Annotated in this window: 84 protein-coding genes and 1 other RNA gene; 35 read left to right on the forward strand and 50 right to left on the reverse strand. The window is 67.5% G+C overall.

Annotation, left to right across the window (positions count from 1 at the left end):
• The 10 genes from INR38_RS21890 to INR38_RS21935 all read left to right on the forward strand — a co-directional run.
• On the forward strand, positions 1 to 646 hold a 646-nt coding region (locus INR38_RS21890), incomplete at its 5' end, for an Hpt domain-containing protein (RefSeq protein ID WP_207475992.1).
• Complete coding sequence (locus INR38_RS21895; RefSeq protein ID WP_063327206.1) at positions 639 to 1565, forward strand: diguanylate cyclase; 927 nt, start codon at positions 639 to 641, stop codon at positions 1563 to 1565. The genes INR38_RS21890 and INR38_RS21895, both read left to right, overlap by 8 nt.
• A gap of 83 nt (positions 1566 to 1648) precedes the next feature.
• A complete protein-coding gene (ccsA, locus tag INR38_RS21900; RefSeq protein ID WP_013804087.1) occupies positions 1649 to 2464 on the forward strand; it encodes a cytochrome c biogenesis protein CcsA in 816 nt (271 codons plus the stop codon).
• A complete protein-coding gene (locus INR38_RS21905; RefSeq protein WP_063327207.1) occupies positions 2461 to 2721 on the forward strand; it encodes a PP0621 family protein in 261 nt (86 codons plus the stop codon). The genes ccsA and INR38_RS21905 overlap by 4 nt, the downstream gene beginning before the upstream one ends.
• A 2-nt stretch (positions 2722 to 2723) precedes the next feature.
• Positions 2724 to 4487: an ATP-binding protein gene (locus INR38_RS21910; protein ID WP_063327208.1), complete on the forward strand. Its 1764-nt coding sequence runs from the start codon at positions 2724 to 2726 to the stop codon at positions 4485 to 4487.
• Positions 4487 to 6034: a sigma-54 dependent transcriptional regulator gene (locus tag INR38_RS21915; RefSeq protein ID WP_207443137.1), complete on the forward strand. Its 1548-nt coding sequence runs from the start codon at positions 4487 to 4489 to the stop codon at positions 6032 to 6034. Before INR38_RS21910 ends, INR38_RS21915 begins: the two co-directional genes overlap by 1 nt.
• Positions 6021 to 6656: a 1,6-anhydro-N-acetylmuramyl-L-alanine amidase AmpD gene (ampD, locus tag INR38_RS21920; RefSeq protein ID WP_063327210.1), complete on the forward strand. Its 636-nt coding sequence runs from the start codon at positions 6021 to 6023 to the stop codon at positions 6654 to 6656. Before INR38_RS21915 ends, ampD begins: the two co-directional genes overlap by 14 nt.
• 529 nt (positions 6657 to 7185) lie before the next feature.
• Positions 7186 to 10107 (forward strand): ribonucleoside-diphosphate reductase subunit alpha, encoded by a 2922-nt coding sequence (locus tag INR38_RS21925; RefSeq protein WP_013804092.1) that lies wholly within the window; start codon positions 7186 to 7188, stop codon positions 10105 to 10107.
• Positions 10108 to 10313: 206 nt separating this feature from the next.
• Positions 10314 to 11405, forward strand: coding sequence for a ribonucleotide-diphosphate reductase subunit beta (locus INR38_RS21930; protein ID WP_012203430.1), 1092 nt, complete (start codon positions 10314 to 10316; stop codon positions 11403 to 11405).
• A gap of 177 nt (positions 11406 to 11582) precedes the next feature.
• Positions 11583 to 12560: a hypothetical protein gene (locus INR38_RS21935; RefSeq protein WP_207443136.1), complete on the forward strand. Its 978-nt coding sequence runs from the start codon at positions 11583 to 11585 to the stop codon at positions 12558 to 12560.
• A 97-nt stretch (positions 12561 to 12657) separates the two neighbouring features.
• On the opposite strand, the gene INR38_RS21940 is transcribed toward INR38_RS21935, so the two are convergent.
• From INR38_RS21940 to INR38_RS21970, 7 genes are all read right to left on the reverse strand, one after another.
• On the reverse strand, positions 12658 to 13560 hold the full coding sequence (locus tag INR38_RS21940; RefSeq protein WP_012203428.1) for a carbohydrate kinase family protein: 903 nt from the start codon (positions 13558 to 13560) through the stop codon (positions 12658 to 12660).
• A gap of 35 nt (positions 13561 to 13595) precedes the next feature.
• Positions 13596 to 14978 (reverse strand): zinc-ribbon and DUF3426 domain-containing protein, encoded by a 1383-nt coding sequence (locus INR38_RS21945; RefSeq protein WP_207443135.1) that lies wholly within the window; start codon positions 14976 to 14978, stop codon positions 13596 to 13598.
• A gap of 75 nt (positions 14979 to 15053) precedes the next feature.
• Positions 15054 to 15944: a 50S ribosomal protein L11 methyltransferase gene (prmA, locus tag INR38_RS21950; protein WP_012203426.1), complete on the reverse strand. Its 891-nt coding sequence runs from the start codon at positions 15942 to 15944 to the stop codon at positions 15054 to 15056.
• 84 nt (positions 15945 to 16028) lie between these two features.
• Entirely contained in the window at positions 16029 to 17393 is a 1365-nt protein-coding gene (gene accC / locus INR38_RS21955; protein ID WP_012203425.1) for an acetyl-CoA carboxylase biotin carboxylase subunit, read from the reverse strand.
• Positions 17394 to 17525: 132 nt separating this feature from the next.
• Positions 17526 to 17990: an acetyl-CoA carboxylase biotin carboxyl carrier protein gene (gene accB, locus INR38_RS21960; RefSeq protein WP_012203424.1), complete on the reverse strand. Its 465-nt coding sequence runs from the start codon at positions 17988 to 17990 to the stop codon at positions 17526 to 17528.
• Positions 17991 to 18135: 145 nt separating this feature from the next.
• Positions 18136 to 18636, reverse strand: coding sequence for a TlpA disulfide reductase family protein (locus tag INR38_RS21965; protein WP_034390512.1), 501 nt, complete (start codon positions 18634 to 18636; stop codon positions 18136 to 18138).
• A gap of 46 nt (positions 18637 to 18682) precedes the next feature.
• A complete protein-coding gene (locus INR38_RS21970; RefSeq protein ID WP_207443134.1) occupies positions 18683 to 19291 on the reverse strand; it encodes a hypothetical protein in 609 nt (202 codons plus the stop codon).
• 244 nt (positions 19292 to 19535) lie between these two features.
• On the opposite strand from INR38_RS21970, the gene mpl reads away from it, so the two are divergent.
• Positions 19536 to 20975, forward strand: coding sequence for a UDP-N-acetylmuramate:L-alanyl-gamma-D-glutamyl-meso-diaminopimelate ligase (gene mpl, locus INR38_RS21975; RefSeq protein WP_207443133.1), 1440 nt, complete (start codon positions 19536 to 19538; stop codon positions 20973 to 20975).
• Positions 20976 to 21049: 74 nt separating this feature from the next.
• On the opposite strand, the gene INR38_RS21980 is transcribed toward mpl, so the two are convergent.
• Positions 21050 to 21367, reverse strand: coding sequence for a hypothetical protein (locus INR38_RS21980; RefSeq protein ID WP_012203420.1), 318 nt, complete (start codon positions 21365 to 21367; stop codon positions 21050 to 21052).
• Between the two features lie 259 nt (positions 21368 to 21626).
• On the opposite strand from INR38_RS21980, the gene INR38_RS21985 reads away from it, so the two are divergent.
• Positions 21627 to 21995 (forward strand): YqcC family protein, encoded by a 369-nt coding sequence (locus INR38_RS21985; RefSeq protein WP_207443132.1) that lies wholly within the window; start codon positions 21627 to 21629, stop codon positions 21993 to 21995.
• A gap of 58 nt (positions 21996 to 22053) precedes the next feature.
• On the opposite strand, the gene INR38_RS21990 is transcribed toward INR38_RS21985, so the two are convergent.
• The 4 genes from INR38_RS21990 to rodA form a co-directional block, all read right to left on the reverse strand.
• Positions 22054 to 23211, reverse strand: a complete 1158-nt coding sequence (locus INR38_RS21990; protein ID WP_012203418.1) for a 3-deoxy-7-phosphoheptulonate synthase — start codon at positions 23209 to 23211, stop codon at positions 22054 to 22056.
• Between the two features lie 440 nt (positions 23212 to 23651).
• The gene (locus tag INR38_RS21995; protein ID WP_013804100.1) at positions 23652 to 24272 is read right to left on the reverse strand and encodes a hypothetical protein; all 621 of its coding nucleotides are present in this window, start codon (positions 24270 to 24272) and stop codon (positions 23652 to 23654) included.
• A gap of 93 nt (positions 24273 to 24365) precedes the next feature.
• Positions 24366 to 25826 (reverse strand): metalloprotease TldD, encoded by a 1461-nt coding sequence (tldD, locus tag INR38_RS22000; RefSeq protein ID WP_012203417.1) that lies wholly within the window; start codon positions 25824 to 25826, stop codon positions 24366 to 24368.
• Between the two features lie 352 nt (positions 25827 to 26178).
• Positions 26179 to 27348 (reverse strand): rod shape-determining protein RodA, encoded by a 1170-nt coding sequence (gene rodA, locus INR38_RS22005; protein WP_013804102.1) that lies wholly within the window; start codon positions 27346 to 27348, stop codon positions 26179 to 26181.
• Between the two features lie 212 nt (positions 27349 to 27560).
• On the opposite strand from rodA, the gene INR38_RS22010 reads away from it, so the two are divergent.
• From INR38_RS22010 to ruvC, 6 genes are read left to right on the forward strand one after another with little or no spacing between them, the layout of a single operon-like run.
• Complete coding sequence (locus INR38_RS22010; protein ID WP_012203415.1) at positions 27561 to 28145, forward strand: YqiA/YcfP family alpha/beta fold hydrolase; 585 nt, start codon at positions 27561 to 27563, stop codon at positions 28143 to 28145.
• A gap of 55 nt (positions 28146 to 28200) precedes the next feature.
• Positions 28201 to 30279, forward strand: a complete 2079-nt coding sequence (locus INR38_RS22015) for an RNB domain-containing ribonuclease (protein ID WP_207443131.1) — start codon at positions 28201 to 28203, stop codon at positions 30277 to 30279.
• 36 nt (positions 30280 to 30315) lie between these two features.
• The gene (locus INR38_RS22020) at positions 30316 to 31179 is read left to right on the forward strand and encodes a TonB family protein (protein ID WP_012203413.1); all 864 of its coding nucleotides are present in this window, start codon (positions 30316 to 30318) and stop codon (positions 31177 to 31179) included.
• Between the two features lie 38 nt (positions 31180 to 31217).
• On the forward strand, positions 31218 to 32075 hold the full coding sequence (gene aroE / locus INR38_RS22025) for a shikimate dehydrogenase (protein WP_063327217.1): 858 nt from the start codon (positions 31218 to 31220) through the stop codon (positions 32073 to 32075).
• Positions 32076 to 32082: 7 nt separating this feature from the next.
• On the forward strand, positions 32083 to 32799 hold the full coding sequence (gene mtgA, locus INR38_RS22030) for a monofunctional biosynthetic peptidoglycan transglycosylase (RefSeq protein WP_012203411.1): 717 nt from the start codon (positions 32083 to 32085) through the stop codon (positions 32797 to 32799).
• Between the two features lie 17 nt (positions 32800 to 32816).
• Positions 32817 to 33365 (forward strand): crossover junction endodeoxyribonuclease RuvC, encoded by a 549-nt coding sequence (gene ruvC, locus INR38_RS22035; protein WP_012203410.1) that lies wholly within the window; start codon positions 32817 to 32819, stop codon positions 33363 to 33365.
• Positions 33366 to 33528: 163 nt separating this feature from the next.
• Here ruvC and INR38_RS22040 read toward each other — a convergent pair whose 3' ends face one another.
• From INR38_RS22040 to dapF, 25 genes are all read right to left on the reverse strand, one after another.
• On the reverse strand, positions 33529 to 33705 hold the full coding sequence (locus INR38_RS22040; RefSeq protein ID WP_012203407.1) for a hypothetical protein: 177 nt from the start codon (positions 33703 to 33705) through the stop codon (positions 33529 to 33531).
• 13 nt (positions 33706 to 33718) lie between these two features.
• Positions 33719 to 34642: a UDP-3-O-acyl-N-acetylglucosamine deacetylase gene (lpxC, locus tag INR38_RS22045; protein WP_012203406.1), complete on the reverse strand. Its 924-nt coding sequence runs from the start codon at positions 34640 to 34642 to the stop codon at positions 33719 to 33721.
• Between the two features lie 93 nt (positions 34643 to 34735).
• Positions 34736 to 35974, reverse strand: coding sequence for a cell division protein FtsZ (ftsZ, locus tag INR38_RS22050; RefSeq protein ID WP_012203405.1), 1239 nt, complete (start codon positions 35972 to 35974; stop codon positions 34736 to 34738).
• Positions 35975 to 36093: 119 nt separating this feature from the next.
• Positions 36094 to 37323, reverse strand: coding sequence for a cell division protein FtsA (gene ftsA / locus INR38_RS22055; protein ID WP_012203404.1), 1230 nt, complete (start codon positions 37321 to 37323; stop codon positions 36094 to 36096).
• 84 nt (positions 37324 to 37407) lie between these two features.
• A complete protein-coding gene (locus INR38_RS22060) occupies positions 37408 to 38208 on the reverse strand; it encodes a cell division protein FtsQ/DivIB (RefSeq protein ID WP_013804104.1) in 801 nt (266 codons plus the stop codon).
• The gene (locus INR38_RS22065) at positions 38205 to 39185 is read right to left on the reverse strand and encodes a D-alanine--D-alanine ligase (RefSeq protein WP_207443130.1); all 981 of its coding nucleotides are present in this window, start codon (positions 39183 to 39185) and stop codon (positions 38205 to 38207) included. The genes INR38_RS22060 and INR38_RS22065 overlap by 4 nt, the downstream gene beginning before the upstream one ends.
• Complete coding sequence (gene murC, locus INR38_RS22070) at positions 39182 to 40615, reverse strand: UDP-N-acetylmuramate--L-alanine ligase (RefSeq protein ID WP_207443129.1); 1434 nt, start codon at positions 40613 to 40615, stop codon at positions 39182 to 39184. Before murC ends, INR38_RS22065 begins: the two co-directional genes overlap by 4 nt.
• A complete protein-coding gene (gene murG, locus INR38_RS22075; protein WP_012203400.1) occupies positions 40612 to 41706 on the reverse strand; it encodes an undecaprenyldiphospho-muramoylpentapeptide beta-N-acetylglucosaminyltransferase in 1095 nt (364 codons plus the stop codon). The genes murC and murG overlap by 4 nt, the downstream gene beginning before the upstream one ends.
• On the reverse strand, positions 41703 to 42968 hold the full coding sequence (ftsW, locus tag INR38_RS22080; RefSeq protein WP_013804108.1) for a putative lipid II flippase FtsW: 1266 nt from the start codon (positions 42966 to 42968) through the stop codon (positions 41703 to 41705). The genes murG and ftsW overlap by 4 nt, the downstream gene beginning before the upstream one ends.
• Entirely contained in the window at positions 42965 to 44908 is a 1944-nt protein-coding gene (gene murD / locus INR38_RS22085) for a UDP-N-acetylmuramoyl-L-alanine--D-glutamate ligase (protein WP_207443128.1), read from the reverse strand. The genes ftsW and murD overlap by 4 nt, the downstream gene beginning before the upstream one ends.
• A gap of 4 nt (positions 44909 to 44912) precedes the next feature.
• The gene (mraY, locus tag INR38_RS22090) at positions 44913 to 46091 is read right to left on the reverse strand and encodes a phospho-N-acetylmuramoyl-pentapeptide-transferase (protein WP_012203397.1); all 1179 of its coding nucleotides are present in this window, start codon (positions 46089 to 46091) and stop codon (positions 44913 to 44915) included.
• Positions 46082 to 47497, reverse strand: coding sequence for a UDP-N-acetylmuramoyl-tripeptide--D-alanyl-D-alanine ligase (gene murF, locus INR38_RS22095; RefSeq protein ID WP_207443127.1), 1416 nt, complete (start codon positions 47495 to 47497; stop codon positions 46082 to 46084). Before murF ends, mraY begins: the two co-directional genes overlap by 10 nt.
• A complete protein-coding gene (locus INR38_RS22100) occupies positions 47494 to 49023 on the reverse strand; it encodes a UDP-N-acetylmuramoyl-L-alanyl-D-glutamate--2,6-diaminopimelate ligase (protein ID WP_207443126.1) in 1530 nt (509 codons plus the stop codon). Before INR38_RS22100 ends, murF begins: the two co-directional genes overlap by 4 nt.
• Positions 49020 to 50768 carry a penicillin-binding protein 2 gene (locus INR38_RS22105; protein WP_013804112.1) on the reverse strand — a complete coding sequence of 583 codons (1749 nt, stop codon included), beginning with the start codon at positions 50766 to 50768 and terminating at the stop codon, positions 49020 to 49022. Before INR38_RS22105 ends, INR38_RS22100 begins: the two co-directional genes overlap by 4 nt.
• A complete protein-coding gene (gene ftsL / locus INR38_RS22110; RefSeq protein ID WP_012203393.1) occupies positions 50765 to 51049 on the reverse strand; it encodes a cell division protein FtsL in 285 nt (94 codons plus the stop codon). The genes INR38_RS22105 and ftsL overlap by 4 nt, the downstream gene beginning before the upstream one ends.
• 37 nt (positions 51050 to 51086) lie before the next feature.
• Positions 51087 to 52016, reverse strand: coding sequence for a 16S rRNA (cytosine(1402)-N(4))-methyltransferase RsmH (gene rsmH / locus INR38_RS22115; RefSeq protein WP_012203392.1), 930 nt, complete (start codon positions 52014 to 52016; stop codon positions 51087 to 51089).
• A gap of 15 nt (positions 52017 to 52031) precedes the next feature.
• On the reverse strand, positions 52032 to 52460 hold the full coding sequence (mraZ, locus tag INR38_RS22120) for a division/cell wall cluster transcriptional repressor MraZ (RefSeq protein WP_012203391.1): 429 nt from the start codon (positions 52458 to 52460) through the stop codon (positions 52032 to 52034).
• 368 nt (positions 52461 to 52828) lie between these two features.
• Complete coding sequence (gene hslU / locus INR38_RS22125) at positions 52829 to 54148, reverse strand: ATP-dependent protease ATPase subunit HslU (protein ID WP_170962086.1); 1320 nt, start codon at positions 54146 to 54148, stop codon at positions 52829 to 52831.
• 117 nt (positions 54149 to 54265) lie between these two features.
• Positions 54266 to 54811 (reverse strand): ATP-dependent protease subunit HslV, encoded by a 546-nt coding sequence (hslV, locus tag INR38_RS22130; RefSeq protein ID WP_012203389.1) that lies wholly within the window; start codon positions 54809 to 54811, stop codon positions 54266 to 54268.
• A gap of 124 nt (positions 54812 to 54935) precedes the next feature.
• Entirely contained in the window at positions 54936 to 56717 is a 1782-nt protein-coding gene (locus INR38_RS22135; protein ID WP_207443125.1) for an STAS domain-containing protein, read from the reverse strand.
• A gap of 45 nt (positions 56718 to 56762) precedes the next feature.
• Entirely contained in the window at positions 56763 to 57257 is a 495-nt protein-coding gene (gene dksA, locus INR38_RS22140) for an RNA polymerase-binding protein DksA (RefSeq protein WP_012203387.1), read from the reverse strand.
• Positions 57258 to 57788: 531 nt separating this feature from the next.
• Positions 57789 to 58904, reverse strand: a complete 1116-nt coding sequence (locus INR38_RS22145) for a GTP-binding protein (RefSeq protein WP_013804115.1) — start codon at positions 58902 to 58904, stop codon at positions 57789 to 57791.
• A 134-nt stretch (positions 58905 to 59038) separates the two neighbouring features.
• Positions 59039 to 60130, reverse strand: a complete 1092-nt coding sequence (locus INR38_RS22150; RefSeq protein WP_207443124.1) for a tyrosine recombinase XerC — start codon at positions 60128 to 60130, stop codon at positions 59039 to 59041.
• A gap of 14 nt (positions 60131 to 60144) precedes the next feature.
• Positions 60145 to 60858, reverse strand: coding sequence for a DUF484 family protein (locus INR38_RS22155; protein WP_012203384.1), 714 nt, complete (start codon positions 60856 to 60858; stop codon positions 60145 to 60147).
• On the reverse strand, positions 60855 to 61715 hold the full coding sequence (gene dapF, locus INR38_RS22160) for a diaminopimelate epimerase (protein WP_013804117.1): 861 nt from the start codon (positions 61713 to 61715) through the stop codon (positions 60855 to 60857). The genes INR38_RS22155 and dapF overlap by 4 nt, the downstream gene beginning before the upstream one ends.
• Before the next feature lie 115 nt (positions 61716 to 61830).
• On the opposite strand from dapF, the gene INR38_RS22165 reads away from it, so the two are divergent.
• The 4 genes from INR38_RS22165 to INR38_RS22180 all read left to right on the forward strand — a co-directional run bounded on the left by INR38_RS22165 (position 61831) and on the right by INR38_RS22180 (position 68370).
• Positions 61831 to 63501, forward strand: coding sequence for an MBL fold metallo-hydrolase (locus INR38_RS22165; RefSeq protein WP_207443123.1), 1671 nt, complete (start codon positions 61831 to 61833; stop codon positions 63499 to 63501).
• 53 nt (positions 63502 to 63554) lie between these two features.
• Positions 63555 to 64298 carry a S4 domain-containing protein gene (locus tag INR38_RS22170; RefSeq protein ID WP_012203381.1) on the forward strand — a complete coding sequence of 248 codons (744 nt, stop codon included), beginning with the start codon at positions 63555 to 63557 and terminating at the stop codon, positions 64296 to 64298.
• A gap of 95 nt (positions 64299 to 64393) precedes the next feature.
• Entirely contained in the window at positions 64394 to 65716 is a 1323-nt protein-coding gene (locus tag INR38_RS22175) for a sigma-70 family RNA polymerase sigma factor (RefSeq protein ID WP_207443122.1), read from the forward strand.
• 170 nt (positions 65717 to 65886) lie between these two features.
• Positions 65887 to 68370, forward strand: coding sequence for a TonB-dependent siderophore receptor (locus INR38_RS22180; protein ID WP_207443121.1), 2484 nt, complete (start codon positions 65887 to 65889; stop codon positions 68368 to 68370).
• A gap of 44 nt (positions 68371 to 68414) precedes the next feature.
• On the opposite strand, the gene rnpB is transcribed toward INR38_RS22180, so the two are convergent.
• An RNA gene (gene rnpB, locus INR38_RS22185) (RNase P RNA component class A) lies at positions 68415 to 68840 on the reverse strand.
• 56 nt (positions 68841 to 68896) lie between these two features.
• Complete coding sequence (locus INR38_RS22190) at positions 68897 to 69691, reverse strand: helix-turn-helix transcriptional regulator (protein WP_043780839.1); 795 nt, start codon at positions 69689 to 69691, stop codon at positions 68897 to 68899.
• 96 nt (positions 69692 to 69787) lie between these two features.
• On the opposite strand from INR38_RS22190, the gene INR38_RS22195 reads away from it, so the two are divergent.
• The 4 genes from INR38_RS22195 to INR38_RS22210 all read left to right on the forward strand — a co-directional run bounded on the left by INR38_RS22195 (position 69788) and on the right by INR38_RS22210 (position 74466).
• Positions 69788 to 70687 carry a DMT family transporter gene (locus tag INR38_RS22195; RefSeq protein WP_207443120.1) on the forward strand — a complete coding sequence of 300 codons (900 nt, stop codon included), beginning with the start codon at positions 69788 to 69790 and terminating at the stop codon, positions 70685 to 70687.
• A gap of 273 nt (positions 70688 to 70960) precedes the next feature.
• Complete coding sequence (locus INR38_RS22200) at positions 70961 to 72280, forward strand: MFS transporter (RefSeq protein WP_034390465.1); 1320 nt, start codon at positions 70961 to 70963, stop codon at positions 72278 to 72280.
• A gap of 87 nt (positions 72281 to 72367) precedes the next feature.
• Positions 72368 to 73045 carry a DUF2848 domain-containing protein gene (locus tag INR38_RS22205; RefSeq protein WP_063327231.1) on the forward strand — a complete coding sequence of 226 codons (678 nt, stop codon included), beginning with the start codon at positions 72368 to 72370 and terminating at the stop codon, positions 73043 to 73045.
• Between the two features lie 50 nt (positions 73046 to 73095).
• Positions 73096 to 74466: an amidase gene (locus INR38_RS22210; protein ID WP_207443119.1), complete on the forward strand. Its 1371-nt coding sequence runs from the start codon at positions 73096 to 73098 to the stop codon at positions 74464 to 74466.
• Between the two features lie 20 nt (positions 74467 to 74486).
• Here INR38_RS22210 and INR38_RS22215 read toward each other — a convergent pair whose 3' ends face one another.
• Entirely contained in the window at positions 74487 to 75422 is a 936-nt protein-coding gene (locus tag INR38_RS22215) for a LysR family transcriptional regulator (protein ID WP_043822010.1), read from the reverse strand.
• Between the two features lie 140 nt (positions 75423 to 75562).
• On the opposite strand from INR38_RS22215, the gene cysK reads away from it, so the two are divergent.
• From cysK to INR38_RS22225, 3 genes are all read left to right on the forward strand, one after another.
• Complete coding sequence (gene cysK / locus INR38_RS22220; protein WP_043822008.1) at positions 75563 to 76480, forward strand: cysteine synthase A; 918 nt, start codon at positions 75563 to 75565, stop codon at positions 76478 to 76480.
• 42 nt (positions 76481 to 76522) lie between these two features.
• Positions 76523 to 76654 (forward strand): hypothetical protein, encoded by a 132-nt coding sequence (locus INR38_RS28910; RefSeq protein WP_013804127.1) that lies wholly within the window; start codon positions 76523 to 76525, stop codon positions 76652 to 76654.
• A 139-nt stretch (positions 76655 to 76793) separates the two neighbouring features.
• Positions 76794 to 78650: an ABC transporter ATP-binding protein gene (locus tag INR38_RS22225; protein ID WP_013804128.1), complete on the forward strand. Its 1857-nt coding sequence runs from the start codon at positions 76794 to 76796 to the stop codon at positions 78648 to 78650.
• On the opposite strand, the gene INR38_RS22230 is transcribed toward INR38_RS22225, so the two are convergent.
• Positions 78647 to 79393, reverse strand: a complete 747-nt coding sequence (locus INR38_RS22230) for a GntR family transcriptional regulator (protein WP_016448060.1) — start codon at positions 79391 to 79393, stop codon at positions 78647 to 78649. The genes INR38_RS22225 and INR38_RS22230 overlap by 4 nt on opposite strands.
• A gap of 97 nt (positions 79394 to 79490) precedes the next feature.
• Between INR38_RS22230 and pcaB the strand changes: the two genes are divergently transcribed.
• The 3 genes from pcaB to INR38_RS22245 are packed head-to-tail and all read left to right on the forward strand — an operon-like array spanning position 79491 to position 83348.
• A complete protein-coding gene (pcaB, locus tag INR38_RS22235; protein WP_034390459.1) occupies positions 79491 to 80873 on the forward strand; it encodes a 3-carboxy-cis,cis-muconate cycloisomerase in 1383 nt (460 codons plus the stop codon).
• Positions 80874 to 80917: 44 nt separating this feature from the next.
• Positions 80918 to 81910, forward strand: a complete 993-nt coding sequence (locus tag INR38_RS22240; protein WP_012203368.1) for a tripartite tricarboxylate transporter substrate-binding protein — start codon at positions 80918 to 80920, stop codon at positions 81908 to 81910.
• A gap of 4 nt (positions 81911 to 81914) precedes the next feature.
• On the forward strand, positions 81915 to 83348 hold the full coding sequence (locus tag INR38_RS22245; RefSeq protein WP_207443118.1) for a class II fumarate hydratase: 1434 nt from the start codon (positions 81915 to 81917) through the stop codon (positions 83346 to 83348).
• A gap of 5 nt (positions 83349 to 83353) precedes the next feature.
• On the opposite strand, the gene INR38_RS22250 is transcribed toward INR38_RS22245, so the two are convergent.
• Positions 83354 to 84310 carry a tripartite tricarboxylate transporter substrate binding protein gene (locus INR38_RS22250; protein WP_012203366.1) on the reverse strand — a complete coding sequence of 319 codons (957 nt, stop codon included), beginning with the start codon at positions 84308 to 84310 and terminating at the stop codon, positions 83354 to 83356.
• 1085 nt (positions 84311 to 85395) lie between these two features.
• Positions 85396 to 87384 carry a gamma-glutamyltransferase gene (gene ggt, locus INR38_RS22255; RefSeq protein WP_207443117.1) on the reverse strand — a complete coding sequence of 663 codons (1989 nt, stop codon included), beginning with the start codon at positions 87382 to 87384 and terminating at the stop codon, positions 85396 to 85398.
• A gap of 309 nt (positions 87385 to 87693) precedes the next feature.
• Here ggt and INR38_RS22260 point away from each other — a divergent pair, with 309 nt between their 5' ends.
• Together INR38_RS22260 and INR38_RS22265 are read left to right on the forward strand one after the other, a co-directional pair.
• Entirely contained in the window at positions 87694 to 89478 is a 1785-nt protein-coding gene (locus tag INR38_RS22260) for an FAD-dependent protein (protein WP_207443116.1), read from the forward strand.
• Positions 89475 to 90044 (forward strand): VUT family protein, encoded by a 570-nt coding sequence (locus INR38_RS22265; RefSeq protein ID WP_207443115.1) that lies wholly within the window; start codon positions 89475 to 89477, stop codon positions 90042 to 90044. Before INR38_RS22260 ends, INR38_RS22265 begins: the two co-directional genes overlap by 4 nt.
• A gap of 166 nt (positions 90045 to 90210) precedes the next feature.
• Here the strand turns inward: INR38_RS22265 and INR38_RS22270 are convergent, their stop codons facing one another.
• Entirely contained in the window at positions 90211 to 91587 is a 1377-nt protein-coding gene (locus INR38_RS22270) for an amidohydrolase (RefSeq protein WP_207443114.1), read from the reverse strand.
• A gap of 96 nt (positions 91588 to 91683) precedes the next feature.
• Here INR38_RS22270 and INR38_RS22275 point away from each other — a divergent pair, with 96 nt between their 5' ends.
• Complete coding sequence (locus INR38_RS22275; RefSeq protein ID WP_096915132.1) at positions 91684 to 92703, forward strand: helix-turn-helix domain-containing protein; 1020 nt, start codon at positions 91684 to 91686, stop codon at positions 92701 to 92703.
• Positions 92704 to 93446: 743 nt separating this feature from the next.
• Here the strand turns inward: INR38_RS22275 and INR38_RS22280 are convergent.
• The 6 genes from INR38_RS22280 to INR38_RS22305 all read right to left on the reverse strand — a co-directional run.
• A complete protein-coding gene (locus INR38_RS22280) occupies positions 93447 to 94442 on the reverse strand; it encodes a tripartite tricarboxylate transporter substrate binding protein (RefSeq protein WP_012203338.1) in 996 nt (331 codons plus the stop codon).
• Between the two features lie 154 nt (positions 94443 to 94596).
• Positions 94597 to 95526, reverse strand: coding sequence for a glyoxylate/hydroxypyruvate reductase A (locus INR38_RS22285; RefSeq protein ID WP_207443113.1), 930 nt, complete (start codon positions 95524 to 95526; stop codon positions 94597 to 94599).
• A gap of 8 nt (positions 95527 to 95534) precedes the next feature.
• Positions 95535 to 96305, reverse strand: coding sequence for a class II aldolase/adducin family protein (locus INR38_RS22290; protein WP_012203336.1), 771 nt, complete (start codon positions 96303 to 96305; stop codon positions 95535 to 95537).
• A 59-nt stretch (positions 96306 to 96364) separates the two neighbouring features.
• Complete coding sequence (locus INR38_RS22295; protein ID WP_207443112.1) at positions 96365 to 97909, reverse strand: class I adenylate-forming enzyme family protein; 1545 nt, start codon at positions 97907 to 97909, stop codon at positions 96365 to 96367.
• An 86-nt stretch (positions 97910 to 97995) separates the two neighbouring features.
• On the reverse strand, positions 97996 to 98982 hold the full coding sequence (locus INR38_RS22300) for a tripartite tricarboxylate transporter substrate binding protein (RefSeq protein ID WP_012203334.1): 987 nt from the start codon (positions 98980 to 98982) through the stop codon (positions 97996 to 97998).
• A gap of 125 nt (positions 98983 to 99107) precedes the next feature.
• Positions 99108 to 99498 (reverse strand): FAD-binding protein (locus INR38_RS22305; RefSeq protein WP_207443111.1); only part of this gene is annotated, 391 nt, incomplete at its 5' end.

Consider the following 99498-nt stretch of genomic DNA (forward strand, 5'->3'; position numbering starts at 1 on the left):
TGCCAGCCAATCGCCGCGCATGCTGCACGCGATCGAAGGCTTTGCCCAGGACTTTGCCGATGCGCCGCAACAGCTGCGCAGCGCCGCGCGCAGCGGCAACTGGGCAACCGTGGCGTCGTTGGCGCATACCTTCAAGGGCAGCCTGGGCTACCTGGGCGCGAACCTGCTGGAGCAATGGTCGGCCATGGCCGAGACCGGCGCGCATGCCTGCCTGTCAGGCGACGGCAATGGCGGGAATGCCCGGCCCAGCGGTGATCTTCCATCCCTGGTCCAGGCGCTGGCCGATGGGCTGCAGGGCCTGCTGGCGGAAATCGCCGTGCGGTCCGGGCAGGCGGCCTTGCCAGCCCTGGCCACGGTGTCCAGCGCTGCGCCCCCGCAGCAGCGGCAGCGGCAGCCGGTGACCGCAGAAGAAGTCTCATCCACGCTGGCTCGGCTGCGGCTGCAGATTGCCGACAGCGACTATGCCGCCGTGGCCGAACTGGAACGGCTGCGGCCCCTGGTCAGCGGGCGCCATGCGTCCGTGCTGCAGCGCATCCAGCGCTGCACCGAGTCCCTGGAAACCGAGGCGGCGCTGCAGGCGCTCGATCAGCTGGCGCGGAGCATGGCCGCGAACCGGATGGCCCTACAGGGAGCCGCAGATGCTTGACGCCCTGACCGGGTCGGAGCTGCCCACGGTCCTCATCGTGGACGACGAGCGGCTGAACCGCAGCATGCTGGCCGAGCTGCTGAGCCCCCACTACCGAGTGCTGCTGGCCAAGGACGGCCCTGGCGCCCTGGTGATCGCCCACCGCGAAGCCCACCGCCTGCAGCTGATCCTTCTGGACCTGGCCATGCCCGGCATGAACGGCTACGAGGTGCTGGGTGCGCTGCGCGCGCAGGAGCGCACTGCCCATATCGCCGTCATCTTCATCACCGGACAGAGCAATGCCGAGGCCGAGGAATACGGCCTGCGCCTGGGCGCGGCCGACTATGTCTCCAAGCCCATACGCCCCGCCGTGGTCGAGGTGCGCGTGCGCAACCAGATACGGCTGGCCCTGCAGCGCCAGGCCCTGGAGCGCCTGGCCATGGTGGACGGGCTGACCGGCCTGGCCAACCGGCGCCACTTCGATGACGTGCTGGAGCGCGCCTACCGCCGCAGCCTGCGCACCGGCGAGCCCGTGGGCCTGGCTCTCATTGATATAGACCACTTCAAGCAATACAACGACTGCTATGGTCATGTGCAGGGGGACGAGGCGCTCAAGGCCGTGGCCGCCGAGTTGCAGCGCCATGCGCGCCGGCCCTACGACCTGGCAGCGCGCTTTGGCGGCGAGGAATTCGCGCTCATCCTCCCCGGCGAAAGCGACGCCCCGGCCATGGCCGAGCATTTCCGCCAGGAAGTGCTGCGCCTGTCCATCGCCCACGCCGCCTCTCCCACGGCGCCGCAGCTCACCGTCAGCTGCGGCGTACTCACCGTGCGGCAGCCGTCTGCCGCGCCTTTGGAAACCTGGCTGCAGAAGGCGGACGGCCTGCTCTACCAGGCCAAGGCCCAGGGGCGCAATCGCATCGAGGCAGCCGTGGAGCCCTGAAAATGCGCGCCGAACCACGGCATGGCACCCGGATTCTGAGCCTGCACAACCGGCGGCGGGAAAGCCACAGCTATCATTGAAAGATGCTCTCCGTCCCCCTGATTTCCGCCAACGTATCGCCCCTGGGCTGGATGCTGGCGCTTGCCGCAGCCGTGGCCTATGCCGTGCCAGCCGCCGGCGCCCGACGCATCAGCCAGGCCGGCGCCCGCGTTGCCCTGCGCCTGGCCTGGGTGCTCCACGCCCTGGCCCTGGCCTGGGGCCTGCTCGGGGAGCAGCCTCACTTCGGCTTTGCACCGGCCCTGTCCATGACGGCCTGGCTGGTGCTCACCGTCTATGGCGTCGAGCAGCAACTGTTCCCCAAGATGCGCGCGCAGCTGGCGCTGTCCGCGCTGGGCACGGCCGCCGTGCTCATGGCCGCGCTGTTTCCGGGAACGCCCCTGCATGTCAACGCCTCGCCCTGGCTGCCGCTGCACCTGGCACTGGGCATTGCCTCCTACGGACTGTTCGCGGCCGCCGTGGTCCACGCCTCGCTGATGACACGCGCCGAGCAGCACATGCGGCTGGGCGGCGGTGGCCATGACAGCGGCCTGCCGCTTCTCACGCTGGAGCGCCTGACCTTCCGCTTCGTGTCCGCAGGCTTTGTGCTGCTCACGGCCACGCTGGCCGCAGGCTGGCTGTTCGGCGAACAGCTCTATGGCAAGGCCTGGGTCTGGAACCACAAGTCTGTGTTCTCGCTGCTGTCGTGGCTGACCTTTGCCGTGCTGCTGATCGGCCGTGCGCGCTTTGGCTGGCGTGGCCGCAGCGCCGTGCGCATGCTCTATGCAGGCGCCCTGCTGCTGCTGCTGGCCTATGCGGGATCGCGCTTCGTCATGGAAGTGCTGCTGGAGCGCACCACATGAAGTACCTGCTGGTCCTGATCGTCATCATCGTGGCTGTCGGCATCTGGCGCAGCCAGCGCCGTGCCGAGGCCCGCGAGCGGCGCCAGACCGCTGCGCCGCGCAACCCGGCCAACCCGGCCAATGCGCCGCTGGCGGCTCCACAGGACATGGTCGAGTGCGCGCACTGCGGCCTGCACCTGCCGCGCAGCGAGGCCATCGAGGCGGCCGGCCGCAGCTACTGCAGCGCAGAGCACCGCACCCTGGCGCAACGGCGCTGAGCATGCAGGACGCGGTCCCCCCCCAGCCACCCACCATCGACGAGGCCGCGGCGCAGTCGCCGCACGACGCCAACGCCCCCTTTGTCCGGCTATGGCAGGGCTTCCTGACCGGCCGCGTGCTCATCGCCACTGCGCTTTTGCTGCTGCAGCTGGCGCTGCTCAGCGTGCAGCCCGGCGGCAATTCCCTGGTCTGGCTGGTTTGCCTGGGCTACCTGGGGCTGACGCTGCTGCTGCGGCTGACGGCACGCGCGCAGCCGCCCTCGCCCCGCGCCGGCGTGCACTGGCTGCCCGTGATCGGCGTGGACATCGCGGTCATCTGCCTGCTGCAGATGCTGCAGACCGGGCCGCTGAACTACTCGGCCCTGCTGGCCATTCCCATCCTGATCTCGGCCGTGCTGGGCAATCTGACGCTGGCCCTGGCCACCACGGCCAGCGTCACGCTGCTGACCCTGGGCTGGGTGGCATGGCAGGACGTGGCTGGCCGCATAGAAAGCACCCAGGCCTACTACCAGGCCAGCTTTGCCTGCGCAGGCTATTTCGCGGTGGCCTATCTGACGCACGAGCTGGCACGCCGCGTGCGGCGCGAGCGCCACCTGGCCCAGCACAGCAGCCGCAAGGCCCAGACGCAGGAACAGGTCAATGCCCTGGTGATCCGCCACCTGGGCGAAGGCGTGCTGGTGGTAGATCCCCAGTTCCGCGTGCAGCAGGCCAACCCGGCCGCGCTGCACCTGCTGGGGCTGGCCGACGCGCATGCCCTGCCCTTCGCCCTCAAGGAGCATTCCGGCTGGCAGCGGCTGCAGGACGCCGTGGCCCAGAGCTTTGCCCAGAACCTGCCCATCTCGGCCGCCATCCATCTGCAGTCCATCGGCCAGGAAGGCATGACGGGCCTGCACCTGCGCACCTGGCTGACCGAGGTCGCCACCCCATCCGACGCCGCCGACGCGGCCGAGCCCGCGCTGCTGCAGCAGCTGTGCGTGGTCTTTCTGCACGACCTGCGCGAAATGGAGGCGCGGCTGCGCACGGAGAAGCTGGCGTCCATGGGCCGCATGTCCGCCGCCGTGGCCCACGAGATCCGCAATCCGCTGGCCGCCATCACCCAGGCCAATGCCCTGCTGGCCGAGGATCTGGCGCAGGACCCGGCCCAGCAGCAGCTGTGCCGCATCGTGGGCCAGAATGCCGAGCGCCTGGCACGCATCGTCGAGGACGTACTCAACATCGCCCGGGCCCAGCAGCACATTGGCGAGGCGCATGCCGGCCTGCTGGCCCTGGACCAGCATGTGGCCCAGGTTTGCCAGGAATGGCAGGCCCAGGGCCAGCCCGCGCACAGCATCCAGCTCCTGCTCGACGCCAGGGACAAGACCGTGGTGTTCGATGGCGAGCATCTGCGCCGCATCCTGGTGAACCTCCTGGACAACGCCCGGCGCTACCGCAGCAACGCCCACGAGCCACACACGCTGCAGGTGCTGACCGGCGCGCCGGCCGGCGGCCAGATCTGGCTACAGGTCTGGAGCGACGGCGCCGCGCTGGAGCCCACGGTGCAACGCCATCTGTTCGAGCCCTTCTTCTCTTCGGAAAGCCGCTCCAGCGGCCTGGGCCTGTATATCTGCCGCGAGCTGTGCCAGCGCTACGATGCCAGCATCAGCTACCAGCGGCTGTCGCGGCCCACGCCGCACGGCCCTGTCGAGGGCAATGCCTTCAGCATCGTGTTCCGTGCCGGCCCGGCCTCGGCCCTGCCGGCCTCCCTGTTTGATCAGATTGTGGTGTGATGCCTTTGAACTCCCTGCCCGCTGCCGCATCGATCCTTGTCGTGGACGACGAGCCGGATCTGCGCACCCTCTATGAACTGACCCTTCTGCGCGAAGGCTACCGCGTGGAAACCGCCGCCAGCGTGGGCGAGGCGCGCGAGCAACTGCAGACCCAGCGCTTCGACGTGGTCATCACCGACATGCGCCTGCCCGACGGCATGGGCATGGAGCTGCTGCAGGACCTGCGCAGCCAGCAGCGGCGCGAGCGCTGCGTGGTCATGACGGCCTACGGCTCCGCCGAGAACGCCGTCGAGGCCCTGCGCTCAGGCGCCTTCGACTACCTGACCAAGCCCGTGGACCTCAAGCAGTTCCGCCTGGTCGTGGCCTCGGCCGCCCAGGGCGTGGGCGGTGTGCCGGCCCCGGGCGTGATGCCGGCGCGCAGCCCTTCGGCCGCTCCCGCCGCCAGCCCGGTCCTCAACGGCAGCGGCGCACTGGACGCCATGGTCGGCGAGTCGCCCGCCATGCAGGCCGTCAAGCAGCGCATTGCCAAGGTGGCGCGCGGCATGGCGCCGGTGCTGGTGCATGGCGAGTCGGGCACAGGCAAGGAGCTGGTGGCCCGCGCGCTGCATGCCTGCAGCCAGCGCGCCCATGGCCCCATGGTGGCCGTGAACTGCGGCGCAATTCCCGAAAACCTGCTGGAAGCCGAGTTCTTCGGCGCGCGCAAGGGCTCCTATACCGGCGCCACCCAGGACCGCGACGGCTACTTCCAGGCTGCGCGCGGCGGCACCTTGTTTCTGGACGAGATCGGCGACCTGCCCCTGGCCATGCAGGCCAAGCTGCTGCGCGCCATCCAGGAGCGCCGCGTGCGCCCCCTGGGCTCCGCACAGGAGGAAGCGGCCGATGTACGCATCGTCAGCGCCACCCACCGCGACCTGGCTACCGATGTGCAGCAGGGGCGCTTCCGGCAGGACCTGTACTACCGCCTCAATGTCATCGAGGTACTGCTGCCCCCGCTGCGCGAGCGCCGCGAAGACCTGCCTGCCCTGTGCCGCGCCCTGCTGGCACGGCTGTCGCAGGAATCCGGCCTGCCCATGCCCGAGATCGACGAGCGCTCTGTGCAGCAGATCGCCCGCCTGCCCCTGCCCGGCAATGTGCGTGAACTGGAGAACCTGCTGCACCGCGCCATCACGCTGGGCGAGGACGGGCCGCTGCGCATAGATCCCGAGATGCAGCTGCCCTGCGGCACGCCGCCCGCACCGCCTGCACCGCCCGCATCCGCCTCGCCATCTCCTTCGCTCTCGCCTTCGCGCCCCCTGCCGCAAGGCGGCCCGCTATCGCCAGAGCCAGCCGATGCCGACCTGCCCCGTGACCTGCAGGCCTGGCTGGACGAGCGCGAGCGCGGCATCCTGGTGCAGGCGCTGCAGGAAAACGGCTTCAACCGCACGGCCACCGCCGCGCGCCTGGGCCTGAGCCTGCGCCAGATCCGCTACCGCATCGACCGGCTGAACATCGCCCTGCCCGGCGACGCCAGCGCCGAGGCGGACGGAGGCGGCCATGGCGAGTCCTGATCCACAGGCGCAAGCCACCCAGGCCCCGGCCTGGACCTGGCAAGGCGGCTGGCTGCAGCAGGCCCGCCACCTGCCCTCGCCCAACTTTGGCGAGCGCCCGGCCCAGGCGCTGGTCGATCTGGTCGTCGTGCACTCCATCAGCCTGCCCCCGGGCGAGTACGGCACGGGTGCGGTCCAGCAACTGTTCACCAACCAGCTCGACTGGGACGCCCATCCTTACTACCAGGGGATACGCGGCCTGGAGGTGTCGGCGCATTTCTTCATCACGCGCCAGGGCGAGGTCTGGCAGTTTGTGGACTGCGATGCGCGCGCCTGGCATGCAGGCGCTTCCTGCTGGCGGGGCCGCGACCGCTGCAACGACGACTCCATCGGCATAGAGCTCGAAGGCCTGGAGGGCCTGCGGTTCGAGCCGGCCCAGTACGCGGCGCTCGATGCCCTGTGCAACGCCATCGCGGCGCGCTACCCCGTGGCCCATCTCGCAGGCCATGAGCACATCGCGCCGGGCCGCAAATGCGATCCGGGCGTAGGCTTCGACTGGCACCGGCTGCGCGGGCTGCTGGCCCATCACCCTGCCACGGCGAACTGGCAGCTGCCGCCGGGCGCGGGCCAGCCCTCCACGTAAGCGCACACCCTCATCGCAGGCACCGCCAGGTCTTGCGCAAAATCCCGCTTGTCCACAGGCAGAGGACAAAGGGTCTGTCAATCCAGAAAGCAACCGATGTGGCGCGCCCGGCGCACGCAGCGGCTGCCTGATCATTTTTTACAAATTCACGCATGTGTCGCAGCCCCACTGTCCATGGGGCTTTCAGCGGTCCGACCGGCGCAGGGCCAAGGCTGCCGCGGCTTGCGGCGGACCATCGCCCGCAAGCCACGGCGCAGCGGGCCTTTGCTGCTATTGGCTTGTAGGTTGTGCACCCGTTTGGCGCAGCGCAAACAGCGGTTTTCCGGCCGTGAGTACCCCGTGTACATGAGACGGCGATACACTACAGGTAGTGCCCAGAAGCACGCTGGACACCATATCTAGTGTTCACAAGCTGTGCACACCCTGTGAAAACGGTGTGTACATCCGACCCCGATTCCATCTCCCAGCAAGCCTGCCCCAAGTGCAGGTCCGCGTCCGTTCTATCCACAAACACCCGTTGAGGAAACTCATGCAAGAAGCACTGAATTCTTTGGCTCCCGCTGCGCACGGTGATGCTGCCAATCCTTCCTCCGCCCATCACCTGTCCGTGCAGGACGGCTACCAGATCATCCGCCGCAGCGGCGATGTGGTGCCCTTCACGCCACAAAAGATCGCCGTCGCGCTGACCAAGGCCTTCCTGGCCGTGCGCGGAGCCCAGGGCGCGGCCTCCGCCAGCGTGCGCGAGACCGTGGACGAGCTGACCCAGGCCGTGGTTCGCGCACTGCTGCGCTCGCGTCCGGGCGGCGGCACCTTCCATATTGAAGATGTGCAGGACCAGGTCGAACTGGGCCTGATGCGCGGCGGCCACCACGACGTGGCACGCGCCTACGTGCTGTACCGCGACCGCCGCAACCAGGAACGTGCCGAGCAGAAGAAGGCCGCCGAGGCCGCAGCGGTTGCCGCCGCCGCACCGGCGCCCGTGCTGCATGTGACCGACAACGGCCAGCGCGTGCCGCTGGACCAGGCCCGCCTGCTGGCGCTGATCGAGGCGTCCTGCCGCAACCTCAACGCCGATATCCAGGCGGCCCCCATCGTCGCCGAGACGCTGCGCAACCTGTACGACGGCGTGCCGATCGAAGAAGTCTTCAAGGCCTCCATCCTGGCCGCTCGCACGCTGATCGAGAAAGACCCCGACTACACCTACGTCACCGCCCGCCTGCTGCTGCACACGATCGTGCGCGAGGTCATGGGCCGTGACGTGCACCCGGCCGACATCCAGGCGGCCTACGCAGAGTACTTCCCCGGCTTCATCCGCAAGGGCGTGGACAACGAGCTGCTCAACCCCGAGCTGCTGAACTACGACCTGCCCCGCCTGGCTGCCGCCATCAAGGCCGAGCGCGACGAGCAGTTCGACTACCTGGGCCTGCAGACCCTGTACGACCGCTACTTCCTGCACGTGCGCAAGACGCGCATCGAGCTGCCCCAGTCCTTCTTCATGCGCGTGGCCATGGGCCTGGCGCTGCAGGAAGAGGACCGCAATGCACGCGCCATCGAGTTCTACGAGCTGCTGTCGTCCTTCGACTTCATGAGCAGCACGCCCACGCTGTTCAACAGCGGCACGCTGCGCTCGCAGCTGTCTTCCTGCTACCTGACCACGGTGCCCGACGATCTGGACGGCATCTATGAGTCCATCAAGGAAAACGCCCTGCTGTCCAAGTTCGCCGGCGGCCTGGGCAACGACTGGACGCGCGTGCGCGCCCTGGGTTCGCGCATCAAGGGCACGAACGGCGAGTCGCAGGGCGTGGTGCCCTTCCTCAAGGTGGTCAACGACACGGCCGTGGCCGTGAACCAGGGCGGCAAGCGCAAGGGCGCCGTCTGCACCTACCTGGAGACCTGGCACCTGGACATCGAGGAATTCCTCGAACTGCGCAAGAACACCGGCGACGACCGCCGCCGCACGCACGACATGAACACGGCGAACTGGATTCCCGACCTGTTCATGAAGCGCGTCATGGAAAAGGGCCACTGGACCCTGTTCTCGCCCTCCGATGTCGGCGACCTGCACGACCTCTTCGGCGCCGCCTTCGAGCACGCCTACAAGGCCTACGAAACCAAGGCCGACAACGGCGAACTCAAGCTGTTCAAGCGCATCCCGGCCATGGACCTGTGGCGCAAGATGCTGTCCATGCTGTTCGAGACCGGCCACCCCTGGGTCACCTTCAAGGACCCCTGCAACGTGCGCTCGCCCCAGCAGCACGCCGGCGTGGTGCACTCGTCCAACCTGTGCACCGAGATCACGCTGAACACCAGCGACACCGAGACCGCCGTCTGCAACCTGGGCTCGGTCAACCTGGCGCGCCACATCGTCGATGGCGCCATCGACCACGGCAAGCTGCGCAAGACCATCACCACGGCCATGCGCATGCTGGACAACGTGATCGACATCAACTACTACGCCGTGCAGAAGGCCAAGGACTCCAACCTGCGCCACCGCCCGGTGGGCCTGGGCCTGATGGGCTTCCAGGATGCGCTCTATGAAATGCGCATCGCCTACGCCAGCGACGCGGCCGTGGAGTTCGCCGACCAGTCGATGGAAGCCATCTGCTACTACGCCTACTGGGCCTCCACCGAGCTGGCCAAGGAACGCGGCCAGTACTCCAGCTACAAGGGCTCGCTGTGGGACCAGGGCATCCTGCCGCTGGACACGCTGAACCTGCTGGAGAAGGCACGCGGCGGCTATGTGGAAGTGGACCGCTCCTCGCGCCTGGACTGGGATGCCCTGCGCGCCAAGATCGGCCAGCACGGCATGCGCAACTCCAACTGCGTGGCCATCGCGCCCACGGCGACCATCTCCAACATCGTCGGCGTCGATGCCTCCATCGAGCCCTCGTTCGGCAACCTGTCGGTCAAGTCCAACCTGTCCGGCGAGTTCACCGTCATCAACCAGTACCTGGTGCGTGACCTGAAGCGCCTGGGCCTGTGGGACGACGTGATGGTCATGGACCTCAAGCACTTCGACGGCTCGCTGCGCCCCATCGACCGCGTGCCCCAGGACGTCAAGAGCCTGTACGCCACCGCCTTCGAGGTCGAGCCCACCTGGCTGGTCGAGGCCGCTGCGCGCCGCCAGAAGTGGATCGACCAGGCCCAGAGCCTGAACATCTACATGGCCGGTGCATCGGGCAAGAAGCTGGACGACACCTACAAGCTGGCCTGGCTGCGCGGTCTGAAGACCACCTACTACCTGCGCACCACCAGCGCCACCAACATCGAGAAGTCCACGGTGCAAAGCCGCGTGCTCAACGCCGTGCCCTCGGCCGCCGCCGCACAGCCTGCCGCCGTGAACACCTCCAGCGCCCTGGAAGCCGCGGCAGCCGCCGCGCGCGCCCAGGCACCGGCGACGGACATCAAGTTCTGCGCCATCGACGATCCCGGCTGCGAAGCCTGCCAGTAAGCCGCGCAGCGCGGGGCCTCGCCACGGCGCAGGCCCCGCGCCCTGCCCGCCAGCCAGCGCCATGCGCAGGATCTTCGCCATGGACCTTGGGCCTGCTCAACACGCCAGGCCACCCATGGTCCTACATTGACCGGAGCAGAAAGAGAGGACTCTTTCGCACCGAATGAACTGAACATATGCCCCAGGGCATGCCGGAGAAATTTGCAATGCTGACCTTTGACGACGACGCCACCCTCTCGAACACGCCCAGCGGCGCGGAGGCTGCGCCGAGCACCACACACAAGCGCGTGAATGCCGCCGACAAGCGCATCATCAATGCCAAGACCGACGTCAATCAGCTGGTGCCGTTCAAGTACAAGTGGGCCTGGGAAAAGTACCTGGCCACCTGCGCCAACCACTGGATGCCGCAGGAAGTGAACATGAACCGCGACATCGCCCTGTGGAAGGACCCCAACGGCCTGACCGAGGACGAGCGCCGCATCATCAAGCGCAACCTGGGCTTCTTCGTGACGGCCGATTCGCTGGCCGCCAACAACATCGTGCTGGGCACCTACCGCCACATCACGGCGCCCGAGTGCCGCCAGTTCCTGCTGCGCCAGGCCTTCGAGGAAGCCATCCACACCCACGCCTACCAGTACATCGTGGAGTCGCTGGGCCTGGATGAGGGCGAGATCTTCAACGCCTATCTCGAAGTCCCCTCCATCCGCGACAAGGACGAATTCCTGATCCCCTTCATCGAAGCGATCATGGACCCCGCCTTCAAGACCGGCACCTTCGAAACCGACCAGACCCTGCTCAAGTCGCTGATCGTTTTCGCCTGCCTGATGGAGGGCCTGTTCTTCTACGTGGGCTTCACGCAGATCCTTGCGCTGGGCCGCCAAAACAAGATGACCGGCGCCGCCGAGCAGTACCAATACATCCTGCGCGACGAGTCCATGCACTGCAACTTCGGCATCGACCTGATCAACCAGCTCAAGCTCGAAAATCCACAGCTGTGGACACCCGAATTCAAGGAAGAAATCACGGCGCTTTTCGTCAAGGCCGTCGAGCTGGAATACCGCTACGCAGAGGACACCATGCCGCGCGGCGTGCTCGGAATGAACGCATCGATGTTCAAGGGCTACCTGCGCTACATCGCCAACCGCCGCGCCACGCAGATCGGCCTTGAGGCCCTGTTCCCCAACGAGGAAAACCCGTTTCCCTGGATGAGCGAGATGATCGATTTGAAGAAGGAACGTAACTTCTTTGAGACACGCGTCATCGAGTATCAAACCGGCGGCGCACTTTCCTGGGATTAATCGCTTCTCTGCAGGCACAATGCGAACCATGACGCGCTTCACGCTTTTGCAATACCGATGGTGTTGCGGCGTGGGGCGTCTCCGTGTTCATTGCGATGCGTCACTCCACATCGCTTTGGATCGCTTCGGAGCCCCGTACCCCGAAGTGTTTTGTGCAAATCAACGAAGGAGAAGATGATGGCAACTGCGAAGAAGACGGCCTCCACCAAGGCCCCCACCGACAAGAAGACCACTGCCAAAAAGGCGGCTGCTCCCAAGGCTGAAACCGTGAAGAAAACCACGGCCACTGCCAAGGCAGCACCCGTCAAGAAGGCTGCTGCACCTGCTGTGAAGAAGGCTGCAGCTCCTGCTGCCAAGAAGGCCGCTGCACCTGCTGCAAAGAAGGCTGCCGCTCCTGCCAAGAAGGCTGCTGCACCTGCTGCGAAGAAGGCTGCCGCTCCTGCGAAGAAGGCTGCCGCTCCCGCCAAGAAGGCTGCTGCTCCTGCTGCGAAGAAGGCTGCCGCTCCCGCCAAGAAGGCTGCTGCTCCTGCTGCGAAGAAGGCTGCCGCTCCTGCCAAGAAGGCTGCTGCTCCTGCTGCGAAGAAGGCTGCCGCTCCCGCCAAGAAGGCTGCTGCTCCTGCTGCAAAGAAGGCCGCCGCTCCTGCCAAGAAGGCTGCTGCTCCTGCCAAGAAGGCTGCTGCTCCTGCTGCAAAGAAGGCTGCCGCTCCCGCCAAGAAGGCTGCTGCACCTGCCGCAAAGAAGGCCGCTGCTCCCGCCAAGAAGGCTGCTGCACCTGCCGCAAAGAAGGCCGCTGCTCCTGCCAAGAAGGCTGCTGCTCCTGCTGCCAAGAAGGCCGCTGCTCCCGCTGCCACAAAGGCTGCTGCACCTGCCGCGAAGAAGGCCGCTGCTCCCGCCAAGAAGGCTGCCGCTCCTGCTGCTGCCAAGAAGCCCGCTGCAGCTGCCAAGCCTGCCGCAGCGCCCGCCAAGGCCGCAGCAGCTCCTGCCGCTCCCGCCAAGAAGGCTGCAGCCCCGAAGAAGGCCGCTGCCCCCAAGAAGGCCGCAGCAGCTCCCGCCGCTGCCGCGCCTGCAGCTCCCGCTGCCGCACCCGCGCCCATCGCGCAAACCCGCCTGGCTCCCCAAGCCGCATGGCCCTTCCCCACAGGCAACAAGCCCTGAGACTTTTCCGGTCTCAAAGCAAAAAGCCCGGCTCTTTGGAGTCGGGCTTTTTTCATTATGAAGACCGCGGCTGCGCCGCCGGCCGGCGATCCCGGCTTCAGGGCTGGGCGAAGTCCAGCACGTAGTTCTGCGGGCCACGGCTGGCAATCTTGAGCGCGCCCAGGCGGTTGCCCAGTTCGGCGCAACGCACCAGGTCCCAGCCACGCTCCAGGCCGAACAGCATGGCGCCACGCCATGCGTCGCCACATCCCGTGGGATCGACCACGGCGGCGGGCTGCACCGGCGCCACCAGGGTCTTGGCGCCTTGCACCCAGACCTCGCAGCCCTCTGCCCCCAGCGTCACCACCAGGCCTTGCACCTGCCCGGAAATCTGCTCCAGGCTCCAGCCCGTGCGCTCGCTGAGCATGCGGGCCTCGTAGTCGTTCACGGCCACCCAGTCAGCCTGCTCGATGAAGCTGCGCAGCTCCTGTCCATCGAACATGGGCAGGCCCTGGCCTGGATCGAAGACAAAGGGAATCCCGGCCGCCTTGAACTGCTGGGCATGCTCGAGCATGGCCTGGCGGCCATCGGGTGCAATGATGCCCACGCGCACCTGCTCCTTGAGCTCTGGCGTGATGCGGTTGCCGTGGGCCTGCATCATGGCGCCCGGGTGGAAGGCCGTGATCTGGTTGTTGTCACGGTCCGTCATGATCATGCACTGGGCCGTGTGCGTGTCCTGCAGCTGGCCGATGTGCGCGGTCTGCACGCCCAGTTCGTCGAGGCGCTGCACATAGTCGGCGCCGTCGCTGCCCACCATGGCCATGGGCCAGGCATCGCCGCCCAGCAAGCGCAGGGCGTAGGCGATGTTGCCGGCGCAGCCGCCGAAATCGCGGCGCAGCGTGGGCACCAGGAAGGACACATTGAGGATGTGCAACTGGTCAGGCAGGATCTGGTCGGCAAACCTTCCCTCGAAGGTCATGATGTTGTCGAACGCAAGCGATCCGCAGATGAGAGCGGCCATGGTGTGTCTCGGCTTTCTTGAAAAGTCAGGGGGATTCAGGGATAAAAAACCAGGGCGCGATAGCCGGCCACGGCCGCCTCCAGGCCTTGCACTTCGACCGGGGCCGTCACGCTCCACTCGCCATGGCCCTCGATCTGCGCAGGCGCGCCGAACTGGTCAAGCCGGATCACGCGCCGCAGCAGCAGCTTGTCCTGGGCATCGGTGAGCGTGAGTTCGACAGCGGGCATGGCCACGGGGAAGTCGGAACGGTTCTCCAGGCTCAGGCTCCACTGGTACTGGCCGCTGCGCGGCAACTGCCGAAAGCCCGAACTGCCGATCACCACGTCGCCGATCTGGCGGCGTGGCTGCAGCTCGCAGCCCGCCAGGGCACACAGGGCCTGCAGCGCGGGCGCCAGCGAAGGATGCTGCACGGCCAGCGCATCGCGCTGGCCCCACATGACCTGGCCTGCCAAGGCGCCCACGCCCAGCAGGCTGCCCATCACAAGCGCCACGCGCACGGCAGGCCGGCGCCAGAAGGCCTTGCGCCGCGCCTGGCGCACAAAGCCGGGCTCGGCCTCGGGCAGCGCGGCAGCAGCCTCACCGCTGCCCTCGCCATCGCTGTCCGGCCAGCGGGAGAACTCCGGCGAAGGCACGGAGGCCTGCGCCTGCGGCTCCGATTCCCGCAGCAGGCCGGTTGGCACGGACGGCGCAGGCGCATCGGACGACTTGTCGGATGGCTTGTCGGATGGCTTATGGGGCCGTGTGAACGGCGCGCTTTCCTCATCCTTTGCCGGTGCGGGCACAGGAGCCGCAGTGTCAGGCTCGGGTCCGAGCAGGCCGTCAACGGCCTGCTCGGCCTGGGCAGCGGGCGGGGACTTCGGCGCTGCCCGGGACGCAGCCAGGATCTCGTCCACCAGCGACGCTCCAGGCAGCGCGCTGCCCGACTCTTCGGCGGCGCTGGCGACAGGGTCCTTCGCGGTCACAGGGTGCGAAGGCGGGGCCTCTGGAGCCGGCACCTCGGCCGGCGGCATGGACGGAGAAGGCTCGGCCCTGGCAGCCTCAGCCGTGGTTGCGGTGGATACCGCAGGTGCGGCAGGTGCGGCAGGCACAGAGGGTGCAACAGGTGCAGCAGGCCCCGATGCGCCCCGCCCCGGCAATCCGCTCGGCGCCGTCGGCAGCCACATGGATTCCCTGAATTCGCGGATGTCATCGTCCTCGAATTCGGCCGGGTTGTGCGATGCCCCGCCGGCCACCGGAGTGCCGGCCACCGAGGTGCCGGCCGCGTTCACAGGTGCCGTGGGCAGGGGCTGCAGATCCTCGGAGGCATCGAACACTTCATGGCAGACGCCGCAGCGCACCCACCCCTGCGAAATTCGCAGCTGGTCGGCCACCACTTTGAAGCGGGTTCCACAGGCAGGACAGCGGGTGACTTGGCTCATCAGCGATCGATTGTAGGCAGCTGCTCGCGGCCCGCGCCACGAAGGCGGCGGCCGCGCGGGGACTCGGGCCGGAAATCAGGCCGCGCGGCGCGCGGTCATCAGGATCCAGCCATCTTCGCTGTCGGCCACTTCCAGCGCCAGGTACGGCGCATAGGCCTCCTTGAGCTCGTCGGCCTGGCGCTCCAGGATACCGGCCAGCACCAGGCTTCCACCCGCTGCCACGCGGCCGCACAGCAGCGGCGCCAGCACCTTGAGCGGCGTGGCCAGGATGTTGGCCAGCACGGTGCGGTATTCGCCGTTGCCGGCATCGGGCAGGCCCGCCTTCAGTTGCACGGCGTTGGCATCGGCGTTGTAGCGCGTGGACTCCACGGCAGCCGGGTCGATGTCCACCGCGTCGATGTCGGTGGCACCGAACTTGGCCGCGCCAATGGCCAGGATGCCCGAGCCGCAGCCGTAGTCCAGCGTGCGGCCAAGACTGCCTTGGGGCTGGCGGGCGATCCAGCGCAGGCACATGCGCGTGGTCGGGTGCGTGCCCGTGCCAAAGGCCAGGCCCGGGTCCAGGCGGATGCTTACGCGCGCCTCGGGCGGCAGCTCGTGCCAGGTGGGAACAATCCAGAATTCGGGCGTGATGTCCACCGGGGCGAACTGCGACTGCGTCAGACGCACCCAGTCCTGCTCCGGCACCTGCTTGACGGCGATGATGCTGCAGCCCTCGAAGAAGTCCTGGGGCAGCAGCAGATCACGCGCCTCTTCGGCCGCTTGCTGCGAGGGGAACAGCGCCACCAGGCGGCTGCGCTGCCAGCCGTCCTTGGGCGGCGGCATGCCGGGCTCGCCGAACAGGGCTTGCTCGGCCTCGGTCTGCGCGTCGGCATCCTCCACCGATACGCTCAGGGCGTCCAGCGCATCCAGCGCATCGCTGACGGTCTCAACCCGGTCTTCCGGGCACAGCAGGCTCAACTCGAACATGGGCCCATCCTTTTCTATGCAATAAATGAAAATGCTGGCCGCCGTCGCCGGGGGCCAGCATGCAGGGTCAATCGGGCGACCTGCTCAACGCTTGTTGGCGTTGCGGTGCGCCAGCCACTCTTCCAGGTAATGGATGTTGGTGCCGCCTTCCATGAACTTGGCGTCCACCATCAGATCCTGATGCAGCGGGATATTGGTCTTGATGCCTTCGACCACGGTCTCCAGCAGCGCCGTGCGCATGCGCGCCAGCGCCTGCTCGCGCGTGTCGCCATGGACGATGATCTTGCCGATCATGGAGTCGTAGTTCGGCGGCACGAAGTAGTTGTTGTAGACGTGCGAGTCCACGCGCACGCCGGGGCCACCGGGGGCATGCCACATGGTGATGCGGCCCGGCGACGGCATGAAGTTGTAGGGATCCTCGGCATTCACACGGCACTCGATCGCATGGCCCTTGAGCTGGGCATTGATCTGGCGCTGGGTGAAGGGCAGCTTCTCGCCTGCGGCCACCATGATCTGGGTGCGCACGATGTCCACGCCCGTGATCAGTTCGGTCACCGGATGCTCCACCTGAACGCGGGTGTTCATCTCGATGAAGTAGAACTCGCCGTTTTCAAAGAGGAACTCGAAGGTGCCGGCGCCACGGTAGCCCAGCTTCTTGCAGGCAGCGGCGCAGCGCTCGCCGATCTTCTCGACCAGGCGGCGCGGAATGCCCGGAGCCGGCGCTTCCTCTATGACCTTCTGGTGGCGGCGCTGCATGGAGCAGTCGCGCTCGCCCAGGTAGACCGCGTTGCGGTGGTTGTCCGCCAGGATCTGGATTTCCACATGGCGCGGGTTCTGCAGGAACTTTTCCATGTAGACGGCCGGATTGCCGAAGGCCGCACCGGCCTCGGCCTTGGTCATCTGCACGGCATTGATCAGCGCCGCCTCGGTATGCACCACGCGCATGCCACGGCCACCGCCGCCGCCTGCGGCCTTGATGATCACCGGATAGCCCACGGCCTTGGCGATGCGGCGGATCTGCACGGGATCGTCAGGCAGCTCGCCATCCGAGCCGGGCACGCAGGGGACGCCCGCCTTGATCATGGCCTGCTTGGCCGAGACCTTGTCACCCATGGTGCGGATGTTCTCGGGCGTGGGGCCGATGAAGGTGAAACCGCTCTTTTCCACGCGCTCGGCAAAGTCGGCGTTCTCGCTGAGAAAGCCGTAGCCGGGGTGGATGGCCTCGGCGTCGGTCACCTCGGCGGCCGAGATGATGGCCGGCATGTTGAGGTAGCTCAGCGGCGAAGGCGCGGGGCCGATGCACACGGCCTCATCGGCCAGCTTGACGTACTTTGCGTCACGGTCGGCCTCGGAATACACCATCACCGCCTTGATGCCCAGTTCACGGCAGGCGCGCTGGATGCGCAGGGCAATCTCGCCCCGGTTGGCAACCAAAATTTTCTTAAACATGAAGGTCCTCGCGACTTGGTGCCTGCGCCGGTACGCAGGCCGAAGCCGTCAGTTGAGCCAATTGCTCTGTCGCGCCGCGGCATGCGTTCGCGCCAGGGCGTCGTGCCGCTTGCGGCATCGCTCGCCTGCAGGTTACTCGATCACGAACAGGGGCTGGCCGTACTCTACCGCCTGGCCGTTTTCGCCCAGGATGCGCGTGATCGTGCCGCTCTTGTCGGCTTCGATCTCGTTGAGAATCTTCATCGCTTCGATGATGCAGATGGTCTCGCCTTCCTTGACCTGGTTGCCCACTTCCACGAAGGGCTTGCCGCCAGGGCTGGAGGCGCGGTAGAAGGTGCCGACCATGGGCGACTTCACCACGTGGCCGGAGACGGCTGCCTCGGCCGGTGCCGCCACGGGCGCTGCGGGGGCAGCGGCGACGGGTGCCGCCATCGGCGCGGCCATGGGAGCTTGCATGGGCGCTGCCACATAGTGCTGCACCACGGCGCCTTCGCTCTTGACGATCCGGACCTTGCCCTCTGCTTCGGTGATCTCCAGTTCCGACACGTTCGATTCGGACACCAGATCAATGAGGGTCTTGAGTTTTCGCAAATCCATGGGAGCTCCAGCGGCTAACAACTAAATAGGGCGCGAATTTACTCCAATTTCGCCCTTCTGCGTGCTTTGAGGCATATTTTTCATCAACGTCGCCATGGAATTCAGGGCATTTCCTGAGCTTTCACAGCTTCGATGATGCGAAAAATCAGCCTTTTGCGCTCCAGGAAGCCAGATCTTCGGTAGTAAGCTCACCTATTTTACGTTGCTGCACCATGCCATCTTCGCCGAGCAGCACGGTGAAGGGCAGTCCGCCCTGCAGATTGCCCAGCGAGCGGGTCAGGCCCAGACCGCCTTCCACCGCCAGCGCCACAGGGAAACGCAGGGGTGTGCGCCCCAGGAAGCGCTGCACGGCCTCTGGCTTGTCCACGGCCAGGCCAATGACCTGAATACCATGCTGGTTTTGGCGCGCCGAGAAGGCATCTAGCATGGGCAGCTCGCGCACGCAGGGCGGGCACCAGGTGGCCCAGAAATTGACCAGCACCGGCTTGCCGCGCCAGCGCGACAGCGTCATGGCCGAGCCATCGGGTGTGATGAAGCGCTGTTGCCACAGCTGCTCTTCGGCACTGGCATCCATGGCGTGCGGCTGAAAACGCCACCACGCAAACCCTGCCCCACCCAGGCCCGCGGCGGCGGCAACGCCGCCCATCAGCCAATGGCGGCGGGAAGATGTGTTTTGCCTTGCATCCACTGAATCAGCCACGGCCGGCCTCCTCTTCATCCTGATCCAACAGCCTGCGCAGCGCCTCGGCGCTGCCGCGCGGGCTGCGCCCCTGGCCGTCGGGCTTGAGTGCGCCACGCAGATCATCATGGTCGTACACCAGCAGATGCACGCCCACGGACTCGTTCAAAGGGCGGCAGAAGGCGTGGATGCTCAAGGCCTCCACGGCCTGCCCCGTAAAGCCGGTGACGGTGCTGGGCTCGTACTCCACATGCTGGTTGATCAGCGCGATCTCGGCCGACTTGGGGTCGTCGCAGAACAGCTGCAGGTAAATATCGGACAGGCGGGTGGCTGTGCCGCGCCAGACGGCGCCGGCCAGATGGGGCCGGAACTCGGCCAGGCGGTCCATCCATTGCAGGGCCAGTTCGCGCAGGGCCTGCAGTTCCTGGGGCTGGGTGTCGGCGCAGAACAGGGCAATGTATTCGCGCACGGCCTCTTCCACCAGGTCGTTGCCCGGCAGCGCGGTGCGCGCGGGCAGCCCCAGCTGGCGAAGTGCGCGGTGCTTGGCAGCCCCCCATTCCAGCCCTTCCTCGACCACGAGGCGGGCCGCGGTCTGGGCAATTTCGGCAGTGGCTTGGTCCATGGCTTTCCGATCCGCTGTATCCCTACATATATATAAGAGGCCTTCCCTGTGGATGGCCCCGGGCCATTGTGACCCAAGCCGCGGCACCGCCGGCCGCAGACGGGCTTTGCACGTTCCCGCCAGCGCCTTGCACCGGCGATTTCGCAACCTTGTGTTTCCGGGACCCGGTGCCTGCTGGGCCGCAAGCTCCTGTTTTTGCAGGACAGCCCTCCCGGACATGACGGCAACCGTAGAATGCCCGGCCATGCACATACATATTCTGGGCATCTGCGGCACCTTCATGGGCGGACTGGCCGCACTGGCGCGCGAGGCAGGGCACCGCGTCACAGGCTGCGACGCCGGCGTCTATCCGCCGATGAGCGATCAGTTGCGTGCACTGGGCATCGACCTGATCGAGGGCTACGGCGCCGACCAGATGGCCCTGCAACCCGACATGTATGTCGTGGGCAACGTGGTCAGCCGCGCGCGGCTGCCCGACGGCAGCCCCAAGTTCCCGCTGATGGAAGCGATTCTTGAAAGCGGCGCCCCCTACACCAGCGGTCCGCAATGGCTTTGCGAACAGGTGCTGCACCATCCGTCCTGCCCGCGCCATGTGCTGGCCGTGGCCGGCACCCACGGCAAGACGACCACGACGTCGATGCTGGCCTGGATTCTCGAATGCGCAGGCCTGGCTCCGGGCTTTCTGGTCGGCGGCGTGCCGCTGGACTTCGGCGTTTCGGCCCGCCTGGGCGCATCCAGCCGCCCGACGCCAGGCCAGGGGCCGGCCGGCGCGGAGCCCGTCTTCGTCATCGAGGCCGATGAATACGACACGGCCTTCTTCGACAAACGCAGCAAGTTCGTGCACTACCGCCCGCGCACTGCCGTGCTCAACAACCTGGAGTTCGACCACGCCGACATCTTCGAGGACCTCGGCGCCATCGAACGCCAGTTCCACCATCTCGTGCGCACCGTTCCCGCCTCCGGGCGGCTGGTGGTCAACGGCATAGAGGAAAGCATCACCCGGGTGCTGCACCAGGGCTGCTGGAGCGAGGTCTCCAGCTTCGGTGCGGTGGTCAGCGATTTCAGTGCCCAGGGCGATCCCGGCGCCTTCGACGTGCTGCACCGTGGTCGCAAGGTCGCGCGCCTGGAATGGGCACTGACCGGGGAGCACAACCAGCTCAATGCGCTGGCCGCCATTGCAGCGGCCGAGCACGTGGGCGTGACGCCGGCGCAGGCCTGCGAAGCGCTGGCGCGCTTTCAGAACGTCAAGCGACGCATGGAGCTGCGCGGCATGGCGGGTGGCGTGTCCGTCTACGACGACTTCGCCCACCATCCCACGGCCATCCGCACCACGCTGGACGGCCTGCGCCGCAAGCTCGGCAGCCAGGCACGCATCCTGGCGGTGTTCGAGCCGCGCAGCAACACCATGAAGCTGGGCACCATGAAGTCGCAACTGCCCTGGGCCCTGGAAAGCGCCGATCTGGTGTTCTGCCACACGGCCGGCCTGGACTGGGATGCTGCCGAGGCGCTGCGCCCCCTGGGCGTGGGAGCCGGTCACAAGGCGCAGGTGGCTGCAGACATCGAGACGCTGATCGGGCAGATCCGCGCTGCCGCCCGCCCCGGTGACCACGTGGTGTGCATGAGCAATGGCGGCTTCGGCGGCATTCACCCCAAGCTGCTGGCGGCGCTGCAGGCTGCAGGCTGAACCGGGCACGACCCCCAATAAAAGAAGCCCGGGTCATGCCCAGGCTTCTTTGCTGTATCGCTATCTGTCCGTCGTCAGTAACTGATGGACATGGCCGGCACATCGACACGGATCAGCGGCTTGGACAGCACGGCCTGGGCGGCCACGGCATAGCTGTTGCGCCATTGCTCGTCGTCGAACAGCCCGGAGCGCGAACGCGCCGCACGCGCCACCACCACCAGCTTGTCGGCCAGCAGAACCTTGCCGCTGGCGCGCAGGGGTTCGCAGTCCATGGAGATGAACTGCTGGTCCAGCCAATGCCGTCCTTCATCGGAACTCATGGGGGTGAGCCCGCTGGTGTCCGTGCGGTACTCTTGTCCGGCATCCAACACCACAATCACTTCGCTGCGCATGGAACTCCTCTCTTCATTACGGGATACGGCCCTGTGCCTGCTCATGCAGACAGGGCTGTCACTCATGCCCTGAGCTTAACCGCAAGCGCCTTTTCCACACCCCGGGCAAGCTGACATGCCTCAAGTGCCAGAGACTGGCACCGGCGCTGGAGTCGGCACTGCCGCCAGCAGGTGTTTCAAGGCCTGCCAGCGCCTGCCCAAAGGTGCAAACGTACAATGGCCGACAGATTTGGCCCCGTTTTTTCATGGACCTCACCGCATGACAACCGACACCACGCACCAGAAACTGCTCGACCAGTTGCAGCAACTCGAAGACGAGTTGCGCAGCCAGAGCCTCTGGTCGGCCGTGGCGCCCAGCCCTGAGGCCATGGCATCGACCATGCCGTTCATGTACGACACGCTCAAGCTGCACGAATGGCTGCAGTGGGTTTTCCTGCCCCGGCTGCGTGCCGTGGTCGATGCCCGCGGCCAATTGCCCTGCCAAAGCCACGTGCATCCACTGGCCGAGCATGAATGGAGCCAGCCCGTGGCATTCGACAAGCGCCGGTTGCTGGTCCTGCTGCTGGGCATAGACGACACGCTGAACCAGGGCGGACTGACCCCGCCGGACGCCACGCCGCCACACTGAACAAGCAAACCGGGACATGGAAAAAACGGGGCATGCATGCCCCGTTTTCTTTTCAAGCTCAGGCGGCAACCAGGGCCGCAGCCGGCTCGGGATGCTTGACGCGGCGCTGCTGCACGGCGTCGGACAGCTCGGCCAGCGTTGCCAGGGAATCATCCCAGCCCAGGCAGGCATCGGTGATGCTCTGGCCGTAGGTCAGCGCAGCCACCTCATCCTTGCCGGGCGTGAACTTCTGGGCACCGCCCACGAGATGACCCTCGATCATCACGCCGAAGACGCTGCGCGAGCCGCCGCTGATCTGTCCGGCGATGTCGCGTGCCACATCCTTTTGGCGCTCATGCTGCTTGGAGCTGTTGGCGTGGCTGCAGTCCACCATCAGCGTGGGAGGCAGGCCGGCCTTTTCCAGATCCTCGCAGGCAGCGGCCACGTTGGCCGCGTCGTAGTTGGGGGTCTTGCCGCCGCGCAGGATGACGTGGCAATCCTGGTTGCCCGCCGTGTTCACGATGGCAACCTGGCCATTCTTGTGCACGGACAGGAAGTGGTGGCCGCGGCTAGCCGACTGGATGGCGTCGGTGGCGATGCGGATGTTGCCGTCCGTGCCGTTCTTGAAGCCGATGGGCGCCGAGATGCCCGAGGCCAGTTCACGGTGGACCTGGCTTTCCGTGGTGCGCGCGCCGATGGCGCCCCAGCTGATCAGATCGGCGATGTACTGGGGCGAGATCACGTCCAGGAACTCGCTGGCGGCCGGCACGCCCAGGCGGTTGATGTCGATCAGCAGTTGCCGCGCAATGCGCAGGCCTTCGTCGATGCGGTAGCTCTGATCCAGGTAGGGATCGTTGATCAAACCCTTCCAGCCCACGGTGGTGCGCGGCTTTTCGAAGTACACGCGCATCACGATCTCCAGCGTGTCCTTGTACTGCTCGCGTATGGGCGCCAGGCGGCGTGCGTACTCGATGGCGGCCGCCGGATCGTGGATGGAGCAGGGGCCGACGATGACCAGCAGGCGGTCATCCTCGCCAGCCATGATGTTGTGGATGGTGCGGCGGGTGTCGCCGATCAGGGTTTCGACGGCCGTACCGCGGATGGGGAAGAAGCGAATGAGGTGCTCGGGAGGGGGCAACACGGTGATGTCCTTGATACGTGCGTCGTCGGTTTGGCCAGTCTTTTGGGAACCGCCGCGATACCAGGAATCGGCGAGGGAAGCTTGATGAGCAGTCATTGCTTGCTTTCGTGAGGAAAGATGGATCGTGGAAAACGGAGCGAAGAATCGGGAGGGAAAAACAAAAAACCGCCGGGCTTTACAGCTTCGGCGGTTTTGAGGGAGGTTTGTTCGGGTGCGCGCGCTTACCTCTCTTCCGCCGGGGAGGAGAACCAAAAGTAAAAGTAGAAGGAGGCACGGGCTTGCATGGGGATCGAATGTAGCACAGTCATTTTTCGCAGTGCAACATGGACATGAAGGCGGGGAAGCTGCCGTTCACCGTGCCACAGAGAGAAAGCACAAAATCATTGACGCAATAAAACTGCTTTTTTCTCAGTTTCACGCAAAAATTCTTCAGGCATATGCAGAAAATCACGATGCCATGCAGTTTTATTGCCATCAGCCATGAAAACGTGCAAACCCCGGGAAATGATGCATCTGCGCGTCACGCAAGGGCCCGATCAACGCCGCAGCAACGCGTCACGCAGCCTGCGCAGGGCCCGGCGCACGGCGCTCAAGGGTTGCCATCGGCGCGCCTTGTAACCAGACAGGATGGAAGTCACATCGGCTTCGCCGGCCACGGCAGCGGATTCGGCAAACATGTCCGTCAGCAGGCAGGCATCGCCCAGCAGACGCCAGCCCAGGCGCTCGCAGCGGCGGAAGTGCTCGGGCTCCTGGGCATCGCCCACCAGCACGGACTGCTGCCAGGCGTGGACGGCCTCCCTGAAGCCTTTGAGCAGACGCTGGTAGGCAGGAAATTCGTAGAGAGCATGCCAGCCCGTGGCCAGCGTGGTGAGAAAGTGCTGGTGGTCCAGCACCGCCAGGTCAAGCTGCTGTATGGCGTCTTCCACCGCGGGGCGCGGGCTGCCCGCATAGCGCACGCGCACGGACTCGTCCAGCGCGACGGCCAGCAAGGCCAGTTGCTGGTGCATGGGCTGCAGGTCGCCCACGATCAGCTCATGCTGCCAGAAGCGGCTCAGCCGCGACTCGCCGGCCCAGGCACGCCATTGCTTCGGCAGGCTGCGCAGGGGATGGACGGAGGTCCGCGGGCCTGGCCGGGAGGAAAAGGAAAGCTGGGTCATGGAATCGGCGCCGGGCGGCGCCCACCGAACGCGGCGGGCCGCGTCAGGCAGGACAGGGCCCGGCCTGCCATGCAGGGCGCGGGCATGGGACCGTCAGGCCGTGCCGCCCACCGTCAGGCCGTCGATGCGCAGCGTGGGCTGGCCCACGCCCACGGGCACGCTCTGGCCTTCCTTGCCACAGGTGCCCACGCCGCTGTCCAGGCGCATGTCGTTGCCGATCATGGTGATGTGCTTGAGCGATTCCGGGCCGCTGCCCACGATGGTCGCGCCCTTGACGGGGTACTGGATCTTGCCGTTCTCGACCCAATAGGCCTCGCTGGCGGAGAACACGAACTTGCCGCTGGTGATATCGACCTGGCCGCCGCCGAAGTTGGTGGCGTACAGGCCCTTCTTGATCGAGGCCACGATTTCCTGCGGCTCCCGGTCGCCACCGAGCATGTAGGTGTTGGTCATGCGCGGCATGGGAATGTGGGCATAGCTTTCGCGGCGGCCGTTGCCCGTGGGCTTGACGCCCATCAGGCGGGCATTCATCGCGTCCTGGATGTAGCCCTTGAGGATGCCGTCCTCGATCAGCACATTGCTCTGGCTGGTGCAGCCTTCGTCATCGACGTTGAGCGAGCCGCGGCGATCGGCCAGCGTGCCGTCATCCAGCACGGTGACGCCCTTGGCAGCCACGCGCTGGCCGATGCGGCCGCTAAAGGCGCTGGCGCCCTTGCGGTTGAAGTCGCCTTCCAGACCGTGGCCCACGGCTTCGTGCAGCAGCACGCCGGGCCAGCCGGGGCCAAGCACCACGGTCATCTCGCCAGCCGGCGCGGGACGGGATTCCAGGTTGGTGAGGGCCGCGCTCACGGCCTCGTCCACGTACTGGGTGATCTGCTCGTCGCTGAAATAGGCCAGGCCGAAACGGCCACCGCCGCCGGCAGAGCCCACCTCACGCCGGCCCTTTTGCTCGGCGATCACGGTAACCGACAGGCGCACCAGCGGCCGCACGTCGGCCGCCAGCGTGCCATCGGCACGGGCCACCAGCACCACGTCGTACTCGCTGGCCAGGCCGGCCATGACCTGGACAACGCGCGGGTCCTTGGCGCGGGCCAGTTTCTCGACCTTGCCCAGCAGCTCGACCTTGGCCGTGCTGTCCAGCGTGGCGATGGGGTCCAGACCGGGATACAGCGAGCGGCTTTGCGCAATCTTGGGAGCATTGGCGCGCACGCGCTTGCTCTGGGCCGCGCCCGAGATGGAGCGCACGGTGCGCGCGGCATCCAGCAGCGAGGCTTCGGAAATATCGTCGGAATAGGCAAATGCCGTCTTCTCGCCACTGACCGCACGCACGCCCACGCCCTGGTCGATGCTGAAGCTGCCGGTCTTGACGATGCCCTCTTCCAGGCTCCAGCCTTCGGCGCGGGTGTACTGGAAGTAGAGGTCGGCGTCGTCGACCTGGTGGCTGCGGATCTCGGCCAGTGCGCGCGCGAGATGGGTTTCATCGAGCCCGAAGGGCTCAAGCAGCAACTGGCGCGCTGTGGCCAGGCGTTCAATGGTGGGTTCGCGGGAGATCATTCACGCATTGTAGAGAGCCGGCCATGCCCTCGCCGTGCAACGGCTGCGGCCAGCGGCTTGCCAACCCACAAAAAAGAACGGAATGCCGCTCCACCAGGCTGAGCGGCATTCCGTAGGCATGCATCCGCGTGGATGGCGAACATGCTGGCCCATGTCCGCACTTGCTTTGTAGCCTGCCCTGGCGGCGCTGGCAAGTGAGCAGACTCCCGCAGAAACTATCAAAAAAGGAGCAACCAGCGCTTTTGGCGTCTCATTTTCCAAGCCAAATCGCAGGAAGGAATGCGATGCCCGATACCGCAGGCATCCAGACTCTTTGACATTTGCAGGAGTCTTTGGCACCGCAAAGTGCGATTCAGAGCGGCCCGCCGCCCTCGCCCGGCAGCTGCCGCTGCGAGCGCGCCACCGACATCAACACGCCCAGCGCCAGCCCCAGCGTGACCATGGCCGTGCCGCCATAGCTGATGAAGGGCAGCGGCACGCCGACCACGGGCAGGATGCCGCTGACCATGCCCATGTTCACGAAGGCATAGGTGAAGAAGATCATGGCCACGGCTGCCGCCATGAGTCGCGCGAACAGCGAGTTGGCCTGGATGGCGATGGCCAGCCCGCGCCAGACCAGCAGCAGGAAGGAGACGATGATGAACAGGTTGCCGACCAATCCGAACTCCTCGGAATAGGCCGCGAAGATGAAGTCGGTCGTGCGCTCGGGAATGAACTCCAGGTGGGTCTGGGTGCCCGCCATGAAGCCCTTGCCCCAGACACCGCCCGAACCGATGGCGATCATCCCCTGGATGATGTGGAATCCCTTGCCCAGCGGGTCGCGCGTGGGGTCCAGCAGGGTGCAGACACGGGTTTGCTGGTATTCATGCAGCACGGGCCAGCGCACGCCGTCGGCGCATAGCTGGGGCTCGTACAGCACGATAAGCGTGATGCCGATGGCGCCGGCCAGCACGGGCGGCACGATGAGTTTCCAGGGCAGGCCCGCGAAAAAGATCACGGACAGGCCTGCGGCCATCACCAGCAGCGAGGTGCCCAGGTCGGGCTGCTTCATGATCAGCCCCACGGGCACCAGGAGCAGGACCATGGCGATCACGAAGTCCGTGCCGCGCAGCTGGCCCTCGCGGCGCTGGAACCACCAGGCCAGCATCAGCGGCGTGGCGATCTTCAGCAGTTCGCTGGGCTGGATCACCACACCCACGTTGACCCAGCGCTGCGCCCCCTTCTTGGTGATGCCGAACAGCGCCACCGCCACCAGCAACGCCACGCCCAGCATGTACAGCGGCACGGCCACCTTCATGAGCTGCTGCGGGGGAATCTGGGCCACGACAAAGAGGATGGCCGCCGCGATCAGCATGTTGCGCCCATGGTCGGTGAAGCGCGTGCCGTGGTCGAAGCCCGAGGAGTACATGGCGATCAGCCCCGCCGACGCCAGCATGCCCACGAACAGCAGCAACCAGAAGTCAAAGCCCCGCAGCAGCGGGGCAACACGTTGCCAGAGGGAGGGCTTGTCGAATTCGGTCACGGGGATGGTGGGTCGCGGGCACGGGCCGCCATTATCCCGTGACGCATGCGGCCCAGCCCGGCGCAGGGTTGCCCACGGAGGCGGTTGTCATCCAGCTGTCGGCCCGGGCCTTCCCTGCTGGGCGCCGCCTGCCGCAGCGGCCACAATGGGCCATGAGCCGTCCGGGCCGCATCCCGCACCCGGCCCCAGCAACGCAAAGGAGAGCGCCCGCCATGACCACCACCCATTTGCTGTACCTGCACGGCTTTCGCTCCTCTCCCCAATCCAACAAGGCCCGTCGCCTTGCCGAGCATGTGGCCACGCGCCATCCCCATGTGCGCTGGTGGAGCCCGCAGCTGCCCCCTTCCCCGCGCGAAGCGGCTGCCCTGATTGCCGATGGCATCGGCAGCTGGCCGCGCGAGACCATGGCCGTGATCGGCTCCTCGCTGGGCGGCTACTACGCCAGCTGGGTGGCCCAGCTGGCGCGCTGCCGCAGCGTGATGATCAACCCGGCCGTCAACCCGGCGCGCGATCTTGAAAAGTACATTGGCGAGCAGACTTCCTGGCACAACCCGGAGGAACGTTTCTTCTTCCGCCGTGAATACATCGAGGAGCTTCGCGCGCTGGACACGCGCCATATGACACCGGCCGCCCCAGAAATGCTGCTGGCGGCCGAGGGCGATGAGGTGCTGGACTGGCGCGAGATGAGCGCACGTTATCCGCATGCGCTGCAGATCATCCAGGAGGGCGGCGATCACGCGCTGAGCAACTTCGAGGAGTACTTGCCTCAGCTGGACGAGTTCCTGAATCTGGCCTGATGCCGCGCAAGACTGCGCGGCAGCTGCCAGCCGCAGCATGGGAGAATGTCGGGCTATGCACGCATTGTTTGAAGAATCCGGCAAGTTCCTGGCCGGCCGCATCCTCTCCGAAGCCGACACCTCCGCCCAGGTGGAGCTGGACTCGGGCAAACGGGTCAAGGTCAAGTCGGCCAACATCCTGCTCAAGTTCGACAAGCCGGCGCCTGCCGAACTGATCGCCCAGGCGCAAGCGCAGGCCGCCCAGATCGATCTGGACCTGGCCTGGGAATTCGCCCCCGAGGAGGAATTCGGCTTCGCCGACCTTGCACGCGACTATTTCTCGGACAAGGCCACGCTGGCCGAGCAGGCCGGCGCGCTGTTCCGCCTCTACGACGCACCGCACTACTTCCGCCGCTCCGGCAAGGGCCGCTTCAAGAAGGCGCCGGCCGAGATCCTGCAGCAGGCGCTGGCCGGCATAGAAAAGAAAAAGCAGATCCAGGCCCAGATCACGGCCTGGGCCGAACAGCTGGGCGCTGGCGAATGCCCCGGCCCCATCCGCGAGCAGCTCTACAAGATCCTGTTCCGCCCCGACAAGAACGCCGCCGAATACAAGGCCGTGGTCGAGGCCAGCCGCGCCACGCGCCGGGCACCGCTGGACCTGCTGCACAGGGCCGGCGCCATTGAATCGGCCTACGAGTTCCACTGGAAGCGCTTCCTGTTCGACCACTTCCCCAAGGGCACGCAGTTCCCGGCCCTGCAGGCACCCCAGCCACCGGCCGACCTGCCGCTGGCCGAGGTCCAGGCGTTTTCCATCGATGACTCGGCCACCACCGAAATCGACGATGCGCTGTCGGTGCGCGGCCTGGGCACGGGCACGGTCACCGTGGGTATCCACATTGCCGCGCCCGGTCTGGCCATCGTGCCGGGCACGCCGCTGGACCAGCTCGGCCGCTCGCGCCTGTCCACCGTCTACATGCCCGGCTACAAGATCACCATGCTGCCCGACGAGGTGGTGCAGATCTACACGCTGGACGAAGGCCGCGCCAACCCCGCCGTGTCGCTGTACGTCACCGTGGACGAGGCCACGCTGGAGACCACGGCCAGCGAGACGCGCCTGGAGCGCGTGCCCGTGCAGGTCAACTTCCGCCATGACAAGCTGGACCACATCGTCACCGAGCAGTGGCTGGCTGACCCCTCCTTCGAGGTCGAGGGCACGCCCGAAGTGCTGCAAGGCAAGCGCGCCGAACTGACGTTCCTGCAGCGCTGGGCCAAGCACCTGAAGGCAGGGCGCGAACTGGTGCGCGGCAAGCCCGAGAACTTCAACCGCCCCGACTACAACTTCCGCCTCGTGGGCAACGGCGGCACCGAGCCCCGCGGCAACGAGCAGGTGGAGATCAGCGTGCGCAAGCGCGGCGCGCCACTGGACCTGATCGTGGCCGAGGCCGCCATCGTGGCCAACAGCACCTGGGGCGGCTGGATGGCTGAGCTCGGCGTGCCCGGTATCTACCGCAGCCAGGCCAGCCTGGCGCCCGGCATCAAGGTGCGCATGTCCACCAAGGCGCAGCCCCATGCAGGCATCGGCGTCAAGAGCTATGCCTGGGCCACCTCGCCGCTGCGCCGCTACGTGGACCTGGTCAACCAGTGGCAGATCATTGCCTGCGCGCGCCACGGCAAGACCGCCGCCCTGGCCGCGCCGTTCAAGCCCAAGGATGCCGAGCTGTTCGGCATCATCAGCAGCTTCGACGGTGCCTACAGCGCCTACAACGGCTACCAGGCCGGCATGGAACGGTTCTGGACGCTCAAGTACCTGCAGCAGCACGCCATCACCGAGCTGACGGCCACCGTCATCAAGGAAGGCATGGGCGGCGGCCTGCTGGTGCGCGCCGATGACCTGCCCCTGGTCTTCCCCGTGCTGGGCGTCACCGGCCTGCCGCGCGGCGCCCATGTGCGCGTGCGCCTGGGCGAGATCGACGAGATTGCGCTCGATGTCTCGGGCACGCTGATCGAGCGCCTGGATGGCGATGCGGCGGCCGCTGCCGATGGCGCCGAAGACAGCGCCGAGGATGACGAGGAAGCCGTGGCCGGCCCCATCGCCATCGCCGTGGACATGAACGAGACCGATGGCACACCGGCGGCCGACCCCGCCCAGCCCTGACCTGCCTCACATCCGAGCAACTGCCCCAGATCTGACGTGAAACTGCCTACCGCCCTCCGTTCCCTGAGCACGCTGCAGTTGGCACTGGGCGTTTCCATCGCCCTGCATGCCGGGTTGTTCTCGTTCCGGTTCATCGACCCGGAGCGCTTCGACCGCGTGTTCCAGGACACGCCGCTGGAAGTCATCCTGGTCAATGCCCGCGCCAACGAGCAGCCCGACAAGGCGCAGGCCATCGCGCAGACCTCGCTGGCCGGCGGCGGCGAGGCCGACAAGGGCCGGGCCTCCAGCCCCATGCCCTACTCGGCACTCACGGCCGTGGGCGACGACTTCGAGGAACGCCAGCGCCAGATCGACTCCATGCAGGAGCAGCAGACCGTCTTGCTGACGCAGTTGCGCAAGCAGGTCGCGGCCCTGCCGCCGCTGGACCCGCGCGAGGCGGCCAAGCAGACCAAGGAGCAGCAGGCCCAGCAGGAAAAGCGCCAGCAGTTGGTCAAGCTGCTGGCCGAGATCGAAAAGCGCATCAACGAGGAAAACGCCCGCCCCAAGAAGCGCTATATCAGCCCGTCCACGCGCGAGGCCGTCTACGCCATCTACTACGACGGCCTGCGCCGCAAGGTCGAGGACAAGGGCACGGAGAACTTCCCCGAGCAGGCCGGCAAGAAGCTCTACGGCGAGCTGGTCATGATCCTCACCGTCAACCACGACGGCCGCGTGCTGTCCACCGAGATCGTGCAGGGCTCGGGCAACCGCCTGCTGGACACCCGGGCCGAGGCCATTGCGCGTGCGGCCGGCCCCTTCGGCCATTTCGGCCCCGCCATGCGCGCCAAGGCCGACCAGATCGCCGTGGTCTCGCGCTTCAAGTTCACCCGCGAGCAGACGCTGCAGACGACCGTGCAGTAGCGCCCTCTTCTTGTCTTCGCGCACTCTCCTTTTCCGACATGACTTCCGCCGCCACCTCCTCCGACCGCTACTGCGTCATGGGCAACCCCGTCGCGCACAGCCGTTCGCCCTGGATCCATGCCCGCTTTGCCGAACTGTGCGGGCAGGACCTGCACTACGAGCGCCAGCATGTGGAGCTGCAAGGCTTTGCCGAGGCCGTGCGCGGCTTCGTCGCGGCAGGCGGACGCGGCTGCAATGTCACCGTGCCCTTCAAGCTGGAGGCCGCACAGCTGGCCACCACCTCCAGCGAGCGCGTGCAACTGGCCGGCGCCGCCAACACCCTGGTGCTGGCGGCGGACGGCATCCATGCCGACAACACCGACGGCCTGGGCCTGGTGGCCGACATCGTGCGCAATGCGGGCGTGCCGCTGGCCGGGCGCGACCTGCTGCTGCTGGGCGCGGGAGGCGCCGCAGCCGGCGCACTGGGCTCGCTGCTTGCCGAGCGCCCGCGCCGCATTGCCGTGGTCAACCGCACCTTCGAGCGCGCCCAGGCCCTGGTGCAGCGCCATGCCGCCATCGCCGCGCACCATGGCGTGGAACTGGTGGCGCTGGAGCAGCAGGCCGTGGATGAGGATTTCGACGTGGTCATCAACGCCACCGCCAGCAGCCTGGCCGGTGCCGAGGTGCCCGTGCCGGCCCGCGTGCTGCGGCCTGGCAGCCTGGCCTACGACATGATGTACGGCGCCGCAGCCCAGGGCTTCCTGCAATGGGCCGAGCAGCATGGCGCCCAGGCCCGCGACGGGCTGGGCATGCTGGTGGAGCAGGCGGCCGAATCGTTCGCGCTGTGGCGCGGCGTGCGCCCCCCGTCGGCCCAGGTGCTGAACGAGCTGCGCGCCCATATTGCTCAAGGCGGCTGAGCGCTTTATGAAATCCCTGGCACGCGCCCTGCTGCTGGTGCTGTGCGCCGGCCTGCTGCTGCAGCTGTTCTTTGTGCTGCGCATTGCGCTGATGGTGGTGGTCGATCCCGAATCCACGGCCTTTCAGCGCTCCGAGGCCTGGCAGATGCTGCGCAGCTCCGAAGGCCTGCACTGGAGCCAGCAATGGCTGCCCTACGACCGCATCGCGCCCACGCTCAAGCGCGCCGTCATCGCCTCCGAAGATGACAGCTTCACCGAACACCACGGGGTGCAATGGGAGGCCATCGAGAAGGCCTGGCAGCGCAACCAGCGCGCCGAAGCCCGTGCCCAGAAGGCAGACAACGGCAAGGCGCCCAAGATCTACGGTGGCTCCACCATCACCCAGCAGTTGGCCAAGAACCTGCTGCTGTCGGGCGAACGCAGCCTGCTGCGCAAGGGCCAGGAACTGGTGCTGACCCAGCTGCTGGAACTGATGCTGAGCAAGCAGCGCATCCTGGAGATCTACCTCAACAGCGTGGAATGGGGCCAGGGAGTGTTTGGCGCGGAGGCTGCAGCCCGCCACTACTTCCGCAAGAGCGCCTCACAACTCAGCGCGGCCGAGGCCGCACGCCTGGCCGTGATGCTGCCCCAGCCCAAGCGCTTCGAGAAGCTGCCCAACTCCGGCTATCTGCTGCAGCGCACGCGCACGGTCATGCAAAGAATGCCCAGCGCCGTCATCCCCTGAACGGCTACAGTCACGCCATGCGCATTCTTGGAATAGACCCCGGGCTGCAGACCACGGGATTCGGCGTGATCGACGTCGACGGCCACCGCCTGGCCTATGTGGCCAGCGGCACCATCCGCACCACCGGCATCGCGCTCGGCGACCTGCCGGGCCGGCTCAAGCTGCTGTTCGACGGCATCTCGGAAGTCGCCAGCCGCTACCAGCCCGACACCTCGGCCGTGGAAATCGTCTTCGTCAACGTCAACCCCCAGTCCACGCTGCTGCTGGGCCAGGCGCGCGGCGCCGCGCTCACGGCCCTGGTCAATGCGGGCCTGCCGGTCGCCGAATACACGGCACTGCAGATGAAAAAGGCCATGACCGGCCACGGCCGCGCGGCCAAGAGCCAGATCCAGGAAATGGTGCGCCGCCTGCTGCAACTGCCCGGCCTGCCCGGCACCGACGCAGCCGACGCCCTGGGCCTGGCCATCACCCACGCCCATGCGGGCGCCGCCATGTCGAAGATGGCCGAGGTCACGCAGCTGCAGCGCCGCCAGCATGCCGTCTACAAGGGCGGCAGGGTGTATTGACTCCCCCTGAGGCGCTGCGCGCCTTCCCCCTGAGGGGGACGACAGCCTAGCTGCGGGGCGGCCCTTGCTTGCTGTCTCTCGCCTGAGCGCGCCCCCCGCAAGCGCCATGGTCTCGATCTCGCTACCGCAACTGCGTTGAATGGGATGCGAGTCAGAGCCGCCCTCAGACAATGCGGCCGAAGAACAGCACGGCGAAGAAGGTCACGCCGGCAATCACGGTCCACTTGAGGATGATGAAGCCCCAGCGCTTGTAGTGCGGCCGGCCCGTGCCCAGGTAGAACGCGAAGGAGACGGCCGAGGCCAGCAGCAGCAGGGTGGCCAGCCAGCGGAAGATCAGCATGGCGGCGCTCGCCTCACCAGGCCCGCGCGGGCTGGGCGAAGCCCTTGGGTGCCTGGCGCTCGCTGTCGAAGCTGACCAGTTCCCAGGCGTCGGGCTGGGCCAGCAGGGCACGCAGCAACTGGTTGTTCATGCCGTGGCCCGAGCGGAAGGCGCTGTAGGCGGCCAGCAGCGGCCTGCCGATCAGGTACAGGTCGCCGATGGCGTCGAGGATCTTGTGCTTGGCGAACTCGTCGTCGTAGCGCAGGCCGTCGCTGTTGAGCACCTTGTAGTCGTCCATGACGATGGCGTTGTCCATGCCGCCGCCCAGCGCCAGGCCATGGCTGCGCAGCATTTCCACGTCCTTGGTGAAGCCGAAGGTGCGCGCGCGTGCGATATCGCGCGTGTAGTTGTCCTCGCCCATGTCGAACTCCACGCACTGGCCCGTGGAGTCCACGGCCGGATGGGCGAAGTCGATCTCGAAGCGCAGCTTGAAGCCGTGGTAAGGGTCAAAGCGCGCCCACTTGAGGTTCTGGCCCTCGCCCTCACGCACCTCGACGGGGCGGATGACGCGGATGAAGCGCTTGGGAGCCTTCTGCAGCTCGATGCCCGCGCTTTGCAGCAGGAACACGAAGGAGGCGGAGGAGCCGTCGAGGATGGGCACTTCCTCGGCGGTGATGTCTATATAGATGTTGTCGAGTCCGAGACCGGCAATGGCCGACATCAGGTGCTCCACGGTATGCACCTTGGCGCCGCCGGTGCCGATGGTGGAGGCCATGCGCGTGTCGGTGACGGCTTCGGCCGAGATCGGGATGTCCACAGGCTCCGGCAGGTCCACGCGACGGAACACGATGCCGGTGTCGGGCTGCGCGGGTCGCAGCGTCAATTCGACGCGCTGGCCGCTGTGCAGGCCCACGCCAACGGCACGGGTGATCGTCTTGATGGTGCGTTGTTGGAGCATCCGGCTATTTTAGAACGCGGCAGCCGTGCGCAGGGCATGGCCCTGGCACGGCTTTCGCTATCACGGCTATGCAGCGACCGTATGGGCCGCTGCTCAGTCAGCCTGCTTGCGCAGGAAGGCCGGGATTTCCAGATCGTCCATGCCGCCGGAGGCCAGTGCATCGACGCGGGCAGCGGCCTGCGTGCGGTTGGTACGCCAGACGCTGGGGACCGACATGTTGTTGGCATAGTCGGCACCACCAGCGGCACCGCCGACCAGGCCGCCGGCTGCCGTGGCGGCACCCATGGAGGCCGAGGGCAGCTGGTAGCTCATGTTGTCTGTACCGGTGCGCAGACCGCCCTGCACCACCTGCATGTTCTGGCGGCGTGCGCTGGGGCGCGACAGGCCGGTGGCCACCACGGTGACGCGGATCTCGTCGCCCAGGGTGTCGTCGTAGGCGGCGCCGTAGATCACGTGCGCATCGGGCGAGGCGTAGGCATTGATGGTGCTCATGGCCAGGCGCGACTCGGACAGCTTGAGGCTGCCCTTGGCGGCCGTGACCAGCACCAGCACGCCCTTGGCGCCCGACAGGTCGATGCCCTCCAGCAGCGGGCAGGCCACGGCCTGCTCGGCGGCGATGCGCGCGCGGTCGGGGCCGGCGGCCTTGGCCGTGCCCATCATGGCCTTGCCGGGCTCGCCCATGACGGTGCGCACGTCTTCGAAGTCGACGTTCACATGGCCGTACTCGTTGATGATTTCGGCAATGCCGCCCACGGCGTTCTTGAGAACGTCGTTGGCATGGGCGAAGGCCTCGTCCTGCGAGATGTCGTCACCCAGCACGTCCAGCAGCTTCTCGTTGAGCACGACGATCAGCGAATCGACATTGGCTTCGAGCTCGTTGAGGCCGCTGTCGGCATTGGCCATGCGTCGGCCGCCTTCCCACTCGAAGGGCTTGGTGACCACGCCCACGGTGAGAATGCCCATTTCCTTGGCCACGCGCGCGATCACGGGCGCAGCGCCCGTGCCCGTGCCGCCGCCCATGCCGGCCGTGATGAACAGCATGTGCGCGCCTTCGATGGCGGTGCGAATGTCGTCCTCGGCCATTTCGGCAGCCTCGCGGCCCTTGTCGGGCTTGCTGCCCGCGCCCAGGCCGCTGCCACCGAGCTGGATGGTGCGGTGGGCGCTGCTGCGCAGCAGCGCCTGCGCGTCGGTGTTGGCGCAGACGAATTCCACACCCTGCACGTTGCGCGCAATCATGTGCTCGACGGCATTGCCGCCGCCGCCGCCAACGCCGATCACCTTGATCTGCGTACCCTGGTTGAATTCTTCAACTTCAATCATGTCGATGGGCATGTTGGTTCTCCTGTAGCTCTCTGTAAGTGGTCACCACCGTTTGGGGAAAATTCTGTCTTCTGTCCGGTATTCGGAAGCCGGTGGGCGGGCCGGTAATGCGCAGTCGATGAAAGCACATATCAAAAGTTCCCCACGATGAAGTCTTTGAAACGGCCAAAAGCGGTCTTCATCGACCCACTCTTTTGTGCCACCTTGAAACCGCGCAGGCGAGCCAGGCGGGCCTCTTCGAGCAATCCCATCACGGTGGCGGCGCGGGGTTGGGCCACCATGTCTGCCAGAGCGCTCGAATACTTGGGGATGCCGCGGCGCACGGGCTTGAGGAAGATGTCCTCGCCCAGTTCCACCATGCCCGGCATGACGGCGCTGCCGCCGGTCAGCACGATGCCCGAGGACAGAACTTCCTCGTAGCCGGAATCGCGCACCACCTGCTGCACCAAAGAAAAGATCTCTTCCACGCGCGGCTCGATCACGCCGGCCAGCGCCTGCTTGCTGATCATGCGCGGGCTGCGGTCACCCAGGCCCGGCACTTCGACCTGGGCATCGGGGTCGGCCAGCAGTTGCTTGGCATAGCCGCTTTCGACCTTGATGTCCTCGGCGTCCTTGGTCGGCGTGCGCAGCGCCATGGCGATGTCGCTGGTGATCAGGTCGCCCGCGATCGGGATGACGGCCGTGTGCCGGATGGCGCCGCCCGTGAAGATGGCCACGTCAGTGGCGCCCGCGCCGATATCGACCACGGCCACGCCCAGCTCGCGCTCGTCATCGGTGAGCACGGCCTGGCTCGATGCCAGCGGGTTGAGCAGCAGCTGCTCGACCTCCAGGCCGCAGCGGCGCACGCACTTTATGATGTTCTCGGCCGCGCTCTGCGCGCCCGTGACGATGTGGATCTTGGCCTCCAGGCGGATGCCGCTCATGCCGATGGGCTCGCGCACTTCCTGGCCGTCGATCACGAATTCCTGCGGCTCGACCAGCAGCAGCCGCTGGTCCGAGGAGATGTTGATGGCCTTGGCCGTCTCCATCACCCGCGCCACGTCGGTGGCCGTGACTTCCTTGTCCTTGATGGCCACCATGCCGCTGGAGTTCAGGCCGCGGATGTGGCTGCCGGTGATGCCGGTGCACACGCGCTGGATCTTGCAGTCGGCCATCAGCTCGGCCTCTTTCAAGGCCTGCTGGATGCTCTGCACGGTGGCGTCGATGTTCACCACCACGCCCCGCTTGAGTCCGTTGCTCGGGGCCACGCCGAGGCCGGCGAGCTTGAGTTCGCCGTTGTACAGGACCTCGGCGACCACGACCATGACCTTGGCCGTGCCGATGTCCAGTCCGACGATCACATCTTTGTATTCTCTTGCCATATCAGCATCCGCCCCCGGTTGGTTCTGTCCTGTCGCTGTGTCGCTGCATGGTGTGCGTGTACATAGGTCTTTCCTCCCTCGTCTTCAGCGTCGGGGACGCACTGCAGCCGGCGCCTTGGCCGTGCCGGTGGTCACACCGCGCAGCCTCAGCGCATATCCGTCTTCGTAGCGCAGGTCGGCCGACTCGATGGCGTCGGCCTTGCGCTTGTATTGGGTCGTGATCTGGGGCAGCGTGCGCACGAAGCGCTGCACGCGCTGCAGCACGGCTTCCACGCTGCCGCCCCCCAGTTCGATCTGTGCATCATTGGCCAGCCTGAGCTGCCAGCTTCCGCGCGCATTGAGCGTGAGCCCGTCGATCTCCACATCCAGCGGCCCCAGCGCTGGCACCAGCAGCCGGTACATCTGCAGCATCTGCGGGGCGCTGTCCTCGGGGCCCTGCAGACGCGGCAGGCCGTCGCGGTCGAGCTCGCCCAGGTTGGCCTCGAAGACCTCGCCAAAGCTGTTGATCAGGCCGGTGCCCGAATCGGGGCCCCAGAAGGCCTCGGCCACATGCTCATGCAGGATGACGCGCAGGCTGTTGGGATAGTCGCGGCGCACCTGCGCCTCGCGCACCCAGGGCACCTGCTCGAATGCCGCCTTGGCGCCCTTGAGGTCCACGGTGAAGAAGTTGCCCGTGAGCACGGGCGCCACGTTGGCGCGCAGCGTCACCGTGTTGTTGTGCACCAGCTCGCCCTCGACCACGATGCGGCCGATGTTGAAGGCCGGGTGGCGCAGCGCCCACCAGCTCACCGCTGCCAGCCCCAGCGCAGCCACGCCCACGAACAGGACCGTGGCGGTCACGTTCATGAGCTTGACGTCGAAGGGGGCCGGCAGGGAGTAGCTCATGCGTGCTCCTGCTCCGGTTGCGCGGCGTCCAGCGCGGCGCTGGCCAGGATGCCCAGGCAGAGGTTCTCGTAGCTCACGCCGATGGCGCGGGCCGACATGGGCACCAGCGAGTGGCCCGTCATGCCCGGCGAGGTGTTGATCTCCAGCAGGAAGGGCTTGCGATCGCTGGCGCGGATCATGATGTCGGCGCGCGACCAGCCGCGGCAGCCCAGCGTGCGGAAGGCGCGCACGACGATGCGCCGGATCTCGGCCTCTTCCTCGGCGGGCAGTCCGCTGGGGCAGTGGTACTTGGTGTCGTCGGTGAAGTACTTGTTCTGGTAGTCGTAGTTGCCTTCGGGGGCAACGATGCGGATCACGGGCAGCGCATGGGCGCCCTCGCCCGTGCCGAGCACGGGGCAGGTGGTCTCGTCGCCCTCGATGAACTCTTCGCAGAGCACTTCGGGGTCATAGCGGGAGGCCAGCACATAGGCCTGCTCGCATTCCTCGGCCGTCCAGACCTTGGTCAGGCCGATGGTCGAGCCCTCGCGCGAGGGCTTGACGATCATGGGCGCGCCCAGCGCCTGCAGCGCGGCGCGCGTCTCGCCTACGCTGGCGACCAGACGCCAGTCCGGCGTGGGCAGGCCCTCGAAGCGCCAGATGCGCTTGGTCATGATCTTGTCCATGGCGATGCTCGAGGCCATCACGCCGGGGCCCGTGTACGGGATGCCCAGCAGCTCCAGCGCACCCTGCACCGTGCCGTCTTCGCCGTAGCGGCCGTGCAGCGCGATGAAGCAGCGGTCGAACCCTTCCTTCTTCAACTCGCCCAGGTCACGCTCGGCGGGGTCGAAGGCATGGGCGTCCACGCCATGCGACAGCAGGGCCTTGAGCACGCCCGTGCCCGACATCAGCGAGACCTCGCGCTCGGCCGAGCGGCCGCCCAACAGCACGGCCACCTTGCCCAGGGCCTTGACATCGATCTGGGTGCCGAAGCTGCTCATTGCACAGCTCCCTGCTGCGCCTGCAGCTCTTGTTTCTGAAGCATTTCAACCAACTTTCCGGGCACGGCGCCAATCGAGCCTGCCCCCATGCACAACAACACGTCGCCATCGCGGGCATTGACGGCAATGGCCGCCGGCAGCTCGGCAACGTTTTCCACAAACACCGGCTCGACACGGCCGGCCACGCGCAGGGCGCGAGTCAGCGAGCGGCCGTCGGCCGCCACCACGGGCGCCTCGCCGGCCGCATAGACCTCGGTCAGCAGCACGGCGTCGGCCAGGCCGATGACCTTGACGAAATCCTCGAAGCAGTCGCGCGTGCGGCTGTAGCGGTGCGGCTGGAATGCCAGCACCAGGCGGCGGCCCGGGAAGGCGCCACGAGCGGCGGCCAGCGTGGCCGCCATCTCGACGGGGTGGTGGCCATAGTCGTCGATGACGGTGAAGCTGCCGCCGTCGGCAGTCGCCAGTTCGCCATAGCGCTGGAAGCGCCGGCCCACGCCCTTGAAGCTTTCGAAGGCACGCAGCAGCGCGTCGTCGGAGATCTCCAGCTCCATGGCCACGGCCACGGCCGACAGCGCGTTGAGCACGTTGTGCTCGCCCGGCAGGCTCAGCACCACGTCCAGGTCGGGATAGCTCTGGCCGTTGCTGCGGCGCACCGTGAAATGCATGCTGCCAGCTTCGGCGCGCACGTTGAGGGCGCGCACCTGGGCGTCCTCGGCAAAGCCGTAGGTGGTCACGGGGCGGGCCACCTGGGGCAGGATCTCGCGCACGGCCGGGCTGTCCACGCAGACGATGGCTCGGCCGTAGAACGGCATGCGGTGCAGGAAATCGACGAAGGCGCCCTTGAGCCGGCCGAAGTCATGGCCGTAGGTTTCCATGTGGTCGGCGTCGATGTTGGTGACGACGGCCATCACGGGCAGCAGGTTCAGGAAGGAGGCATCGGACTCGTCGGCCTCGACCACGATGTAGTCGCCCTGGCCCAGCTTGGCGTTGGCACCCGCGCTGTTGAGCTTGCCGCCGATGACGAAGGTCGGGTCCAGCCCGGCCTCGGCCAGCACGCTGGTCACCAGGCTGGTGGTCGTGGTCTTGCCATGGGCACCCGCGATGGCGATGCCCTGCTTGAAGCGCATGAGCTCGGCCAGCATGAGCGCACGCGGCACGACGGGGATCTTGTGCGTGCGCGCCGCGACCACCTCGGGATTGTCGGACTGCACGGCGGTGGAGGTGACGACGGCGTCAGCCCCTTCGATGTGCGCGGCCGCATGGCCGACGTGGGTGGCGATGCCCAGGCCGGCGAGCCGGCGCAGCGTGGCGCTGTCGGACAGGTCCGAGCCCGAGATGGCGTAACCCAGGTTGTGCAGCACCTCGGCGATGCCGCTCATTCCGGCGCCGCCGATGCCGACGAAATGGATGTGATGAATGGCGTGCTTCATGCGGCCAGTTCCTCACAGGCGGCGACCACCTCGGCGGTGGCATCGGTCTTTTGCATTTTCTTGGCTTTTCCAGCGCGCTCCAGCAGCGTCGCACGCTGCATATTTTGTAGCATTTCGGCCAGGCTTTGGGCAGTCAGTGCGCTTTGTTGCATCAACCATCCACCACCGGCATCGACCAGGAAACGCGCGTTCGTGGTCTGGTGGTCGTCCACGGCGGACGGGAAGGGCACATAGATGGCTGCGGCGCCCACGGCCGCGATCTCGGTGACCGTGCTGGCGCCAGCGCGGCAGACGATGACATCGGCCTCGGCAAAGGCGCGCGCCGTGTCGTCGATGAAGGGCGTGAGCTCGGCCGCGACGCCTGCGGCGGCATAGTTGGCGCGCAGGGCATCGATCTGCGCGGCGCCGCTTTGGTGCAGCACGACGGGCCGCACATCGGCAGGAATCAGGGCCAGCGCCTGGGGCACGATCTCATTGAGCGCCTTGGCGCCCAGGCTGCCACCCACCACCAGCAGGCGCAGCGGGCCGCTGCGGCCTGCGAAACGCTGCTCGGGCGCAGGCTGCTCGGTGAAGGCCTGGCGCAGAGGATTGCCGACCCAGCGACCCTTGGGGAACACGTTGGGGAAGGCGGTGAAGATGCGGTGGGAGACGCTGGCCAGCACCTTGTTGGCCATGCCGGCCACGGAGTTCTGCTCATGCAGCACCAGGGGTTTGCCGGCCAGCACGGCCATCATTCCACCGGGGAAGCTGATGTAGCCACCCAGACCGACCACCACGTCGGGCTTGACGCGGCGCACCACGGCCAGCGCCTGCCAGAAGGCACGCAGCAGGCGCATGGGCAAAAAGGCCAGGGTCATGATGCCCTTGCCGCGCACGCCCGAGAACTCGATGGTCTCCAGCGGGAAGCCCTGGGCCGGCACGATGCGCGACTCCATGGAGCCGGGCGCGCCCAGCCAGCGCACGTTCCAGCCGCGCTCGCGCAGGGCCTGGGCCACGGCCAGGCCCGGGAAGATATGTCCGCCCGTGCCGCCGGCCATGATCAGGGCCGTGCGCTGGCGTTGCGTGCCTTGGGAGATGGGCTGCTGTGTCATGCATGCCCTCCCTTCATCAGCAACTTGTTCTCGTAGTCCACCCTTAACACCACCGCTATCGCTATCAGATTCATCAGAATGGCCGAGCCCCCGAAACTCATCAGGGGCAGCGTCAGCCCCTTGGTAGGCAGCGCGCCCAGGTTCACGCCCATGTTGATGAAGGCCTGGAAACCCATCCAGATCGCAATGCCCTCGGCCACCAGGCCGGAGAACACCCGGTCCAGCGCAATGGCCTGCCGCCCTATGAGCATGATGCGGCGCGTCAGCCACAGGAAGGTGACGGCGATCAAGAGCACGCCGACCAGGCCGAATTCCTCGCCGATCACGGCCAGCAGGAAGTCGGTGTGCGCCTCGGGCAGCCAGTGCAGCTTCTCGACGCTGCGGCCCAGGCCCACGCCGAAGATCTCGCCGCGCCCGATGGCAATCAGCGCATGCGACAGCTGGTAGCCCTTGCCCAGGGCATGCTTTTCATCCCAGGGATTGAGGTAGGCAAAGATGCGCTCGCGCCGCCATTCGGAGGTGGCGATGATCAGCACGAAGGCCAGCACCACCAGGGCCGCGATCAGGAAGAACATGCGCGCATTCACGCCGCCCAGGAACAGGATGCCCATGGCGATCACCACGATCACCATGAAGGCGCCCATGTCGGGCTCGGCCAGCAGCAGCACGCCGACCAGCACCACGGCCAGCCCCATGGGCAGCACGGCGCGGAAGAAGCGCTCCTTGACCTCCATCTTGCGCACCATGTAGTCGGCCGCATAGATGAGCACGGCGAACTTGGCCAGTTCGGACGGCTGGAAATTCATGATGCCCAGCGACAGCCAGCGCCGCGCGCCGTTGACCACGGTGCCCACGTGCGGGATCAGCACGGCCACCAGCAGGACCAGGGATACCAGGAAGAGCTTGCGCGCCATGCGCTCCCAGGTGGCCATGGACACCTGGAAGGCCAGCAGCGCGCCGACGAAGGCCATGCCGATGGACATGGCATGGCGCATCAGGAAATGGGTGGGCGCGATCTTGCCGAAGCGCGGATTGTCCGGCATGGCGATCGATGCCGAATACACCATGATCAGGCTCCAGGCCAGCAGGCCTATGACCACCCAGATCAGGGCCTGGTCCAGGCCGAGCACGCTGGCCGGCGTCTGCGTGGGCCGGTGGTACTGGGGGCCGCCCAGGCGCACGGGCAGCACGTCGATGGCCTTCTCCTGCGCGCCTCCGAACCAGGAGCGCATGCGGCCCAGGGCCTGCGATACGGCGGTCATGCAGCACCTCCGAGTTCATGCCCGGCATCCAGCGCCAACGCGCGCACGGCATCGACGAACTGGTGAGCCCGGTCCTCGTAGTTGCGGAACATGTCCAGGCTGGCACAGGCGGGCGACAGCAGCACGGCATCGCCCTCATGGGCGCGCGAGGCGGCCAGCTCCACGGCGTCGGCCATGGTGGTGGCATCGACCAGGGGCACGCCGCAGTCCTGCAGGGCGGCGCGGATGCGGCCGGCGTCGCGGCCGATCAGCACGGCCGTGCGCACATGGCGCGACACGGGCGCGACCAGCGGAGAGAAATCCTGGCCCTTGCCGTCGCCACCCAGGATGACCACGATGCGGTGGTCAGGTCCCAGGCCGGACAGCGCGGCCACGGTGGCGCCCACGTTCGTGCCCTTGCTGTCGTCGTAGTACTCCACGCCGTTGACGCGGCCAATGGGCTGGACGCGGTGCGGCTCGCCCCGGTATTCACGCAGTCCATAGAGCAGCGGCGCCAGCGTGCAGCCGCCCGCGCTGGCCAGGGCCAGGGCGGACAGGGCGTTGATGGCGTTGTGCCGGCCGCGGATGCGCAGCGCGTCGGCAGGCATGAGGCGCTGGATGTACAGGTCTTCGGCGTTCTTGCCCTTGGCGGTTTCGTCGGCCTCATGGGCGCGCACCAGCCACGTCATGCCGCTGACCACTTCCAGGCCGAAGTCGCCGGGGCGGCGCGGCATGTCGCCGCCGAAGGTGATGTGGGCGCGCTGCTGGGGCTTTTGGCGCTTGCCCGGCGGCACCACGGGCGCCGGCAGCATGCGCATGACCTCGGGGTCTTCGCGGTTGAGCACCATGGTGCCGCTGCTGCCGAAGATGCAGGCCTTGGCATCGGCATAGGCGCGCAGGCTGCCGTGCCAGTCCAGATGGTCCTGGGTGATGTTGAGCACGGCGGCGGCCGTGGGCTCGAACATCTGCACGCCATCGAGCTGGAAGCTGGACAGCTCCAGCACCCAGGCCTGGGGCAGCGTTTCGGCATCGATGGCCTGGGTCAGCGTGTCCAGCAGCGTGGGGCCGATATTGCCGGCCACGGCCACGCGCAGGCCCGCATGCTCCAGCAGTTGGCCGGTCAGCGAGGTGACCGTGGTCTTGCCGTTGGTCCCGGTGATGCCCAGCACCGTGGGACGGTAGCCATGGGCCGCGGCCAGGGCCTTGAGCGCCATGGCGAAGAGATCGAGTTCGCCGCCCACGGGCAGGCCCTGGGCGCGCGCGGTATCGACCACGGGCGCCACGGCGGCCGGGCTCAGGCCGGGCGAGCGGTAGACCAGGCCCAGGCTCTGGCCGTCCACCAGTTGCGCCGTGAACTCGCCGGGCACGAAGCGCACCTGGGGCAATTCGGTGGACAGCTGCTGCAGCTGGGGCGGTGCCTGGCGCGTATCGGCCACGATGACTTCGGCGCCGCAGCGCACGCACCAGCGTGCCATGGCCAGGCCCGAGGCGCCCAGACCCAGCACGAGCACGCGCTGGCCCTGCAGGTGCTGGACCTGCTCGCCGGGCCAGCCGGCAGCCACGGGCGGCAGCACCTGTTCGGATTCAACAGCCTCTTCGGCGGCAAGGGGCGTGACCTCGGCGTCGGACGAGTCGGAGATGCTGGGGTCCGCAAAGATCTGGGCCACGAAGGCGGCAGCATCCTTGGCTGCCGTCAGCGTGGCGATGTCGGGCACGGGCTCGGTCAGGGCCACAGGCACCTGCGGCACCTCGGCGGCCGGAAGCTCCGCCTCGCCGTCGCCAACTGGCACGGGAGCCGGTGAATCGTCCAGGACCGGGTCCGCAACCACCTGCCCCTCGGGAGCGAGGCCCGGCATTCCGGCCGGGTCCGCCAGCTCGACAAGCTCGGCAGGGGACGCCGGCACGACGGGCTCGGTGGCCGGCAGTGCGTGGAGGTCGGTCTTGAAGTCTTCGGTGTTCATGCACTCACCTCAGCTTCAGCGTGGACAGGCCCAGCAGGCACAGCAGCATGGTGATGATCCAGAAGCGGATTACGACCTGGGTCTCCTTCCAGCCACTCTTTTCGAAGTGGTGGTGCAGCGGCGCCATCTTGAGCAGGCGGCGTCCCTGGCCATAGCGCTTCTTGGTGAACTTGAACCAGGTGACCTGCAGCATCACCGACAGCGCCTCCACCACGAAGATGCCGCCCATGATGGCCAGCACGATTTCCTGGCGCACGATGACGGCAATGGTGCCCAGCGAGGCGCCCAGCGCCAGCGCCCCCACGTCGCCCATGAACACCTGGGCCGGGTGGGCGTTGAACCAGAGGAAGGCCAGGCCCGCGCCGGCCATGGCCGCGCAGTACACCAGCAGCTCGCCCGAACCCGGGATGTGCGGGAACAGCAGGTACTTGGCGTAGCCGGCATTGCCGGTGACGTAGGCGAAGATGCCCAGGGCCGAGCCCACCATGATCACGGGCATGATCGCCAGGCCGTCCAGCCCGTCGGTCAGGTTCACGGCATTGCTGGCGCCCACGATGACCAGGTAGGTCATGATCACGAAGCCCAGCACGCCCAGCGGGTAGCTGACTTCCTTGAAGAAAGGCACGAGCAGGCCCGCCTTGGGCGGCAGGTCCAGCGCAAAGCCGGACTGCACCCAGGTGACGAACAGCTCGAAGACCTGGGCATTGGAGTTCTCGGAAATGCAGAACACCAGGTACAGCGCGGCCAGCAGGCCGATGACGGACTGCCAGAAATACTTCTCGCCCGAGCGCATGCCTTCGGGGTCCTTGTTGACCACCTTGCGCCAGTCGTCCACCCAGCCGATGGTGCCAAAGCCCAGCGTGACCAGCAGCACGATCCAGACGAAGCGGTTGGACAGGTCGAACCACAGCAGCGTGGAAACGGCAATGGACAGCAGGATCAGCGCCCCGCCCATGGTGGGCGTACCGCTCTTGGCCAGATGGGTCTCCATGCCGTAGCCGCGCACGGGCTGGCCGATCTTGAGCGAGGTCAGCATGCGGATCAGGCGCGGCCCGGCCAGCAGCCCGATGACCAGGGCCGTGAGCGCGGCCATCACGGCGCGCATCGTGAGGTACTGGAAGACGCGCAGAAAGCCGAACTCGGGGGACAGGCCCTGCAGCCATTGGGACAGCATCAGCAGCATGCGGCCTCCTTCTTGCAACCGTCATCCTTGCCGGCCGCCTCGACCGCCTGAACCACCTGCTCCATCTTCATGAACCTCGAACCCTTGACCAGAATGCTGCCCACCTCGGGCAGCGCGGCACAGGCTGCCTGCTGCAGCGAGGCCATGTCTTCGAAATGCCGCGCACCTGCACCGAATGCGGTGGCGGCGGATGTGCTTTGCGCGCCCAGCGTGAACAGCCGGGCAATGCCCAGGCTGCGCGCCAGCGCGCCAGCCTCGGCATGGAATTGCGGCCCCTGGTCGCCGACCTCGCCCATGTCGCCCAGCACCAGCAGCTGGGGAGCGGGCAGTTCGCGCAGCACCTCGATGGCCGCGGCCACCGAGTCGGGATTGGCGTTGTAGCTGTCGTCGATCACGGTGACCGTGCGGCCCTGCACCGAAACGCCCAGTGCGCGCGAGCGGCCCTGCACGGGCTCGAACACGCTCAGGCCGCGTGCAATGTCGGCCAGCGGCACACCGGCTGCCTGGGCGCAGGCCGCAGCGGCCAGCGCATTGCGCACGTTGTGGCGGCCGGCAATGTGCAGGCGCACCAGGGCTTCGCCCTCGGGCGTGACCAGGGTGAACTGCCAGGCATCGCCCAGCCACAGCGCATCGCGGGCATGGACCTGGGCGCCATCGGCAGACTCGCCGAACATCAGGCACTGGCGCGCAGCGGCCAGCTCGCGCCACAGCGGCGTGTAGGTGTCGCCGGCCGGGAACACGGCCACGCCGTCGGCGGGCAGGGACAGCAGCACGCTGCCGTTCTCGCGCGCCACGGCCTCGACCGTGTGCATGAATTCCTGGTGCTCGCGCTGCGCATTGTTGACCAGGGCCACCGTGGGCTGGCCGATGGCGGCCAGCTCGGCAATCTCGCCGGGATGGTTCATGCCCATCTCCAGCACGGCCACGCGGTGCTGGGCGGTCATGCGCATCAGGCTCAGCGGCAGGCCGATGGAGTTGTTGAAGTTGCCGCGCGTGGCCAGGGCCGCCTCGCCCGCATGGGCGCGCAGGATGGAGGCCACCATCTGCGTGACCGTGGTCTTGCCGTTGCTGCCGGTGACGGCAATCAGCGGCAGCGCAAAGCGCGCGCGCCAGGCCGTGGCCAGCGCGCCCAGGGCGGCCAGCGAATCGGGCACCTCGATGCCGGACAGGCCTGCGGCCTCCAGGCCGCCATGGGCCAGGGCTGCGGCAGCGCCGGCCTCGCGGGCCTGGGCCAGGAACTGGTTGGCATCGAAACGCTCGCCCTTCAAGGCGACGAACAGATCCCCGGCCTGCAGCGTGCGGGTGTCGGTGTGCACGCGCGTGAGCACGGCCTGGCCGTTGCCGACCAGCCGTGCCTGGGGGATATGCGACTGGATCAGCTCCAGCGCTTGTTGCAAGGTCATCATGACCGCTTCTTTCCTTCGCGGGCCGCCAGCGCCTTGTGCGCCTCGGCCATGTCGGAGAACGGATGGCGCTGGCCCGCCGTCTCCTGGTAGTCCTCATGTCCCTTGCCGGCGATCAGCACCACGTCGCGTTCGCTGGCGTGCGCAATCGCCTGGGCGATGGCCGCTGCGCGATCGGCCTGGGACTGCAGGTTCTCGCCCGGCTGCATGCCGGCCAGGATCTGGTCGATGATGCGGTCGGGCACTTCGCTGCGCGGGTTGTCGCTGGTGACCAGCACACAGTCGGCATTCTTCTGGGCGGCCTGCCCCATGAGCGGCCGCTTGGTGGCATCGCGGTCGCCGCCGCAGCCGAACACGCACCACAGCCGGCCACGGCGCTGCTCGGCGGCCGGGCGCAGGGCGCGCAGGGCCTTGTCCAGCGCATCGGGCGTGTGGGCGTAGTCCACGGCCACCAGCGGCTGGCCGGGCTGGACGATCTGCTGCATGCGGCCGGGCACGGGCTCCAAGTGGGCGCAGGCCGCAACGGCCTGGTCCAGGGTCAGGCCCAGGCAGCGCAGCGCGGCCAGCACGCCCAGCAGGTTGGATACGTTGTACTGGCCCACCATGCGCGTGTGCATGCGCAGGCTGTGGCCGGCCTCGATCACGGTGAAGCTCAGGCCCTCGGCACCCAGCGCAATGTCCTTGGCCTGCAGGCGCGCCGCGCCTTCGATGGAAATGCTCCAGACATCGAGCACGGCAGGCTGCTTGCGCGACTGCAGCGTGGCCCACAGGCGTGCGCCATGCGCGTCGTCCACATTGACGACGGCGGCCTGCAGGCCGGGCCAGTCGAACAGCGCGGCCTTGGCATCCCAGTAGGCCTGCATGCTGCCGTGGTAGTCGAGGTGGTCCTGCGTGAAATTGGTGAACAGCGCCACGCGGATGCGCGTGCCGTCCAGCCGGTGCTCGACGATGCCGATGGACGAGGCCTCGATGGCGCAGGCCGCCAGGCCCGCATCGGCGTACTCGCGGAACGCGCGCTGCAGCCGCACCGGATCGGGCGTGGTCATGCCCGTGGATTCCATGGCGGGCGGGATTCCCACGCCCAGCGTGCCCACCAGGGCGCAGCCGCTGCGTTCCTGCAGCTTCACCTGGGCCAGCGCGTGCGCCAGCCACCAGGCGGTGGTGGTCTTGCCATTGGTGCCGGTCACGGCCAGCACGTCGATCTGGGCGCTGGGATGCTGGAACCACTGGTCGGCGATCAGGCCCGTGGCGGCCTTGAGGCCGGGCAGCGCCGCGATGTGCTCGCCGGAAAAACCGAAGGCTTCAACACCCTGCGCTTCGACCAGGCAGGCCATGGCACCGCGCTCCAGGGCCGAGGCCACATGGGCGCGGCCATCGGTGGCCGCGCCGGGCCAAGCGATGAAGGCGTCGCCGGGCCGGACCTTGCGGCTGTCGGTCTGCAGCGTGCCGCTGCCTTGCAGGCGGGCTGCCAGCCATTGGACAGCCTCGGTGGCCGTGGACAGCACCCGCAGGGCTTGGGAGGAACTCATAGCGAGGGCTCCTCCACGGGGTTGGCGACGATCAAGGGCTTGACTTCCATATCGGGCTGCACGCCCATCAGGCGCAGCGTCTGCTGCACCACTTCACTGAACACGGGTGCCGCCACGGTGCCGCCGTAGATAGTGCCGGCACTGGGCTCGTCCACCATCACGGCGACGATGATGCGCGGGTTCTCGATGGGCGCCATACCCGTGAACCAGGCGCGGTACTTGCCGGCGGCATAGCCCTTGCCCTGCTGCTTGCGGGCCGTGCCCGACTTGCCGCCCACCGAGTAGCCGATGGTCTGGGCGCGCTGGCCCGTGCCGCCGGGGCCGGCCGCCAGGGCCAGCATCTTGCGCACCTCGTTGGCCGTGCGCGGCGAGAACACGGGCACGCCCACGGGCGGCTCGTCGGTCTTGACCATGGTGGCCGGGATCACGCGCCCGCCGTTGGCAAAGACGGTGTAGCTGCGCGTCATCTGCAGCAGGCTGGCGGACAGGCCGTAGCCATAGCCCATGGTGGCCTGCTCCACCGGCCTCCAGGTCTTGTAGGGACGCAGGCGACCGCTGGCGGCGCCGGGGAAGGAGATCTGCGGCTTCTGGCCGAAGCCCACGGCCGAGAAGGTTTCCCACATTTCCTTGGCCGGCATCTGCAGCGCGATCTTGGTCGTCCCCACGTTGCTGGACTTCTGGATCACGCCGGCCACGGTGAGCAGGCCGTAGTTGTGGGTGTCGGAAATCGTCGAGCCCGTGACGTTGACGCGGCCCGGCGTGGTGTCGATGGGCGTTTCCGGCTTGAAGCGGCCCGACTCCAGCGCCAGGCCGATGGTGATGGGCTTCATGGTCGAGCCGGGCTCGAAGGTGTCGGTGATGGCGCGGTTGCGCAGCTGCTCGCCCGTCAGGTTCTTGCGCTTGTCGGGCACGTAGCTGGGGTAGTTGGCCAGGGCCAGCAATTCGCCGGTGTGCGCATCCATGACCACCACGCTGCCCGCCTTGGCCTTGTGCGCGATGACCTGCTCCTTGAGCTTCTGGTAGGCGAAGTACTGGACCTTGCTGTCCACGGACAGCTGGATGTCGCGGCCGTCCTGAGGCGGCACTTCCTCGCCCACGCCCTCGACCACGCGGCCCAGGCGGTCCTTGATCACGCGGCGCGAGCCGGGCTTGCCGCCCAGCTCCTTGTCGAAGGCCAGCTCCATGCCTTCCTGGCCATGGTCTTCCACATTGGTGAAGCCCACGATGTGGGCGGCCGATTCGCCTTCCGGGTACTGGCGCTTGTATTCCTTGCGCTGGTAGATGCCCTTGATGTTGAGGGCATGGATCTGCTGACCAACGTCCCAGTCGAGCTGGCGCTTGATCCAGACGAAGGTCTTGTCCTCGTCGGCCAGCTTTTCCATCAGCGCTGGCAGCGGCATCTCCATGAGCGCGGCCAGCTGCTTGAGCTTGGCCTTGACCTCGGGGTCGTCCTGCTCGACATCTTCGGGAATGGCCCAGATGCTGGCGGCCGGCACGCTGGAGGCCAGGATCAGTCCATTGCGATCCAGCAGGCGGCCGCGGTTGGCCGGCAGCTCCAGCGTGCGCGCAAAGCGCACCTGGCCCTGGCGCTGGAAGAAGTCGTTGCCGAACACCTGCACGTAGGCCGCGCGCGCGCCCAGGCCGACAAAGCCCAGGCCCAGCATGGCCACGATCATCTTGCTGCGCCACAGGGGTGTCTTGGACGCCAGCAAGGGGCTGGAGGTGTAGAGCACGCTGCGCGTCATGGAGCCACTCCGGTGCGCGCATCGTCATTGACGTACTGGGCGATGGCCGGCGTGGCCGGCTTCATCTGCAGGCGCTCGCGCGCCATGACCTCGATGCGCTGTGGCGTGGCCTGGGCGCGCTTTTCCACCTGCAGGCGCTGCTGCTCGGTGGCCAGGCGGCGCGATTCGGCCACGGCGCGGTCCAGTTCGGTGAACAGGCGGCGCGATTCGTACTGGTTGTGTACCAGGAAGATGGCGCTGGCCATCACCGCCAGCAGCAGCACGAGGTTCAGGCGCAGCATGCCACGCCCTCCTCTTGCGCCAGACGGTGCATGCGCTTCATGCAGGCACCCCGGTGCGGCGGGCCACGCGCATCACGGCCGAGCGCGAGCGCGCATTGGCGGCGACCTCGGCCTCGCTGGGCTTGATGCGGCCCAGCGCTTCAAGGCGCATGGGCGTGGGCACGGCAAAGGGTGCGCGCCGGTCATAGACTTCCTTGGAGTGCTTGGCGATGAACTGCTTGACGATGCGGTCCTCCAGCGAGTGGAAGCTGATCACCACCAGGCGCCCGCCCGGCGCCAGCACGCGCAGGCTGGCCTCTAGCGCCTGTTCGAGCTCTTCAAGCTCGGCATTGATGAAAATCCGAAGAGCCTGGAATGTGCGTGTCGCTGGGTTCTGCCCAGCCTCGCGGGTCCGGACCGCGCCAGCCACGAGCTCGGCAAGCTCCGCGGTGTTGCGAAGGGGCCCCTGGCTTTCGCGCCGAGCAACAATCGCCTTTGCAATGGGGCCAGCAAACCGTTCTTCGCCGTAGTCACGTATCACCTCCGCAATCTGCTGGGCATCGGCTTCCGCCAGCCAGTCCGCCACGCTCTGGCCGCGCGTGGTGTCCATGCGCATGTCCAGCGGACCCTCGAAGCGGAAGCTGAAGCCACGCTCGGGGTTGTCGATCTGGGGAGAGCTCACGCCCAGGTCCATCAGCACGCCCTGCACGCTGCCGGCCGGCAGCTCGCTGAGGTGGCGAAACCCTTCGTGCCGAATCGAAAAACGCGCATCGGTGATGCGCGCTGCCTCTTCGATCGCGTCCGGGTCCTTGTCGAACGCCAGCAAGGCCCCATCCGGCCCCAGCCGCTGCAGGATGCGCCGGGAATGCCCGCCTCGCCCGAAGGTCGCGTCCACCCATTGCCCGGCAACGGGCTGTGCGGCGCCGTCCAGCAGCGCATCGACGGCCTCGTCGAGCAAAACGGTGATGTGTTGCAACGGCTGATTCAAGAAAACGCCTCTTTCCTAGAAAGCAAAATCCTGGAAGGCCGCAGGCATTTCTTCCTGCATGGCCTTCGCTTCATGTGCCTCATAAGTGGCCTTGTCCCACAGCTCGAAATGGTTGCCCATGCCCAGCAGCACGACCTCCTTGGTCAGACCCACGGCTTCACGCAGCTCGGGCGACACCAGCACGCGGCCGGTGGCATCCATGTCCACGTCCATGGCGTTACCCAGGAAGATGCGCTTCCACCACTGCGCCGACATGGGCAGCTGCGCGATCCGCTCGCGAAACTGCAGCCACTCCGTGCGCGGGAACAGCATCAGGCAACCGTGGGGATGTTTGGTGAGGGTGACCTGGCCCTGGGCCATGGCCACAAGGGCGTCACGATGCCGGGTCGGCACAGACAGCCGCCCCTTTCCATCGAGATTCAGCGAGGACGCCCCTTGAAACACGGTCAGTCACCCCGGTCGGTTGGAGCCATCGCGTCCCGGAAATCGGGGCACAAAGGCAACTTTCACCACTTAATTGCACTTTTTTGCACTGTAGCAGCAATTTGGTGTTTCACAACCCGGGAATGGACAATTATTTGCAATGAAATCAACAACTTAGAAGCCGAATGCAATGTGAGTGGTGACAAAAATCCCAGGCTTTACAAGTACTTAGAGGACTGACTGCAAGTGATCTCTCAAAGCCTGCACGCAATTGCAACGATTCAATTCGCTGGCGACCGGTTGCAACTCGGGCAACCCTCCTACAAAAAGTGACTGCCCGGCAATGCGGGCAGTCACTTCGGTGGCGGCTGCGCGGCAGCCGGCCCGTTTCAGAGGATGAAGCGCGAGAGGTCTTCGTCCTGGCTCAGGGACTGCAGACGCTGGTCCACGTAGGCCGCATCGATGGAGATGGTCTGGCCGGACAGATTGGCCGCGTCGAAGCTGACCTCGTCCAGCAGGCGCTCGAGCACGGTGGACAGGCGGCGGGCGCCGATGTTCTCGGTGCGCTCGTTGACATCGAAGGCGATGCCGGCGAGCCGGGTAATGCCTTCGGGCGTGAATTCCAGCGTGACGCCTTCGGTGGCCAGCAGCGCCTGGTACTGCTTGACCAGGGAGGCATGGGTCTGGGTGAGGATGGCCTCGAAGTCCTGGACCGACAGCGAGTCCAGCTCCACGCGGATCGGGAAGCGCCCCTGCAGCTCGGGGATAAGGTCGCTGGGCTTGGACAGGTGGAAGGCGCCCGAGGCGATGAACAGGATGTGGTCGGTCTTGACCACGCCGTACTTGGTGGAGACGCTGGTGCCTTCGACCAGGGGCAACAGGTCGCGCTGCACGCCCTGGCGCGAGATGTCGGAGCCGCTGGTTTCCTGGCGCGTGGCCACCTTGTCGATCTCGTCAATGAAGACGATGCCGTTTTGCTCGGCATTGGCGATGGCGCGGGTGCGCACGTCTTCCTCGTTGACCAGTTTTGCCGCTTCCTCGTCGGTCAGCAGCTTCATGGCCTCGGCAATGCGCAGCTTGCGCGTCTTGCGCTTTTCCTGGCCCATGTGGCTGAACATGCCGCGCAGCTGCTCGGCCATCTCTTCCATGCCCTGGGGACCCATGATCTGCACCTGGGGCGGCGCGTCGGCGACATCGATCTCGATTTCCTTGTCGTCGAGCTGGCCCTCGCGCAGCTTCTTGCGGAAAACCTGGCGTGCCGTGTTGTCGGCGGCCACCTCGCCGCTGCGGGCCTGGGGCACGAGCACGTCGAGGATGCGGTCCTCGGCCGCGTCTTCGGCGCGCAGGCGCAGCTTCTTCATATCGGCCTCGCGCGTCTGCTTGACGGCCACCTCGGCCAGGTCGCGGATGATGGCATCCACGTCCTTGCCCACGTAGCCCACTTCGGTGAACTTGGTGGCCTCGACCTTGATGAAGGGCGCATCGGCCAGCCGCGCCAGGCGCCGCGCGATCTCGGTCTTGCCCACGCCTGTGGGGCCGATCATGAGGATGTTCTTGGGCGTGATCTCCTGGCGCAGGCCGTCGGCCACGTTCTGGCGGCGCCAGCGGTTGCGCAGCGCGATGGCCACGGCGCGCTTGGCGCCAGCCTGGCCGACGATGTGGCGGTCCAGTTCGGAGACGATCTCCTGGGGGGTCATGGCAGAGGACATGGTGTGTATTCGATGCATTGCGCCGCCAGCCCCGTTGCCTGGCCGCTGGCGACTGTGAGTTTCAATGCCGTGCGTTTCGATCGCCGGCCTGCTGGGCGAGCCGGCGCCGCGCGGGTGTCAGAGCGTCTCGACCGTGTGGTGCATGTTGGTGTAGATGCACAGCTCGCCGGCGATGGCCAGCGACTTGCGCACGATCTCCTCGGCCGACAGCTCGGTATTGGTCAGCAGCGCCTTGGCCGCCGAGTGCGCATAGGCGCCGCCCGAGCCGATGGACACGATGCCCTGCTCGGGCTCCAGCACGTCGCCGTTGCCGGTGATGATCAGCGAGGCCGATGCGTCGGCCACGGCCAGCATGGCCTCCAGACGGCGCAGCACGCGGTCGGTGCGCCAGTCCTTGGTCAGCTCGATGGCTGCGCGCGTCAGGTGGCCCTGGTGCTTTTCCAGCTTGGCCTCGAAGCGCTCGAACAGCGTGAAGGCGTCTGCCGTGGCGCCGGCAAAGCCGGCAAGCACCTTGCCGTGGTAGAGCTTGCGCACCTTGCGCGCGGTGCCCTTGACGACGATGTTGCCCAATGTGACCTGGCCATCGCCACCGATGGCGACCTGCACGCCTTCGGGGGTCTGCCGGCGCACGCTGATGATGGTGGTGCCGTGATACTGTTCCATAGCGGTGCCAGATGAGGGCGAAGGCGGCCTTCTCAAGGGTCTGCTCAAAGAATGCCCACGCGCTCTTCGCAGCGAGTGCGCCGTCCTGCCGGAAGGGGTGTGGCGCAGCCGCCGCGCGGCAGGATCAGTCCCGCCGTGGAGTGACCTGCGCGTGCTCCTGGATGCCGATCACATTGAAGAACACCGCCACCAGCTGGTGCAGCTGGCCGAACTGCAGCACATGGCCCAGCGACTGCATGTGGGCAGCCCAGTTGAGCACGGAGCCGGCTGCCGCAAAGTCCATGCGCACCAGTTGGGTGCAGTCGATGAACACGGGCTCGCCCAGGCTGGCCCCCTCCTGCACCGGGTCAAGCCAGGTGGAGGCATCGCCTTCAATGGTGCCGGCCAGCGCAAATCGCACGGCGTCCGCCGTGGCAGCAATGCCTGCCGACAGGGGCGCATCCGCGCCCTCGGTTTCGATGGCTTGCGTCAGGCACTGGCAGACCGGGTCCACCCACGAGGGAGGCGAGACCTCATAGGTGACGCAGTAGTCCAGCGCCACCAGCTCGAAATCATCCTGCCGGTTCATCAAACGCAGCACCGCCATGCGCAACCGCCACCACAGCGTATCCACGCTGGAATCGCCCGAGGGAGCCAGCGTGCCCAGCAGCGCCAGCAGCCGGTCCGCATTGAGCAGCACGAACACGCCCTGTGAGCCCGCCCATTGCTGCAGCAGCGCCTCCAGAGGCGTGGCCGCTGCATCGTCGATGCCGGCCACGGCAGCCCAGTCCAGGCTCCAGGGACTGGAAGCCTTGGCCTGGGAGGCCTTCAGCGCCGTCACGGCACTCGGCGTGATCTGTGCAGGTGCGCTCCAGCGCCAGCCACGCCCGGCCGCTGCGCCCGGCATGGACACCACGGGGGCTGTGCGCTGTTGCGGCATCGCAAACCATTGGGGAGCGGAGCGGCCGAAGCGCGCCGCGAATTCGATGCCCGCCTTGTCGAACTGCAGCGGGCGGTCGGCCGCGCGGTACAGGTCCAGCAAGGCCAGCCAGACCGGCAGCTGCGCGGGAACATCGCGCCGGTCGATCAGCTCCAGCATGCCCTGCTCGGCACCATCCACCTCGCCATTGGCAAAGAGGATGGCCGGCTCTTCCAGGTCGGGATCGTGCTCGAACACCACGAAGCAGGGCGGCACCATGTCCATGGGCTGCGGCGGAGAGACCTCGGTGGCCGCGAAGGCGGGCAGGAAATCGGTCGCCCCCTCCAATGGCCGCAGGGGGCGGGCCATGGGCATGGGGTCAATGATGGGAGCCGTCGAGACGGAGGGCACCTGCGGCGCAGGTGCCAGGCTCATGGGCAAGGTGGTGGCAAAGGCTGCCACGTCGCCGGCCGAGGCAATGGCCGGCGGCACCACGTCGCTGAGCATGGGAATCTGCCCAGACGGCGGCGGCTGCTTGCGAAACGAGGCCGGAGCGGGGTTGCCGCCCGCAGGCAGCGCCATGGGAATGGTGGTTGCATCGGCCGCCTGCTTGCCCCGCCACCATTGCTGGGACATCTGGGCCTCGATCTCGTCGATCTTCTTGAGCGTGACGGCGCGTTCACCGGAGGATTTGGAGCTCAGCAGGCTGCTGAGAAATTGCGAGCCCTGCGCGGCGGGGCCGGGCACACCGACCGGTGCGCTGCCCGGCCTGGAGGCCTGTTGCAGCTCGGCCTGGCGCAGGCGGCGCAGCTGGTCGAACTCGCGCTTGCGCACGAAATCGTTGCGGCGCTTGCGCTCGATCATTTCCTTGAGCGCCTGCTTGCTGTACTGGCTTTCCTGCTCCCCGTCCAGGCCGTCGAGGTCGGACCAATTGACCGTAGGGTGGCGCACAAAGCGCACCACCTTGGACAACAACCCCCCCGATTTGCTACTCTCTTCTTTTGCCATGGCGAGTCAGATTAGCACCGACGGCCTGCAGGCCGTTGCTGCAACTCAATCCCCATACATCTTCTGCTTGAGCTCACGGCGCTGCTGGGCTTCCAGCGACAGCGTGGCCGTGGGGCGGGCCAGCAGGCGGCCCACGCCGATGGGCTCGCCGGTCTCGTCGCAGTAGCCGTAGTCGCCTGCGTCGATGCGTGCAATGGATTGCTCGATCTTCTTGAGCAGCTTGCGTTCACGGTCGCGCGTGCGCAGTTCCAGCGCATGCTCTTCCTCGATGGTGGCGCGGTCGGCCGGATCGGGAACCACCACGGTGTCCTCGCGCAGGTTTTCTGCCGTCTCACCCGCGTTGGTGTGCATGTCGTGCTTGAGAGTGAGCAGCTTGAGGCGGAAGAACGCCATCTGCTTCTCATTCATGTATTCGTCATCCGACATGGCCAGCACTTCGGCATCCGTCAGTTCTTCCACCGACTTGGTCTTCCAGGCATTGGCCAGCTTGGGGTCTCGTTTCGTCGATCCCGACGAAGGCGTTTGCGTAGTGGTAGGCATAGTGTTGGTTTCGCTAACTTAGTCCGCGCCGAGGGCTTCGGACGGGGCCATGGATGGTACTGTCAATCGGGGCGCCCGGGTCGAATGCCGTGTAGGACAGCCGATCGCCGCAGTTGCGGAACCTGCCGGCTTCCCCGTGCGGCGGGGTGCGGCAATCCAGGCCGTGCGGCGGCCGTGCGTGCAAAGAGCCCTTTTGCGGTCAGCAAGGGACACCAGGTCGGCAACGCCGACCGCAGTGCGGACCGCGGCCTTCTGGCTTGCAGCCGGGGCCGGTGCGGCCACTGACGGCTTCTTGCTGGATTCGGCGCTCACTTGCTGTCTCCTCACGGTATGGGCGACCCCTGCGGGGCAGTCCATTGGGCTTGGGGGCTCTCTTCAGGGGCGCGATTGTATCGATGCTCTACAGGAGCGCAAGCCGTTGCACATACCCCACAGGAATGCAAAGGGGCCGCCCACGCATGCGGGCGGCCCCTGTGTCATTCAGATGTCAGCAAAAAGCCATCCGATTGCCCACAAAGGTTCACAAAAAACTCAGACCAGGCACTGCTCCAGGCCCTGCAGGAAGATGTCCTGGGGCAGGTCGATGCCAATGAAGACCATCTTGCTCTGGCGCTTTTCGCCCTCGGCCCACTGCGGTCCCAGGTCGCTGCCCATGAGCTGGTGCACGCCCTGGAAAATGACCTTGCGCTCCGTGCCCTGCATGTTCAGCACGCCCTTGTAGCGCAGCATGCGCGGGCCGTAGATGTTGACGATGGCGCCCAGGAAGTCCTCCAGGCGGGCAGGGTCAAAGGCACGGTCGGCACGGTAGACGAAGCTCTTGACGTCGTCATCGTGGTGATGGTGGTGCGGATGCTTGCAGTGCTCGCCATGCTCGTGGTCATGGGCGTGATCGTGCCCGCAGTTCTCGTCGTGCTCATGGCCATGGTCGTGGCCGCAGTGCTCGTCATGCTCATGCTTGTGGCCATGGTCATGTCCGTGGTCGTGATCGTCTTCCTTGAGGAAGTCGGGATCGATGTCCAGCTTGGCATTGAGGTTGAAGCCGCGCAGGTCGAAGACTTCGTTCAGGGGCACTTCGCCGAAATGCACGGCGCGGATGGGCGCGCGCGGGTTCATGTGCTTGAGGCGGTGGATGAGCGCGTTCTTCTCGTCCTCGCTGACCAGGTCGGTCTTGGACAGGAACAGCTGGTCGGCAAAGCCCACCTGGCGGCGCGCCTCCTGGCGGTCGTCCAGCTGCTGGTTGGCGTGCTTGGCATCGACCAGGGTGAGGATGGAGTCGATCAGATAGGTCTCGGCGATCTCGTCGTCCATGAAGAAGGTCTGGGCGACGGGGCCGGGATCGGCCAGGCCCGTGGTCTCGATCACGATGCGGTCGAACTCCACCAGGCCCTTGCGGCGCTTGGCGGCCAGCAGCTGCAGGGTTTCGCGCAGGTCTTCGCGGATGGTGCAGCAGATGCAGCCGTTGCTCATCTGCAGGATCTGCTCCTTGGACTCCGTCCTGAGGATGTCGGTGTCGATGTTCTCTTCGCCGAACTCGTTCTCGATCACGGCGATCTTCATGCCGTGGGACTCGCTGAGCACGCGCTTGAGCAGCGTGGTCTTGCCCGAGCCCAGGAAGCCGGTGAGGATGGTGACGGGAATCAGTGCCATGGGATTGCTTTCAGAAAATTCAGCAAAGGGAAGCGGCAAGGCCCGTCCACCACGGACGGGCCTTGTCGAAAAGACGTTCCGAATAAGTTTAGCGAGCCTGTCAAGTGCCGTTTTGCCAGAGGGCTTGGCCTTTTTTATCGGAGGCCGCCCTTTTCATCGCTATCGCCATTGCCATCGCCACTGTCGCTGCCGTCCCCACTCTGGCGCCGCGCGCGCGGATGGGCGCTCTCGTAGGCCTGGGCCAGATGCTGGAAATCCAGGCGCGTGTAGATCTGCGTGGTCGAGATGCTGGCGTGGCCCAGCAATTCCTGCACGGCGCGCAGGTCGCCGCTGGACTGCAGCATGTGGCTGGCAAACGAATGCCGCAGCACATGGGGATGGACACCGGCCGACAGCCCGGCCTGCTGGCCGCGCTGGCGCAGCCGCGCCCAGACCGACTGCGCGCCCAGGCGTTCGCCGCGCCGGCCGATGAAAAGTGCGGGTTCGTGATGCGCAGCCTGCGCGGCCGCGCCAGCCAGGCCCGTCTCCCGCAAGGCCAGCCAGCGCTGCAGCGCCTGCAGCGCGGCGGCGCCCACGGGCACGGTGCGCCGCTTGCCGCCCTTGCCCTGCACATGGGCGTCGGCGGCCTGCAAATCTATCCAGCCACGGCCCTGGCGCTGCGTGTCATGGCCGGGCGCCACGTCCAGGCCCACCAGCTCGCCCACGCGCAGGCCACAGCTGTAGAGCAGTTCGGTGATGGCGGCGTCACGTGCCTCGATCCAGGGGTCGGCGTCGGCGTTGCTGAAGGCGGCCAGCTGCACGGCGTCATCCACGCCCAATGCCTTGGGAAGGGGTTTGGGGGCCTTGGGACCGCGCACGCCCTCGACGGGATTGAAGGGCACCAGCGATTGCTGGGCCGCCCAGCGGAAGAAGCTGCGCCAGCCAGACAGGATGAGCGCAATGCCGCGCGGGCTGCGGCCCCGGGAATGCATCTGGGCCACGAAGCGGCGGATGTGGACGGGCTGCAGCGCCAGCAGCTCCTGGCCGGCGTCGCGGGCCATGGTGCAAAGCCGGGCCATGTCCAGCGCATAGAGTGCGCAGGTGCGGTCGGCCAGGCGCTTTTGCACGCGCACATGCTCCAGATAGGCATGGACGGCGGCGGGGAGCATCCCCAGGTTCTCTGCAGCCAGATCCTCTGCCGGAAGATCGCCTTCCGGGAGCCCGTCCCTGTCCGATGCTCCCGGCATGGGCTTTCAGCCGGTCAGCCGCGCGCCAGGGTCAGCGGCACGGGCCGCATGCGCGACAGGGCCGCGCTGGCCAGGGCCGAGATGCGCGAGAGGAATTCCGTGCCCATGGTGGCCTCGAAGCGCAGCGGATCGGGAGACCCCAGCACCAGCATGCCGAAGGCATTGGCCGGGTTGATGCTGTCGCCGTCATGCAGCGTGAGCAGGGCCAGGGACTGGGCTGCATCGGGATCGACCAGCCAGCCGCCGGGCTCGAAGCCCATGTTGGGGCCGCAAAACGGCATGGTCAGCGACGCCGCAAAGGACTTGGCGTCCTCGCTGACGCCCATGGTGTAGATGCTGCTGGTCTGGGCACCGGAGACGTTCCACAGGCGCAGGGCCACCTGGGGCACCTCGAAGACATGCTGCAGGCTGGCCGTGAGCGCGTGGGGCAGCTCGCGCAGGTCCTGGACCTTGGCCAGGGCGCAGCTCCAGGCATGCAGCTTGTCGCCGATGGAGGCGTTCTCGCTGCTGTGGCGCATCATGTCCATGATGCGGTGCTCCAGGCCCTTGATCTTCTCGCGCAGCATCTCGGCCTGGCGTTCCTGCAGGCTGACGGTACGCGGGCTGTGGCTGCTGACCAGCTGCACACGCGCGAGCATCTCGGCGTGGCGCTCGAAGAATTCCGGATGGTTCAGCAGGTAGTCGGCAATCGTCTCTTCGGTGACGGCGATATCGGTAGTGCTGTTCATGGCTGGTCGGGAACCTCGATCTGTCCTTCAAAAACAAACTCTGCGGGGCCGGTCATGCGCACTGCGCCGCCGTCCCACTCGATGGTCAGCCGGCCGCCGCGGGTGTGCACATCGACGCGCGCGTCGAGCAGCCCCCAGCGAATGCCGGCCACCACGGCCGCGCAGGCGCCCGTGCCGCAGGCCAGCGTCTCGCCGGCACCGCGCTCGTAAACACGCAGCCGGATCTGGCCGCGATCGACGATCTGCATGAATCCCGCATTGACGCGCTGGGGAAAGCGCGCATGGCGCTCGATCAGCGGGCCCCAGGTGGCCACGGGGGCGTGGTCCACATCGTCCACCAGTTGCACCGCATGCGGGTTGCCCATGGAAACGGGGGCGATCCAGACCGTGGCCTCGTCGCCCAGCTGCAGGGGCCATTGCTGCGCCGCACCCAGCGGGCGGGGCACAAGGTCTGCACTATTGAAGGGCACCAGGGAGGGCTCCAGCACGGGCTGGCCCATGTCCACGGTGACGCGGCCATCGGCATGCAGCTCGGGGGCGATGAGGCCGGCCAGCGTCTGCACGCGGATGACGGACTTGCCGGTCAGGCCCTTGTCGTGCACATAGCGCGCAAAGCAGCGCGCGCCGTTGCCGCACTGCTCGACCTCGCCGCCGTCGGCGTTGTGGATCACATATTCGAAATCGATGCCTTCGGCGGGCGAGGGCCGCACCGTGAGGATCTGGTCGGCGCCCACGCCGAATTGGCGATGGGCGAGGAAGCGGTACTGGGCTGCGCTCAGGCCCAGCGGGCCGGCGGTTTCGTCGAGGACCACGAAATCGTTGCCAGCGCCCTGCATCTTGGTAAAGCGGATCTGCATCCGGCGATTATCCCCTGCACGGCAGCCTCATGGCGCAATCCGGGGCCATGCCCCGCAGCAGTACTTGCGTCTCTTGCGCAACAGCGGCGGGCGGGCCAATCCGCATAATGCCCCCATGACCCGCCCCAGCCAGCTCCTGCACCCCCAGCGCCAGCCCGTAGACACGCTCAAGGCCTCCACCGTTTTGCTGCTGCGCGACTGCGTGGACGGCAGCGGACTGGAAGTGCTCATGACAAGGCGCTCGCCCAAGGCCAGCTTCGTGCCCAGCGCCTATGTCTTCCCGGGCGGCGGCATCGAGTCCCAGGACGCGGCCGAGGCTGCCCATGCCTGCGCCGACACCCGCCCCGCCCAGGCCGCTGATGCCTTGCGCATCACCCAGGCCATCGCCGGCCTGCGCGAGACTTTCGAGGAACTCGGCATCCTGCTGGCCCACGATGCCCTGGGTCGGCCGGTATCCGCCGCCGAACTGGCCACGCTGGACCGCAAGGCGCCGCTGGTGCCCCAGTGCCAGGCACGCGGCCTGCACCTGGCCGTGGATGCGCTGTGGTACCTGGCCCACTGGACGGCCGACCGCGACCAGCCCCGGCGCTTCGATGTGCCCTTCTTCGTGGCGCGCATGCCCGAGGACCAGGAACCCGACGCCGACGGGTCGGAACAGTTCGAGCCCATCTGGGTGCGCCCGCAGGAAGCGCTGGAGCGCCACCGCGGGGGCAGCTTCCCCATGATCTTCCCCACCATCCGCACGCTGGACCGGCTCAGCCGCTTCGCGGGCACCGATGCCGTGTTCGCCGCCCTGCAAGGCGAGCAGCCGCTGTGGCAGTGCTGCCCGCGCACCGGCTTTCTCAACGGCAAGGAAGCCCGCCACATGGAGGACGAGGCCCCCTTCGGCGAGCTGGAAATGGTCTGCCCGGACGGCCAGATCCTGCACACGCTGGACTGGCAGAGCGAGCGCGCCGTGCCCCTGCGCAAGAACCTGCTGCGCCTGACGGCACCCAACCCCGGCGTGATGACCGGCCCCGGCACCAACAGCTATCTGGTGGGCGATGCCGCCACGGGCTACGCCGCCATCGACCCCGGCCCGGCCGATGCCGCCCATGTGCAGCGCCTGTTCGATGCGGCGGGCGGCGACATACGCCACATCCTGTGCACGCACTCCCATGCCGACCACTCGCCGGGCGCCGCGCTGCTGCAGGCGCTGGCGGTGCAGGCCGGCAGGCCCAGGCCCGCCATTGGCGGCCTGCCCTCGGCGCCCACGGCCCGGCCGGCCAGCCGCTTCACGCCCGACTACGCACTGACCGACGGCCAGCGCATCGTGCTGCAGGATGCGCAAGGCGGCACCACCCACACCCTGCAGGCCGTGTTCACGCCCGGCCATGCGGCCAACCATGTGTGCTTTGTGCTGGAGGAAGACGCCCTGCTGTTCAGCGGCGACCACATCCTCAATGGCAGCACCACCATCATCGATCCGCCTGACGGCAACATGCGCGACTACATCGATTCGCTGGACAGGCTCGACGCGCTGTGCGCCGCGCACGATGCGCGCTTCATCCTGCCGGCCCATGGCTATGTGCTGGGCTTTGCGCGCCAGGCGATCGCCAAGCTCAAGGCCCACCGGCTGGCGCGCGAGGCCAAGGTGCTGGCCGCCATGCAAAAACAGCCCGACGGCAGCGTGCAGGACTGGGTGCGGCTGGCCTATGACGACGCCCCGCCGCAGCTGTGGCCGATTGCCGAGCGCTCGCTGCTGGCCCATGTGGAGCGCATCCGTGCGCTGTGCGGGCGGCAATGACCGGCAATGACCGACGACGCGCGCGGGGCCTGGTATCTGGTTAAGCTGCGCGCATGTCTGAATCTGAAAGCGTTCGCCTGGCCAAGCGCCTGGCCGAACAGGAACAATGCTCGCGCCGCGAGGCCGAACTGCATATCACCGCCGGCAACGTCCAGGTGGACGGCAAGGTCGTGCAACTGCCCGAGACGCGCGTGCGCCCCGAGCAGCAGGTCACGCTGCGCAGCGGCGCCCAGCCCGAGGCCGTGCCGCCCGTCACCCTGCTGATGAACAAGCCTGCGGGCTACACCCAGGGCCGGCCCTATGGCCGGGTGCGCAGCGCCCACTCTCTGCTGGGCGAAGCCAGCATGGCCCAGGTGGACACGCCCATGCCGCTGCTGGTGCTGGCCCAGCACTTCAAGAACCTCGAATCCTTCCTGCCCCTGCCGCTGCCGGCCAGCGGCCTCATCGTCTACACCCAGGACAAGCGCGTGGCGCGCAAGCTGGGCGAGGAAGGCATGTGGCTGGAGCAGGAATGCATCGTCGGCGTCGAGGGCCAGATCCACGAGGACGGCCTGGAGCTGATGAAGGCCGGCCTGCCGATCGGCAAGCGCCAGCTGCCGCCCTGCCGCGTGAGCTGGCAGAACGAGAACCATCTGCGCTTTGCGCTCAAGGGCATCGCGCCCGACGAGATCGACGCCATGTGCACCGAAGTGGGCCTGCGCGTGGTCAGCCTGCGCCGCCTGCGCATTGGCCGCCTCTCTCTGGCCAAGGTGCCCGAAGGCCAGTGGCGCTACCTGATGCCCTGGGAGCGGTTCTAGGCAGGCATTGCCGGGTGCGCGGCGGGCAGCACATTCGGCAAATGAGAATCATTTCATAGAATGCGGGATTCCCGTGCTGCCTTCGGGCCTCCCGCATGCCTGCGCCCGCCTCTTCCTCTTCTTCCCTGCTGAGCACCTTCCAGGACAGCTACCACGACCTGGTGCGCTTCGTGGCGCGCCGCGCCGGCCCGCAGGCCGCGCGTGACCTGGTGCATGACGCCTGGATACGCCTGGCCGAACGCCAGCGCGGCGAAAGCGATGCGCCCGCCGCGCCGGACAGTCCGCCAGGCGCCAGCCGCGCCTATCTCTACGCGGTGATGGAGAACATCGCCATCGACCACCTGCGGCATGGCCAGCGCACGGCCGAGCGCTTTGACACCAGCGCGAGGGAAGGCGAGCCGCCCTCCCCCCTCAGCCCCGATGTGGCCGACACCCATTCCTACCGCCAGGCCCTGGCCGGGGTCGAAGGCGCCCTGGCGCAGTTGCCCGCGCGCTGCCGCGACATCTTCCTGGCCGACCGCATCGAGGGCGCCTCGCATGCCGAGCTGGCCGAGCGCCACGGCGTCTCGGTCAAAACCGTGGAACGCGAGGTCATGCGCGCCATGGACAGCGTGGAAGCCTCGCTGCGCCGCTGGCGTGGAGACACCGCCGCACCCGCACCACGCACAGGCCGCCGCCGCGCACTGTCCACCCTGCTGGGGATGGCGGGCCTGGGTGTCGGCAGCCCGGCGATGTGGTTGGCCTGGCGCCAGTGGATGCCGCAGTACCAGGTGCGACTGGCCACGGCCACCGGCCGCCTGCTGAACCAGCCCCTGCCCGACGGCAGCAGCTTGACGCTGGACGCCGCCAGCCGTGCCGAGGTGGACTTCTACGCCACGCGCCGCCAGGTGCGGCTGCTGGCCGGCAGCGCCTTCTTCGCCGTGGCGCGCGACACGGAACGGCCCTTTGTGGTCCAGGCGGCGGACGTACAGGTCACCGTGCTGGGCACGCGCTTCGAAGTGGCGCTGGAGGACGATGCGGTGCTGGTCGCCGTCGATGCGGGCCGCGTGCAGGTGCGCGACGGCAGCGGCGCCCGGCATGAACTGGGTGCAGGCCAGCTGCTGCGCCTGGCGCCAGGCCAGACGGCCGCCGTGCAAACGGTTGCGGCTGTGGCCGCCTGGCGCGAGGGCTGGCTGGACTTCCAGAACACGCCGCTGGCCGAGGTCGCCCGCCGCCTGGAGCGCTACAGCCTGCAGCCACTGCGCGTGGAGCCCGACGCCGCCGCCCTGCCCGTGCTGGGGCGCGTGCGCATTGCGGCGGCCCAGGGCTGGCTGCGCATGCTGCCGCGCACCCTGCCGGTCAGCGTGCAGGAAGAGGTGCAGGAGAAGGAGCAGGGCCCGGGAACAGAGCGCACCCTGGTCATCCGCCGCCGCAGCTGATGCGCTGATGCGCTGATGCGCCGATGCGCCCATGGCCCCGGAATGCACGGCGCATGCGCACCAGGCGTGAGGGAATGTCTGCGCCCGTTCGTATAGGCATGAGGACCCGGGAACGCGACGCATTCGCAGCCCGGGAATCGCCATTGCCCAGATCCGCCACGGGACCTTCCATGTCTTCCTTCCCCTCCAAGCCTTCCCGCCTTGCCTGCCACCATGCCGTTGCCGCGGGCATCGCGCTGCTGGCCCTGCAGCTGTCTCCAGCCGCTCCAGCCGCTCTGGCCCAGGCAGCACCGGCCCCGGCCACGGCCGCCAGCACCGACTTCCACATTCCCGCCCAGCCGCTGGACCAGGCACTGGCCCAACTGGCCCGCCAGGCTGGCCTGCAGCTGCTGGCCGCGCCTGAACTGGTGCAGGGCCGCCGTGCGCCCGCCGTGGAAGGGCGCCTGAGCACCGCCGCCGCCGTGGCCCGGCTGCTGCGCGGCAGCGGGCTGGAAGGCCATGTGAGCCAGGGCACGCTGGTGGTGGAAAAGCCCGCCGGCACCGTGGCCCTGCCCGAAGTCACGGTCTCCGCCGTGGGCGAGACCACGACCACCGAGGGCTCGGGCTCCTACACCACGGGGCTGATGAGCACCTCGACCAAGCTGCCGCTGTCCATCCGCGAGACGCCCCAGTCCCTCACCGTGGTCACGCGCCAGAAGATGGACGACCAGGGCATGCTGTCCATCGACGACGTGGCCAACAGCGCCACCGGCATCACCATCAACCGATGGAGCGACGACCGGGCGCGCTATTTCTCGCGCGGGTTCGTGATCGGTTCGTTCCTGCAGGACGGCGTGCCCGTCTCGTATGAAACCGACACCTCCACCTACGACACCATGGCCATGTACGACCACGTGGAAGTGGTGCGCGGCCCCACGGGGCTGATGACGGGCGTGGGCGACCCTTCGGGCACGATCAACTTCGTGCGCAAGCGCGCGCCGCGCACCACCCAGCGCTCGGTCACCCTGCGCGGCGGCAGCTGGAACCAAGCCGTGGGCGAGGTCGATGTGGGCGGCGCCCTCAACGAGGACGGCTCGGCGCGCGGGCGTGTGGTGGCCTCGGCCCAGTCGCGCGACCACTTCATCGATGGCTACAGCAGCCGCCGCCAGCTGCTGTACGGCACCGCCGAGTTCGACCTGGGCCGCGACACCACGCTGAGCGTGGGCGGCTCCTATGTGAACGAAGACAACCCCGGCTCGCAATGGATGGGCGTGCCCATGGGCTTCGATGGCTCCTTCCTCGACATTGCGCGATCCAGGCGCTTCTCGCCCTCCTGGAGCAAATGGGACAAGAAGGAGGTCAGCCTGTTCGCCGACCTGGAGCACCGCTTCGACAACGGCTGGAAGGCCAGGCTGGCCGCGCGCGCCCTGCAGGCCAAGTCCGCGCTGGACGGCGCCTACCTGGTCTCGGGCGGCCTGGATGACCAGGGCCGCACGCGCTACGACGTGGCCGGAGGCCTCTACGACTACGACAAGCGCCAGCTCAGCCTCGATGCCTCGGCCCAGGGCCCCGTGCGCCTGTTCGGCCGCGAGCATGACCTGGCCTTCGGCCTCAGCCGCCGCACCATCCGCTGGAGCGACCAGGGCTACAGCTACCTGTCGCCCACGGGGGAATGGCTGATCGCCAATGGCGTCGATCCCTATACCTGGAACCCCGACTCGCTGGACCGCTCCGGCCTGCTGGCCGAAGACCTGTGGACGCGCCGCCAGAAGACCACGCTGACCTCGGCCTACGCCACGGGCCGCTTCCTGCTGGCCGAGCCACTGAACCTGATCGCTGGCGCGCGCCTGGACTGGTACGACTTCACCAACGTCCAGCGCCAGGGCAGCTGGAGCCGGGAGCGCGAATTCAGCGAGAAAGCCCATGCCACGCCCTATGCCGCGCTGACCTATGACATCAGCAAGACCTACTCGGCCTATGCCAGCTACACCAGCATCTTCCGGCCGCAGGATTTTCTGGATGTCTCGGGCAGCATGCTGGCGCCGGTGGAGGGCCGCAACTTCGAGCTGGGCCTCAAGGGCAGCTACCTGGACGAGCGCGTGAACCTGGCCGTTGCTGTGTTCAACACCACGCAGGACAACCTGCCCCAGGCCATCGCGGACATCAACTCCTGCACGGTGAAGACCAATTGCTACCGCTCGGTGGGCAAGGTCAGGAGCAAGGGGCTGGACGTGGACATCAGCGGCGAGATCCTGCCGCGCCTGAACGCCGGTCTCGGCTATACCTTCACCCAGGCCGAGATCGCCAGCGACAGCACCGACGGCGCCAAGGGCGCGCCCTATGCCAGCTACACGCCGCGCCACCAGCTCAAGCTGTCGGCCATGTACCACCTGGGCGGCGAGCTGGGCGCATGGCGCGTGGGCGGCGGCCTGCGCTACCAGAGCCGCACCACGTCCCAGTCGCTGACCAGCGCCGAAGGCTATGCAATCCGCCAGTCCGCCTATGCCGTGGCCGACCTGGTCATCGGCTATCGGGTGAACCGGCAGCTGGACCTGCAGATGAACATCAGCAACCTGTTCGACCGCCGCTATTTCGAGACCCTGGGCACGAACAACGGCGGCAACTATTTCGGCGTGCCGCGCAGGCTGCTGCTGACGGCCAAATACCAGTTCTGAACCGCCCATGAAAATGCCCCGCCGGTGGCGGGGCATGAAAGAAAGTGTGAAGCGCGCCGATAAGCCGGATTCTGTGCACGCGGTTGCCCGCATGTGACCGCCATTAATCTGGGCCGGGCGTCGCCGCCCGGCTCGGTGCTACCTACCCGCACACTCCGGGGGCCCCGTCAACGTGTGCCTACTTGGTATTGCTGCGCGTAGAGATTGCCCGTTTCACCTTGGACGGTTCCCGTCCAAGGTGGCTGTGGGTTCCATGCTTGCGCATGGACCGTATGGCTTGCGCCATCCGGTTCGGCTTTCGCCGACCCACAGAACACCCGGGGGGAATTGTTCCGTCCAAACTCGTCTCTGTTGCTCTGATCCTCACCTCACGGTGGACAGCCGTTAGCTGCTACGCTGCCCTGTGCAGTCCGGACGTTCCTCCAGTGCCGTGTTTCCACGATTGCACCAGCGGCGGTCTGGCGTGCTTCACGGGCGGCATTATCTCGCGGCTTGGGCCGGGCTGCAGGCAGATGGCGCAACAGCCTCACGGCGGCATGCAGAACTCGCGGCGGAATTGTTCGGGTGAGGTGCCGGCCTCGCGCTGGAACATGGCGATGAAGGCCGAGGGCGTGCTGTAGCCCAGGTCATAGGCGATCTGCTGCACGCTCAGGCCGGCCTCCAGCGCATCGATGGCCAGCAGGTAGCGCATGCGCTGGCGCCATTCGCCCAGGCCCATGCCCAGCTCGCGCTGGCAGTGGCGCGCCAGGGTGCGCTCGGTCATGTGCACGCTGGCGGCCCATTGGGCCAGGCTGCGGTGGTCCTCGGGCGCAGCGCGCATGCGGGTCAGCACTTCGACCAAGGCCGGGTGTTCGGCGGCCGGCAGATAGCCGGGCTCCACGGGAACGGCCCGCAACTGGTCGTAGAGCACACGGGCCAGGCGCAGGTCGGCATCCGTGGCGGGAATGTGCACGTCGCGCACGGCAAAGTCGGCCAGGATGGCCTTGACGATGGCACCGATGCGCATGGAGCACGGTTGCGCCGGCAGCTCCCTGCACAGCGCAGGCGCCAGGTAGACCGAGCGGTAGACCACGGCGTGCGCCACATGGCAGCTGTGCACCACGCCGGGCGGCACCCAGACGCCGTACTGCGGCGGCGAGACCCAGTGCTGGCCTGCCGTGTCCATGCACATGCTGCCGTGGGGCGTGTAGTTCAGGTGTCCCCAGCTGTGGCTGTGCGGCGGCACCTCGGTGTCGGCGCCGAATTCGTCGTAGCGGAAGTAGTACTCGCCCGGCACATCCTCGACGTTCTGGATGTGCATGGGCTTGCTGGGACGGGGCATGGCGGATGGTCCGGGTTGCGCTATCGATTGTCCGAAACCAGGGATGCACTCCAAGTCGGACAGAACGATCATAGGACCAGTCTTAGGAGTCTTCCAATGGGGTCTTACCTTTTCCCTTTGATCGCCGTGCTCATCTGGTCGGTCAATACCGTGGTCAGCAAGATGGCGGCCGACAGCATCGGCGCGGCCGAGATCGGTTTCTACCGCTGGCTGGTGGCGGCCGTGCTGTTCACGCCTTTCCTTTTGCCGTCCATCTGGCGCCAGCGCGCCGACATCCGGCCGCTGCTGCCGCGCCTCATCGTGCTGGGGATGCTGGGCATGGTGATCTACCAGAGCCTGGCCTATTACGCGGCCCATATGACATCGGCCACGCACATGGGCCTGATCGGCTCGCTCACGCCCATGATGGTGCTGGGCCTGTCCACCGCCATGCTGGGCCAGGCGCTGAGCCGGGGCGCCGTGCTGGGCTGCGTGCTGGCGATTGCGGGCGTGGCCCTGGTGGTGTCTTCGGGGCAGCCTGCCACTTTGCTCACCCAGGGCCTCAATGGCGGCGATGCGCTGATGTTCGTGGCCATGCTGGCCTATGCGGTCTACAACATCCTGCTCAAGCGCTGGCCCATGCCGCGCCTGGCCACGGTGCAACTGCTGTACCTGCAGATCCTGGTGGCCGTGATCGCGCAGCTGCCGCTGTTCCTGATGGCGCCGCGCACGGGGCTGAACGCGACCAACCTGCCGCTGGTGGGCTTTGCGGGCATCATGGCCTCCATCGCCGCGCCGCTGCTGTGGATGATGTCGGTGGCGCGCATCGGCCCGGGCCGCTCCAGCATGTTCTTCAACCTGGTACCCATCTTCACGGTCGTGATCGCCTTCATGGCATTGGGTGAGCCCCTGGCGGCCTACCACGCCGTGGGCGGCGTGCTGACCATTGGCGGCCTGCTGCTGGCCGAGCTGTGGAAGCAGCCTTTGCGCGCACCGCGTGCCGCCGCCACCGCCTGAAAAATCAGGGTTTTCCCGAGCGCAAATGGTGCACGCATGCTGCATGCCGGTGCGGCGCCCGCACCAGCTCTGCCCATAAGAATTTGCATTCAGGCCTGCTCATAATTTCTTGTTGGACAGCCCTGTCCCGCCTTTCGATACTGCCGCCACAGGAACAGCTCCAGACGCCCGGCCGGTCTCACTGCAGACCCGCCAGCGCCTGAAGCCCCTAAGACACACGGGCCCCGCCCCGGTCCGTGTGCCCGCTGCACCGTCGAAGACAGGAGACACCCCATGAGCAGTCCGGCATCCGCCGCACATTCCCCCGCCCACGGCGCCGGCCAGGCATCGCCGCCCGACATGGACGCCACCTACCGCAAGATCGCCTGGCGCCTGATTCCCTTTCTGGTGCTGCTCTTCATCCTGGCATGGATAGACCGCGTCAACGTCGGCTTCGCCAAGCTGCAGATGCTGGACGACCTGCAGTTCAGCGAGGCCATCTACGGCCTGGGTGCCGGCATCTTCTTCATCGGCTACTTTCTGTTCGAAGTGCCCAGCAACCTGCTGCTGGAGAAGATCGGCGCACGCAAGACGCTGGCGCGCATCACCATCCTGTGGGGCGCGGCCTCCATGGCCATGGCCTATGTGACCACGCCCACCATGTTCTACGTGCTGCGCTTCATCTTGGGCGTGGTGGAGGCCGGCTTCTTCCCCGGCGTGGTGCTGTACCTGACCTACTGGTTCCCGGCCCGCCACCGGGCGCGCGTCAACGGCCTGTTCATGACCTCGTTCGCCATTGCGGGCGCCGTGGGCGGCCCCATTGCGGGCGCCATCATGAATGGCATGCAGGGCGTGGGCCATCTGTCCAACTGGCAGTGGCTGTTCATCCTGGAGGGCATTCCCTCGGTGATCGCCGGCTTCTTCGTGCTGCTGTACCTGCCCGAGAAGCCCGCCAACGCCAAGTGGCTGAGCGCGTCCGAGCAGCGCGCCGTGACCGCCGCCGTGGAGGCAGAGAACCAGGGCGGCCACAAGCATGTGTCCTTCCTGGACGCCTGCCGCAACTACCGCGTGTGGCTGTGCGCTGCCGTGTATTTCTGCATCGTCAGCGGCAACGCCACCATTGCCTTCTGGTCGCCGTCCATCATCAAGGAGATCGGCATCCAGAACACGCTGCAGATCGGCCTGATCTCGGCCATTCCCTTCCTGGCCGGCACCCTGGCCATGGTCTGGAACGGCATGCATTCGGACAAGACCGGCGAGCGCCGCATGCATTGCGCCCTGTCCGCGCTGATCGCGGCGGCGGGCCTGATCCTCACGGGCCTGTTCCTGCACAACGCCGTGCTCGCCCTGTGCGCGCTGACGCTGGCCTCCATCGGCATCCTCGCGGCCTTTCCCGTGTTCTGGTCGATTCCTGCCGCCTTCCTGGCCGGCACGGCGGCGGCCGGCGGCATTGCGCTGATCAACTCCATCGGCAACCTGGCCGGCTTCGTGGCGCCCTACATGATCGGCGCGCTCAAGACCAGCACGGGGTCGCTGTCCTCGGGCCTGTACTTCGTGGCCGCGCTGGAATTCATGGCCGCCTTCCTGGTCGTGCTCTTCGTCAAGAAGCAGTGATGCCTGCGCGCCGCACCGCGCGCGCCACTGCCCCCTCCTCTTTCCCACCGGGGCCTGCGGCCCCGCCTTTTTCCTGGATCGCCTGCCATGCAACTGCAGTTCACCACCCCCGAGGGCCAGACCTTCGCCCCTGAATTCGACACCCTCATCGTCGCCGGCTGGGCCGGCCGCGACCGCGAGGCCATCGAGCACCACATCGAGGAGCTGGCCGCCATCGGCATCCCGCGCCCCAGCGCCGTGCCGCTGTACTACCGCATCTCCAGCAACCAGCTGAGCCAGCGCAGCGCGCTGCAGGTGCTGGGCGCTGACTCCTCCGGCGAGGTCGAGGTCTTCGTGTTCACGCACGAAGGCGAGATGTTCGTGAGCCTGGCCTCCGACCACACGGACCGCAAGCTGGAAGCCTACAGCGTGGCCTTTTCCAAGCAGGCCTGCGTCAAGCCCGTGGCCACCCAGGCCTGGCGCTTTGCCGACGTGGCCGGCCACTGGGATGAGCTGGTCGTGCGCTCGTGGATCGTGGAAGACGGCCGCGAGGTGCTCTACCAGGAAGGCACGCTGGCCAGCCTGCGCACGCCCCAGGACCTGATCGCAGGCTTCACGGGCGGCAAGGATCTGCTGCCCGCAGGCTGCGGCATGACCTGCGGCACGGTGGGCGCCATCGGTGGCATCCGCCCCTCGACGCAGTTCTCCATGGAGCTGTACGATCCCCGCAGCCAGCGTTCCATCCGCCACAGCTACCGCAGCGAACTGCTGGACGTCGTGGCCTGAGCCGCGACTCCGATCCGCCCACGCCCGCCTTCACCCACAGGACTTCCCACATGACCCAAGCCCTCCCCCTGCCCAGCCTGGAACTGGCATCACAGCGCCTGCATGGCGGCGAAACCACCTCGGTGCAGCTGACCGAGCAGGCCCTGGCCCGCACCATGTCGGGGGAAGGCCCCAAGGTGTTCACGCGCGTGTTCCAGGGCGCGGCCCTGGCCGAGGCCCGTGCCAGCGACGTGCTGCGTGCGGCCGGCCTGGCGCGCTCGCCCATCGAGGGCCTGCCGGTCTCGGTCAAGGACCTGTTCGACATCGCCGGCTTTCCCACGCTGGGCGGCTCGCGCCTGCTGGCCGACGCACCGCCCGCGCAGCGCACGGCCGAAGTGGTGCAGCGCCTGCGCCAGGCCGGCGCCGTCATCGTGGGCACGACCAACATGACCGAGTTCGCCTACTCGGGCCTGGGCATCAACCCGCACTACGGCACGCCGCGCAATCCCTGGCAGCGTGACGAGGACGGCGGCCGCATCCCGGGCGGCTCGTCCTCGGGCGCGGCCATCTCGGTCACCGACGGCATGGGCATGGCGGCCATCGGCTCGGACACGGGCGGCTCGGTGCGCATTCCTTCGGCGCTGTGTGGGCTCACGGGCTTCAAGCCCACGGCGCGCCGCGTGAGCATGGAGGGCGTGCTGCCGCTGTCGGCCAACCTGGACTCCATCGGCCCGCTGGCCCCCAGCGTGCGCTGCTGCGCCACGCTGGACGCCATCCTCTCCGGCGAGCCGCTGGGCGAGCTGCATGCCGCGCCGCTGCAGGGCCTGCGCCTGCTGGCACCCACCAACGTGGTGCTGGACGGCATGGACGCCACCGTGGCCGCCGCCTGGGAGCGCGCCCTGTCCCTGCTGTCGCAGGCGGGCGCCCACATCACCCATGCCGTGGTCGCGCCCTTCGGCGAGCTGGCCGACATCAATTCCAAGGGCGGCTTCACGGCCGCCGAGGCCTGGGCCTGGCACCGCCACCACATCGCCACACGCCTGTCCGAGTACGACCCGCGCGTGGGCACGCGCATCCTGCGCGGCAAGGACATCAGCGCGGCCGACTACATCGACCTGCTGGCACGCCGCAGGCAGTGGATTGCCGCCGTCAGCGCCCAGATGGCCGACCATGACCTGATCGTCATGCCCACCGTGCCCGTGGTCGCCCCCAAGATCGCCGACCTCACGCAGAGCGACGAGGCCTACTTCGGCGCCAACGGCCTGATCCTGCGCAACCCCACGCTGATCAACTTCCTCGACGGCTGCGCCATCTCCCTGCCCTGCCACCGCGCAGGCGAGGCGCCCGTGGGCCTGAGCCTGGCCGGCCTCGGCGGGCAGGACGGGCGACTGCTGTCCGTGGCCCTGGCCGTGGAGCAGCTGCTGGCTTCGGCGCAGGGCTGATCGACCAGGCAGCCTCGGGCCTAGCCGCCCAGGCCGCTGCCCGGCAGCCGCGCCACGGCCTGGCCGTGGTTCAGCGCAAAGGCGGCGGCGGTCTCCTCGGCCGCGCGCGCCACCACTTCGGTCAGCGGGTTCTGGTGATCGTTGCGAAAGCAGGCCACCAGCGGCAGCGAGGGGAACTCACGGTCCACGCGCAGCAGGCGCAGGCGCTGCTCGGCCAGCTCGCGCTGGATGATGGCCGGCGGCACGGCGGCCACGCCCAGGCCGTCGCAGACCACGCGGATCATGGTCGCCACCGAGGCGATGCAGTTCAGGTGCACCGAGGCGCTGCTTTCGGTGGAGAACAACTGCTCGATCACCGCATACGGCTCGGAGCCGCGCGCAAAGCACATGATGGGAAAGGCCGCCAGCTCGGCCAGGCTCAGGGTCTCGTCGCCAATGCCCAGCTTGGGGCTGCCCACCCAGGCCATGGGAAATTCACCCAGCGACAGATGGCCCACGCCGGCCGCCGTCACGGGCTTGGCCTGCAGCGACAGGTCCAGCTGGCCCTTCACCAATTGCTCGGACATGTGCAGCGTGGTGTCGCAGGCGATCTCCACCTGCAGGCGCGGATAGCGCTGCTGCAGCAGCGCCAGGAAATCGGGAAACCAGCTGTGCACGATGGACTCGATGGCGCCGATGCGGATCACGCCGGCATAGGCCTGCTTGTCCAGCATGTCCTCGCGCATCTCCCGCATGAGGCGCAGCATGCGCTCGGCATGGACCAGGGCCTTGGCGCCGTCGGCCGTCAGCGTGACCTCGCGCACGCCACGGTCGAACAGGCGCACGCCGAACTCCTGCTCCAGCGTGGCGATGCGGCTGGAGACGGCGGCCTGCGTGGTGTACAGCCGCTCGGCCGTCATGCGGAAATTGCGCAGCTCGGCCAGCAAGACAAAGGTTTCCAGGAACCGTAGATTCATGCGGCGATGTTAGCCGTCCAGGCCATATCGATATAGCCCATGCATAGAACAGCTGCGTGCACAATGAATGCCTGGTTTTCGCGCAGCGTCTGCGCACCACCCCCGACTGTCCAACCACCACCCCAACTCGCGGAGGTCCGATGAGAGCTGACAACATCCTGCAAACGATTGGCAACACGCCCCATGTGCGCATCAACCGCCTGTTCGGCGCAGGTGCCAATGTGTGGATCAAGTCCGAGCGTGGCAACCCCGGCGGCTCCATCAAGGACCGCATCGCCCTGGCCATGGTCGAGGACGCCGAGAAGTCCGGCGCCCTGCAGCCCGGCGGCACCATCATCGAGCCCACCAGCGGCAACACCGGCGTGGGCCTGGCCCTGGTGGCCGCCGTCAAGGGCTACAAGCTGGTGCTGGTCATGCCCGAGAGCATGAGCATCGAGCGCCGCCGCCTGATGCTGGCCTACGGCGCCAGCTTCGACCTTACGCCCAAGGAAAAGGGCATGAAGGGCGCCATCGCCCGCGCCCAGGAACTGGCCAGCCAGACGCCCGGCGCCTGGATTCCCCAGCAGTTCGAGAACCCCGCCAACATCGACGTGCATGTGCGCACCACGGCCCAGGAAATCCTGGCCGACTTCCCCGAAGGCCTGGATGTGCTGATCACCGGCGTGGGCACGGGCGGCCACCTGACCGGCGTGGCCAAGGTGCTCAAGGCCAAGTTCCCCCAGCTCAAGGTCTTTGCCGTGGAGCCTGCCGCCTCGCCCGTGATCTCGGGCGGCCAGCCCTCGCCCCACCCCATCCAGGGCATTGGCGCAGGCTTCGTGCCCAAGAACCTGGACACCAGCCTGCTGGACGGCGTGATCCAGGTCGAGGCCGAACCCGCGCGCGAGTACGCACGCCGCTCGGCCCGCGAGGAAGGCATCCTGGTCGGCATCTCCTCGGGCGCCACCCTGGCCGCCATTGCGCAAAAGCTGCCCGAGCTGCCCGCAGGCGCCAAGGTGCTGGGCTTCAACTACGACACGGGCGAGCGCTACCTGTCGGTGGAAGGCTTTCTGCCGGCCTGACCGGCGGCAAGCCCCGTCCGCTGCAGTTCACTGCACTGCGGCATGAAACACAAGGCCTCGCAAGAGGCCTTTTTTGTTGCCGCCAGCGGCATGCTGCATTCCCCATTCGCGCACAACGAAGCGGCCCCGGACGCGGACAATCTTCCCCACGGCGCGGTGTTCCCCCTGCACTGAAATCCGGGCGCGAACCCACGCGTAGGACAGTTGTGTGGAGATTTCTTACAAAACATGTTGCGCCCAAAGGTCATGCTGAACGCGCATCGGGCAAACCCGACTCTGGCCTACGATGGTCTGACCAAGGAGTAAAAAAATCTTGTTCGGTTTCTTTGAAAAACGCGTTCCGCCCTATCCCAGCGTCGAGCCCACGGTCCCGCCCAAGGGCTTTTTCGCTTTCATCTGGGCCTGCACGCAAGGCATGCGCGGCTGGATCGCGCTGCTGACCTGCACCTCGGCGCTGCTGGCCGTCTACGAGGCGGCGCTGTTCGCCCTCATGGGCCATGTGGTGGACTGGTTGTCCACGGTGTCGCCGGCCGGTTTCTGGGCAGAGCAGCGCGGCACGGTGTGGGGCATTGCCGCCGTCCTGCTGTCCAGCGTGCTGTTGCTGGCCTTTCACACGGCGGTGATGCACCAGGTGCTGGCCATCAACTTCCCGATGCGGCTGCGCTGGGTGTTCCACCGGCTGATGCTGGGCCAGAGCATGTCGTTCTATGCCGACGAGTTCGCGGGCCGCATCACCACCAAGATCATGCAGACCGCGCTGTCGGTGCGCGAAGTGGTGTTCATGGTGGTCGATGTGCTGGTGGGCGTGAGCGTCTACATGATCGGCATCCTGATCCTGGCGGCCAGCTTCGAGTGGCGGCTGATGATTCCGTTTGCGCTGTGGCTGGCCGCCTATATCGGTGCCTGCTGCTACTTCGTTCCGCGCCTGGGCAAGATCGGCAAGGAGCAGGCCGATGCACGCTCCATGATGACGGGCCGCGTGACCGATGCCTACACCAACATCGCCACCGTCAAGCTGTTCGCCCACACGCGCCGCGAGGCCGAATACGCGCGCAACGCCATGGAGGCCTTCAAGTCCACGGGCTATGCGCAGATGCGGCTGGTCAGCCAGTTCGAGATCGTCAACCATCTGATGATCACGATGCTGCTGGTGGGCTCGGCGGGCACGGCGCTGTACCTGTGGTCGGCCGGACAGGCCAGCGCAGGCGTGGTGGCGGCCATCATCGCCATGGCGCTGCGCCTGATGGGCTATTCGCACTGGGTGATGTGGCAGATGACGGGCCTGTTCGAGAACGTGGGCACCATCCAGGACGGCATCCTCACGCTGACCAAGCCGCGCACCATCGTGGATGCGCCCGACGCCAGGCCGCTGCAGGTCACGCACGGCGCCATCGCCTTCGAGGACCTGAGCTTTGCCTACAAGGACGGCGGCAAGCAGGTGATCGACCACCTGAACCTGCACATCCGCGCCGGCGAGCGCATCGGCCTGATCGGCCGCTCGGGCGCGGGCAAGTCCACGCTGGTGAACCTGCTGCTGCGCTTCCATGAAGCCCAGGGCGGGCGCATCACCATCGACGGCCAGGACATACGCACCGTCACTCAGGACAGCCTGCGCGGCGCGGTGGGCATGGTCACGCAGGACACCTCGCTGCTGCACCGCTCCATGCGCGACAACATCCTCTACGGCCGCCCCGACGCGACCGAGCAGGAGATGCTGGCCGCCGCGCAAAAGGCCGAGGCCTCGGACTTCATCGCCACGCTGACCGACCTCAAGGGCCGTGGCGGCTATGACGCCCAGGTGGGCGAGCGCGGCGTCAAGCTATCGGGCGGCCAGCGCCAGCGCGTGGCGATTGCGCGCGTCATGCTCAAGGACGCGCCCATCCTGCTGCTGGACGAGGCCACCAGCGCGCTGGACAGCGAGGTCGAGGCGGCCATCCAGCAAAGCCTGGACAGCCTCATGCACGGCAAGACCGTGATCGCCATCGCCCACCGGCTCTCGACCATCGCGGCCATGGACCGCCTGATCGTGATGGACCAGGGCCACATCGTCGAGCAGGGCACGCACCAGCAACTGCTGGAGCTGGGCGGCATCTACGCCAAGCTGTGGTCGCACCAGAGCGGCGGCTTCCTGGCAGAGCAGGGCTCGGAAGCTGCCAACGCCAACGGCTAGACGCTCGCCAGATCCCGGTCCAACTGCGTATGCAAGGTATAGCGGCTGGCCGGGTGCAAGGTCACGCTGAGGTCCATCAACTCCCCATCGGTATCCAGGTAGCGGCGCACGATCTTCAGCGCCGCTGACCCTGCCGGGGCCTGCAATTCCTCCGACAGCGCCTCGGGAATGAGCGCCCCCACCACGGCCTGCCGCACCCGCGCGATGCGCAGGCCGTATTGCTGCTCCAGCAGGCTGCTGACCAGCAACTCGGGCGCGGCGCGCACGCGCTCGGCCAGTTCCTGCGTGTCAAAGCGCTGCGCATCCACATAGACCACGGTCCAGGCAATGGGCAGGTGCGGCGCGGCGCCGTCGCGGCGCAGGCTGCAGATGGCCAGCCAGCGGCTACCGGCCGGGCAGTCCAGTTCGGCGGCCAGGTCCTGGTCCAGCACCACCTCCTCGATGCGCCGCACCTCGCGCACATGGGTGGCGCCGAACTGCACCAGGTCCTCCAGCGAGGTCAGCGCCTGGCGGTAGTGCGCATGGGGCTGCGCCGCCTCCACGCGCGTGCCCACCTTCTTGCGCCGCGATACCAGCCCCGACTGCTGCAGCTCGGCAATCGCCGCGCGCACGGTGTGGCGGCTCACGCCATAGCGGTCGCACAGCTCCAGCTCGGTGGGCAGCAGGGCGCCCACGGCGTATTCGCCCGAGGCAATGCGCTCGGACAGGTCGCGCGCCACCTGGGCATAGCGTGTCTCAGCCATGGACGCAGGCCCTCACCCCAGGCAAACCCGGATGTTCGTAATGTACGTACATAAATAAAAATATCGATATGTCCGAACTTAATTGCAATTGCGCACCATGACCCTTCCGTCCTTCACCTCCAGCACCGCCATCGATTCGCTGCTGTTCCGCGACGCCTTCGGCACCCCCGCCATGCGCGCCATCTTCGCCGACAGCGCGCTGGTGTCGCGCTACATCGAGGTCGAGGTCGCGCTGGCGCGCGCCCAGGGCCGCTGCGGCGTGATTCCGGCCGAGGCCGCACACGAGATCGCGCAGCGCTGCAGCCTCGAAGCGCTGGACTTCGAGCTGCTGCGCAAGGAAACCGACATTGTCGGCTACCCCATCCTGCCGCTGGTGCACCAGCTGGTGAAACAGTGCGGCGACGCAGGCCGCTACATCCACTGGGGCGCCACCACCCAGGACATCATGGACACGGCCACCGTGCTGCAGGTGCGCGATGCGCTGGACCTGGTCGATGCCGACATCGCCGCGCTGCGCACCATCCTGGCCGACCTGGCAGAGCGCCACCGCGACACGCCCATGGCCGGCCGCACGCACCTGCAGCACGCTTTGCCCATTACCTTCGGCTACAAGGCCGCCATCTGGCTGGCCATGTTCGACCGCCATGCCCAGCGCCTGAAGGAACTGCGCCCGCGCGTGCTGGTGGGCCAGTTCGCAGGGGCGGCAGGCACGCTGGCCTCGCTGAGCGGACGGGGCCTGGAAGTGCAGCAATTGCTGATGGAAGAACTGGGCCTGGGCGTGCCCGCCACCACCTGGCATGTGGCGCGCGACGGCCTGGCCGAAGCGGTGAATTTCCTGGCCCTGGTCACCGGCTCGCTGGGCAAGATCGCCTACGACGTGATGCTGCTGTCCTCCACCGAGTTCGGCGAGGTGTTCGAGCCCTTCGTCACGGGGCGCGGCGCCAGCAGCACCATGCCGCAAAAGCGCAACGCCATCTCCAGCGAGCTGATGCTGGCCGCCTCCAAGGCCGTGCGCCAGCATGCGGGCCTGATGCTGGACGCCATGGTCCAGGACCTGGAGCGCGCCACCGGCCCCTGGCACGCCGAATGGGTGGCCCTGCCCGAGAGCTTCGTGCTCTCGGCTGGCGCCCTGCACCAGGCGCGCTTCATGCTGGGCGGCCTCATCGTCGATCCCGAACGCATGGCCCGCAACCTGGACATGACCGACGGCCTGATCGTGGCCGAGGCCGTGATGATGGGCCTGGCCCCGCACACGGGCCGCCAGCAGGCGCACGACATCGTCTATGCCGCCTGCCGCAGCGTCAACGCCGAGGGCGGCACGCTGGCCGATGCGCTGGCCCGCCTGCCCGAAGTCACGGCCCATTTCGACCGCGCGGCGCTGCAGCGCCTCACCGACCCGCGCAACTACCTGGGCGAGGCCCCGCAGATGGTGGACCGCGCCCTTGCGCTGTCGCGCGCCCATACAGCCAGCGGCCGCTGACACCCCGGCCCAGGACAGAACACAGCACTACAGGAGACAACACCATGCCTTTCCATCTTCCCCGCCTGCCACGCCTGGCCCTTGCCCTGGCCGCCACCACCTTCGCCCTGGCCGCGCACGCCCAGGGCGGCTACCCCGCCAAGCCGCTGACCTGGATCGTGCCCTTCGCGGCCGGCGGCCCCACGGACGCCATGGCGCGTGACATCGCCCAGCGCACCAGCACGCAACTTGGCCAGCAGATCATCATCGAGAACGTTCCGGGTGCGGGCGGCACCATCGGCGCGGCCAAGGCGGCGCGCTCGGCACCCGACGGCTACAGCTTCCTGGTCGGCCACATGGGCTACATGGGCGCGGCGCCGTCGCTGTACAAGAAGCTGGCCTATGACCCGGTCAAGGACTTCGAGGCGGTGTTCCGCTTCCCCGACACGCCGCTGGTGCTGCTGGTGGGCAAGAACTCCCCGTACAAGACGGCCGAGGAGCTGGTGGCCTTCGGCAAGCAGAACCCGGGCCGGCTGAACTTCGGCAACGCGGGCGTGGGATCGACCTCGCACCTGGTGGCGGCGCTGTTCGCCAGCCGCGCGCAGATGGAGATCACCCAGGTGGCCTACAAGGGCGCGGCACCGGCCATGACCGATGTGATCTCCGGCCAGGTCGATGCCATGTTCGACCAGACCAACACCGCCCTGCCCCAGCTGGCGGGCGAGCGCATCCGCGCCATCGCGCTCACCTCGGACAAGCCCATGCCCCAGTTCCCGGGCGCGGCAGCGCTGGGCCAGAAGCTGCTGCCGGGCTTCGAGACCGCCACCTGGTACGGCATCTACGCGCCCAAGGGCACGCCGCGCGACGTGGTGCAAAAGGTCTACCAGGCCTATACCAAGGCCCTGGCCGACAAGGCCTGGACCGACAGGATGGCCGCCCAGGGCATACGCCTGCTGCCCGCAGATCAATACGCGCCTGAAGCCCTGGCCCGCCACACGGCCGCCGAGGTGGAGCGCTGGCGCAAGGTGGCAGCCGACGCGAAGATCTCGCTGGACTGAGCCCATGGACCAGACACGCACCCAGGCCCAGGCACAGACCCAAGCTCATACCCGCATCGAGCACGATGCCTTCGGCCCCGTCCACATTCCCGCCGACCGCCTCTGGGGCGCGCAGACCCAGCGCGCGCTGGAGCTGTTCACCATCGGCGAGGAGCGCTTTCCGCAGGGCCTGTACCGCGCATTCGGGCTGCAGAAGCTGGCGGCAGCGCGTGCCAACCGGCGCCTGGGCGTGCTGGACGACGCGCGCGGCGCAGCCATCGAGGCCGCGGCCGCCGAACTGCGCGACGGCCTGCTGGACGCGCATTTCCCGCTGACCATCTGGCAGACGGGCTCGGGCACGCAGACCAACATGAATGCCAACGAGGTCATCGCCAACCGCGCCAACCAGATGCTGGGCCAGCCCCCGGGCACGCGCAGCCCGGTCCATCCCAACGACCATGCCAATGCCTCGCAGTCGTCCAACGACAGTTTTCCCACGGTGATGCACCTGGCCACGGCGCTGGAGTTGCGCGACCACCTGCTGCCCGCCCTGGAGCGGCTGCAGCAGCGCCTGCAGGAACGCGCCCTGGCCTTTGCCGGCGTGCTCAAGGTGGCGCGCACGCACCTGATGGACGCCGTGCCCATGACGCTGGGCCAGAGCTTCGAGACATTCGCCCACCAGGTGGGCCACGGCATGGACCGGCTGCAGGCCACCCAGCCCCGGCTGTGGAGCCTGGCCCAGGGCGGCACGGCGGCCGGCACGGGGCTCAACGCGCCGGCCGGATTCGACCGAGTCTTCTGCGAGGAGATACAGGCGCTCACGGGCCTGGCGGTCACGCCCAACCCCTGCAAGTTCGAAGGCATGGCCGCGCACGATGCGCTCATCGAGGTCTCGGGCGCACTCAACGTGGTGGCCGGTTCGCTGGCCAAGATGGCCAATGACATCCGCCTGCTGGGTTCAGGCCCGCGCTGCGGCCTGGGGGAGCTGGTGTTTCCCGACGATGGGCTGAGCTCCTCCATCATGCCGGGCAAGCGCAACCCGACCGTGGCCGAGGTCGTGGTGCAGGCCGCCTACCAGGCCATGGGCCACCACCTCACCGTCACGCTGGCGGGCTCGGCCGGGCACTTCGAGCTCAACGTGGCCAAGCCCGTGCTGATCCACCACCTGCTGCGCGCCATGCGCGCGCTGGGCGACGCCAGCCGCGTGTTTGCCGAGAAGCTGGTGGCCGGCCTGCAGGCACACACCGAGCGGCTGGAGCAGCAGGTCAGCCACTCGCTGCTGCAGGCCACCGCGCTCAACCCGGTACTGGGCTATGACGCCGTGGCACGCATCACGCGCGAGGCCATGGCACGCGGCATTGCGCCGCGCGAGGCGGCCGTGGCGCTGGGGCTGGTCACGGCGGCCGAGTATGACCGGCTGGTGGACCTGCGGGCCATGGCCGGGCTGCCGCCCGCGTAGCGGCCTCAATCCTCCAGGCCTATGTTCTGCACGATCTTCTTCTCGTCCTCGAACGCCTTCCTGGCGAACGCCGTGTACTCCTGGCTGCCGCGGAACTGCGTGCGCACGCCGTAGTTGCCGACGACCTGGCGGAAGGCCGGATCGTCCATGGCGGCCTTGATGGCGGCTTCGAGCTTGCGCACGATCTCGGGCGGCAGGCCGCGCGGCCCGGCAATGCCCAGGGGCGAGGGCACATCGAAGGCATAACCGGCCTCGCGGAACGTGGGCACGTTGGCAAAGGCCTCGGGCCGCACCTCGGAGGCCGAGGCCAGGGCACGCAGCTTGCCCGAGCTCAGGTACGGCAGCACCGTGTTGGCGTACACGCCGGACTTGATGTGGCCGGCCATCAGCGAGTTCAGCGCCTCGGCATCGCCCTTGAAGGGCGCATGCGTGAAGCGTGCGCCCGTGGCCTGCTCCAGCAGCGCCATCACCACGTGGTTGGCCGTGAACTTGCCCGGCGTGCCGTAATCCACGGCACCCGGATTCTTCTTGGCGAACTCGACCAGATCCTGCACCGTCTTGAACGGCGAGTCCTGGGGCACGGCCAGCACGAAGTCATAGGTCATGTAGGTGGCGATGTAGCTGAGATCGCGCACCGGGTCGTACTGCACCTTCTGGATGTGGGGCTGGCGGAAGATGCTCACGGGCGCCAGCGTCAGGCGGTAGCCATCGGGCTTGGCCGTGCGCATCTCCATCACGCCCATGGACGCGCCTGCGCCGGGCTTGTTCTCGATCACCACGGTCTGCCCCAGCTGCTTGCCCATGCCCTGGGCCAGCGCACGCGCCACCACGTCGGTCACGCCGCCCGCGCCGTAGGGCACGACCAGGCTGATGGGGCGGCTTGGATAGCTGTCCTGCGCCCATGCTGCGCCCGTCATCAGGACCGATGCGCACATCCATGCGCCAAACACTCGTCTTTGCATTTCCATCTTCCTCAGAGGCTCACGACCATCGAACTTGCTGCTGTTCAATTTAGATGGATGCATGCCAACCATGGATTCGGGCAAGCCCGTAGCGTTGGGGATTGTGGGGAAAACGCGCAGCGTGGGTGCGGGGAGTGGAACTCTATAGCGGAGGGTGACGTGGTTACTTGGTTTGCAGAGTTTGTGGGCTGCTTTTTGTGCGCATCGCGGTGATTGGGGCATGTCTTTGACGTGACAGCTACGGGGCGTATGCCTTCAGAGCAGCTGCCATTCAGGGATGTTTTTTTGTCCCTGCCGGGGGGTTGTTTCTCGAGGCCGGGTCTCGGCCCGGCGGCCGACCTACTTTCCTTTGTTTCGCCAAAGGAAAGTAGGCAAAGCAAAGGCGACCCGGATGTCCGCGACCCTCCGCTTCGCTGCGGGCAACCTGCGTCGTGGCGGTTGCGGGGTTCGCCGTGAAACTCTCTTCGCGCTGCGCGCTACGTTCAAACAGTCACGGCGAGTCAGATGACGAAGCAGTCCTGTCCTTCGGCAGGACTGCAACCCCGCAACCACCACGCCGCAGGCGCTGACATACGGGGAGGTGGTGCGGGCCTTCGCTTCGCTCGGCCCCATTGAAAAAAACAGCCGAGCGCAGCGATGGCGCGTCGGCTGTTTTGCATTTTTGGCTGTTGGCTGTTGGCTGTTGGCTGTTGGCTGTTCCCCAGCCTCCCCCTTCTGCCCACGCCTGCGTTGGGCGGGATGCGGGGTGGCGAGCCTGCCGAAGGACAGGCTTGCTTCGTCATCTGACTTGCCGCAGTTGTTTGAACGGATTGCGCCGCAGGCGCAAGGAGTGAGTTCTGCGGCACACCCCGCATCCCGCCCAACGCAGGTCGCCCGCAGCGAAGCGAAGGGTCGTGGGCAGTTTGGGGCGCGCTTCTTTGCCCCGCTTTCTTGTCGCGCGACAAGAAAGCGGGTCGGCCGCCGGGCCGAAACCCGGCCTCGAAAAACAACCACCCGGCAGGGGCAGGCTATGGATCCCATAAAAGAAAAGGCGCCACCAGCATCCCTGCCAGCAGCGCCTTCCTCAGTCAATCATCAGACCAAAATCAGCGAACGGTATCGCCCAGAACAAGCCCTTCACGGCGCGGATCAGCCCCACCTTCCAGCTGCGCCTGCCCATTGCGCTGCACCCGCAAGATGGTGCCAATACCGCTGGACTGCGCACTGATGGACACCACATGGCCCAGGGCACGCAGGCCGCTGACCAGCGGATCGTCGTTGCCGCCATTGGCCGTGTTGATGTTGGGGTGCTCGCCGCCCACGTTGGTGGTCGGGCTGTTGGCCGCGCCGAAGTCCACCAGCGACGTGGCCTGCTGGGCATCCAGACCCCAGTCCAGCGCGCCGACCAGAGTCTTGGTCACGTACTGGATGATGGTGCTGCCGCCCGGCGAGCCGGTGGCCATCTTGAAGTCGCCGGCGGTGCCGTCGGTCTTCAGGTCGAACACCAGCGTGGGCGCCATGGAGCTGCGCGGGCGCTTGCCCGGCTGCACGCGGTTGGCGACCGGGCCTTCGGTGGTGCTGGGGATGGCCGCGAAGTCGGTCAGCTGGTTGTTGAGCACAAAGCCGCGCGTGACGTGGAAGGAGCCCATGCTGGACTCCACCGTGGTCGTCATGCTCAGCGCGTTGCCCTTGGCATCGACGATGCTCATGTGCGTGGTGCCGGCCTCCTTGACATCGACCACGCCCTGCGAAGGCGTGCCGAAGTTGCCTGCCTGGGCCGTGCCCATGCTCTTGGTGGTGGAGATGAGGGCGGCGCGCTGGCGCAGGTAGCTCTTGTCCAGCATCAGCGCCGGCGAGCCGCCGGGCAGGGGCACGAAGTCGGTGTCGGCCACGTATTTGTCACGGTCGGCATAGGCCAGGCGCAGGGCTTCGCTGACCAGGTGCACGCCCATCACCGAAGGCTTGCCGCCCTCGCCATCGATGGCCGTGGGCGCATAGGCCTTGAGGTCGAAGTTCTCCAGAATGCCCATGGCCTGTGCCACGGCAATGCCGCCGGACGACGGCGGCGGCATGCTGCAGACCATGTAGCGCGCACGGTAGGTGGTGCAGACGGCCTCGCGGCGCTTGGCCTCGTAGCTGGCCAGATCCTGCAGCGTGGTCTTGCCGGGGGTGATGGGTGCGCCGTCCGAGACGGTCTGCGTCACGCCCACCTTGCTGACGATGGCCTGGGCCAGGTCGCCACGGTAGAAGGCGTCGGCACCGCCCGTGGCGATGCTGCGCAGCGTGTCGGCATAGGGCTGGTTGACGAACTTGGCGCCCAGCGCCAGCGGCTTGCCCTGGGCATCGAAGTACAGCTTGGCGGCATCGGCGTCGCGCGCCAGTTCCACCTTGGAGCCGTCCAGCGCCGCAGCCATGCGGCCGCTGATGGGAAAGCCCTTGCTGGCCAGGTCGATGCCCGAATTGAACAGCTGGGGCCACGCGGTCTTGCCGTAGTCCTTGTGCGCGAGTTCCAGCATGCGCACCACGCCCGGCGTGCCGATGGAGCGGCCGCTGGCGCGCGCCGAGGGCTTGGGCGCGGTCTGGTCGGCGGTGTCGTCCACGTAGCGCAGGTAGTTTTCGGTGGCGGCGGCCGGCGCGGTCTCGCGGCCGTCATAGGCCACGACCTTGCCCGTGGCTGCATCGCGGTAGAGCATGAAGGCGCCACCGCCGATGCCGCTGGACTGCGGCTCCACCAGGCCCAGCACCATCTGCACGGCCACGGCCGCATCCACGGCCGAGCCGCCGGACTTGAGCACCTCGCAACCGGCCTTGGACGCCAGCGGGTTGGCCGTGACCACCATGTACTTGGAGGTGTGCAGGGCCTTCTTGCCGAGGCGGTAGCCCGACGAGGGTTCGGGTGCGGCCGGATCACCGGGCAGGCCCGAGCCCACGACCACGCTGCCATCGCCCGAGGTGATGGCACAGGCGGCCAGGTCGTCCTGGCCCGATCCGCCATTGCCGCCGCCTCCGCACGATGCGAGGAACAGCGGCGTGGCGGCCGCAAGGCCGATCCACTGCCATGCAGGCAGGCGTTGCCTGGAAGGGGGTTGCTTCATGAAATGTCTCCTTGTGGTGCGTGGAATGCGTTGATCTTGTTCACCTGGGGCAGCACCCGCCCGCAGGCTTGCCGCGAGCTTACATCCGTTCCACCACCACTTCGCGCAGATGCAGCCGCCCCGTCAGACCGGGGCTGAAGGACCCCGCTCGCGGATGGCCGGCCCTGCATGCAAGGTCCGTGCCCGGATCGGGACGGCACCAGGACCAGGAATATCTGGCGGAAAATCCGAACCCGAGCACACCCCAAGGCTGTGCGGTCGCCCACTTTGGCTTACCATCGCCGGCCCTCTGCTTGATAGGTACAAGCCATGATCCGCGTCTCTGAACTGAAACTGCCCCTGTCGGCGGTGCAATACCACCCCGACAGCCACACCGAATATCTGCCCCTGGAGCCGCTGCGCGCCCTGGCCGCGCGCCAGCTGGGCATTGCCGAGGAGGCCATTGCCTCCGTGCACGTGCACAAGCGCAGCTTCGATGCGCGCAAGTCCGAGCTGCTGGCCGTCTACATCGTGGACCTGACGCTGACCGACGAGAGCCAGGAAGCCGCACTGCTGGAGCAGTTCTCCAGCCATGCCCATGTGAACCCCACGCCCGACATGCGCTGGCATGCCGTGGGCCAGGCGCCTGCCGACCTGCAGCGCCGGCCCGTGGTGGTGGGCTTCGGGCCCTGCGGCATCTTTGCGGCCCTGGTGCTGGCGCAGATGGGCTTCCGGCCCATCGTGATCGAGCGCGGCCGCTCGGTGCGCGAGCGCACCCAGGACACCTGGGGCCTGTGGCGCAAGCGCGAGCTGGTGCCCGAGTCCAATGTGCAGTTCGGCGAAGGCGGCGCAGGCACCTTCTCCGACGGCAAGCTCTACAGCCAGATCAAGGACCCGCGCCACCTGGGCCGCAAGGTGATGCAGGAGTTCGTCACCCACGGCGCACCGCCCGAGATCCTCTATGCCGCGCACCCGCACATCGGCACCTTCAAGCTGGTGAAGGTCGTCGAGGGCATCCGCGAGGAAATCATCCGCCTGGGCGGCGAGATACGCTTCGGCCAACGCGTGTGTGACATGCGCATCGAGGGTGAGGGCGAGGACCGCCATCTCACCGCCCTGGAGGTGCTGGACCAGGACAGCGGCGAGCGCCAGTGGCTGGAAACCGACCATGCCGTGATGGCCCTGGGCCACAGCTCGCGCGACACCTTCGCCATGTTCTACGAACGCGGCGTGCACATGGAGGCCAAGCCGTTCTCGGTGGGCTTTCGCATCGAGCATCCGCAGGGCCTGATCGACCGGGCGCGCTGGGGCAGGCATGCCGGCCACCCGCTGCTGGGCGCGGCCGACTACAAGCTGGTGCACCACGCCAGCAACGGGCGCGCGGTCTACAGCTTTTGCATGTGCCCGGGCGGCACCGTGGTGGCGGCCACCAGCGAGCCCGAGCGCGTGGTCACCAACGGCATGAGCCAGTACTCGCGTGCCGAGCGCAATGCCAACGCCGGCATGGTCTGCGCCATCGACCCCTCCGACTATCCGCGCGATGCCAAGAGCTTTGCCTGGGCCTTCGACGGCAAGACCCATGGCGTGGAAGACCTCAAGGACGGCGAGCTGCACCCGCTGTCGGGCATCGTGCTGCAGCGCCAGCTGGAGACCAAGGCCTACCTGCTGGGCGGGCGCAACTACAACGCGCCGGGCCAACTGGTGGGCGACTTCATCGCGGGCAAGGAATCGGCCGCGCTGGGCGAGGTCGAGCCCTCCTACCAGCCCGGCATCACGCTGACCAACCTGCACCACGTGCTGCCGGCCTACGCCATCGAGGCCATGCGCGAGGCCCTGCCCGCCTTCGGCAAGAAGATCCGCGGCTACGACATGCACGACGCCGTGCTCACCGGCGTGGAAACGCGCACCTCCTCGCCCGTGAAGATCGAGCGCGGCGCGGACTTCCACAGCCTGAACACGCGCGGCCTGTACCCGGCCGGCGAAGGCGCCAGCTACGCGGGCGGCATCCTGTCGGCCGGCGTGGACGGCGTCAAGGTGGGCGAGGCCGTGGCCTGCGCCATCCTCGGGCTGCCCCTGCCCTCGTCGGGCGCACGCGGCTCCGGTGGCGCAGCATGACACCGCGTCCGCACTGTTTCGCCGCCCCCTCGCGCACCCAGCTGCTGGCCGCCATTGCAGCCATGGGCGTGGTGGTGCTGTCGTCCAACATCCTGGTGCAGTACGCCATCAACGACTGGCTGACCTGGGGCGCCATCACCTATCCGTTCGCCTTCCTGGTGAGCGAGCTGGTCAACCGCAGCTTCGGCCCGCAGCAGGCCCGGCGCGTGGCCTGGGTGGGCTTTGCCGTGGCCGTGGCCGCCTCGCTGGTGCTGGCGCCGCCGCGCATCGCGCTGGCCTCGGGCGCGGCCTTCATTGCCTCGCAGTGGCTGGACATCGGCGTGTTCCACCGCCTGCGTGCGGGCCGCTGGTGGCGTGCCCCCCTGGTGGCCACGCTGCTGGCCGCCTGCCTGGACACCTTCCTGTTCTGGAGCATCGCCTTCGCAGGCGCCGCCGAGCCCTGGGTGACCTGGGCCCTGGGCGACCTGGGCGTGAAGCTGGTGCTGGGCGTGGCGCTGCTGCTGCCCTTCCGGCTCGCCATCGCCCGGTGGTGGAAAGGCCCATCGGCAATCGCTAGCGCCAAATAAAGCCGACGCGGTTCGCACGGACTCGATCTCAAGCCAGGGACACCGAGCAAGGGCCTACGCCGGCCGCGTTGCCCCGCAGCGGGGGTGCCGTCCCCCTCCCGCGTAGCGAGAGAGGGGGCGCCGTGCAACGGGAAGCGGCGTCCGCCGCTCAGGGGGAGTCCAACAACTATGGGTTGCGCTGCAGATAGTCCACGGCCAGCGCGGCCAGTGAGCGCGCGCCCGTGGGCAGTTGCTTCTCGTCGATGTCGAACAGCGGCGAGTGGTTGGACGGCGCCTTGGCGAAATCCTGGCCTGCCGGCGGCGCCCCCAGGAAGTAGAAGAAGCCCGGGACCACCTTCTGGAATTCCGAGAAATCCTCGGAGCCGCTGACCTTGGGAATCACCATGGCCTTGCCGCCCATGGCCAGCTTGAGCGCTGGCAGCGAGGCCTCGGTCAGTGCGGCGGGGTTGGTGGTCACCGGATAGGCCACGGGGCCGAAACGCACCTTGGCCTTGGCGCCGCTGGAGGCCGCGATCTGCTCGGCCGTGGCGGTGATGCGCTTGTGCGCCTCCTGGCGCATGTCCTCGTCGAAGGTGCGCAGCGTGCCCTGCATCTCCACGTTGTCCGGGATGATGTTGTAGCGCGTGCCGCCCTGGATGGAGCCGATCGTCAGCACGGCCGGCTCCAGGCTGATGTTGAGCTGGCGGCTGACCACGGTCTGCAGGCCCAGCACCACCTGGCTGGCCGCGACGATGGGATCGACCGCATTCCACGGCGACGAGCCATGGCCGCCCCGGCCCTCGACCTGGATGCTCAGGCTGTCCGAACCCGCCATCAGCGGCCCGCTGCGATAGCCCACCATGCCCGAGGGCAGGTTGGCCGTGATGTGCAGGCCGTAGATGGCCTGCACGTCCTTGAGCACGCCGGCCTCCACCATGGCCTTGGCACCAAAGCTGGGCACATGGCCGTGGGCATCGGCCTCCACCGGGGCGCCTTCCTCGGCGGGCTGGAAGATGAACTTCACCGTGCCGGGCAGCTTCGCGCGCATGCCGGCCAGCGCCTCGGCCGCGCCCATGAGCATGGCCACGTGGGCATCGTGCCCGCAGGCATGCATGACCGAAACCTCCTTGCCCATGTACTGGGCCTTGGCCTTGGAGGCAAAGGGCAGGCCGGTCTTCTCGGCCACGGGCAGCGCGTCCATGTCGGCACGCAGCGCCACGGTCTTGCCCGGCTGGCCGCCGCGCAGCACGCCCACCACGCCCGTGCCGCCCACGCCGGTCTGCACCTCCATGCCCAGGCGGCGCAGGTGATCGGCCACCAGCTTGGCCGTGCGTTCTTCCTGGCCCGACAGTTCGGGGTGCTGGTGGATGTCGCGGCGCCACTCCACCATCTTGGGCGTCAGCGGCTGGATGGCGGTATCCAGGGCCGCCAGGCCCTGTGCATCGAGCCCCTGGGCGCTGGCCGCCAGTGGCAGGCCGCAGGCCAGCAGCCCGGCCAGGGCGATGGAGCGCAGGCCTGTGCGCGGGGAGGAGGAAGGCTTTGTCTCGGCGCTGGTGTGGAGCATCTTCGTGGTCCTGGAAAGTGGCACAAGCAGCCATGCTAAAAGTGAAGCACGTATGACGGGCACGTCAAAATCGCCATTCGAGGAGCCAGAACCGCCATGCCCCGAGCCTTCATCATCGAGCTGCCCTGCCTGGAGCACAGCGCCATCGGCCATGCCGCGCACCTGGTGGAGATGCTGCGCAGCGCCAACCTGGTCGCCAGCCTGCGCCTGGGCCGGCGCGCACCACGCTTTGGCTGGCGCTGGGTCGATGGCCAGGGCCGGCCCCTGCCCGCCATGCCGCACGCGGACGAAGGCGCGGCAGCCGAAGGGCCCGCGCAGGCCGTCTTCGTGAGCGCGCTGCACTGCCCCGACATACCCTCCATCCGCGACATCGTCGCCGCGCATCCTGCCCTCACCCGGCGCATCACCACGGCCTTCGACCAGGGCTTGGCCGTCTGCACGCTGGGCAGCGCCGCCTGGTTTGCGGCAGCGGGCGGCCGCTGCCAGGGCCGGCTTGTGGCCCTGCCCTGGTATTTCATGGGCGGCTTCGGCCTGGACTTCCCGGGTATCGAACTGGCCGAGGGCCAGCCCTTCGTGGACGACAGACCCTGGCTCAGCGCCTCCCACCCCGAGGCCCTGGCACCCATGGCCGTCGCGCTCACACGCCATGCCTTCGGCGACGACCTGGCCGCAGCGCTGGCCGCCGTGCTGCAGCCCGATGCCCAGCGCGAACGCGCCACCCGCGCCGCCCTGCAGGACCGCCGCATTCCCGCCACGCGCAACAGCGTGCTGGCCCATGCCATCGCCTGGCTGGAGGCGCGCGTGGAGCAGCCCTATGACCTGCAGGCCCTCGCGGACGCGGCATCCACCAGCCCGCGCACCCTGCTGCGCCACTTCCAGCAGGAACTGGGCCACAGCCCGCTGGACCACCTGCACCGCCTGCGCTGCGCGCGGGCCCGGGTGCTGCTGGAGATCACGCTGGAGAGCGTGCCGTCCGTGGCGCTGGCCTGCGGGTATGGGGATGCCTCGGCGTTTCGGCGGGTGTTCTTGCGGTATGTGGGGATGGCGCCTGCGGCCTATCGGGAAAGGCATGCGTTGAGGGCGCCGAGGAGGCGGTGGAGGGTGGGGGCTGCTTGATTGTTTTTGCCCCTGCCGGGGGAGTTCTTTTCGAGGCCGGGTCTCGGCCCGGCAGCCGACCTACTTTCTTATCGCGCGATAAGAAAGTAGGCAAAGAAACGCGCCCCAATGCCCGCGACCCCTGCGCTTCGCTCCGGGGCAACCTGCGTCGTGGCGGTTGCGGGGTTCGCTGCGGAACTCGCTTTGCGCTTCGCGCGCCGCTCAGACAACCGCAGCGAGTCAGATCACGAAGCAGTCCTGTCCTTCGGCAGGACTGCAACCCCGCAACCGCCACGCCGCAGGCGCTGACATACGGGGAGTTGGCTCGGGCCATCGCTGCGCTCGGCCCCGGTTTGGAGCCGAGCGCAGCGATGGCGCCGGCTATTGGCAGTTGGCAGTTGGCTATCCCCAGCCTCCCCCCTTCTGCCCACGCCTGCGTTGGGCGGGATGCGGGGTGGCAAGCCTGCCGAAGGACAGGCTTGCTTCGTCATCTGACTTGCCGCAGTTGTTTGAACGGATTGCGCCGCAGGCGCAAGGAGTGAGTTCTGCGGCACACCCCGCATCCCGCCCAACGCAGGTCGCCCGCAGCGAAGCGAAGGGTCGTGGGCAGTTTGGGGCGCGCTTCTTTGCCCCGCTTTCTTGTCGCGCGACAAGAAAGCGGGTCGGCCGCCGGGCCGAAACCCGGCCTCGAAAAACAACCACCCGGCAGGGGCAAAAACAGAAAAACAGACCGACGAACAAAAGGAACAACGGTCCAGCAAAACCTAGTCCACCGTCACCTTCGCCTCCCGAATCACCCTCCCCCACTTCTCCGTCTCTGCAGCAATGAACCGATCGCACTCCTCAGGCGTGGACCCCTCCGCAAACGTCCCCATCACCTGCTCCAGCCGCTGCGACACCTCGGCACTGCGGATAATGCGCGACACCTCGGCAGACATGCGCTGCACGATCTCGCGCGGCACGCCGGCCGGCGCGATCATGGCCGCCCAGGTGCTGCCCAGCAGGCCGTCGTAGCCCTGCTCCACGAAGGTGGGCACGTCGGGCAGCGCGGCCAGGCGCTTGTCGCTGGCCACGCCGATGAGGCGGATGCGGCCGGCCTTGGCGGGCTGGATGAGGTTGGGCGGCGGGTCCAGGAACAGCGGGATCTGGCCGCCCATGAGGTCGGCCAGCGCAGGCGCGGCGCCCTTGTAGGGCACGTGGACCATGTCCGTCCTGGTGAGCAGCTTCATCAGCTCGGTGGTCAGGTGGGCGCTGGAGCCGCTGCCCGAGGAGCCGAAGCCCACCTTGCCGGGATTGGCCTTGGCATAGGCGATCAGCTCGGGCGTGGTCTTGAAGGGCGCGTTCATGGCCACGGCAGCGACCAGGGGCGAGACGCCCATGAGCGAGACGCCGACCAGGTCCTTCTTCGGGTTGTAGGGCAGCTTGGGATAGAGCGTGGTGTTGGCCGCATAGGCCGCGATGACCACGCCGAAGGTGTGCCCGTCCGGCGCGGCCTTGGCGATCTGGTCCACGCCGATGATGCTGTTGGCGCCAGGCTTGTTCTCCACGATGACGGGCTGGCCCAGGGCCTTTTGCAGGCCGACCTGCAGCAGGCGCGCCATCTGGTCGGTGAAGCCGCCTGCCGTGTACGGAACGATGATGCGGATGGGCTTGGAGGGCCAGGGGCTCTGGGCCCAGGCCGAGGGGGCCAGCACGGTGGTGGCTGCTGCAGCGGCGGCAGCGGTCGATTGCAAAAAGCCGCGGCGGGAAGTCGAAGGCATGGTGTCTCTGGGTTCTTCTCAGTTGAAAAATGGCCCCCACGCTACCCTTGCTGCGCAAGGTCCGCTGCCCCCCAAGGGGGCCGCTTTTCATCTTGGGGCGGCCCGGCGATGAAAAAACGCCACGCAACAGCGCAGCGTCGGATGGAAAAAGGGCTCAGTACCCCCGCGCCACATCCACAAGGTTGAGCAGCGGCTCGCCCGCGCGCAGGCGGCGCAGGTTCTCCAGGCACTGGCGCGCCACGGTGTCGGCCGAGGCCTGGGCCGCGATGTGCGGCGTGACGAAGGCCTTGGGATGGCCCCAGGCCTTGTTGCCGGGCTGGGGCGGTTCGTCGCGCAGCACGTCCAGCGCGGCGCCGGCCAGGTGGTCTTCGTCGAGCAGGGCCAGCAGGTCGTCTTCCACCACCTGCTCGCCGCGCCCCACGTTGATGAAGTAGGCGCCGCGCGGCAGCAGGGACAGGGTGCGGCGGTCCAGCAGGTCGCGCGTCTCGGGCGTGAGCGGCAAGGCGCAGACCAGGATATCGCTGGTGGACAGCAGTTGCTTCAGACCTTCGGCACCGCTGTGCGTGGCCAGGCCTGCAATGCTCTTGGCGCTGCGGCTCCAGCCTGCGACGGGGTAGCCGATGGCCTGCATGGCGCCGGCCACGAAGCGGCCGACCTCGCCCAGGCCCAGGATGCCCACGCGGCAGTCTGCGCTGGCGCGCACGGGGCGGCGCAGCCAGTCGCCGGCATGCTGCTGGCGCGCGAACAGGTCCAGCTCCCGCGTGTGGCGCAGCGCGGTGCCGACCACGTACTGGGCGATCTCCACATGCTGCTGCGGATCGACGGTGCGCGCCACGGGCAGGCCGGCCGGCAGGTCGGGCACGGCCAGCAGCTTGTCCACGCCCGCGCTGGGTGCGCACAGCAGCTTCAGGCCCGGATAGGCCGGCAGCACGCCCGGCTTGAGGCTCCAGGCGAGCATGGCCTCGACCGCGTCGGCCGGTGCCTCCTCGCGGTGGCCCCAGACCTGCACGCCGGGCGCCAGCGCGCGCAGCGAGTCGACGATGGGCGCGCCCATGCTCGGGTGGATGTTGACCAGAATTCCCATGGTTTCCTTCAGTCCTTGTAAGAAGGGTCTATGCGGTCCAGGCGGCGCAGCAGGCCGGGCCAGGCCAGGCCTGCGCCCTTGCCCTTGGTGACCTGGCGCGACTGGTTGACCGCGTCGGCAATGATGTCCTGCGGGATGCGCGTGAGCTCGCCGCCGCCCGACTGCGCCAGGATCTGGATGCGGCAGGCCGACTCCAGCGTGTACATGGCCAGCACGGCCTCGGCCACGTTGCGGCCGCAGGTCAGCAGGCCGTGGTTGCGCAGGATGAGGAAGTTGCTGGCGCCCAGGTCATCGACCAGGCGCGGCTTCTCGTCGTCACGCAGGGCCACGCCTTCGTAGTCGTGGTAGGCCAGGCGCGCCAGCGGGAAGATGGACTGCTGCGAGATGGGCAGCAGCCCTTCCTTCTGCGCCGAGACGGCCACGCCATAGCGCGTGTGCGTGTGCAGCACGCACTGCACCTCGGGACGGCCGTCGTGGATGGCGCTGTGGATGACGAAGCCGGCCGGGTTGACGTCGTACTCGGTCTCCATCAGCGGCCGGCCCTCGTGGTCCACCTTGACCAGGCTGGACGCGGTGATCTCGTCGAACAGCATGCCGTAGGGGTTGATCAGGAACTGGTCGGGCTGGCCCGGCACGCGCGCCGAGATGTGGGTGAAGATCAGGTCGTCCCAGCCGAAGTGGGCGACCAGCCGGTAGGCGGCGGCCAGCTCGATGCGGGTCTGCCATTCCTCGGCCGTCACCTGGCGGCGGACCTCGGACATCGTGGTGTCGTTGCTCATGGGGTGTACCTCTTGGTGGACATCGTGGTGGACATCGTTTGGAGAAAGCATCCGCCGGTTCAGCGCCCCGTTGCGTACTGGTCGCGCAGCTCGCGCTTGAGCACCTTGCCGATGGCGCTGCGCGGCAGCTCGGCAATGAAGCGCAGGTCCGCCAGGCGCTGGGTCTTGCCGGCCCGCTGGTTGTACCAGCCCATGATGTCCTCGGGCAGGGCCGGCTGCCCCGCGCGCGACACCACGTAGGCCACGGGCGTCTCGCCCCATTGCTCGGACGGCACGCCGACCACGGCCACGTCGTCCACTGCCGGGTGGTCGCGCAGCTGGGTCTCCAGGTCGCTGGGGTAGATGTTGAAGCCGCCGCTGATGATCATGTCCTTGCGGCGGTCGAACAGGGTGAGGAATCCATCGGCATCGAAGCGGCCCACGTCGCCCGTGCGGATGAAGCGCTTGCCCGTGGGGTCGAACCATTCGGCCTCGCGCGTCTTGGCGGGCTGGCCGTGGTAGCCGGTCATCATGCTGGCCGAATGGCCCACGACCTCGCCATCCTCGCCGGGGGCGACCTCGTGGCCGTCCTCGTCGATGAGGCGGATGTCATGGCCCTCGGCGGGCTTGCCCACGGTGTGCAGCTTGTCCTGGTGCAGATGGGCTTCGAGGATGCAGGTGCCGCCGCCTTCGGTCATGCCGTAGAACTCGGTCAGGCTGCCGGGCCAGCGCGCCACCACGTCGGCCTTGAGCTCGGCCCGGAATGGCGCGCTGGTGCAGAACTTGGCGCGGAAGCTGGACAGGTCATGCTCGCCGAACTGCGGCAGCGCCATGATGCGCTGGTACTGCACGGGCACCAGCATGGTGTGGGTGACGCGGTGCTGCTGGGCCAGCTGCAGGTAGCGGGCCGCGTCGAATTTAGGCATCAGTACCACGCAGCCGCCGCTGCCCAGCGTGGGGAAGAACACCACCAGCGTGGTGTTGGAGTACAGCGGCGTGGCCAGCAGCGTCGTGCCCTCGGGGCCATAGCCGTAGACGCTGCCCCGGTTGATGTGGGCCCAGCGCATGCCGTGCGACTGCACGATGCCCTTGGGGGTGCCCGTGGTGCCCGAGGAATAGATGATGTTGAACGGCGCGGCCGGCTCCACGCTCACGGGCGCGGGCTGCGCGCCTTCGGGCGCCAGCCAGTCGTCAAAGGCCCGGCCGGGCGCGGCGCCGTCCAGCGAGATGCATTGCAGGGCGCCGTCGGCAGGCACCAGGTCCTGGGCCGCCTTGTCGAGGAACAGGTGGCGCGCCTGGGCATCGCGCAGCATGGAGGCCAGGCTGTCGGCCGTGGAGGACGGCGCCAGCGGCGCAACCACCACGCCCGCGCGCAAGGCGCCCAGGAACAGCGCGGCATAGCGCACTGAGTTCAACGCGCAGATGGCGATGGCCTGGCCAGGCTGCACGCCGTCGCGCTGCAGCGCGGCGGCCACGCGGTCCATGAGGGCGTCAAGCTGCGCATAGCTCAGCGTCTGCTGGTCGTCGCGCAGCGCGGCATGGGCCGGCTGCTGGCGCGCGTGGCTGCGGATCAGCTCGGCCAGCGTGGTGAAGGGCGCATCGGGCGAAGGCAGGGAGACAGTCATGAGGGACTCCGTTTCACGAATTCACGAATCTCAAGCGGACTGCGCCCGCCAGCCTCCTGGCCCTGCGGGCGCATTGGAGGACAGGCCTACTTGGCGGCCAGGCCCAGGCGGTCGATCAGGACCTTGTCCTTGGCATAGGCCTCGCGCACCCACTGCGCATAGTCGGCGCCGGAGCGGTACCAGGCGTCCTGGTTCAGCTGCTTGAGCACCTCGATGTGGCGCGGGTCATCCATGGCTTTCTTGAAGGCGTCGTGCAGCTTGCGCACCACGGCCGGGTCCATGCCCTTGGGGCCGGCCAGTCCGTAGGGCGAGGTGGAGACCACGCCATAGCCCAGCTCCTTGGCCGTGGGCACGTCGGGCCAGCGCTGGGTGCGCTTTTCGCCGAAGGTCATGAGCAGGCGCATCTGGCCGCCATCCACATAGGTGTCCCAGCCCGAGGCATCGCTTTGCGCGGCCACGTGGCCGCCCAGCAGGGCCTGCTGCAGGTCGGCGTTGCCCTTGAAGGGCACGTGGTTGAGCGTGACCTTGGCGTTCTCGGCCAGCTCCTCCATCAGCAGGTGGGGCGAGGAGCCTATGCCGGTGGAGCCGTACTCGATCTTGCCGGGGCTCTTGCGCGCGGCGGCAATGTATTCGTTGAAGCTCTTGTAGGGCGAGTCCGAGCGCACCGTGAAGCCGAAGGTGTAGCCCGAGACGCCGATGATGTAGGTGAAGTCCGTGACCGGGTTCCAGGCCGTCTTCTGCATGTGCGCCATGCGCAGCATGGACATGGGGAACTGGGTGATGGTGTAGCCATCGGGCTTGGCCGTGCGGGACATGTTGCCCGGGCCCAGCGTGCCGCCCGCGCCGGGCTTGTTCTCCACGATGATGGTCTGGCCCAGCTGCTTGCCCGCGATGTCGGCCAGGGTGCGCATGTGGCGGTCGGTGGAGCCGCCTGCGGGGAAGGGCACGATCAGCGTGATCGGGCGCGTGGGAAAGTCGCTGGCCTGGGCCCATGCCGGTGCGCTGGCGCCCGTGGTGGCCACAAAGACAACAGCCGCAAGCGCAAGGCTGCGGCGGCCAATGGAAATCTGCATATCTGTCTCCTGCATCTCTGAACCAGGTGGGGCCGGGGCACATGCCTTGTGTGCCGCTCTGGCCAGGGCCCGGATGCTTCACCCGGGCCCGTTGGCACCGCCTCCCGGTGCGGTGCCTTGCGTTCTTACAGCGACTGCACCAGCTCGGGCACGGCCTGGAACAGGTCGGCCTCCAGGCCGTAGTCGGCCACTGAGAAGATCGGTGCCTCGGGGTCCTTGTTGATCGCCACGATCACCTTGGAGTCCTTCATGCCGGCCAAGTGCTGGATGGCGCCGGAAATACCGGCCGCAATGTACAGCTGGGGCGCCACGATCTTGCCGGTCTGGCCAACCTGCAGGTCATTGGGCGCATAGCCTGCGTCCACCGCTGCGCGCGAAGCGCCGATGGCGGCACCCAGCTTGTCGGCCAGGGGGGTCATGACTTCGTTGAACTTCTCGCTGCTGCCCAGCGCGCGACCGCCGGAGACGATGATCTTGGCAGCCGTCAGTTCCGGGCGGTCATTCTTGGTGACCTCA

Origin of the sequence: Delftia sp. SD018, from assembly GCF_017355445.1 — a bacterium.
Lineage (GTDB): Bacteria > Pseudomonadota > Gammaproteobacteria > Burkholderiales > Burkholderiaceae_C > Comamonas > Comamonas acidovorans.

What these genes read in the sequence shown, in the direction of transcription:
- prmA (WP_012203426.1), bottom strand. Translation starts at nt 15,944, where the DNA reads ATGTTCGAGTTGAGCCTGCTGTGCCCGGAAGACCGGGTTGAGACCGTC.
- INR38_RS22230 (WP_016448060.1), bottom strand. Translation starts at nt 79,393, where the DNA reads ATGGCTGAGACACGCTATGCCCAGGTGGCGCGCGACCTGTCCGAGCGC.
- tldD (WP_012203417.1), bottom strand. Translation starts at nt 25,826, where the DNA reads ATGATCTCCCGCGAACCCACCATTGAACGCCTGGCCACAGCGCGCCAG.
- dapF (WP_013804117.1), bottom strand. Translation starts at nt 61,715, where the DNA reads ATGCAGATCCGCTTTACCAAGATGCAGGGCGCTGGCAACGATTTCGTG.
- ampD (WP_063327210.1), top strand. Translation starts at nt 6,021, where the DNA reads ATGGCGAGTCCTGATCCACAGGCGCAAGCCACCCAGGCCCCGGCCTGG.
- pcaB (WP_034390459.1), top strand. Translation starts at nt 79,491, where the DNA reads ATGACCCTTCCGTCCTTCACCTCCAGCACCGCCATCGATTCGCTGCTG.
- INR38_RS22205 (WP_063327231.1), top strand. Translation starts at nt 72,368, where the DNA reads ATGCAACTGCAGTTCACCACCCCCGAGGGCCAGACCTTCGCCCCTGAA.
- ftsZ (WP_012203405.1), bottom strand. Translation starts at nt 35,974, where the DNA reads ATGCCCATCGACATGATTGAAGTTGAAGAATTCAACCAGGGTACGCAG.
- lpxC (WP_012203406.1), bottom strand. Translation starts at nt 34,642, where the DNA reads ATGCTCCAACAACGCACCATCAAGACGATCACCCGTGCCGTTGGCGTG.
- mraY (WP_012203397.1), bottom strand. Translation starts at nt 46,091, where the DNA reads ATGCTGCTGATGCTGTCCCAATGGCTGCAGGGCCTGTCCCCCGAGTTC.
- INR38_RS22215 (WP_043822010.1), bottom strand. Translation starts at nt 75,422, where the DNA reads ATGAATCTACGGTTCCTGGAAACCTTTGTCTTGCTGGCCGAGCTGCGC.
- INR38_RS22290 (WP_012203336.1), bottom strand. Translation starts at nt 96,305, where the DNA reads ATGAGCAACGACACCACGATGTCCGAGGTCCGCCGCCAGGTGACGGCC.
- INR38_RS22200 (WP_034390465.1), top strand. Translation starts at nt 70,961, where the DNA reads ATGAGCAGTCCGGCATCCGCCGCACATTCCCCCGCCCACGGCGCCGGC.
- INR38_RS21935 (WP_207443136.1), top strand. Translation starts at nt 11,583, where the DNA reads ATGGCAACTGCGAAGAAGACGGCCTCCACCAAGGCCCCCACCGACAAG.
- INR38_RS22060 (WP_013804104.1), bottom strand. Translation starts at nt 38,208, where the DNA reads ATGAGCTACTCCCTGCCGGCCCCCTTCGACGTCAAGCTCATGAACGTG.
- INR38_RS22190 (WP_043780839.1), bottom strand. Translation starts at nt 69,691, where the DNA reads ATGCCCCGTCCCAGCAAGCCCATGCACATCCAGAACGTCGAGGATGTG.
- INR38_RS21940 (WP_012203428.1), bottom strand. Translation starts at nt 13,560, where the DNA reads ATGGCCGCTCTCATCTGCGGATCGCTTGCGTTCGACAACATCATGACC.
- INR38_RS22240 (WP_012203368.1), top strand. Translation starts at nt 80,918, where the DNA reads ATGCCTTTCCATCTTCCCCGCCTGCCACGCCTGGCCCTTGCCCTGGCC.
- murD (WP_207443128.1), bottom strand. Translation starts at nt 44,908, where the DNA reads ATGAACACCGAAGACTTCAAGACCGACCTCCACGCACTGCCGGCCACC.
- mpl (WP_207443133.1), top strand. Translation starts at nt 19,536, where the DNA reads ATGCACATACATATTCTGGGCATCTGCGGCACCTTCATGGGCGGACTG.
- INR38_RS21970 (WP_207443134.1), bottom strand. Translation starts at nt 19,291, where the DNA reads ATGGACCAAGCCACTGCCGAAATTGCCCAGACCGCGGCCCGCCTCGTG.
- INR38_RS21945 (WP_207443135.1), bottom strand. Translation starts at nt 14,978, where the DNA reads ATGAGCCAAGTCACCCGCTGTCCTGCCTGTGGAACCCGCTTCAAAGTG.
- ftsW (WP_013804108.1), bottom strand. Translation starts at nt 42,968, where the DNA reads ATGACCGCCGTATCGCAGGCCCTGGGCCGCATGCGCTCCTGGTTCGGA.
- ftsL (WP_012203393.1), bottom strand. Translation starts at nt 51,049, where the DNA reads ATGCTGCGCCTGAACCTCGTGCTGCTGCTGGCGGTGATGGCCAGCGCC.
- INR38_RS21905 (WP_063327207.1), top strand. Translation starts at nt 2,461, where the DNA reads ATGAAGTACCTGCTGGTCCTGATCGTCATCATCGTGGCTGTCGGCATC.
- mtgA (WP_012203411.1), top strand. Translation starts at nt 32,083, where the DNA reads ATGAAATCCCTGGCACGCGCCCTGCTGCTGGTGCTGTGCGCCGGCCTG.
- INR38_RS22015 (WP_207443131.1), top strand. Translation starts at nt 28,201, where the DNA reads ATGCACGCATTGTTTGAAGAATCCGGCAAGTTCCTGGCCGGCCGCATC.
- INR38_RS22210 (WP_207443119.1), top strand. Translation starts at nt 73,096, where the DNA reads ATGACCCAAGCCCTCCCCCTGCCCAGCCTGGAACTGGCATCACAGCGC.
- INR38_RS22135 (WP_207443125.1), bottom strand. Translation starts at nt 56,717, where the DNA reads ATGGCAAAAGAAGAGAGTAGCAAATCGGGGGGGTTGTTGTCCAAGGTG.
- INR38_RS22280 (WP_012203338.1), bottom strand. Translation starts at nt 94,442, where the DNA reads ATGCCTTCGACTTCCCGCCGCGGCTTTTTGCAATCGACCGCTGCCGCC.
- INR38_RS21925 (WP_013804092.1), top strand. Translation starts at nt 7,186, where the DNA reads ATGCAAGAAGCACTGAATTCTTTGGCTCCCGCTGCGCACGGTGATGCT.
- INR38_RS22065 (WP_207443130.1), bottom strand. Translation starts at nt 39,185, where the DNA reads ATGAGCAGCTTCGGCACCCAGATCGATGTCAAGGCCCTGGGCAAGGTG.
- ruvC (WP_012203410.1), top strand. Translation starts at nt 32,817, where the DNA reads ATGCGCATTCTTGGAATAGACCCCGGGCTGCAGACCACGGGATTCGGC.
- ccsA (WP_013804087.1), top strand. Translation starts at nt 1,649, where the DNA reads ATGCTCTCCGTCCCCCTGATTTCCGCCAACGTATCGCCCCTGGGCTGG.
- ggt (WP_207443117.1), bottom strand. Translation starts at nt 87,384, where the DNA reads ATGAAGCAACCCCCTTCCAGGCAACGCCTGCCTGCATGGCAGTGGATC.
- INR38_RS22170 (WP_012203381.1), top strand. Translation starts at nt 63,555, where the DNA reads ATGTCTGAATCTGAAAGCGTTCGCCTGGCCAAGCGCCTGGCCGAACAG.
- accC (WP_012203425.1), bottom strand. Translation starts at nt 17,393, where the DNA reads ATGTTTAAGAAAATTTTGGTTGCCAACCGGGGCGAGATTGCCCTGCGC.
- dksA (WP_012203387.1), bottom strand. Translation starts at nt 57,257, where the DNA reads ATGCCTACCACTACGCAAACGCCTTCGTCGGGATCGACGAAACGAGAC.
- hslV (WP_012203389.1), bottom strand. Translation starts at nt 54,811, where the DNA reads ATGGAACAGTATCACGGCACCACCATCATCAGCGTGCGCCGGCAGACC.
- murC (WP_207443129.1), bottom strand. Translation starts at nt 40,615, where the DNA reads ATGAAGCACGCCATTCATCACATCCATTTCGTCGGCATCGGCGGCGCC.
- INR38_RS28910 (WP_013804127.1), top strand. Translation starts at nt 76,523, where the DNA reads ATGAAACACAAGGCCTCGCAAGAGGCCTTTTTTGTTGCCGCCAGCGGC.
- INR38_RS21965 (WP_034390512.1), bottom strand. Translation starts at nt 18,636, where the DNA reads ATGGGCGGCGTTGCCGCCGCCGCGGGCCTGGGTGGGGCAGGGTTTGCG.
- INR38_RS21980 (WP_012203420.1), bottom strand. Translation starts at nt 21,367, where the DNA reads ATGCGCAGCGAAGTGATTGTGGTGTTGGATGCCGGACAAGAGTACCGC.
- INR38_RS22275 (WP_096915132.1), top strand. Translation starts at nt 91,684, where the DNA reads ATGCCCCGAGCCTTCATCATCGAGCTGCCCTGCCTGGAGCACAGCGCC.
- INR38_RS22100 (WP_207443126.1), bottom strand. Translation starts at nt 49,023, where the DNA reads ATGAGTTCCTCCCAAGCCCTGCGGGTGCTGTCCACGGCCACCGAGGCT.
- INR38_RS22295 (WP_207443112.1), bottom strand. Translation starts at nt 97,909, where the DNA reads ATGACTGTCTCCCTGCCTTCGCCCGATGCGCCCTTCACCACGCTGGCC.
- ftsA (WP_012203404.1), bottom strand. Translation starts at nt 37,323, where the DNA reads ATGGCAAGAGAATACAAAGATGTGATCGTCGGACTGGACATCGGCACG.
- INR38_RS21910 (WP_063327208.1), top strand. Translation starts at nt 2,724, where the DNA reads ATGCAGGACGCGGTCCCCCCCCAGCCACCCACCATCGACGAGGCCGCG.
- INR38_RS21915 (WP_207443137.1), top strand. Translation starts at nt 4,487, where the DNA reads ATGCCTTTGAACTCCCTGCCCGCTGCCGCATCGATCCTTGTCGTGGAC.
- INR38_RS22270 (WP_207443114.1), bottom strand. Translation starts at nt 91,587, where the DNA reads ATGCTCCACACCAGCGCCGAGACAAAGCCTTCCTCCTCCCCGCGCACA.
- INR38_RS21985 (WP_207443132.1), top strand. Translation starts at nt 21,627, where the DNA reads ATGACAACCGACACCACGCACCAGAAACTGCTCGACCAGTTGCAGCAA.
- murG (WP_012203400.1), bottom strand. Translation starts at nt 41,706, where the DNA reads ATGACACAGCAGCCCATCTCCCAAGGCACGCAACGCCAGCGCACGGCC.
- INR38_RS22105 (WP_013804112.1), bottom strand. Translation starts at nt 50,768, where the DNA reads ATGACGCGCAGCGTGCTCTACACCTCCAGCCCCTTGCTGGCGTCCAAG.
- INR38_RS22010 (WP_012203415.1), top strand. Translation starts at nt 27,561, where the DNA reads ATGACCACCACCCATTTGCTGTACCTGCACGGCTTTCGCTCCTCTCCC.
- INR38_RS22145 (WP_013804115.1), bottom strand. Translation starts at nt 58,904, where the DNA reads ATGGCACTGATTCCCGTCACCATCCTCACCGGCTTCCTGGGCTCGGGC.
- INR38_RS21930 (WP_012203430.1), top strand. Translation starts at nt 10,314, where the DNA reads ATGCTGACCTTTGACGACGACGCCACCCTCTCGAACACGCCCAGCGGC.
- INR38_RS22260 (WP_207443116.1), top strand. Translation starts at nt 87,694, where the DNA reads ATGATCCGCGTCTCTGAACTGAAACTGCCCCTGTCGGCGGTGCAATAC.
- INR38_RS22250 (WP_012203366.1), bottom strand. Translation starts at nt 84,310, where the DNA reads ATGCAAAGACGAGTGTTTGGCGCATGGATGTGCGCATCGGTCCTGATG.
- aroE (WP_063327217.1), top strand. Translation starts at nt 31,218, where the DNA reads ATGACTTCCGCCGCCACCTCCTCCGACCGCTACTGCGTCATGGGCAAC.
- INR38_RS22195 (WP_207443120.1), top strand. Translation starts at nt 69,788, where the DNA reads ATGGGGTCTTACCTTTTCCCTTTGATCGCCGTGCTCATCTGGTCGGTC.
- hslU (WP_170962086.1), bottom strand. Translation starts at nt 54,148, where the DNA reads ATGTCCTCTGCCATGACCCCCCAGGAGATCGTCTCCGAACTGGACCGC.
- INR38_RS21990 (WP_012203418.1), bottom strand. Translation starts at nt 23,211, where the DNA reads ATGACTGCTCATCAAGCTTCCCTCGCCGATTCCTGGTATCGCGGCGGT.
- accB (WP_012203424.1), bottom strand. Translation starts at nt 17,990, where the DNA reads ATGGATTTGCGAAAACTCAAGACCCTCATTGATCTGGTGTCCGAATCG.
- INR38_RS22150 (WP_207443124.1), bottom strand. Translation starts at nt 60,130, where the DNA reads ATGCCGGGAGCATCGGACAGGGACGGGCTCCCGGAAGGCGATCTTCCG.
- cysK (WP_043822008.1), top strand. Translation starts at nt 75,563, where the DNA reads ATGAGAGCTGACAACATCCTGCAAACGATTGGCAACACGCCCCATGTG.
- murF (WP_207443127.1), bottom strand. Translation starts at nt 47,497, where the DNA reads ATGATGACCTTGCAACAAGCGCTGGAGCTGATCCAGTCGCATATCCCC.
- INR38_RS22285 (WP_207443113.1), bottom strand. Translation starts at nt 95,526, where the DNA reads ATGGGAATTCTGGTCAACATCCACCCGAGCATGGGCGCGCCCATCGTC.
- INR38_RS22265 (WP_207443115.1), top strand. Translation starts at nt 89,475, where the DNA reads ATGACACCGCGTCCGCACTGTTTCGCCGCCCCCTCGCGCACCCAGCTG.
- INR38_RS22155 (WP_012203384.1), bottom strand. Translation starts at nt 60,858, where the DNA reads ATGAACAGCACTACCGATATCGCCGTCACCGAAGAGACGATTGCCGAC.
- INR38_RS22040 (WP_012203407.1), bottom strand. Translation starts at nt 33,705, where the DNA reads ATGCTGATCTTCCGCTGGCTGGCCACCCTGCTGCTGCTGGCCTCGGCC.
- INR38_RS21895 (WP_063327206.1), top strand. Translation starts at nt 639, where the DNA reads ATGCTTGACGCCCTGACCGGGTCGGAGCTGCCCACGGTCCTCATCGTG.
- INR38_RS22165 (WP_207443123.1), top strand. Translation starts at nt 61,831, where the DNA reads ATGACCCGCCCCAGCCAGCTCCTGCACCCCCAGCGCCAGCCCGTAGAC.
- INR38_RS22300 (WP_012203334.1), bottom strand. Translation starts at nt 98,982, where the DNA reads ATGCAGATTTCCATTGGCCGCCGCAGCCTTGCGCTTGCGGCTGTTGTC.
- INR38_RS21995 (WP_013804100.1), bottom strand. Translation starts at nt 24,272, where the DNA reads ATGACCCAGCTTTCCTTTTCCTCCCGGCCAGGCCCGCGGACCTCCGTC.
- INR38_RS22180 (WP_207443121.1), top strand. Translation starts at nt 65,887, where the DNA reads ATGTCTTCCTTCCCCTCCAAGCCTTCCCGCCTTGCCTGCCACCATGCC.
- INR38_RS22175 (WP_207443122.1), top strand. Translation starts at nt 64,394, where the DNA reads ATGCCTGCGCCCGCCTCTTCCTCTTCTTCCCTGCTGAGCACCTTCCAG.
- INR38_RS22245 (WP_207443118.1), top strand. Translation starts at nt 81,915, where the DNA reads ATGGACCAGACACGCACCCAGGCCCAGGCACAGACCCAAGCTCATACC.